Source organism: Mammaliicoccus sp. B-M6 (assembly GCF_022386965.1).
Classification (GTDB): Bacteria; Bacillota; Bacilli; order Staphylococcales; family Staphylococcaceae; genus Mammaliicoccus; species Mammaliicoccus sciuri_A.
The window spans coordinates 1-115,343 of record NZ_JAJNHJ010000003.1; the positions used below are offsets into that span (position 1 = coordinate 1).

Annotated in this window: 114 protein-coding genes and 1 pseudogene (1 of these 115 running past the window's edge); 28 read left to right on the forward strand and 87 right to left on the reverse strand. The window is 32.5% G+C overall.

The window, feature by feature from the left end; translation table 11 throughout:
- Nucleotides 1–469: 469 nt before the first annotated feature.
- From eno to LQ693_RS01520, 7 genes are all read right to left on the reverse strand, one after another.
- Nucleotides 470–1,774, reverse strand: coding sequence for a surface-displayed alpha-enolase (gene eno / locus LQ693_RS01490; protein WP_025904549.1), 1,305 nt, complete (start codon nucleotides 1,772–1,774; stop codon nucleotides 470–472).
- A 31-nt stretch (nucleotides 1,775–1,805) separates the two neighbouring features.
- Nucleotides 1,806–3,338: a 2,3-bisphosphoglycerate-independent phosphoglycerate mutase gene (gene gpmI / locus LQ693_RS01495; protein WP_107591064.1), complete on the reverse strand. Its 1,533-nt coding sequence runs from the start codon at nucleotides 3,336–3,338 to the stop codon at nucleotides 1,806–1,808.
- Nucleotides 3,338–4,099: a triose-phosphate isomerase gene (gene tpiA, locus LQ693_RS01500; RefSeq protein ID WP_107591065.1), complete on the reverse strand. Its 762-nt coding sequence runs from the start codon at nucleotides 4,097–4,099 to the stop codon at nucleotides 3,338–3,340. The genes gpmI and tpiA overlap by 1 nt, the downstream gene beginning before the upstream one ends.
- 22 nt (nucleotides 4,100–4,121) lie before the next feature.
- Nucleotides 4,122–5,312 carry a phosphoglycerate kinase gene (locus tag LQ693_RS01505; protein ID WP_107591066.1) on the reverse strand — a complete coding sequence of 397 codons (1,191 nt, stop codon included), beginning with the start codon at nucleotides 5,310–5,312 and terminating at the stop codon, nucleotides 4,122–4,124.
- A 114-nt stretch (nucleotides 5,313–5,426) separates the two neighbouring features.
- Nucleotides 5,427–6,437, reverse strand: a complete 1,011-nt coding sequence (gene gap / locus LQ693_RS01510; RefSeq protein WP_025904545.1) for a type I glyceraldehyde-3-phosphate dehydrogenase — start codon at nucleotides 6,435–6,437, stop codon at nucleotides 5,427–5,429.
- Between the two features lie 49 nt (nucleotides 6,438–6,486).
- Nucleotides 6,487–7,503: a sugar-binding transcriptional regulator gene (locus LQ693_RS01515; protein WP_025904544.1), complete on the reverse strand. Its 1,017-nt coding sequence runs from the start codon at nucleotides 7,501–7,503 to the stop codon at nucleotides 6,487–6,489.
- Nucleotides 7,504–7,653: 150 nt separating this feature from the next.
- Nucleotides 7,654–7,899, reverse strand: a complete 246-nt coding sequence (locus tag LQ693_RS01520; protein WP_078355524.1) for a glutaredoxin family protein — start codon at nucleotides 7,897–7,899, stop codon at nucleotides 7,654–7,656.
- Between the two features lie 442 nt (nucleotides 7,900–8,341).
- Here LQ693_RS01520 and clpP point away from each other — a divergent pair, with 442 nt between their 5' ends.
- Nucleotides 8,342–8,932, forward strand: coding sequence for an ATP-dependent Clp endopeptidase proteolytic subunit ClpP (gene clpP, locus LQ693_RS01525; RefSeq protein ID WP_025904542.1), 591 nt, complete (start codon nucleotides 8,342–8,344; stop codon nucleotides 8,930–8,932).
- A 49-nt stretch (nucleotides 8,933–8,981) separates the two neighbouring features.
- Here clpP and whiA read toward each other — a convergent pair whose 3' ends face one another.
- From whiA to LQ693_RS01645, 24 genes are all read right to left on the reverse strand, one after another.
- Nucleotides 8,982–9,926, reverse strand: coding sequence for a DNA-binding protein WhiA (gene whiA / locus LQ693_RS01530; protein ID WP_239703050.1), 945 nt, complete (start codon nucleotides 9,924–9,926; stop codon nucleotides 8,982–8,984).
- A gap of 130 nt (nucleotides 9,927–10,056) precedes the next feature.
- On the reverse strand, nucleotides 10,057–10,209 hold the full coding sequence (locus tag LQ693_RS01535) for a hypothetical protein (RefSeq protein ID WP_182476221.1): 153 nt from the start codon (nucleotides 10,207–10,209) through the stop codon (nucleotides 10,057–10,059).
- Nucleotides 10,210–10,352: 143 nt separating this feature from the next.
- A complete protein-coding gene (locus tag LQ693_RS01540) occupies nucleotides 10,353–11,339 on the reverse strand; it encodes a gluconeogenesis factor YvcK family protein (RefSeq protein WP_103361507.1) in 987 nt (328 codons plus the stop codon).
- Entirely contained in the window at nucleotides 11,336–12,241 is a 906-nt protein-coding gene (gene rapZ / locus LQ693_RS01545) for an RNase adapter RapZ (protein WP_107591067.1), read from the reverse strand. The genes LQ693_RS01540 and rapZ overlap by 4 nt, the downstream gene beginning before the upstream one ends.
- A gap of 403 nt (nucleotides 12,242–12,644) precedes the next feature.
- The gene (gene trxB / locus LQ693_RS01550; RefSeq protein WP_025904538.1) at nucleotides 12,645–13,592 is read right to left on the reverse strand and encodes a thioredoxin-disulfide reductase; all 948 of its coding nucleotides are present in this window, start codon (nucleotides 13,590–13,592) and stop codon (nucleotides 12,645–12,647) included.
- Between the two features lie 63 nt (nucleotides 13,593–13,655).
- A complete protein-coding gene (locus tag LQ693_RS01555) occupies nucleotides 13,656–15,092 on the reverse strand; it encodes a tetratricopeptide repeat protein (protein ID WP_119475325.1) in 1,437 nt (478 codons plus the stop codon).
- A gap of 8 nt (nucleotides 15,093–15,100) precedes the next feature.
- On the reverse strand, nucleotides 15,101–15,583 hold the full coding sequence (locus tag LQ693_RS01560; RefSeq protein ID WP_107596537.1) for an acyltransferase: 483 nt from the start codon (nucleotides 15,581–15,583) through the stop codon (nucleotides 15,101–15,103).
- A gap of 18 nt (nucleotides 15,584–15,601) precedes the next feature.
- Nucleotides 15,602–16,420: a prolipoprotein diacylglyceryl transferase gene (lgt, locus tag LQ693_RS01565; protein ID WP_107596538.1), complete on the reverse strand. Its 819-nt coding sequence runs from the start codon at nucleotides 16,418–16,420 to the stop codon at nucleotides 15,602–15,604.
- Complete coding sequence (gene hprK, locus LQ693_RS01570) at nucleotides 16,420–17,352, reverse strand: HPr(Ser) kinase/phosphatase (RefSeq protein ID WP_025904534.1); 933 nt, start codon at nucleotides 17,350–17,352, stop codon at nucleotides 16,420–16,422. The genes lgt and hprK overlap by 1 nt, the downstream gene beginning before the upstream one ends.
- A gap of 132 nt (nucleotides 17,353–17,484) precedes the next feature.
- Entirely contained in the window at nucleotides 17,485–17,811 is a 327-nt protein-coding gene (locus LQ693_RS01575) for an SHOCT-like domain-containing protein (protein WP_025904533.1), read from the reverse strand.
- Between the two features lie 17 nt (nucleotides 17,812–17,828).
- A complete protein-coding gene (uvrA, locus tag LQ693_RS01580; RefSeq protein ID WP_239703049.1) occupies nucleotides 17,829–20,663 on the reverse strand; it encodes an excinuclease ABC subunit UvrA in 2,835 nt (944 codons plus the stop codon).
- Nucleotides 20,664–20,668: 5 nt separating this feature from the next.
- On the reverse strand, nucleotides 20,669–22,651 hold the full coding sequence (uvrB, locus tag LQ693_RS01585; RefSeq protein ID WP_107565257.1) for an excinuclease ABC subunit UvrB: 1,983 nt from the start codon (nucleotides 22,649–22,651) through the stop codon (nucleotides 20,669–20,671).
- Between the two features lie 132 nt (nucleotides 22,652–22,783).
- On the reverse strand, nucleotides 22,784–23,014 hold the full coding sequence (locus LQ693_RS01590; protein ID WP_025904530.1) for a DUF2198 family protein: 231 nt from the start codon (nucleotides 23,012–23,014) through the stop codon (nucleotides 22,784–22,786).
- Nucleotides 23,015–23,022: 8 nt separating this feature from the next.
- Nucleotides 23,023–23,673, reverse strand: a complete 651-nt coding sequence (locus LQ693_RS01595; RefSeq protein WP_025904529.1) for an HD domain-containing protein — start codon at nucleotides 23,671–23,673, stop codon at nucleotides 23,023–23,025.
- On the reverse strand, nucleotides 23,673–24,248 hold the full coding sequence (locus tag LQ693_RS01600; RefSeq protein WP_037588750.1) for a TlpA family protein disulfide reductase: 576 nt from the start codon (nucleotides 24,246–24,248) through the stop codon (nucleotides 23,673–23,675). Before LQ693_RS01600 ends, LQ693_RS01595 begins: the two co-directional genes overlap by 1 nt.
- 123 nt (nucleotides 24,249–24,371) lie before the next feature.
- Nucleotides 24,372–25,256 carry a LysM peptidoglycan-binding domain-containing protein gene (locus LQ693_RS01605; RefSeq protein WP_025904527.1) on the reverse strand — a complete coding sequence of 295 codons (885 nt, stop codon included), beginning with the start codon at nucleotides 25,254–25,256 and terminating at the stop codon, nucleotides 24,372–24,374.
- Between the two features lie 319 nt (nucleotides 25,257–25,575).
- On the reverse strand, nucleotides 25,576–25,896 hold the full coding sequence (gene cccB / locus LQ693_RS01610) for a cytochrome c551 (RefSeq protein WP_107596541.1): 321 nt from the start codon (nucleotides 25,894–25,896) through the stop codon (nucleotides 25,576–25,578).
- Nucleotides 25,897–26,039: 143 nt separating this feature from the next.
- Nucleotides 26,040–27,150 (reverse strand): peptide chain release factor 2 gene (prfB, locus tag LQ693_RS01615; RefSeq protein ID WP_107565259.1). Its coding sequence is split into 2 segments (ribosomal slippage): nucleotides 26,040–27,077 and nucleotides 27,079–27,150, totalling 1,110 coding nucleotides; the frame shifts between segments, so codons are not numbered across the junction.
- A 12-nt stretch (nucleotides 27,151–27,162) separates the two neighbouring features.
- The gene (gene secA / locus LQ693_RS01620; protein WP_107565260.1) at nucleotides 27,163–29,694 is read right to left on the reverse strand and encodes a preprotein translocase subunit SecA; all 2,532 of its coding nucleotides are present in this window, start codon (nucleotides 29,692–29,694) and stop codon (nucleotides 27,163–27,165) included.
- Between the two features lie 166 nt (nucleotides 29,695–29,860).
- A complete protein-coding gene (gene hpf / locus LQ693_RS01625) occupies nucleotides 29,861–30,433 on the reverse strand; it encodes a ribosome hibernation-promoting factor, HPF/YfiA family (RefSeq protein WP_037588746.1) in 573 nt (190 codons plus the stop codon).
- 48 nt (nucleotides 30,434–30,481) lie between these two features.
- Nucleotides 30,482–31,165, reverse strand: a complete 684-nt coding sequence (locus tag LQ693_RS01630; RefSeq protein ID WP_107565261.1) for a ComF family protein — start codon at nucleotides 31,163–31,165, stop codon at nucleotides 30,482–30,484.
- Complete coding sequence (locus LQ693_RS01635) at nucleotides 31,162–32,448, reverse strand: DEAD/DEAH box helicase family protein (protein WP_239703048.1); 1,287 nt, start codon at nucleotides 32,446–32,448, stop codon at nucleotides 31,162–31,164. The genes LQ693_RS01630 and LQ693_RS01635 overlap by 4 nt, the downstream gene beginning before the upstream one ends.
- A 55-nt stretch (nucleotides 32,449–32,503) precedes the next feature.
- Entirely contained in the window at nucleotides 32,504–33,370 is an 867-nt protein-coding gene (gene fakB1 / locus LQ693_RS01640) for a fatty acid kinase binding subunit FakB1 (protein ID WP_107565262.1), read from the reverse strand.
- Between the two features lie 73 nt (nucleotides 33,371–33,443).
- Complete coding sequence (locus LQ693_RS01645) at nucleotides 33,444–33,959, reverse strand: hypothetical protein (protein ID WP_107565263.1); 516 nt, start codon at nucleotides 33,957–33,959, stop codon at nucleotides 33,444–33,446.
- Nucleotides 33,960–34,039: 80 nt separating this feature from the next.
- Here LQ693_RS01645 and LQ693_RS01650 point away from each other — a divergent pair, with 80 nt between their 5' ends.
- Nucleotides 34,040–34,690, forward strand: coding sequence for a YigZ family protein (locus LQ693_RS01650; protein ID WP_025904518.1), 651 nt, complete (start codon nucleotides 34,040–34,042; stop codon nucleotides 34,688–34,690).
- Between the two features lie 6 nt (nucleotides 34,691–34,696).
- Here the strand turns inward: LQ693_RS01650 and LQ693_RS01655 are convergent, their stop codons facing one another.
- On the reverse strand, nucleotides 34,697–35,752 hold the full coding sequence (locus LQ693_RS01655) for a glycosyltransferase family 4 protein (protein WP_025905431.1): 1,056 nt from the start codon (nucleotides 35,750–35,752) through the stop codon (nucleotides 34,697–34,699).
- Nucleotides 35,753–36,008: 256 nt separating this feature from the next.
- On the opposite strand from LQ693_RS01655, the gene gdpS reads away from it, so the two are divergent.
- The 4 genes from gdpS to pepT all read left to right on the forward strand — a co-directional run bounded on the left by gdpS (nucleotide 36,009) and on the right by pepT (nucleotide 39,686).
- Entirely contained in the window at nucleotides 36,009–37,079 is a 1,071-nt protein-coding gene (gene gdpS / locus LQ693_RS01660; protein WP_037588737.1) for a GGDEF domain-containing protein GdpS, read from the forward strand.
- A 98-nt stretch (nucleotides 37,080–37,177) separates the two neighbouring features.
- The gene (locus LQ693_RS01665; RefSeq protein ID WP_107565265.1) at nucleotides 37,178–37,945 is read left to right on the forward strand and encodes a threonine/serine exporter family protein; all 768 of its coding nucleotides are present in this window, start codon (nucleotides 37,178–37,180) and stop codon (nucleotides 37,943–37,945) included.
- A 13-nt stretch (nucleotides 37,946–37,958) separates the two neighbouring features.
- A complete protein-coding gene (locus tag LQ693_RS01670; protein WP_025905428.1) occupies nucleotides 37,959–38,423 on the forward strand; it encodes a threonine/serine exporter family protein in 465 nt (154 codons plus the stop codon).
- 36 nt (nucleotides 38,424–38,459) lie between these two features.
- Entirely contained in the window at nucleotides 38,460–39,686 is a 1,227-nt protein-coding gene (gene pepT / locus LQ693_RS01675) for a peptidase T (RefSeq protein ID WP_025905427.1), read from the forward strand.
- 49 nt (nucleotides 39,687–39,735) lie between these two features.
- Here pepT and LQ693_RS01680 read toward each other — a convergent pair whose 3' ends face one another.
- Nucleotides 39,736–40,857 (reverse strand): glycerate kinase, encoded by a 1,122-nt coding sequence (locus tag LQ693_RS01680; protein ID WP_239703047.1) that lies wholly within the window; start codon nucleotides 40,855–40,857, stop codon nucleotides 39,736–39,738.
- A gap of 101 nt (nucleotides 40,858–40,958) precedes the next feature.
- A complete protein-coding gene (ytxJ, locus tag LQ693_RS01685; RefSeq protein ID WP_025905425.1) occupies nucleotides 40,959–41,279 on the reverse strand; it encodes a bacillithiol system redox-active protein YtxJ in 321 nt (106 codons plus the stop codon).
- A gap of 176 nt (nucleotides 41,280–41,455) precedes the next feature.
- On the opposite strand from ytxJ, the gene LQ693_RS01690 reads away from it, so the two are divergent.
- Entirely contained in the window at nucleotides 41,456–41,689 is a 234-nt protein-coding gene (locus LQ693_RS01690; protein ID WP_025905424.1) for a hypothetical protein, read from the forward strand.
- Nucleotides 41,690–41,732: 43 nt separating this feature from the next.
- Here LQ693_RS01690 and LQ693_RS01695 read toward each other — a convergent pair whose 3' ends face one another.
- A complete protein-coding gene (locus tag LQ693_RS01695) occupies nucleotides 41,733–42,620 on the reverse strand; it encodes an EMYY motif lipoprotein (protein ID WP_103361492.1) in 888 nt (295 codons plus the stop codon).
- Between the two features lie 96 nt (nucleotides 42,621–42,716).
- Between LQ693_RS01695 and LQ693_RS01700 the strand changes: the two genes are divergently transcribed.
- Together LQ693_RS01700 and murB are read left to right on the forward strand one after the other, a co-directional pair.
- Nucleotides 42,717–43,238, forward strand: coding sequence for a GrpB family protein (locus tag LQ693_RS01700; protein WP_107596544.1), 522 nt, complete (start codon nucleotides 42,717–42,719; stop codon nucleotides 43,236–43,238).
- Between the two features lie 69 nt (nucleotides 43,239–43,307).
- Entirely contained in the window at nucleotides 43,308–44,225 is a 918-nt protein-coding gene (gene murB, locus LQ693_RS01705) for a UDP-N-acetylmuramate dehydrogenase (RefSeq protein WP_025905421.1), read from the forward strand.
- Between the two features lie 44 nt (nucleotides 44,226–44,269).
- Here murB and LQ693_RS01710 read toward each other — a convergent pair whose 3' ends face one another.
- From LQ693_RS01710 to nrdI, 8 genes are all read right to left on the reverse strand, one after another.
- Complete coding sequence (locus tag LQ693_RS01710; RefSeq protein WP_025905420.1) at nucleotides 44,270–45,307, reverse strand: ferrated catecholamine ABC transporter substrate-binding lipoprotein SstD; 1,038 nt, start codon at nucleotides 45,305–45,307, stop codon at nucleotides 44,270–44,272.
- Between the two features lie 102 nt (nucleotides 45,308–45,409).
- Entirely contained in the window at nucleotides 45,410–46,210 is an 801-nt protein-coding gene (locus tag LQ693_RS01715; protein ID WP_119493800.1) for an iron ABC transporter ATP-binding protein, read from the reverse strand.
- Entirely contained in the window at nucleotides 46,207–47,172 is a 966-nt protein-coding gene (locus LQ693_RS01720) for an iron chelate uptake ABC transporter family permease subunit (protein WP_103362205.1), read from the reverse strand. Before LQ693_RS01720 ends, LQ693_RS01715 begins: the two co-directional genes overlap by 4 nt.
- On the reverse strand, nucleotides 47,162–48,133 hold the full coding sequence (locus LQ693_RS01725) for an ABC transporter permease (protein ID WP_025905417.1): 972 nt from the start codon (nucleotides 48,131–48,133) through the stop codon (nucleotides 47,162–47,164). The genes LQ693_RS01720 and LQ693_RS01725 overlap by 11 nt, the downstream gene beginning before the upstream one ends.
- Before the next feature lie 126 nt (nucleotides 48,134–48,259).
- Nucleotides 48,260–48,676, reverse strand: coding sequence for a FixH family protein (locus tag LQ693_RS01730; RefSeq protein WP_103362203.1), 417 nt, complete (start codon nucleotides 48,674–48,676; stop codon nucleotides 48,260–48,262).
- Between the two features lie 149 nt (nucleotides 48,677–48,825).
- Nucleotides 48,826–49,797 carry a class 1b ribonucleoside-diphosphate reductase subunit beta gene (nrdF, locus tag LQ693_RS01735; RefSeq protein ID WP_025905415.1) on the reverse strand — a complete coding sequence of 324 codons (972 nt, stop codon included), beginning with the start codon at nucleotides 49,795–49,797 and terminating at the stop codon, nucleotides 48,826–48,828.
- A 28-nt stretch (nucleotides 49,798–49,825) separates the two neighbouring features.
- Nucleotides 49,826–51,931, reverse strand: coding sequence for a class 1b ribonucleoside-diphosphate reductase subunit alpha (gene nrdE / locus LQ693_RS01740; RefSeq protein ID WP_025905414.1), 2,106 nt, complete (start codon nucleotides 51,929–51,931; stop codon nucleotides 49,826–49,828).
- Nucleotides 51,894–52,292 carry a class Ib ribonucleoside-diphosphate reductase assembly flavoprotein NrdI gene (gene nrdI / locus LQ693_RS01745; RefSeq protein WP_119493798.1) on the reverse strand — a complete coding sequence of 133 codons (399 nt, stop codon included), beginning with the start codon at nucleotides 52,290–52,292 and terminating at the stop codon, nucleotides 51,894–51,896. The genes nrdE and nrdI overlap by 38 nt, the downstream gene beginning before the upstream one ends.
- Nucleotides 52,293–52,667: 375 nt before the next feature.
- Here nrdI and LQ693_RS01750 point away from each other — a divergent pair, with 375 nt between their 5' ends.
- The 4 genes from LQ693_RS01750 to LQ693_RS01765 all read left to right on the forward strand — a co-directional run bounded on the left by LQ693_RS01750 (nucleotide 52,668) and on the right by LQ693_RS01765 (nucleotide 57,919).
- The gene (locus LQ693_RS01750; protein ID WP_025905412.1) at nucleotides 52,668–53,552 is read left to right on the forward strand and encodes a DMT family transporter; all 885 of its coding nucleotides are present in this window, start codon (nucleotides 52,668–52,670) and stop codon (nucleotides 53,550–53,552) included.
- Nucleotides 53,552–54,052: a preQ(1) synthase gene (queF, locus tag LQ693_RS01755; RefSeq protein WP_025905411.1), complete on the forward strand. Its 501-nt coding sequence runs from the start codon at nucleotides 53,552–53,554 to the stop codon at nucleotides 54,050–54,052. Before LQ693_RS01750 ends, queF begins: the two co-directional genes overlap by 1 nt.
- 294 nt (nucleotides 54,053–54,346) lie before the next feature.
- On the forward strand, nucleotides 54,347–55,861 hold the full coding sequence (locus tag LQ693_RS01760; RefSeq protein WP_239703046.1) for a peptide MFS transporter: 1,515 nt from the start codon (nucleotides 54,347–54,349) through the stop codon (nucleotides 55,859–55,861).
- Between the two features lie 555 nt (nucleotides 55,862–56,416).
- Nucleotides 56,417–57,919, forward strand: coding sequence for a peptide MFS transporter (locus tag LQ693_RS01765; protein WP_025905409.1), 1,503 nt, complete (start codon nucleotides 56,417–56,419; stop codon nucleotides 57,917–57,919).
- Nucleotides 57,920–58,087: 168 nt separating this feature from the next.
- Here LQ693_RS01765 and LQ693_RS01770 read toward each other — a convergent pair whose 3' ends face one another.
- From LQ693_RS01770 to LQ693_RS01795, 6 genes are all read right to left on the reverse strand, one after another.
- The gene (locus tag LQ693_RS01770; RefSeq protein ID WP_025905408.1) at nucleotides 58,088–58,669 is read right to left on the reverse strand and encodes a 5' nucleotidase, NT5C type; all 582 of its coding nucleotides are present in this window, start codon (nucleotides 58,667–58,669) and stop codon (nucleotides 58,088–58,090) included.
- 64 nt (nucleotides 58,670–58,733) lie between these two features.
- Nucleotides 58,734–59,801, reverse strand: a complete 1,068-nt coding sequence (gene hisC / locus LQ693_RS01775) for a histidinol-phosphate transaminase (protein WP_103362200.1) — start codon at nucleotides 59,799–59,801, stop codon at nucleotides 58,734–58,736.
- 102 nt (nucleotides 59,802–59,903) lie between these two features.
- Nucleotides 59,904–61,418, reverse strand: coding sequence for an ABC transporter permease/substrate-binding protein (locus LQ693_RS01780; protein ID WP_025905406.1), 1,515 nt, complete (start codon nucleotides 61,416–61,418; stop codon nucleotides 59,904–59,906).
- On the reverse strand, nucleotides 61,415–62,377 hold the full coding sequence (locus LQ693_RS01785; RefSeq protein WP_025905405.1) for an ABC transporter ATP-binding protein: 963 nt from the start codon (nucleotides 62,375–62,377) through the stop codon (nucleotides 61,415–61,417). The genes LQ693_RS01780 and LQ693_RS01785 overlap by 4 nt, the downstream gene beginning before the upstream one ends.
- A gap of 88 nt (nucleotides 62,378–62,465) precedes the next feature.
- Nucleotides 62,466–64,244, reverse strand: coding sequence for a DNA helicase RecQ (recQ, locus tag LQ693_RS01790; RefSeq protein ID WP_025905404.1), 1,779 nt, complete (start codon nucleotides 64,242–64,244; stop codon nucleotides 62,466–62,468).
- Nucleotides 64,245–64,266: 22 nt separating this feature from the next.
- Nucleotides 64,267–66,138 carry an ABC-F family ATP-binding cassette domain-containing protein gene (locus LQ693_RS01795; protein ID WP_239703045.1) on the reverse strand — a complete coding sequence of 624 codons (1,872 nt, stop codon included), beginning with the start codon at nucleotides 66,136–66,138 and terminating at the stop codon, nucleotides 64,267–64,269.
- A gap of 85 nt (nucleotides 66,139–66,223) precedes the next feature.
- On the opposite strand from LQ693_RS01795, the gene LQ693_RS01800 reads away from it, so the two are divergent.
- Nucleotides 66,224–67,039, forward strand: a complete 816-nt coding sequence (locus LQ693_RS01800; protein ID WP_103362198.1) for a ZIP family metal transporter — start codon at nucleotides 66,224–66,226, stop codon at nucleotides 67,037–67,039.
- Nucleotides 67,040–67,789: 750 nt separating this feature from the next.
- Here the strand turns inward: LQ693_RS01800 and ltaS are convergent.
- From ltaS to LQ693_RS01830, 6 genes are all read right to left on the reverse strand, one after another.
- Nucleotides 67,790–69,730, reverse strand: a complete 1,941-nt coding sequence (gene ltaS / locus LQ693_RS01805) for a polyglycerol-phosphate lipoteichoic acid synthase LtaS (RefSeq protein WP_103362197.1) — start codon at nucleotides 69,728–69,730, stop codon at nucleotides 67,790–67,792.
- A 200-nt stretch (nucleotides 69,731–69,930) separates the two neighbouring features.
- A complete protein-coding gene (locus tag LQ693_RS01810; RefSeq protein WP_204178184.1) occupies nucleotides 69,931–70,935 on the reverse strand; it encodes a 5-oxoprolinase subunit C family protein in 1,005 nt (334 codons plus the stop codon).
- Nucleotides 70,926–71,627, reverse strand: a complete 702-nt coding sequence (locus tag LQ693_RS01815; protein WP_119493794.1) for a carboxyltransferase domain-containing protein — start codon at nucleotides 71,625–71,627, stop codon at nucleotides 70,926–70,928. The genes LQ693_RS01810 and LQ693_RS01815 overlap by 10 nt, the downstream gene beginning before the upstream one ends.
- A 40-nt stretch (nucleotides 71,628–71,667) precedes the next feature.
- Nucleotides 71,668–71,880 (reverse strand): hypothetical protein, encoded by a 213-nt coding sequence (locus LQ693_RS01820; protein ID WP_025904760.1) that lies wholly within the window; start codon nucleotides 71,878–71,880, stop codon nucleotides 71,668–71,670.
- Nucleotides 71,881–71,941: 61 nt separating this feature from the next.
- On the reverse strand, nucleotides 71,942–73,690 hold the full coding sequence (locus LQ693_RS01825) for a chorismate-binding protein (RefSeq protein WP_239703044.1): 1,749 nt from the start codon (nucleotides 73,688–73,690) through the stop codon (nucleotides 71,942–71,944).
- A complete protein-coding gene (locus tag LQ693_RS01830) occupies nucleotides 73,668–74,270 on the reverse strand; it encodes an anthranilate synthase component II (protein ID WP_119493792.1) in 603 nt (200 codons plus the stop codon). The genes LQ693_RS01825 and LQ693_RS01830 overlap by 23 nt, the downstream gene beginning before the upstream one ends.
- Before the next feature lie 203 nt (nucleotides 74,271–74,473).
- On the opposite strand from LQ693_RS01830, the gene queC reads away from it, so the two are divergent.
- From queC to queE, 3 genes are read left to right on the forward strand one after another with little or no spacing between them, the layout of a single operon-like run.
- A complete protein-coding gene (gene queC, locus LQ693_RS01835) occupies nucleotides 74,474–75,142 on the forward strand; it encodes a 7-cyano-7-deazaguanine synthase QueC (protein ID WP_119493791.1) in 669 nt (222 codons plus the stop codon).
- Complete coding sequence (gene queD / locus LQ693_RS01840) at nucleotides 75,142–75,573, forward strand: 6-carboxytetrahydropterin synthase QueD (protein ID WP_119493790.1); 432 nt, start codon at nucleotides 75,142–75,144, stop codon at nucleotides 75,571–75,573. Before queC ends, queD begins: the two co-directional genes overlap by 1 nt.
- Nucleotides 75,566–76,276: a 7-carboxy-7-deazaguanine synthase QueE gene (queE, locus tag LQ693_RS01845; RefSeq protein ID WP_119493789.1), complete on the forward strand. Its 711-nt coding sequence runs from the start codon at nucleotides 75,566–75,568 to the stop codon at nucleotides 76,274–76,276. Before queD ends, queE begins: the two co-directional genes overlap by 8 nt.
- 96 nt (nucleotides 76,277–76,372) lie before the next feature.
- On the opposite strand, the gene LQ693_RS01850 is transcribed toward queE, so the two are convergent.
- On the reverse strand, nucleotides 76,373–77,041 hold the full coding sequence (locus LQ693_RS01850) for a DUF1129 family protein (protein ID WP_158011186.1): 669 nt from the start codon (nucleotides 77,039–77,041) through the stop codon (nucleotides 76,373–76,375).
- On the reverse strand, nucleotides 77,034–77,372 hold the full coding sequence (locus tag LQ693_RS01855; RefSeq protein ID WP_119493788.1) for a PadR family transcriptional regulator: 339 nt from the start codon (nucleotides 77,370–77,372) through the stop codon (nucleotides 77,034–77,036). The genes LQ693_RS01850 and LQ693_RS01855 overlap by 8 nt, the downstream gene beginning before the upstream one ends.
- 185 nt (nucleotides 77,373–77,557) lie before the next feature.
- Between LQ693_RS01855 and LQ693_RS01860 the strand changes: the two genes are divergently transcribed.
- Both LQ693_RS01860 and LQ693_RS01865 read left to right on the forward strand, forming a co-directional pair.
- Nucleotides 77,558–78,199, forward strand: coding sequence for a hypothetical protein (locus LQ693_RS01860; RefSeq protein ID WP_037589261.1), 642 nt, complete (start codon nucleotides 77,558–77,560; stop codon nucleotides 78,197–78,199).
- Between the two features lie 51 nt (nucleotides 78,200–78,250).
- Nucleotides 78,251–78,499, forward strand: a complete 249-nt coding sequence (locus tag LQ693_RS01865) for a GlsB/YeaQ/YmgE family stress response membrane protein (protein ID WP_025904751.1) — start codon at nucleotides 78,251–78,253, stop codon at nucleotides 78,497–78,499.
- Between the two features lie 55 nt (nucleotides 78,500–78,554).
- Here the strand turns inward: LQ693_RS01865 and LQ693_RS01870 are convergent, their stop codons facing one another.
- The 9 genes from LQ693_RS01870 to LQ693_RS01910 form a co-directional block, all read right to left on the reverse strand.
- Nucleotides 78,555–79,277 carry a YwiC-like family protein gene (locus LQ693_RS01870; RefSeq protein WP_198051907.1) on the reverse strand — a complete coding sequence of 241 codons (723 nt, stop codon included), beginning with the start codon at nucleotides 79,275–79,277 and terminating at the stop codon, nucleotides 78,555–78,557.
- An 85-nt stretch (nucleotides 79,278–79,362) separates the two neighbouring features.
- Nucleotides 79,363–80,190: an aldo/keto reductase gene (locus LQ693_RS01875; RefSeq protein ID WP_103362189.1), complete on the reverse strand. Its 828-nt coding sequence runs from the start codon at nucleotides 80,188–80,190 to the stop codon at nucleotides 79,363–79,365.
- A 13-nt stretch (nucleotides 80,191–80,203) separates the two neighbouring features.
- The gene (locus LQ693_RS01880) at nucleotides 80,204–80,926 is read right to left on the reverse strand and encodes a pseudouridine synthase (RefSeq protein WP_107572598.1); all 723 of its coding nucleotides are present in this window, start codon (nucleotides 80,924–80,926) and stop codon (nucleotides 80,204–80,206) included.
- A 285-nt stretch (nucleotides 80,927–81,211) separates the two neighbouring features.
- Nucleotides 81,212–81,529, reverse strand: coding sequence for a DUF3817 domain-containing protein (locus tag LQ693_RS01885; protein ID WP_025904747.1), 318 nt, complete (start codon nucleotides 81,527–81,529; stop codon nucleotides 81,212–81,214).
- Between the two features lie 3 nt (nucleotides 81,530–81,532).
- Nucleotides 81,533–82,879, reverse strand: a complete 1,347-nt coding sequence (locus tag LQ693_RS01890) for a hemolysin family protein (RefSeq protein WP_198051905.1) — start codon at nucleotides 82,877–82,879, stop codon at nucleotides 81,533–81,535.
- A 234-nt stretch (nucleotides 82,880–83,113) separates the two neighbouring features.
- On the reverse strand, nucleotides 83,114–83,902 hold the full coding sequence (locus tag LQ693_RS01895; protein WP_107565351.1) for an alpha/beta fold hydrolase: 789 nt from the start codon (nucleotides 83,900–83,902) through the stop codon (nucleotides 83,114–83,116).
- Nucleotides 83,903–84,106: 204 nt separating this feature from the next.
- Nucleotides 84,107–86,038, reverse strand: coding sequence for a PTS fructose transporter subunit IIABC (locus LQ693_RS01900; RefSeq protein ID WP_107565350.1), 1,932 nt, complete (start codon nucleotides 86,036–86,038; stop codon nucleotides 84,107–84,109).
- An 18-nt stretch (nucleotides 86,039–86,056) separates the two neighbouring features.
- Nucleotides 86,057–86,974 carry a 1-phosphofructokinase gene (pfkB, locus tag LQ693_RS01905; protein WP_198051903.1) on the reverse strand — a complete coding sequence of 306 codons (918 nt, stop codon included), beginning with the start codon at nucleotides 86,972–86,974 and terminating at the stop codon, nucleotides 86,057–86,059.
- A complete protein-coding gene (locus tag LQ693_RS01910; protein WP_107565349.1) occupies nucleotides 86,971–87,732 on the reverse strand; it encodes a DeoR/GlpR family DNA-binding transcription regulator in 762 nt (253 codons plus the stop codon). The genes pfkB and LQ693_RS01910 overlap by 4 nt, the downstream gene beginning before the upstream one ends.
- Nucleotides 87,733–87,905: 173 nt before the next feature.
- Between LQ693_RS01910 and LQ693_RS01915 the strand changes: the two genes are divergently transcribed.
- Nucleotides 87,906–89,099, forward strand: a complete 1,194-nt coding sequence (locus LQ693_RS01915; RefSeq protein ID WP_107565348.1) for a M20 metallopeptidase family protein — start codon at nucleotides 87,906–87,908, stop codon at nucleotides 89,097–89,099.
- 69 nt (nucleotides 89,100–89,168) lie between these two features.
- Here the strand turns inward: LQ693_RS01915 and LQ693_RS01920 are convergent, their stop codons facing one another.
- Both LQ693_RS01920 and LQ693_RS01925 read right to left on the reverse strand, forming a co-directional pair.
- Entirely contained in the window at nucleotides 89,169–90,077 is a 909-nt protein-coding gene (locus LQ693_RS01920; RefSeq protein WP_129407171.1) for an aldo/keto reductase, read from the reverse strand.
- Nucleotides 90,078–90,088: 11 nt separating this feature from the next.
- Nucleotides 90,089–91,018, reverse strand: coding sequence for a CobW family GTP-binding protein (locus LQ693_RS01925; RefSeq protein ID WP_051539241.1), 930 nt, complete (start codon nucleotides 91,016–91,018; stop codon nucleotides 90,089–90,091).
- Between the two features lie 200 nt (nucleotides 91,019–91,218).
- Between LQ693_RS01925 and LQ693_RS01930 the strand changes: the two genes are divergently transcribed.
- On the forward strand, nucleotides 91,219–91,665 hold the full coding sequence (locus LQ693_RS01930; protein WP_025904738.1) for a MarR family winged helix-turn-helix transcriptional regulator: 447 nt from the start codon (nucleotides 91,219–91,221) through the stop codon (nucleotides 91,663–91,665).
- Between the two features lie 95 nt (nucleotides 91,666–91,760).
- On the opposite strand, the gene cydC is transcribed toward LQ693_RS01930, so the two are convergent.
- On the reverse strand, nucleotides 91,761–93,428 hold the full coding sequence (gene cydC / locus LQ693_RS01935; RefSeq protein WP_025904737.1) for a thiol reductant ABC exporter subunit CydC: 1,668 nt from the start codon (nucleotides 93,426–93,428) through the stop codon (nucleotides 91,761–91,763).
- The gene (locus LQ693_RS01940; protein ID WP_107590441.1) at nucleotides 93,425–95,059 is read right to left on the reverse strand and encodes an ABC transporter ATP-binding protein/permease; all 1,635 of its coding nucleotides are present in this window, start codon (nucleotides 95,057–95,059) and stop codon (nucleotides 93,425–93,427) included. Before LQ693_RS01940 ends, cydC begins: the two co-directional genes overlap by 4 nt.
- A gap of 139 nt (nucleotides 95,060–95,198) precedes the next feature.
- Here LQ693_RS01940 and LQ693_RS01945 point away from each other — a divergent pair, with 139 nt between their 5' ends.
- The 3 genes and pseudogenes from LQ693_RS01945 to LQ693_RS01955 all read left to right on the forward strand — a co-directional run bounded on the left by LQ693_RS01945 (nucleotide 95,199) and on the right by LQ693_RS01955 (nucleotide 97,420).
- Nucleotides 95,199–96,044 carry an undecaprenyl-diphosphate phosphatase gene (locus tag LQ693_RS01945; RefSeq protein WP_025904735.1) on the forward strand — a complete coding sequence of 282 codons (846 nt, stop codon included), beginning with the start codon at nucleotides 95,199–95,201 and terminating at the stop codon, nucleotides 96,042–96,044.
- Nucleotides 96,045–96,128: 84 nt separating this feature from the next.
- Nucleotides 96,129–96,716: pseudogene (locus tag LQ693_RS01950) on the forward strand (hypothetical protein); the annotation flags it as partial.
- 248 nt (nucleotides 96,717–96,964) lie between these two features.
- On the forward strand, nucleotides 96,965–97,420 hold the full coding sequence (locus LQ693_RS01955) for a YaiI/YqxD family protein (protein WP_025904733.1): 456 nt from the start codon (nucleotides 96,965–96,967) through the stop codon (nucleotides 97,418–97,420).
- A gap of 18 nt (nucleotides 97,421–97,438) precedes the next feature.
- On the opposite strand, the gene LQ693_RS01960 is transcribed toward LQ693_RS01955, so the two are convergent.
- Entirely contained in the window at nucleotides 97,439–97,690 is a 252-nt protein-coding gene (locus LQ693_RS01960) for a hypothetical protein (protein WP_204178189.1), read from the reverse strand.
- A gap of 74 nt (nucleotides 97,691–97,764) precedes the next feature.
- Here LQ693_RS01960 and LQ693_RS01965 point away from each other — a divergent pair, with 74 nt between their 5' ends.
- Complete coding sequence (locus LQ693_RS01965) at nucleotides 97,765–98,334, forward strand: LOG family protein (RefSeq protein ID WP_025904731.1); 570 nt, start codon at nucleotides 97,765–97,767, stop codon at nucleotides 98,332–98,334.
- Here LQ693_RS01965 and LQ693_RS01970 read toward each other — a convergent pair.
- From LQ693_RS01970 to LQ693_RS02015, 10 genes are all read right to left on the reverse strand, one after another.
- Nucleotides 98,309–98,779 carry a 2-thiouracil desulfurase family protein gene (locus LQ693_RS01970; RefSeq protein ID WP_025904730.1) on the reverse strand — a complete coding sequence of 157 codons (471 nt, stop codon included), beginning with the start codon at nucleotides 98,777–98,779 and terminating at the stop codon, nucleotides 98,309–98,311. The two genes, LQ693_RS01965 and LQ693_RS01970, sit on opposite strands and share 26 nt — an antisense overlap.
- 12 nt (nucleotides 98,780–98,791) lie before the next feature.
- Entirely contained in the window at nucleotides 98,792–99,331 is a 540-nt protein-coding gene (locus LQ693_RS01975) for a GNAT family N-acetyltransferase (protein WP_107596452.1), read from the reverse strand.
- A 68-nt stretch (nucleotides 99,332–99,399) separates the two neighbouring features.
- Entirely contained in the window at nucleotides 99,400–99,732 is a 333-nt protein-coding gene (locus LQ693_RS01980) for a DUF779 domain-containing protein (RefSeq protein ID WP_025904728.1), read from the reverse strand.
- On the reverse strand, nucleotides 99,733–101,253 hold the full coding sequence (exaC, locus tag LQ693_RS01985) for an acetaldehyde dehydrogenase ExaC (RefSeq protein ID WP_103362177.1): 1,521 nt from the start codon (nucleotides 101,251–101,253) through the stop codon (nucleotides 99,733–99,735). It lies immediately after the preceding gene.
- A 360-nt stretch (nucleotides 101,254–101,613) separates the two neighbouring features.
- Nucleotides 101,614–103,185 carry a DNA-binding protein gene (locus LQ693_RS01990; RefSeq protein WP_129407536.1) on the reverse strand — a complete coding sequence of 524 codons (1,572 nt, stop codon included), beginning with the start codon at nucleotides 103,183–103,185 and terminating at the stop codon, nucleotides 101,614–101,616.
- A gap of 86 nt (nucleotides 103,186–103,271) precedes the next feature.
- The gene (locus LQ693_RS01995; protein ID WP_025904725.1) at nucleotides 103,272–103,565 is read right to left on the reverse strand and encodes a hypothetical protein; all 294 of its coding nucleotides are present in this window, start codon (nucleotides 103,563–103,565) and stop codon (nucleotides 103,272–103,274) included.
- 68 nt (nucleotides 103,566–103,633) lie between these two features.
- Nucleotides 103,634–104,485: an SA0632 family lipoprotein gene (locus tag LQ693_RS02000; protein WP_119494623.1), complete on the reverse strand. Its 852-nt coding sequence runs from the start codon at nucleotides 104,483–104,485 to the stop codon at nucleotides 103,634–103,636.
- 70 nt (nucleotides 104,486–104,555) lie between these two features.
- Nucleotides 104,556–106,598: a cation:proton antiporter gene (locus LQ693_RS02005; protein WP_025904723.1), complete on the reverse strand. Its 2,043-nt coding sequence runs from the start codon at nucleotides 106,596–106,598 to the stop codon at nucleotides 104,556–104,558.
- Between the two features lie 18 nt (nucleotides 106,599–106,616).
- Entirely contained in the window at nucleotides 106,617–107,054 is a 438-nt protein-coding gene (locus tag LQ693_RS02010; protein ID WP_107565342.1) for a GNAT family N-acetyltransferase, read from the reverse strand.
- 11 nt (nucleotides 107,055–107,065) lie between these two features.
- Entirely contained in the window at nucleotides 107,066–107,818 is a 753-nt protein-coding gene (locus LQ693_RS02015; RefSeq protein ID WP_158258797.1) for a sulfite exporter TauE/SafE family protein, read from the reverse strand.
- 143 nt (nucleotides 107,819–107,961) lie between these two features.
- Here LQ693_RS02015 and LQ693_RS02020 point away from each other — a divergent pair, with 143 nt between their 5' ends.
- Nucleotides 107,962–108,645, forward strand: a complete 684-nt coding sequence (locus LQ693_RS02020; RefSeq protein WP_037589281.1) for a DUF1129 family protein — start codon at nucleotides 107,962–107,964, stop codon at nucleotides 108,643–108,645.
- Between the two features lie 215 nt (nucleotides 108,646–108,860).
- On the opposite strand, the gene LQ693_RS02025 is transcribed toward LQ693_RS02020, so the two are convergent.
- The 6 genes from LQ693_RS02025 to LQ693_RS02050 all read right to left on the reverse strand — a co-directional run bounded on the left by LQ693_RS02025 (nucleotide 108,861) and on the right by LQ693_RS02050 (nucleotide 113,076).
- Nucleotides 108,861–109,403: a hypothetical protein gene (locus tag LQ693_RS02025; protein ID WP_142922362.1), complete on the reverse strand. Its 543-nt coding sequence runs from the start codon at nucleotides 109,401–109,403 to the stop codon at nucleotides 108,861–108,863.
- Between the two features lie 30 nt (nucleotides 109,404–109,433).
- On the reverse strand, nucleotides 109,434–109,961 hold the full coding sequence (locus tag LQ693_RS02030) for a GNAT family N-acetyltransferase (RefSeq protein ID WP_107565339.1): 528 nt from the start codon (nucleotides 109,959–109,961) through the stop codon (nucleotides 109,434–109,436).
- A 116-nt stretch (nucleotides 109,962–110,077) separates the two neighbouring features.
- Entirely contained in the window at nucleotides 110,078–110,782 is a 705-nt protein-coding gene (locus tag LQ693_RS02035; RefSeq protein WP_232339573.1) for an amino acid ABC transporter permease, read from the reverse strand.
- A gap of 5 nt (nucleotides 110,783–110,787) precedes the next feature.
- Entirely contained in the window at nucleotides 110,788–111,483 is a 696-nt protein-coding gene (locus tag LQ693_RS02040; RefSeq protein ID WP_107565338.1) for an amino acid ABC transporter permease, read from the reverse strand.
- An 11-nt stretch (nucleotides 111,484–111,494) separates the two neighbouring features.
- Entirely contained in the window at nucleotides 111,495–112,322 is an 828-nt protein-coding gene (locus LQ693_RS02045; RefSeq protein WP_204259287.1) for a transporter substrate-binding domain-containing protein, read from the reverse strand.
- A 10-nt stretch (nucleotides 112,323–112,332) separates the two neighbouring features.
- Entirely contained in the window at nucleotides 112,333–113,076 is a 744-nt protein-coding gene (locus LQ693_RS02050) for an amino acid ABC transporter ATP-binding protein (RefSeq protein ID WP_103362168.1), read from the reverse strand.
- A gap of 192 nt (nucleotides 113,077–113,268) precedes the next feature.
- Between LQ693_RS02050 and LQ693_RS02055 the strand changes: the two genes are divergently transcribed.
- Nucleotides 113,269–114,552, forward strand: coding sequence for a homocysteine synthase (locus tag LQ693_RS02055; protein ID WP_107565336.1), 1,284 nt, complete (start codon nucleotides 113,269–113,271; stop codon nucleotides 114,550–114,552).
- Nucleotides 114,553–114,690: 138 nt separating this feature from the next.
- Nucleotides 114,691–115,343, forward strand: partial view of an oxygen-insensitive NADPH nitroreductase gene (gene nfsA, locus LQ693_RS02060; RefSeq protein WP_239703041.1) — the 5' portion only. The gene runs 103 nt beyond the window's last position; the window shows 653 of its 756 coding nt (coding positions 1–653); the start codon lies at nucleotides 114,691–114,693; its stop codon lies off the right edge, out of view.

Consider the following 115,343-nt stretch of genomic DNA (forward strand, 5'->3'; position numbering starts at 1 on the left):
GCCACGAAATTAGCATCATGCTAGCAAGTTAAGCGAACACTGACATGATAAATTAGTGGTTAGCTATATTTTTTTACTTTGCAACAGAACCAAAAATAAACTGTGAAGTAGAGTCGTACGTTCTCTACTTACACAGTTTATTTTACACTCCCAAACAATCAATTATGTACATTTTTACATTGACATTTACATTTAACTCACATCTTTTCTAATCTTGTGAGTTTATTACCTCTTTAACTCACATCTTCTTCAATCTTGTGAGTTTATTGCCTCTTTAACTCACATCTCCCAATACTCCACTCCGATACTCCCCCAACCGCTCCGACCAATCCAGCCTTAACAAGCCATTTTCTCCACCAAACACCTCCCTACTTCACCTACCAAAATTTCTATAACAACTATAAAAAGCCCAAAAGATGTGACGACATCTTTTGGGCTTTATGTGAACCATTTTTATTTATATGCTCAATTATTTTGATAAGTTATAGAAAGCTTTGATTCCTTCGAATTTACCTGTTTCGAATAATTCATCTTCGATACGTAATAATTGGTTGTATTTAGCAATACGGTCAGTTCTTGATAATGAACCTGTTTTGATTTGGCCAGCATTAGTTGCTACTGCGATATCAGAGATTGTAGTATCTTCTGTTTCACCTGAACGGTGTGATACAACTGCAGTGTAACCAGCTTTTTGAGCCATTTCGATTGCTTCGAATGTTTCTGTTAATGTACCGATTTGGTTAACTTTGATTAAGATTGAGTTACCGATACCTTTTTCGATACCTTCAGATAATTTTTCAGTGTTTGTTACGAATAAATCGTCACCTACTAATTGTACGCGGTCGCCGATACGGTCAGTAAGAAGTTTCCAGCCGTCCCAGTCGTTTTCATCCATACCATCTTCGATAGTGATGATTGGGTATTTGTTTACTAATTCTTCAAGGAAGTCTACTTGTTCTTCAGAAGAACGTTTAGCACCATTTTCACCTTCGAATTTAGCATAATCATATACGCCGTTTTCGTAGAATTCGGATGCAGCACAGTCGAATCCTAAGAATACATCTTTACCTGGTTCTAAACCAACTGCTTTGATTGCTTCTAAAATTGTTTCAACACCGTCTTCAGTACCTTCAAATTTAGGAGCGAAACCACCTTCGTCACCTACTGCAGTAACTAAACCACGAGATTTTAAGATTTTAGCTAAGTTATGGAAGATTTCTGCTCCCCAACGTAAAGCTTCTTTGAATGATTCAGCACCTACTGGTAAGATCATGAACTCTTGGAATGCGATTGGTGCATCTGAGTGAGAACCACCGTTAACAATGTTCATCATTGGTACTGGTAATTGAACACCGTTGAATCCACCAAGATATTTGTATAATGGTTGACCTAAGAAGTCAGCTGCAGCACGAGCTACTGCGATAGAAACACCTAAGATAGCATTAGCACCTAATTTAGCTTTGTTTGGTGTACCGTCTAAAGCGATCATTAATTTGTCGATAGAAACTTGTTCTAATACTGAGAATTCACCTTCAATGATTTCAGGTGCAATGATTTCGTTAACGTTTTCTACAGCTTTAAGAACACCTTTACCTAAGTAACGGTCTTTGTCTCCGTCACGTAATTCTACTGCTTCATATTCACCTGTTGAAGCACCTGATGGTACTAAAGCTCTACCAAAAGCACCGCTTTCAGTTAATACTTCTACTTCTACTGTTGGATTACCACGAGAGTCTAATACTTCGCGTGCATAAATATCTGTAATAATTGGCATAATTAAAACTCCTTTATAAATTTATAATTTATTATTTAATTAATGATTCACCAGTCATATCTTCTGGTTTTTCTACTCCAAGTAAGTCTATAAGTGTAGGTGCTAAGTCTGCTAAGCGACCTCCACTTCTTACTTCTACCCCTTCTTTTGTCACAATAACAGGAACTGGGTTTGTTGTATGAGTTGTCATAGGTGATTCGTTATCTGTTAACACTTCATCAGAGTTACCATGGTCTGCTGTAATGATAGCTGTACCATTCATTGATAAAATTTTATCAACAACTTCACCTAAACATTCATCTACTGCTTCAATTGCTTTAATTGTTGGTTCAAGCATACCACTATGACCAACCATATCAGGGTTCGCAAAGTTTAAGATAATTAAATCTAAATCACCTTTATCTAACTCACTGATTAAAGCATCTTTTACTTCATATGCACTCATTTCAGGTTTCAAGTCGTATGTTGCAACTTTTGGTGAATCGATTAATACTCTTCTTTCACCTTTAAACTCTGCATGATTACCACCACTCATGAAATAAGTAACATGAGGGAATTTTTCTGTTTCAGCAATTCTTAATTGATTTAAATTATTTTTCTCAGCTACTTCACCGATTGTATTTTTGATATCAACTGGTTTGAAAGCAACTTCGGCAATAACATCATCACTATAGTTTGTAAAAGTAACAAAGAATAAATCTTCTAGTTTACGTTTAATTTCAAAACCTTCAAATTTTTCATTTGTATATACTTGGCTAAGTTGTGCCGCTCTATCTGGACGGAAGTTAAAGAATATCATAGCGTCATGGCTATTTACGCCAGTATTTTCTACACCTTTTTCTTCGTCTTTAACGATAAATGGAACAACAAACTCATCTGTTAGACCTTCTTGATAATTAGCTTCTACACCTTCAACTGCAGTTGCATATACAGGTCCAACGCCATTAGACATTGCATCATAAGCTTTTTCTTCACGATCCCAACGTTTATCTCTATCCATAGCGTAATAACGACCAGAAATAGAAGCGAATTGACCAATACCTAGCTCTTTAAATTTATTTTCAGTTTCTTCAATATATTTAAGTGCTGATTTTTGATCAACGTCACGTCCGTCTAAGAATCCGTGAACATAAACTTTTTTAACACCTTGTTTTTTGGCTAATTCTAATAGTGCAAATAGATGTTTGTAGTGACTGTGAACACCACCATCTGATAAAAGTCCCATTAAATGTAGCGTTGAATCATTTTTTACAACGTGATCCATTGCTTGTTTAAGTGCGTCAATTTTAAAGAAATCGCCATCTTCAATTGATTTATTGATTCTAGTTAAACTTTGATAAACAATTCTTCCTGCACCAATGTTTAAGTGACCTACTTCAGAGTTACCCATTTGACCTTCTGGTAGACCTACATCTAACCCACATGCTGATAATTCGTTATGTGGATATTTGTTGTAATATCTATCAAAATTTGGTTTGTTGGCTTGTTTTACCGCATTACCATGCTCTTCTTCACGATTAGCAAAACCATCAAGAATGATAAGTGCTGTTGGTTGTTTAGCCATTATTTAGCACCTTCTAATAATGCTACGAATGAATCAACTTTTAATGAAGCGCCGCCAACTAATGCGCCGTCGATATCTGATTGAGCCATATATTCTTTAATGTTTTCTGGTTTAACACTACCACCGTATTGTACACGTAAAGCATCAGCAGCTTCTTGAGAGAAAGCACCTGCAACAACGTTACGTACGTGTGCACACATTTGGTTAGCATCTTCAGAAGTTGAAGATTTACCAGTACCAATTGCCCAGATAGGTTCATAAGCGATTACTGTCGCTTTAACTTGATCTTCTGTGAAATCTTTAAGTGCTGCTTCAACTTGACCACCAACTACTGATTCAGCTTTACCTGCTTCTCTTTCTTCTAATGTTTCACCAACACAAATAATTGGTGTCATATTATGAGAAAATACAGCTAATGCTTTTTTATTAACATCTTCGTCAGTTTCGTGGAAGTATTCACGACGTTCAGAATGTCCTAAAACGACATACTTAACACCTAAATCTTCAAGTGCTGCTGGAGATGTTTCACCAGTGAAAGCACCATTATCTTCAAAGTATGCATTTTGCGCACCAATTTGTAAGCCTTGTGCCACGCCTTCTTTAGTTAAGTTAACAAGTGCATCTAATTGTAAAGTTGGTGCACAAATTACTGAATCTACCTCATTAGTATCTGGTAATGCTGGAAGTTCATTAACAAAGTCTTTTGCTTCTTGAACTGTTTTATTCATTTTCCAGTTACCTGCGATAATTGGTTTTCTCATGATATATAAACTCCTTTTATGATTATTTTTCAGAAATTGCTTCGATACCTGGTAATGCTTTACCTTCTAGATATTCTAGAGAAGCTCCGCCACCTGTAGAAATGTGTGTGAAATCATCAGCAAATCCTAAGTCCATCGCTGCTGCAGCTGAATCTCCACCACCGATAATTGTTGTAGCATCTTTTAAATTAGCGATTGCTTTACATACGCCAATTGTACCTTGTGCAAAGTTACTAAATTCGAATACGCCCATTGGACCATTCCAAACAACTGTATTTGAACCTTGTAGAGCTTCACTAAATACTTCAACTGATTTAGGACCGATATCCATTGATTCTTGATCAGTAGGAATTTCATCAGCAGAAACAACTGTAATTTCAGCGTCATTTGAAAATTCTTTAGCTACTTTACAATCAACCGGTAAAATAATTTTATCGCCAGCACGTTCAAGTAAATCTTTAGCAAAATCTACTTTGTCTTCTTCAAGAAGTGATAAGCCGATTTCTTTACCTTGTGCTTTGAAGAATGTATATGCCATTCCTCCACCGATGATAACTTTATCAGCAATTGTTAATAAGTTTTCGATAACACCAATTTTATCAGACACTTTCGCGCCACCTAAAATTGCTACTAAAGGACGTTCTGGTTCACTTACAACGCCACCGATAAATTTAATTTCTTTATCCATTAAGAAACCTGATGCTGTTTCAATACTAGATGCAATACCTACGTTAGACGCATGTTCACGGTGAGCTGTACCGAATGCATCATTGATAAATACATCACCTAATGAAGCCCAGTATTCACCTAATTCAGGATCATTTTTAGATTCTTTTTTACCATCAACATCTTCAAAACGTGTATTTTCAAATACTAATACATCGCCTTCAGATAATCCGTCGATTGCGCTTTCTAACGCTTCACCACGAGTTTCTGGTACGAATGTTACTTCTTTATTTAATAATTCACTTAAGCGTTCTGCTACTGGTTTAAGTGACAATCCTTGTTTATCTTCTTCAGTTTTCACTTTACCTAAATGTGAGAATAAAATAACTTTACCGCCTTGTTCGATAATGTAATTTATTGTAGGAAGCGCTTGAACGATTCTGTTATCGTTTGTAATTGCACCATCTTTCATTGGTACATTAAAATCTGCTCTTACAAGTACTTTTTTACCTTTTAATTCTACGTCTTTAACATTCTTCTTTGCCATGACTTGTCTTCCTCCTCTAGATAATAGAAAATACTTTACGATTAAAAATAAGCGGAGAAGCGTTGTGCTCCCCGCTTACTCATAAGCATAACCTATTTAGTTCAATTATTTAAATTATTTGTTAGCTTGAGCTGCTAAATATTCTAAAGTACGAACTAATTGTGAAGTGTAAGACATTTCATTGTCATACCAAGATACAGTTTTAACTAATTGACGATCTCCAACTGTCATAACACGAGTTTGAGTTGCATCGAATAATGAACCGTAAGTGATACCAATGATATCAGAAGATACGATTTCGTCTTCAGTGTAACCGAATGAATCATTTGTAGCATTTTTCATTGCTGCATTGATTTCTTCAACTGAAACTTCTTTGTCTAATACAGCTGTTAATTCTGTTACTGAACCAGTTGCTACTGGAACACGTTGAGCTGATCCATCTAATTTACCTTTTAATTCTGGGATTACTAAACCGATTGCTTTAGCAGCACCAGTTGAGTTAGGTACGATGTTTTGAGCAGCTGCACGAGCACGACGGAAGTCACCTTTAGCATGTGGAGCATCTAAAGTATTTTGGTCACCAGTGTAAGCGTGAATTGTCATCATTAAACCTTCAACGATACCGAATTCATCATTTAATACTTTAGCCATTGGAGCTAAACAGTTAGTTGTACAAGATGCACCTGAAACGATTTCTTCAGATCCGTCTAATTCGTCATGGTTAACGTTATAAACGATAGTTTTTAAGTCACCTGATGCTGGAGCTGAAATTAATACTTTTTTAGCACCTGCTTCGATGTGAGCTGAAGCTTTGTCTTTGTCAGCGAAGAAACCAGTACATTCTAATACTACATCGATATCTAAATCGCCCCATGGTAATTCTTTAGGGTTAGGATTTTCGAAAGTTTTGATTTCTCTACCGTTTACGCGGAATCCGCCTTCGATAACTTCTACTTCGTCTTTGAAACGACCTTGTGTTGAATCATATTTTAATAAATGAGCTAACATTGCGTCATCTGTTAAATCGTTGATTGCTACTACTTCGATATTTTCAACTTCTTGTAATCTTCTAAATGCTAAACGACCTATTCTACCAAAACCATTAATTGCTACTTTAGTTGCCATTATGATGGCCTCCTTTTTATTTTTTATTTCAAAAAGGTTAAATAACCTTTTATTCCAAATTGATTATTGCTTTTGCAGCACCTTCATCAGTGATAAGAATTGTATTCTTTGGCGCAATCTCAAGATAAGCTTTTATCGCTTCTGCTTTAGATGTCCCACCTGCTACTGCAAAAATGTTTGTCTTTGTTGTTAAGTCTTCTAGTTGCAAACCGATTGTCTTAACACGATGCACGACCTCACCTTTGTCATTGAAATAATAACCAAAAGCTTCTCCGACAGCATGATGATGTTTCAATTGGCTTAAAACTTCTTCAGAAGTCTTCCTTCTTTCCGCCATCTTCAGCGCATCACCAATACCGTGAATAATAAAATCTGAACGACGTATTGCATCTAGCACCTCAATAACTGCAGGTTCTTTCAGCAAAGTTTCGTATGAACTTTCACTCACTTGGTCTGGAACATACAAGACTTTATATGACCCACCTGTACGATTTGCCATACTTGCGCAAATTGTATTCGCCTGAAACACAACGTTTTCACCCAAACCACCACGCGCTGGCGTGAACAAAATGTCTTTATCTAATGGATGTAATGATTCACTTACTCTTGCCATTGTTGAACCACCAGTTACTGATACTGAAGCATGATCGTATAATGACTGTTCTAGTAATTCAGCAGTAACATTACCCATTTCTGCTTTAACCATCTCATCTAAATCCGAATTACCTCTCACTATATGAGCTTTCACACCATATCGATTAAAAATTTCTTCTTCAATATGATTAAAACTAGAATAAAGTGTTAAATAATGTGATAAAGAATCAAGCGTTTGCTCGCCTGTTTCAGTCAATTTCATACCAGTTGACCGAACGCTGATTAAATCTTGTTGTTTTAAAATTTCTATCTCAGTTCTCAATACCCGTTCAGTGACATTCATAACATCACTCAACGTTCTTCGACCTATAGGCTGCTTCTTCTCGATTGTCGATAAAATATTAAAGCGTCGATACATCTTGTCAATCAAATCAGGAACTAGTCTATGTTGTACTTTTAGTAAATCTTCCATAAACAAGTCGCCTCCTCAAAGATTAACAGATGGGCAATATCTAACCTGGGTTAGACGTTTTTCGTCCCATGCGGGTCAAAAAAATAATATCTGTTTACAGTTTTATAATACACCCCTTATATAGAGAATGCAAGTTAAAAGCGTTTCCTATTATTTCATTTGATTATATGCCTCTGTCAATGTGATGAAATCAATATTCCCTTCTTGTAGAACTTGTCCATCATATTCAACAACAGGAATTCTTAACATATATTTTTCAAGTAATGTATCATCTTCTTCAATATTAATAGTATCTATTTTTATTTCATGATCGTACGATTCTTTAAAAAATTCAATTTGAATCTTAGCATCTTCACATAAACCACAATTTGTTCCAACATAAAATTTAATTGCCATCCAAATCATCCTTTACAAAATAAGCCTCCCCGAGACGAATCGAACGCCCATTTCAAGAACCGGAATCTTGCGTGTTATCCGTTACACTACGGAGAGATAAGTCTTAATAAATACTTTATATCTACTTAATATATTGTCGATATAATAGAATTATCAACTATTAAGGAGTGAAGCAAAATGAATACAACTCAAAGGGAGTATTTCATCAGAAAAAGATGTGACTATTTTAATATAGAAGTCACACAAATTCACTGCACACAGCTCGTTGATTACGGAAACTATTATATCATTTATGCTAACATTGACAACTCATATCACAAATTCCCAGTGTATAAATCAGCTATTTAAGTTATAATATTCATCAGTAGGTCATATTTTTTGACCATGTTTGACTTTGTAGTGTATGATATGGTCATTAAGATATTCAAAGGAGGATTAACTGATGAATTTAATACCAACAGTTATTGAAACAACAAATCGCGGAGAACGCGCTTATGATATTTATTCACGTTTATTGAAAGACCGCATTATTATGTTAGGGTCAGCTATCGATGACAATGTAGCTAACTCAATCGTTTCACAATTACTATTCTTACAAGCTCAAGATTCTGAGAAAGATATTTACTTATATATCAACTCTCCAGGCGGTAGTGTAACAGCAGGATTTGCTATTTACGATACAATCCAACACATCAAACCTGATGTTCAAACTATTTGTATTGGTATGGCAGCATCTATGGGTTCATTCCTACTAGCAGCTGGTGCTAAAGGTAAACGTTATGCATTACCAAATAGTGAAGTTATGATTCACCAACCACTTGGCGGTGCACAAGGACAAGCTACTGAAATTGAAATTGCAGCTCGTCATATTTTACGTACACGTGAGAAATTAAATAAAATTTTATCTGAAAGAACTGGACAACCAATTGAAAAAATTGAAAAAGACACTGATCGTGATAACTTCTTAACAGCTGAAGAAGCTAAAGAATATGGTTTAATCGATGACGTTATGCATCCAGAAGATATTAAATAATTCATAAATATAGAAGCACCTGAGACAATAATTGTCCCAGGTGCTTTTTTTATTGTTGAATTGTCTCGCCGTTTCTAATTTTTTCTGCCATTTCATTTAATTTACGCAATCTATGATTAATACCTGATTTAGAAATTTTACCTGTGCTTACCATTTCGCCTAATTCTTTAATTGAAACATCTTGATTATCTATTCTAAGTCTTGCAACTTCTCTTAAACGATCGGGTAAGTTATCAATACCAATTTCTTTATCGATAAGCTGAATGCTCTCAACTTGTTTCATGGCGGCACTCACTGTTTTGTTCAAGTTAGCCGTCTCACAATTGACTAATCGATTTACTGAGTTTCTCATATCTCGAATAATTCTTACATCTTCAAACTTAAGTAATGCTTGATAGCCACCAATCAAACTTAGGAAATCAGAAATCTTTTCAGCTTCTTTCAAATAACTGATAAACCCTTTTTTGCGCTCTAATAATTTAGCATTTAATTCATATTGATTCATGAGTGCGGTTAAATCTGCTGAATGTTCTTCATATAATGAAAAGATTTCAAGATGATATGAAGAAGTTTCTGGGTTATTAACAGAACCCCCTGCTAGAAATGCTCCTCTTAAATAACTTCTTTTACAACAATCTTTTTGTAAAATATCTTTATCTATTTCATGTTTAAACATGCCATCTTGTAAAATACCAAGCTCATCTAATATTTCTTTAGCTTTTACTTTAATTCGACTAATATATATATTATTTTTCTTAAGTTTCATTTTCTTTCTCACTAATAATTCAACTTCAACACCGAAGCATTTTTTTATTAATGAAAATATTCGACGTGCTATCGCTGCATTTTCAGTTTGTACATTTATAACAAATTGCTGATTAGATATGCTTAAATTACCGTTCATTCTAATCAAAGCTGAAAGTTCTGCCTTGGCGCAACAATCATCTACTTCAATTCTAGTTAATTCATTTTTCATTTCTGAAGCAAAGCTCACAGCAGATCATCCTTTCTTAGTTTATACGCACATAAAAATAATGATATGCCAAAAGACATATCATACGTTTTGTATCTATTTCATATTACATGGAATAGCCGGGCGTATCAAGTTTTTAAACTTGAACTTTTTATGTTTTACTTGAAGGTTCTTTAATAACGCCAAATAAAATCATCGCCAAACCAATGATTAAAAATGTAATACCTATCTGCTGATTTGCTATTAAACCTATGAGTAAAAATATACAACCTATTATCACCATTACTATTTGAACACTTTTCATGACCCATCACCCCAAATTGAAAACCCTTACATTTATATTACTTGATTTCCATAAAAAAATGAAGCAAATTGGACATGAATAAGTGTCTCATTTGCTTCATTAAATATCTATTATCGTTTATCTGTTTTCTCTAGACGAAACGATTACTTATCTTTCTTATATTGAATTGTACTGATTTCTCTCAAGGCGATTTCATAAATGAGTTGTGCCAATACTTTATTATTATGTCTAATGTATTGATGAGGTGTAATACTTACTAATTCATTATCATGAATACATTGTACACCCATATCTTTCAATTTCTCACCATCAAATTCAACTTGTTTAGCTTCTTCTTGTTCATATCTTAATAAGATATCTTTGTTGAAACGCTCATTTTGACATATAACAAAATCAATGAATGATGCACCTACATGGTCATGAATTGCTTTAACATGATCACTTACTGAATAACCTGTTGTTTCACCTTTTTGAGTCATGAGGTTACATACATATAATCTTTCCGCTTCAGTATTAACAATTGCATCTTTAACTTTATTCAAAATTAAATTCGGCATAATACTTGTATATAAAGAACCTGGTCCCATAACGATTAAATCTGCTTCTTCAATCGCATCTATTGCTTCTTTCATCGGTTCAATATCTTGAGGCGTCAAAAATACTTTTTCAATTTTCTTATCTGTCTTAGGAATCTTAGATTCTCCGACAATAATTTCACCATCTGACATAACTGCATTCAGTACAACACTTCTCGTTGTTGATGGAATGACTTGCCCTTTAATATTCAACAACTTACTTAATTCTTTTACAGCATGTCCAAAATCATCCGTAATATTTGTCATGGCTGCTAACAATAAATTTCCGATTGAATGACTGCCAAGTTCTTCTTCTTCAAAACGATATTGGAATAACTTTTCAAGCATTGGTTCTGTGTCACTAAGTGCTGCTAATACGTTTCTGATATCGCCAGGAGCAGGTATATCCATCACATCACGAATTTTACCAGTACTACCACCATCATCTGCTACAGTTACGATGGCTGTAATATCTATTGGATATTCCTTTAACCCTCTTGCTAATACAGAAAGGCCGGTTCCTCCGCCAATTAAGACGACTTTTAATCTTTTCATGATTTTGGCTTACTTTCAATATGTGCATCGCGATGTGATGTATACACAACATAGTCAAAGTTCTCTTTAATATCTTCACCTAAACGTTTTGCAAGTGCAACAGATCTATGTTGACCACCTGTACAACCGATTGCAATCGTCAATTGGGATTTCCCTTCTTTCTTATAACCTGGCAACATAAACATCAACAGATCACTAAACTTTTTATAAAATGTATTCGTCTCTTTCCATTTCATAACATATTGATAAACTTCATCGTCGAGACCAGTCATAGGTCTTAACTCTTCAACATAATATGGATTTGGCAAAAATCGTACATCAAAGACTATATCTGCATCAATGGGCATACCATGTTTGAATCCAAAGCTCATCACTCTTACTTGAAATGTTGTAGATGGATCTTCTTCAAATGCTTCTACAAGTTCTTGTTTCAATTCTTTAGGTTTCTTTTCAGTCGTATCAATCACAAAGTTACTGATACCTTTAATATCACTTAATAAAGATCTTTCTCTTTCAATTGCAGATAATAAACTACCTTCTTCACTTAAAGGGTGCGTTCTTCTTGTTTCTTTATATCTAGAAATTAATTTTTTATCGCTCGCTTCTAAAAATAAAATATCTACTAATACTTTTTTCTCACTTTGTATATAATCTAATTCATCTCTTAAATTACCAAAGAAATCCTTACCTCTTAAATCGATACCAATTGCAACTTTTGATAAAGAAGGATTCCCCTGATCCATTAAATCAACAAATTTTTGCAATAATATAGGCGGTAAATTATCAACACAAAAGTATCCTAAATCTTCTAGAGCTTGTAGCGCGACTGATTTACCCGCACCGGACATTCCTGTAACTACAAGAAGTTCATTTTTTACATTAGTTTTGTCGATAGGTTGCATAACAGTTCTCCTTTAACGATCATATATACTTTTATCTTACATGATTACACCACAAAAAACATTAAATAAATGGCTTATACAAGTGTATCTTTCCCGTAATATTAAGGTAGTAATCACTTATGAAATAGCATAGATTATAATGATGTTTCGTTTTCAGGTCGGTAATTTTATTTATCGGACTGAAAATCCTGTTTTCGGGTCGATATTTTATTTATCGGACTGGAAATCTCGTTTTCGGGTCTATAATTTTATTTATCGGTCCGTATTTCTCACTTCTGGACCTATAATTTTCCGTATCGGTCCATATTTCCTACATCCGGCCCTAGCGATAATCTCAATCCGCACCCTACATCTACATAAAAAAAGAGGCGGGACATGTGTCCTCGCCTCTTCACTACTCAAATTATATTAATTGTTCTTCGTCTTCTAATGATTCGATATATGCTTGTGCATTTTGTGCTGCGATACTGCCGTCACCTGTTGCTGTAACAATTTGACGTAATGTTTTTTCACGAACATCGCCTGCTGCATATACACCTGGTACTTTAGTTTCCATTTCATCATTTGTTTCGATATAGCCATTTTCATTTAAAATGCCTAATGATTCAAATGGTTTAGTTAATGGTTTCATACCGATATAGATGAATACACCATCAGCTTGGTGTTCTGACTCTGATCCGTCTTCAGTTGAAACTAATGTTACTGAGCCTACTTTACCATCTTTTTCATTAATTGTTTTTAATGTTGTGTTCCAAATGAAATCAATTTTTTCATTTTTAAATGCACGGTCTTGAATGATTTTTTGAGCTCTTAATTCGTCTCTTCTGTGAACAATTGTAACTTTGTCTGCAAATTTAGTTAAGAAAATACCTTCTTCGACAGCTGAATCTCCGCCGCCGATTACGTATAAGTTTTTCCCTTTAAAGAATGCACCGTCACATACTGCACAGTAACTTACACCGCGTCCACCTAATTCTTGTTCACCTGGTACACCTATTTTTTTGTATTCTGCACCAGTTGCAATGATAATTGCACGAGCTGTTAATGTTTTGTCACCCATATTTACAACTTTATAAGAACCTTTATCTTCTATTTCTTTAATGTCACCATATTCATATTTAGCACCAAATTTTTGTGCATGTGTAAACATTTTAGTTGATAAGTCTGGACCTGTTATTAAATCAAAACCAGGGAAGTTCTCTACATCTTCAGTGTTTGCCATTTGTCCACCTGGCATACCTCGTTCTATCATTACAGTTGATAAATTTGCTCTTGAAGCATACACTGCAGCAGTCATTCCTGCTGGTCCTGCCCCAACTATAATTACATCATAATCTACTTGTGTAGTCATTTATAAACTGCCTCCTCTTATTAATTCAGTAGAATTGTACATTATAATCATTACTATTCATAACTATATGCTCAAAATAGCATTGATCGCTTTATTCAAGCGATACGTCGTAATATGAAATGTATCTTTAATCTCTTTTTTAGTTATTTTTTTATTTAACATCTTTAAATAAATATAAATTGATGCTGCAACATAATGTTCAACTTGTTCAATCGATTCATTATCTGCAATGAGCATTTCTGCATGTTCAATCCATGATACAAAAATCTCTTTTCCATATTTTTGATATATAGATTGTTCGATAAGCTTCATACCTTTATCAATAAAGCCTAACTTGTTTAAATGTAAATCTTGAAAAGTATACGTTATATATAACCTTTCATAGTCTGGTAAACTTTCTAAAACTTCCCATATTTCATGAGACATAACGAGTTCTCTATGTTTCATATGCCCTAATAAAAAGATGCCATATAATCTATATCGATAGTCTTCGTCTTTTAATAAAGGTAAAACATGACGGTCTAACATATCTTTGAGTTCATCAATTTTCCAAGGTGGCAATTGACTATGATATTGTACACTATCTTCAAATCTTTGCCAATGTCTTTTCGCTTCATCTAAATATCCTAAATGATAGAAGTTGTAACTTAAGGCGTGGTGTAATTGTGGCGTAGCAGCTTGTGCTTTTTTTAGAAGAGGCACTAATAATTGATTAGAAGGTTTATGCTTTCCTAAATAGCTTAGAACAACACCCAATTTAAAAGATTCTTCATTGTTAATAGGATGTAATTTACTTAATTGATTCAGATATTGCTCATAACGTTCCACCTGTTGTGTGTTGTAAAGCAACAATGTCATATGACATAAAGCGTAAATATCAGAAGGATTATCTTCCAATATCGTTTGTAATAATATCTCCGCTTCGTCATATTGACTATTGTATAACATAGACATCGCTTTTAAATTCATAATATGCTTATCTTCTTGTAATTTAGCACGTTGTCTATCAATATATTCATTCGCTTCTTGTAACCTACCATTTGAAAATAAGTATTGAAAAATATGTTGAATCACAAATCTTTCCGCTTCTTCTTCCACAATTGTTTGATCATCATACTTCACTTCAAACATTTGAATCATTTCTTCAAAATAATCTTGGTCGTCCTCTTCTGTTACATATCTTAACCCAAATAAAAATGCTTTATTAGGTTCATTCGTCTTTATATACATTTGACTTAAATAAAAATAATAATCTGTCACAAAATTTTCTTTCACAATTTGATCGAACATCATTTCTTCAGCTTGAGTATTTTTATTTAGCTCTACAAGACATTCAGCATAAGGCGGTATAATCACAAAATCATTAGGTGATAGTTCAAGCGCTTTTTTAAATAAAGACTCGGCATATCCGAAATCTTGTTCTCTCATTTTTTCCATTGCTTTATGATAATAGAAGTCTTTATCAAACTTTACGTGTATGACATTTGAATTTTCTCCCAACGACTGACTCACCGCCTTTTTTTAAGTTCCATAGGATTGCCATATGCCATCATATCATTAGGTACATCTTTCGTCACGATTGTACCACTTGCTATAACAGCATTATCACCAATACTCACGCCTGCAAGTATAGTGGCATTTGCACCAACTAAGACATTATCTCCAATGTTTACACGGCCAATTCTATATTCTTCGACTAAATATTCATGACATAGAATGGTTGCATTATATCCTATTACACAGTTTTTACCGATAGTGATAAGTTCAGGATACATAATATCAGGCGTTGCTTTAAATGCGAAAGCTGTCTTTTGACCAACTTTCATCTTGAGCCCTTTTCTGTATAGAAAATGTTTCCATTTAACACTCGGTAAATATCTACTAATTTCAATGATAATAACATTTTTAAATACTTTTATAAAACGTACTGTTTCATACATTTTCCATAATGGATTCGCACCATCTACTCTTTTAGTCTTTAATGCTCTCACGTAAACACTTCTTTCACATTAGTTATGATAATAACCTTTAACATCTCCGAATTTTTTCGGATTATAACGTACTCTTCTATAAATAATACAAATAATAGAAACAACAATTATCACAATAGAAATAACTTGAGCAATTCTTAAATGTTCAGTAAGCATCAAGCTATCCGTTCTTAAACCTTCTATATAGAATCTACCAATTGAATAATAAATTAAATAAGCAAAGAATGTCTCACCAATTTTCAATTGAGGTCTAATGAGTAATAAAATGATAAACCCAATTATATTCCAAATTGATTCATATAAAAATGTTGGTTGATAATAAATACCGTCTATTTGCATATGGTTAATAATAAATTCAGGTATATGTAAATTCTCAAGAAAACTACGTGAAACAGGTCCACCGTGCGCTTCTTGATTCATAAAGTTACCCCATCTACCAATCGCTTGTGCCAAAATGATACTTGGCGCAACAATATCAACCATTTGGAAGAATGATAAATTCTTTTTACGACAAATGATGAACCCTGTTAAAAAGGCACCAATCAATCCACCATGAATAGCTATACCACCATTCATAATAAGTGGTATTTCTGCTAAATGTTGACTGTAATAATCCCATTCAAACGCTACGTAATAAATACGTGCACAGATAATTGCCATTACGACACACCATATAATCAAATCTATAAGTGATTCTTCTTTTATTCCAACTTTTTTAGCAGTTCTTTGTGCGATAAGATATCCAATTAATATACCGGAAGCAATGATAATACCATACCATCGTATTGCTAACGGACCTAATTGTATCGCTACGGGATCAATGCCTAACACTTCCATTATTCATTCTCCTTACGTGCATTTTTCAAAATTTCTGCATTAAGACGATTATTAAACTCTTCAGCAGTATTAATTCCCATGTTGTTTAATCGATAGTTCATCGCAGCAACTTCAATAATAACTGCTAAGTTTCTACCCGGTCTAACAGGAATCGTCTTTTTAGTTATTTTTGAGTCTAAGATTTTTAAAGTTTCTTCATTCAATCCGACTCTGTCATATATTTTTTCTTTGTTCCATGTTTCTAAGTTGATGTTTAACTTGATTCTTTTCTCCATCAAGATAGATCCCGCTCCAAATAAAGTCATAACGTTGATAATACCAAGGCCTCGTATTTCAAGTAAATGTTCAATAATCTTCGGTGCTTTACCGATTAATTCGTTTTTATTAATTTCTTTAATTTCAACATTATCATCGGCAACAAGTCTGTGACCGCGTTTAACAAGCTCTAATGCCGTTTCACTTTTACCGACACCACTATCACCCGTAATTAATACACCTACGCCATATACATCCACGAGAACGCCATGCAATGATGTTTCAGGTGCTAGTTCACGTTCTAAATATCCTGTTACTTGCCCCATCAATTTAGTCGTTGAAGACTCACTTTTTAAAAGTGGTGTATTATTTTCATTACAACTTTGAACGAGTTCTTCTGGTGCATCTAGACCTCGTGTGATAATAATAGCTGGTGTTTCAGGTCTACATAATTTAGCCATTCTACCTTTTTTCTCTTCATCAGGCAACAAATTATAAAATGACAACTCAGTTGTGCCTAATACTTGAATTCTATCTGATGAATAATGTGAAAAATATCCAGCCATTTCTAGACCAGGACGTGATATATCCGTTTCTGTTATTTTACGATGTAAGCCATTTTTCCCGGCAATAACTTCCAAATTAAATTGCTCTATTAATTTACTACTTGATATCATAGGGTTCACCTCTAGGTTAATATATGTTAATTCTAATGAACTTTAACCTTAACTGCAATCATTATCAATATTACAACAGTTTCTGCAAATATAAAAACCCTAGAAACGTTTTATCGTTTCTAGGGAATAAAATTAAATATCTTTGTTTTGGTCGTTATTTTTGTTGAAATTTCTAATGATATTTCTTAAAGATTCATCTAATTGTTGAATAGGATCTTGACCTGTTCCTTCATTATCTTTAAACTGCTTTTCAAATTCAGTTTTACCTGATTTGGCAGTTGTCTTAAATTTATCTAATAAGTCTTCAAATAAATTTTCAACATTTTCTTTAGATTTCTTATCAAATGGTGATGATGATTTTTGATTATGAGATGTTGCATCAAGTAATTTCACCGCTTCATCAACAGTGATTTTCCCACCTTCAATAAGGTCTAATATTTTTAATTGTACTTCGTTCATAAATAACCCCTCCTGGTTTATGATCGATCTCGTTCTAAAATTGGTTTTAAATATTTACCAGTGTAAGATGCTTCAACTTCTACAATGTCTTCTGGTGTTCCAGTAGCAATAATTTCACCGCCACCATCTCCACCTTCTGGACCTAAATCTATAATATAGTCTGCTGTTTTAATGACATCTAAATTATGTTCAATAATGATGACAGAGTCGCCATTTTCAACGAGTCTATTTAACACACTTAATAAACGTTTAATATCATCTACGTGTAAACCTGTTGTTGGTTCATCAAGTATATATAATGACTTACCATTAGATCGTCTATGAAGTTCAGAAGCAAGTTTCACACGTTGTGCTTCACCGCCTGATAAAGTTGTTGCGGGTTGACCTAGTTTAACATATCCTAAACCAACATCTACTATTGTTTTTAATTTTCTATTTATCTTAGGTAAACTTTCGAAAAAGTGATAAGCATCTTCTACTGTCATTTCTAATACATCAGAAATACTTTTTCCTTTATAAGTTACTTCTAATGTTTCTCTATTATAACGTTTTCCATCACAAACTTCACATGGTACGTATACATCTGGTAAGAAATGCATTTCAATTTTAATGATGCCGTCACCTTTACAAGCTTCACAACGGCCACCTTTAACATTAAAACTAAATCTTCCTTTTTGATAACCTCTCACTTTTGCCTCATTCGTTTGGCTAAATACATCTCTAATATCATCAAATACACCTGTATAAGTTGCAGGATTTGAACGTGGTGTTCTACCAATTGGTGATTGGTCAATATCTATAATTTTTTCAATTTCATTTACACCTTTTATAGATTTATGTTCACCTGGTTTTGTTTTCGTATTATACAATTGTTTTTGCAAACCTTTGTACAATACTTCATTTACTAATGAACTTTTACCAGAACCTGAAACACCTGTTACACATGTCATAACTGATAATGGGAAGTCTACATCGACATTTTTCAAGTTATTACTTGTCGCACCTTTAACAGATATTTTACGTTTCGTGATTTTTCTTCGTTTAGCTGGTACAAAGATTTTCTCTTTACCGCTTAAGTATTTACCTGTTAAAGATTGTTCATTTGCCATAACTTCTTCAGGTGTTCCACTCGCAACTACTTCACCACCATGAACGCCTGCTTTTGGACCTATATCAATTAAATAATCCGCAGCTTTCATCGTATCTTCATCATGTTCAACGACAATTAATGTATTACCCATATCTCTCATAGATTTCAATGTATCAATTAAGCGATCATTGTCTCTTTGATGTAAACCGATAGAAGGCTCATCAAGCACATATAGCACACCAGATAATCTAGATCCAATTTGAGTTGCCAGTCTAATACGTTGTGCTTCCCCACCTGATAAAGTACCTGATGCTCGATTAAGTGTTAAATATTCTAATCCTACATTATTTAAGAAAGATAATCTTTCATGTATTTCTTTTAAAATGAGTTTCGCAATTTTACGTTCTGTTTCATCTAAATCTAGATTATCAAAATGTTTAATTGCATTATAAATTGAATATCTAACTACTTCACCGATATGTTGGCCATCAATTTTGACAGAAAGTACTTTTTCATTTAAACGATAACCATCACATGTTTCACATGTTTTTTCGACCATGTATTTTTGCATCACTTCTCTAACGTATTCAGATGGTGAATCATGGTAACGACGTTCAATATTATTTAGCACACCTTCAAAAGCCATCGTTCTTTTTCTTTCTGTTTTAACGCCATAATCTTGATTAAATTTAAATTCTATTTCATCATCATGACCTCTTAAGACGATGTTCTTTTCTTTTTTCGTTAATTTGTTAAATGGTTTATCCATATCGATTTTAAAATGTTCACAAGCTTGTTTTAATAAAGTTGGATAATAATTAGAACTGATTGGTTGCCATGGCAAAATTGCGCCTTCATTTAAACTTAATGTCTTATCTGGCACGACTAAATCAACATCTACAGTTAATTTACTTCCTAAGCCATCACAAGATGGACAAGCACCAAAAGGATTGTTAAATGAGAACATTCTAGGTTCTAATTGATCTACTGAAAAACCACAAATAGGACAAGCATGATGTTCAGAAAATTTAATTTCATCACCATCAATAATATCAGCAACTGCATTACCGTCAGCTAATTCTAGCGCTGTTTGTAATGAATCAGCTAATCTTGCTTCAATACCTGGTTTAATGACAAGTCTATCAATCACGACATCAATAGAATGATTTTGATTTTTGTTTAAATCTGGCACATCATCTACATCTAAAATATCGCCATCTACTTTTAACCTTGCATAGCCTTTTTTAGCAATGTCTTCGATTAATTTCTTATGTGTACCTTTACGCCCTGAAACGATTGGTGAAAGAATTTGTATTTTTGTTCTTTCTTCTAATTCCATAACTTGATCAACCATTTGTTGAACCGTTTGTGATTTAATTTCAATACCATGGTTTGGACATATTGGTCTTCCAACTCTTGCATATAATAGTCTTAAATAATCATATATTTCAGTTACGGTAGCAACGGTTGATCTTGGGTTTTTACTTGTTGTCTTTTGATCGATTGATATCGCTGGAGAAAGACCATCAATTAAATCTACATCTGGTTTGTCCATCTGCCCTAAAAATTGTCTCGCATAGGCACTTAATGATTCTACATATCTTCTTTGACCTTCTGCATAAATCGTATCAAATGCTAAAGACGACTTTCCTGAACCAGATAATCCAGTCATAACTACAAGTTGGTCTTTAGGTATTTCTATATCTATATCTTTTAAATTATGTGCTCTTGCACCTTTTACGATGATGGATTTGTTTTTCATCTCAGTCACCTTTCTGCTTTTAGTTCAAATAATATATCTCTTAGTTCAGATGCACGCTCGAAGTCTAAATCTTTCGCAGCATCTTTCATTTCTTTTTCTATGCGCTCGATTGTCTTTTCTCTTTCTTTTTTCGTAAGTTTCTTAGGCGCTTTTTTAGTATCTTTTTCGGTTACTTCATCCGTTTCTACAGTTGCTGATATTACATCACGTATTTTCTTGTTAATTGTTTGCGGTGTTATATTGTGTTCTTCGTTGTACGCTTCTTGAGTAGCACGTCTTCTACTTGTTTCATCTAATGCTGTTCTCATAGAATCTGTAATTTTATCAGCATACATAATAACTTTACCTTTATCATTACGTGCAGCTCGACCAATCGTTTGAATCAACGAACGCTCTGATCTCAAGAAACCTTCTTTATCTGCATCTAAAATCGTCACAAGTGAAACTTCTGGGATATCTAAACCTTCTCTTAGTAAGTTAATCCCAACTAATACATCATAAACACCCATTCTTAAGTCTCGAATGATTTCTATTCTTTCTAATGTCTTTATTTCTGAGTGTAAATAATTCACTTTAATGCCGGCTTCTTTTAAATAAGTCGTTAAATCTTCACTCATTTTTTTAGTTAATGTTGTAATTAATACACGTTCATTTCTTTCTATTCTCTCATTAATTTCAGCCATTAAATCATCTATTTGATTTTCACTTGGTCTGACTTCGACAATTGGATCTAATAAACCTGTAGGACGAATAATTTGTTCGACCATTTCATCAGTATGTTCAATTTCATATGGTCCCGGTGTTGCTGAAACATAAACCAATTGTTTCGTTTTTTCTTCAAACTCTTCAAATCTAAGTGGTCTATTGTCTAAAGCACTTGGTAATCTAAAGCCGTGTTCTACTAAGACATTTTTTCTCGCTTGGTCACCATTATACATACCTCTAATTTGAGGAAGCGTTACGTGAGATTCATCAATCATCACTAACCAATCATCACCAAAGTAATCTAATAATGTATATGGTGTAGATCCTTTTGGTCGTAACGTTAAATGTACAGAGTAGTTCTCAATGCCTGAACAAAAGCCCATTTCTCTCATCATTTCTAAATCATAATTCGTTCTTTGTTCAAGTCGTTGAGCTTCTAAAAGTTTATTTTCTTTTCGAAGTTCAGCCAATCGTTCTTCAAGTTCTTTCTCAATACGCTCAATCGCAACTTTCATTTTTTCTTCACGTGTTACGAAGTGAGATGCGGGATAAAATAGAAAATGTTCTCTTTCAGCAATAACTTCACCTGTTAAGTAATTCACTTCTCTAATTCTATCGATTTCATCTCCAAAGAACTCTACTCTGACACATAATTCATCTCGTGATGCTGGAAATATTTCAACAACATCTCCTCTAACTCTAAATGTACCACGTCTAAAATCTATATCATTTCGTGAATATTGGTTATCGACAAGCTTTCTTAACAATTCATTACGTTCCATTTCCATACCGACACGCGTACTTACAACTAAGTCTTTATATTCTTCTGGATTACCTAAACCATAAATACAGCTGACACTCGCAATAACGATAACATCATCTCGTTCAAACAATGCGCTAGTAGCTGAATGTCGAAGTTTATCAATTTCATCATTTATAGAGGCATCTTTTTCAATAAAAGTATCCGTTTGAGGTACATATGCTTCAGGTTGATAATAATCGTAATAACTAACGAAGTATTCTACTCTATTCTCAGGAAAGAATTCTTTAAACTCACTATATAGCTGTCCAGCCAACGTTTTATTATGTGCAATAATCAATGTAGGTTTACCGACTTCTTTGATGACATTACTCATCGTAAATGTCTTACCTGTACCTGTTGCACCTAGTAAAGTTTGATGTCTCTTGCCTTCATTTATACCATTTACAAGAGATTTAATAGCTTCTGGCTGATCCCCTTGAGGTGAATAGTCAGAATGTATTTTAAAAGGAAAATGTTGCATAGGAACCTCCTCATTTTCTGTAATATATATATTTATTTTATCAAAAATTTGTAAAAATGACCAAACATTTGTTCGTTAATTTTAAATTTACATACAAATAAGAGGAAAAATCTAAATGATTATTCCTCTTATCTATCTTGATTCAATTTTATCTATTTTAAGTGTATCAACTATATAAAAGCCTGCCACTAAACTCAGTACATCTAACAACATGATAAGCTCATTGTTAAAAAAGCCTTTATAAACCGAAACACCAATTATAATGCTGGATACAAGTAATCCAATCCATTTATTTTGAGCAATTTGCGTGAAAATAATAACCATTAAACAAGGAAGAAACAAAGCTAGAATCGGCCAAATCATTCAATTCACTAACTCCTTTTTGTTTCACGTTTCTCAAGTATCGTCATTGTTATCTCTCTTAACTCTGAACGTGGTATAAATTTTTCTTGTAACATATCAGGTATAATATGTTGAATAAAATCTTGTACAGAAGCTAAATGATCAAATTGCATGATCGTTTCCAATGAACTTTCATAAATTTCGAAGAATAAAGGTTCTGGATTTCTCTTTTGAATTTCACCAAAAGATTCATACAATAAATCAATTTTGTCAGCAACACTTAATATTTGCCCTTCTATACTATCATCTTTACCCTCTTGTAGTCTATGTCTATATATATCTTGATATTGCTCAGGGAATTCTTCTGTTATAAATTTATCGATCATCTCTTCTTCAACTTGAGAGAATAATTTTTTAATTTCATAAGACGCATATTTCACGGGTGTCTTAATGTCACCTGTAAATATTTCAGGATAATCATGGTTCAAAGCTTTTTCATATACAAGTTTCCAGTCTATTTCTTGACCATTTTGTTCTTCTACTGTTGCTAAATATTGCGCTATTTTCGTTACTTTAAAGGAATGTGCTGCGACATTATGGTCTTGATACTTAAATTTACCTGGACATCTTACTAATTTCTCTAAATCAGACAAACTTTTAAAATATTGATGTACCCCCATTAAATTTCCTCCTTAACTTGTGTAACTAAGTTGTTTAGTGTCTTTTCAGATAATTCACCTAAATACACTTTTTTGATTTCGCCATTTTTATCTACAAACAAAGTTGTAGGTATATTATACGATTTATATTTTTCTAGAAAATCATCTTGCGCAACGTAAACATCGTAATTCACATTTACATCGTCCATTAATTGTTTAGCTGGCTTTCGTTTATCTTTAACATTTAAACCAACTAATTCGACACCTTTATCTTCGTGCTTTGCATATTTTACAAGTTCAGGCATTTCTCGTTTACAAGGGTCACACCAAGAGGCAAATAAATTAATAACTGTAATATCATTTTTAGATGTTACCTCTTTTAATTGTTTTGATTTTTCAGTTGAAAAAACATTTACAGTTTCATTATTTACATTCATGCCTGTAGCTGGATGACTGTTTTGAAACGATTGCTTCCCTTGTTGCTCTTTAAACTGTTCGTTCGTTTGAAACTTATTGATATCTAATACTTTATAAACACTGATACTAATAATCAATAACAAAAGTATAACTAATATGATTTTTAACCTTTTTTTCATGTTTTCAAACCTCTACACTAACATTTACGTTTATTATATCAACTATAATGATAAAAAAAAGCAAATAGTTAAAATTCTTAAACTGAATTAACTACTTGCTTATTTATTAAATTACTATAAAAACTAATGAATATAATTATATGAACCAGCTGCTGATGCTGAAATTGTACGTGAAGATACAACGCCAACACCTTGATAGTTCATTTCAGAAACTTGAATTGAACCATCAGCATTCACTTTATCTACATAAGCTACATGTCCATATCCACCAGCAGTTGATTGTAAAATTGAACCAGCTGATGGGCTGTTGTTTACTGTGTAACCAGCTTGAGCTGCTGCATTAGCCCAGTTGTTAGCATTACCCCAAGTATTACCTAGATCTGGACGTTTACTAAATGCATAGTAAGTACATTGTCCAGAAGTGTATAAGTTACTTCCACCACCAGAATTTGGTCGGCTGTATGAAACTGGTTCTGTATATTGTGTTGATTGGCTGTAGTTAAATGTCGGTGCAACATAAGCTACTGAATCTTCACTATTGTATACATTACCATATGATGTTTGTTCAAATACGTATCTTAATAATGAATCTTCTTGAGCAGGAGATTCAGGTGCACTAACTGTCAAACTAGTAGGTTCAGCAGTTGGTTCTGAAGTTTCTGCTGCAACTTTTAATTCATCACCTACTAAAATTAAATCTGAAGATAAATTGTTCCATTCTTTTAAGTCTGATACATTAACATCAAATTTTTCAGCTATTTTGTTAAGTGTATCTCCCTCTTGAATTGTATAGATGTTATCTTCTAATACTTTTAATGTTTGTCCTTCTTTAACGTCTACGTCGATATTATTTAATGATTTAATTTCAGATACTGATGTGCCATATTCTTCTGCAATATTCTCTAATGATTGTCCTTCTTTAACTTTAATATCAGCTGCATAAGCAGATGAACTTGCTAAACTTGTTAAAGCTGTAACAGATGCTAATGTAATGAAAGTCTTCTTCATGATGAAATATCCTCCCGAAGTGTATGTATTTACGTTTATATTTTAAATTTATATGATGTTTCTCAATTAATACTGGAAATAATATAGCACAATTTCTATCGCAATATTGTATTGTTACAAATCTGTAATATAAACGTTAACATTCTATAATTTTATAGATAAAAATGTTACTAAAGACTGTCATGTAGACATTTTAAAAGAGATGTTAATTATTTACACACAATTAACATCGTCTTTTTTATTTATCAATATTCAATTAAATTACATATGTTTTCCAACGTTAAAATTTCCAATTTATATACAAATTGAATATAAATGATTATTTTTGTTTAGCTAGCCATTTAGCAACTTCTTTTGCTTCTTTCTCATCTACAACTTGACTCGGCATATTCCCCTTACCTTCGTTGATAATTTTTTCAATATCTGACTCAGACATTTTGGCACCGACTTTTTTAAGTGATGGTCCAGATGCACCTTCTAAATCTTTACCATGACATCCTACGCAAGAATTGTTTTTAAAGATTTTTTCCCCTTGTGAACTGTATTCTTCTTTGCTGCTATCATCGCTTGATTGTCCACATCCTGCAAATACTAACGCTGATAATGCTATTACAGAAATCATGCCCATTTTGATTTTCATGTATAACACTCCATTCATTTTATTATCAACTATATTTTACCATGTAAACCAGCGTCTGACATCATTTTGTTCAATAATTCACAATTTTAATTATCATAAAAGAAGCTAGGATATTTAAAATCATCCTAGCTTCTTGCTTTAAATTATTTTTCATTAATTTGACTTCTTAAATATGCATCGATAAATGGATCTAAGTCCCCATCCATAACTGCGTTTGTATTACCTGTTTCTTCATTAGTTCTATGATCTTTAACCATAGCATATGGATGAAATACGTATGAACGTATTTGACTACCCCATCCAATTTCTTTTTGTTCGCCTCTAATTTCATCTAGAGCTGCTGCTTGTTCTTCAAGTTCTTTTTGGTAGAGTTTCGCTTTTAACATTTTCATAGCTTGTTCTCTGTTTTTAATTTGTGATCTTTCATTTTGACATGTTACGACGATACCAGTTGGTTGGTGTGTAATACGAACAGCTGAATCAGTCGTGTTGACGTGCTGTCCACCTGCACCAGATGCTCTATAAGTATCGACTGTAATGTCTTCAGAATTAACTTCTATTTCTATTTTTTCATTATTAAATTCAGGTGTTACATCACAAGATACAAATGATGTATGACGTCTTCCTGATGAATCGAATGGAGAAATACGCACTAATCTGTGGACACCTTTTTCAGCTTTTAAATATCCATATGCATTATGACCTTTGATAAGAATTGTGACACTTTTAATGCCCGCTTCATCTCCAGCTTGATAATCTAACGTTTCCACTTTGAATCCTTTTTGTTCTGCAAAACGTTGATACATTCTAAGTAGCATTGAACCCCAATCTTGAGATTCTGTACCACCTGCACCTGGATGCAATTCTAATATTGCGTTATTTTCATCATGTTCACCATTAAGTAGAAGTTTCAATTCAAATTGATCGATGTCTGTTTGTAACGCTTTTAAATCTTGCTCAAGCATTTCATGCATATCTTCATCATATTCTTCTTGTAAAAGTTCAACAGTTGTAAGTAAATCTTCAATCTGTTGATTTAATGTATGAAAATCACCGACTACAGACTTTAATACATTGTTTTTGTTAATGATGTCTTGTGCTTTATTCTGATCGTCCCAGAATGATGGATCAACCATCATTTCTTCGTATTCTTGAATGTTCGTCTCTTTATTTTCTAAGTCAAAGAGACCCCCTGATATTCATTAATTTTTCATTATTTTTATTTAATGTTTGTCTAATTTCCGTTAATTCCATAAAATTACTCCTTTATGCTTGACCATGACAGTTTTTATATTTCTTACCACTACCACATGGACATGGATCGTTTCGGCCAACTTGTTCATCTTTGACGATAGGTTTTGGTTTAACTTTTTCTTTACCATCGTTCGCACTCACATGTTTAGCTTCACCTATTTCAACTTGTTCACGTTCAACTTGTTCACCACGGTCAATTGTTGATTTAAGAATGTATTTACTTACTTCATCTTCTATTTCATTCAACATTGTTTCAAATAAATCCAAACCTTCATTTTGGTACTCTCTTAGTGGATTGATTTGACCATAAGATCTTAAGTGGATACCTGTACGTAATTGATCCATTGTATCAATGTGATCAGTCCATTTACGGTCTATTGTTCTTAACACAATCATACGTTCAAATTCAGACATTTGATCACCAAAGTCTTCTTGTTGAGCTTTGTATTGTGTTTTAATTTTTTCTAATACAATTTCTACGATATCTTCATAATCTCTACCGCGAATATCGTCAACTTTAATTGCACCTTGTGGTACATATGAGTCTTCAATATATTGAACGAGTGCTTCAAAATCAATTTCTTCTTCATTTGTTGCGAAGTGATAGTTCACGCCACGCTCTAATGATGATTTAATCATATCTTTAACAATGTCTTGTACATCGTCTTTTTCAATAATATCATTACGCTCACCGTAAATGATTTCACGTTGTTTTCTTAGTACATCATCGTATTCTAATAAACGTTTACGTGCATCGAAGTTATTACCTTCAACTCGTTTTTGAGCAGATTCTACTGCTCTAGAAACCATTTTAGACTCAATTGGCGTATCATCATTCATACCTAATTTACCCATTAAAGATTGCATACGTTCTGATCCGAAACGAACCATCAATTCATCTTGTAATGATAAGTAGAATCTACTTCGACCAACGTCACCTTGACGACCTGAACGTCCTCTTAATTGGTCATCGATACGTCTTGATTCATGACGTTCTGTACCAATTACAGCTAAACCTCCAAGTTCAACAACGCCTTCTCCAAGTTTAATATCCGTACCACGACCTGCCATGTTAGTTGCAATGGTTACTGCACCTTTTTGACCTGCATTTAAAATAATTTCCGCTTCACGTTCGTGGTTTTTCGCGTTTAATACGTTATGTCTAACGCCTTTTTTCTTTAATAGTTGTGAAATATATTCACTTGTTTCAACCGCAACTGTACCTAATAAAACTGGTTGACCTTTCTTATGAAGCTCGATTACATCTTTAACAACTGCATCAAACTTACCTTTTTGAGATGCAAAAATTAAATCCGCTTCGTCTATACGTTGTATCGGTCTATTTGTTGGAATTTGCGTAACAGTCATATTATAAATATTTCTGAACTCTTCTTCTTCCGTCTTAGCTGTACCTGTCATACCTGATAATTTGTTGTACATTCTAAAGAAGTTTTGGAACGTAATAGATGCCATTGTTTTAGATTCATTTTGAATCTCTAGACCTTCTTTTGCTTCAATTGCTTGATGCAATCCGTCAGAGAATCTTCGACCTGGCATTGTACGACCTGTAAATTGGTCGACAATCATAATTTCGCCATCTTCAACAACATAATCTTTATCTTTAAACATTGTTCTATTTGCTTTTAATGCAATATTAATATGATGCATTAAGTTAACATGTTTCACGTCAAACAAGTTATCAATTTTGAACATGCGTTCAGCTTTATCAATACCTTGTTCTGTTAATGTGATGGCTTTAGTTTTTTCATCATAACTAAAATCATCTTCACCTTTAAGCATTTTTACAAATACGTTAGCTTGTGTATATAACGTTGTTGATTTTTCTGCTTCACCTGAAATGATTAGTGGTGTTCTCGCTTCATCAATTAAAATTGAGTCAACCTCATCAATGATGGCAAAGTTAAGAGGTCTCATAACACGGTCTTTTTTATACGTAACCATGTTGTCTCTTAAATAATCGAATCCAAGTTCATTATTTGTACTATACGTGATATCTGCTGCATATGCTTCACGCTTTTGATCCGTATCCATTGAATTCAAATTAAGTCCAACTGATAAACCTAAGAAATTATATAATTGCGCCATTTCTTCACTTTGTGAACTTGATAAATATTCATTGACTGTAACAACATGAACGCCTCTACCTGTTAGCGCATTTAAATAAACTGGCATTGTTGCTGTTAATGTTTTACCTTCACCAGTTTTCATTTCTGAAATATCACCACGATGAATGGCAATACCACCCATTATTTGTACTTTAAATGGTGTCATATTAAATACCCTAGTAGATGCTTCTCTTACGATTGCATATGCTTCAGGTAGTATTTTATCTAAATATTTTTCTTGCTTTTTATAATCTTCTATTTCTGACAATTCTTTTTTGAATTGTTCTGTCTTCTCTCTTAATTGATCGTCTGTTAATTTAGCAATTTCATCTTCTAAATTGATGACTTGATCTGCTAATTTTCCGAGTGATTTAACAACTCGTTTGTTACCATCAGCTATTTTTGATAAAAAACCCATTTTGTTCTCTCCTTCAACTAGAAAACTAGTAATCTTACAACAATATATCATATCACGTTTATATCTCTTTTTACACTATTTAAGATTACCACCTCTGTAGATTAAAAGCTATCAATAGCCAAAGAAACTGGTGCAGAAATTCTGCACCAGTTCGTGTGAATGATTTTTATTGTATTGAAGTTTCAATTAATCCATATTTACCATCTTTACGTTTATAAACGATGCTTGTTTCATCTGTTTCTGCATCAGTAAAGATGTAAAAATCATGTCCTAGTAAGTTCATTTGTAATACTGCTTCTTCAGAATCCATTGGTTTCAAAGCAAATTGCTTAGAACGAATGATTTCAATTTCATTATCGCTATCATTCTCTTCAACTTCTTCAGGTGCAGCTGAATCTGGACTTACTGCAAAGACATCTTTATCTCGCCCTTTATCGCGATACTTTCTATTAACCTTAGTTTTGTACTTACGTACTTGTCTTTCGAGTTTGTTAGTTATTAAGTCGATTCCAGCATATAAATCTTCATGTCTTTCTTCAGCTCTTAAAGTAACATCTTTCAACGGAATAGTTACTTCAATTTTACTTCTAGAATCCTGATAAGTTTTGATTTTAACGTGGGCTATCGCCTCTGGGACATTAGTAAAATATCTTTCTAGTTTACTTACTTTGTCCTCAATATAATTTCTTATCGGATCAGTCACTGTGATGTTTTCACCATGAATTTCAAATCTGATCATAAAACACCGACTCCTTTAACGCTCAATTTCTCTTGTGTTTCTTCCTACCTATATTTTATCATTATTTACCGCTCTTGCAAATGTTAAGGCATCTATTTTTCTGATTTTTCTAATAAATAAAAGTTCCGCTAAGCGATGCATGGTTAACCCTGTTGTATAAATATCATCTACGAGTAATATTCTCTTATTTTCAAAGTCTATGTCCTTATTTATTTTAAATGGATTATGTTGAGATGACCTTTCTAATTTAGTTAATTCTGATTGCTTTTGCCTTTCTTCAGTTTCATAAATCTGTATATATTTAATTTTTTGATTATCCAATACCGTTGTTACATGATCGAATGTTCGCTGCTCTAACTTATTAGGATGAATAGGTGCCGGAATAACATAATCATAATGTTTAAATAATTTCGGTGGTAATTGAAATACTTGATTGAGTGCAACATCCCCATTTAACTTATATTGTTGTATGAGCGCTTTGACAAGACCATCATAGTCATACAAGGTATATAGTTGATTAATTAATGGATATTTATTTGAAAGCCACTGACAATCTAAGCAATCCTCCTCTTCTTCAGACATTATTTTTAAGCATTTTTCGCATCGTCTTGCTTCATGATTAAATGTTAATTGATTGGCACATTGCTCACATGTTGTAGATTGCCTTGAAAAAAGATTTAACAAATCGATCACTTCATTGATATGATTTTGACAAATTATGCACTTATTCAAATTAACCATCCTTTCTCTCGTGCTAAATCATTCATTTCAATAATTTCACGCTTCGCCTGTATCATATTTCGTGTGATACCTTCGTGATAACACAACACCTTGCCACTCGGACAAGATAATTTTCGACCAACACGACCTGCAATTTGAATGATGGCACTACTTGTAAACTTTTCTGTGTGCACGATGACGACATCTAGTTTTTCTAACGTAACGCCTCTTTCTAATATTGTCGTCGTAAACATAATGTCTATTTCATCATTTCTTAAACGTGTCACCTTTTTATGCCTCATCTCATCATGACTGGATACATATTCAATTTTTGAAAAGTAACATTGAAACACTTTAAATATTTGTTCCATATAATCAATATTATGAAAAAAGACAAATGTCTTTCTATTTTGTTCTATTTGGGATTTAAGAAACGCAAGTAACTTCTGATTGAGTTTATTTTCTTTAATGTTATTAAATTGAAATTCTGGAACTGGTAATGGATGTTTGTGATATCTTGCGGGGAGTTTAATTATTTGATTGTGATTAAATTTAGAAAGGAGTTGCTTGTTAGGTGTAGCAGTTAAATAAATATGACTAGATTTTTCTGAAGAAGCTTTTCGAATAGTATGCATCAGTTGATTATCCATTTCTAACGGAAATGCATCTACCTCATCAACGATGACCACATTAAAATGTCCGTCATAGCGTATAAGTTGATGAACGGTCGATACGACAAACGAACTGTTAAACTGAGCGAATTGTCCTTCATACATTAAATCAATGTGCTCATCTTTAAATGCGTTTATCAACCTTAAATAAACTTCTTTCACGACATCTACTCTTGGTGATACAACTGCAACATTCATACCATTTTTTCGGGCTTGCGATATACCTTCAAAGATCATTTCTGTCTTACCTGCACCTGTCACAGCATGCAATAATAAATGATCTTGCTTTAAAATAGCGTCTTTAATTTTAGAGGATGCGAGTTGTTGCTGTTCACTTAATTCAAAATCCAATTGATAACGACATTCTGATTTTTCTTGCAAACTCTCAATGAAATAAATGTCTTTACAACTTTGAACTTTACCAAGTGCAATACAATATCTGCAATAGGTTGTAATTTGCTTGCAATGGTGGCAAAAATATTGATAAAACAATGTTTGATCTTTGTTTCCACACTGATTACAAATATATTTACCTTGAACTAAAGACACGCCAGGTTTAGTATATTTAACTTTTTCAGTCGTTATATCATTTAAATCTCGGCATATACGTCCGTATAATTTCATACTAACCTCCATAAAAAAAGCACAAAAAGCCTGGGCTTTTTGTGATGTAGTTATATTATATACTTAAATCTAATTCGGTCGTTGTGAATCCTAAACCTAATGAACCTTCTCCTAAATGCGTCCCAATTACTGGTCCAAAATAACTCATTATAATTTGTGCATCAGGGAATTGTTCTTCAACTTGCGCTTTCCAAGAAAGTGCTGTCTCTTTATCATTTCCTTCAATAATAACAATAGATAAGTTTTTATAACCTTCAACTTCTTTAGCTAATTGTTCTTCAATACGTTTCATTGCTCTTTTCTTTGTTCTCACTCTATCGTAAGGGACAATTTTTGTATCAACGAAGTGTAACAATGGTTTCACTTGTAACATCGTGCCAACTAATGCTTGTGCACTATTTAAGCGGCCACCTTTTTTCAAGTTATTTAAATCATCTACTATAAAATATGCATTAGTTGTTTGTTTCATAGTCTCTAATTGTTCTAGAATATTATCAATAACTGTCATACCTTGTTCGATAAGTTGAGCTGCTTTTAAAGCATAGAAACCTTGTACTGAACAAGAGATTTCAGAATCAAATGCATGTACGTTTATACCTTCTACCATATCGTTTAACGTCACAGCTGTTTGATATGTACCACTTATGCCACTTGATAAGTGAACTGCAATCACATCTGTATATCCTTCGTCTCTCAAACTCTCAAGTAATTCCACATATTGACCCATAGCTGGTTGAGATGTTGTCGGTAATTGTTTTTCATTTCTCATTCTTTTATAGAAATCTTCTGTACTTATCTCTGACAATTCTTTATAAACTTCATCATTAAATATAACATTAAGCGCCATTGTTCTAATATTATATTTATCTATATATGCTTGATCTAAATATGCTGTTGAATCTGTTATAACAGCAATCTTCATAAAATTATCCTCCTTGATTCTCTTCCATACTCATCATATCTAATTCTTGGTTATTTGAAAAGAAGTTTATGAACTAAATTGCTGCCTGTGCCATTTTAGAAAATTTATATGTGCCGTCCTTTTTAACAAGCGTCACAACTTCGTTAAATGTTTTTTTCTCATCTTTACTTCCATTCTTAGGATGAGCTGTTGTTTCCACATTATAGAATACAACCACTTGATCTTTTTTCTGTTCTAAAAACTTAATATTGGATATTTTTTTATCGAATTTATAACTTTTAAGTGTATCTTTCAACACTTTTTCTTCCTCTTTAACGTCTAGTTGTTTTGAATCTGTGTCGATTGTTTTAATGTAAGCTTCTACATCACCATCATTTAAAGATTTTCTATTTTTTTCAATAGCTTCTTTGACTGCTTTTTCAGTATCTTTATTTACTTGAATCGCATCTTTCGGATTTCCTTTGTCATCTAATAGGACACCTTGACTATCATCCGCTTCGTCAGTCGTTTGTTTCTCCTCTTCTTTGGATCCACAAGCTGCTAACACGATAGACAACACTAAGCACAACATCAATAATTTATTCTTCAATTCATACAATCCTTTCCCGACTAATTTCAATAGTATATAATAATCGTAACAGATTACGATGTAAAGGGAGAAGTATTAACATGGCAGAAGGACTAATTACAATCAAATCAGCACATGAAACTGAAATTGTCATTAATAAATCGAGATTTATCGCGAGCATTCATCCTGCAGAAACTGAAGAAGAAGCGAAAGCATTCATACAACAAAAGAAAAAAGAACATCATGATGCAACACATAATTGTTCTAGCTATGTTATCGGTCCTACAATGCTTATCCAAAAAGCAAATGATGATGGTGAACCATCAGGAACAGCAGGCGTGCCTATGTTAGAAGTATTAAAAAAACAACAACTCCATAATGTTGTTGTTGTCGTTACAAGATATTTTGGTGGTATTAAATTAGGCGCAGGTGGATTAATACGTGCATATGGAAGTGCAGTCAGCCAAGTTATTAAAGAAGTCGGCAGAATTATTTTATTAGATGCAATACCATTCGAAGTAACATTAGACTATGATCAAACAGGACGCTTCGAGCATGAGTTACAACAAACTGATTATCAACTTGTAGATACTGCATATACAGACAAAGTAACATACACCATACATGTAATAGCATCAGAAGAAGAACCATTTATTGATTTCCTAAACGAAGTCAACCAAGGTAAGTACGAATTAAACAGACAAGATATCATCGCACTACCATTTCCATATAATAAAGAAGAAGAACGCTAATCGACATTAGCGTTCTTTTTTATACTTTGTTCTTGTTAATAAGTTTAATATTGGTCTGTAATTTGCATTTACGAGTCCTGTAAATTCTACTATTAATTCTATTGTTATTAATATCATTATAAACATCATTAATACGCCGTATGGTGGTGATAAATAAAGGATGACACTTGATATGCTGAATAAGATGGCAATCATATAAATTAATATGACGGTTTGCCTATGTGTATAGCCTAAATCTAATAATCTATGGTGTAAATGCGATTTATCTGCCTGAACGATAGATTGACGATTATGTAGTCTACGTATTACTGCAAATAACATATCGATAAATGGTACTGCTAGTATAACCATTGGGAAGAATAGCGATATTAATGTAATGTTCTTAAAACCTAATAGTGATAACACACCGATTATATAACCTAATAGTAATGCCCCACTGTCACCTAAGAAAATTTTAGCAGGATGTGAGTTAAATACTAAGAATCCTAATAATGATCCTATTAACACACTACATATCATCATAATAAAGATGTTCTGCTGTAATATTGCGATAAATCCTATTGTTACTAAAGCGATACATGATATGCCTGAAGCTAAGCCATCTAAACCGTCTATTAAGTTGATTGCATTCATTACTGCAACAACCCAGAAGATTGTCATTGGAATACTAAAGATTCCAAATTCAATTACTACACCAAATGGTAATGTAATAAAATCTAATGTGACGTGGTTAAAAACGACGATTAAAGATACAGCAATTTGACCTGCTAATTTAACAAGTGGTTTCATATCATACAAATCATCTACTAATCCTATAATATAGATAACAATCGCACCTAATATAATAGGAATTGTTTCATGTTCTACTGGTTTCCCCCACCATAAACCGATGAGAAAAGATATTAAAATGACTGAGCCACCTAATACTGATACGGGTTTAGTATGAACTTTTCTAACATTTGGCATATCAACAGCACCAATTTTAATAGAAAGAACGATAACTAAAGGTGTTAGTATTAAACTTACAATCATAGTTAGTAATATTAGTTGTAAAGTAAACATTGAGTCACCTTCATTTTGTAGTTGCACCGAATTTGATTAAAACATTACTTCTAGAATATCAAAATTTCATTCTACATGCTATAAAAACAATAGTATACCACATTTTTGAAATCAAATATTTTTACGTATAAACTAACTTTATAAGCAAACATGTGAAAAAAGAAACTTTTTTAACAAAATAACCTGTTATATCGTGACAAAAGCAATCTAATAGATTACAATATCATATGGCTTACTAAATGAAGGATGGTGTTAAATGATACAAGCAATTATATTCAATATATCTGTAACTATTGCAGCATTTTATCTATACCATCGAATACAATATAGCGAAACGAGAACTGTGACTTTTTCACAAAATTATATCACCATCTTAATGACTGGTGTTTCAATATTATTAATATCTAATCCTATACAGTATCATGACTATGCATTCTCTTTAAGTTTTATACCTATTCTCTTCTTAGGAAGATTTACTAATTTATTTTATTCTGTTTTAAGTGCCGTAGTTATTGTACTATTTGACATATTTGTAATGGGTACACCTTTTTTAGAAGATATCCATTTACTGATTATTGCAATTGTTGTTGGGATGATAGGTCCTTTTCTTAAACAAAGTGATTTCGTGAGTATTCAATTATTGTATTTAATCAGCATTATGATTATTGCGATAACACTTATCTTTTTAAATCCTGATGCATGGCTCAATGAATGGTTGTTTCTTGTGCCAGTTTCCTTTATCCTAAGTATTATTAGTGCAAGTGTTTATAGAGACATTTGGATCTTGAAAAATTTAATTTCAAGATATGAAAATGAAGAATCCGTTGATTACTTAACAGGTTTAGGAAATGTTAAAGAGTTCGATCGCTATTTAAATAAGACGACTGAACAAATAACTGAACAAGACCAATCTATGGCATTATTATTGATTGATATTGATGGATTTAAAGACGTGAACGATGCATATTCTCATAAGGCTGGAGACGCGGTCTTAAAACAAATGTCGCAATTGTTAATCAACTATTTACCTAAAGATGTTAAAGCTTTTCGTAACGGCGGAGAAGAATTTTCAATTATTCTTGTTGGCGAAACATTAGATAGTGCTATTAAATTAGCGGAAAGCATTAGAGATAGCGTTCAACAATCTACTTTCCACTTACCTAACAAAGAAACAATTAAACTATCTGTTTCAATTGGTGTAGGCTATTTAAGTGAGCAAGATAACAAATCGAAACGTCGCGTATTTAAAGATGCGGATGATATGTTACATGAAGCCAAATTACAAGGTCAAAACAAAGTAATGTTCAATCCAATTATTAAGTTATAAACTGAACATAGAATTGCCTCTAGCAATTCTATGTTTTTTGTTGAATTGTTTTTAATTTGATTATTTACATAAAATTCAATACGAAACTGGAGGTTACTATGGAAGAGATACAAGACTTCACGATTATAGATGAAAATAAAATCATTGATGTTGTCATGACTGCCGGTCGCATACTTTTAGAAAGTGGCGCAGAAACATATCGAGTTGAAGATACAATGGCAAGAATCGCTACAAGTTATGGTTTAGAAAATACACATAGCTTTGTAACATCTACCGCGATTATATTCTCGCTTAATGACAGAACAAACACACGTCTGATTAGAATAGATGAACGTACGACCGATTTAGAGAAAATTTCTTTAACGAATCAAATATCACGTAAGATAGCTAACAATGAACTCACGATTGATGAAGCTAAATCAGAGCTGATCCATTTACATCATGCTTCATTACAATTTCCATTTTGGTTAAAAGTATTAGCTGCAGCGATAGCATCAGCCTGTTTCTTACCTATGTTTGGTGGTAAACAAGCTGAAGTCATCCCTTCATTGATTGCAGGTGGTGTTGGATATTTAACGATGTCCCTCGTCCATAATACGATTAGAATTAAATTCTTCACAGAATTTATTAGTTCATTAATTATTGCTACAATCGCAACCATTAGTGTGAATTTCTTTATTGGCGTGAATTTAAGCTTAATTACAATCGCGTCTGTTATGCCACTTGTACCAGGTGTCTTGATTACAAATGCAATCAGAGACTTAATGGCAGGACAGTTGCTTGCAGGTATATCTAAAGGTGTAGAAGCGGCACTTACGGCATTTGCTATTGGTGCTGGTGTTGCAATCGTATTACTACTTAGTTAAGGAGGTGCTTTAAATGCTAGATTATATATATCAAATTTTGTTAAGTTTTACCGCAACGTTATTTTTCTCTGTCATTTTTAATGCACCTAAGAGACTATTAATAGCATGTGGTATTGTTGGTGCGATGGGCTGGATGATTTATACCATTTCGTTAGACTTTGGCATCGATAAAGTACAAGCATCATTCTATGGTAGCTTTGCCTTAGCGTTAATGAGTCATATTATGAGTCGCTATTACAAGCGTCCAATGATTATCTTTATAGTTGCCGGTATTATCCCTCTCGTTCCAGGAGGCTTAGCGTATGATGCAACTAAAAACTTAGTAATCAACAATTATGATGTTGCCATTAATACAACACTACAAGCGACGCTTATTTCTGGTGCGATCGCGTTTGGTATTTTATGCTCTGAAATCATTTTTCAAATCTATGTCAGAGCAAAACATTCTTTTGCTTCTAAGAAACAAAAAAGCGTATAATAAATAACGTAAATAGATGTAAAGGGAGCGAGCAATTTGAAACAACGTCTAATTGATCGATTAACAAGATATGTAAAAGTAGATACACAAGCTGATGCAGCAAGTGAAAGTACACCATCTACTGAAAAGCAATGGGATTTAATCCGTATGCTCGAAGAAGAAATTAAAGCATTAAATCTTGAAGTTGACGTAGACGATAAAGGGTATTTAATGGCCACTTTACCGTCAAATACAGAAAAGGATGTACCTACTATAGGGTTATTGGCACATATTGATACGTCTCCAGATTACCATGCATCAAATGTTAATCCTGTTATTGTAGAGCAATATAACGGAGAAGATATTACACTCGGTAATACTGATAAAGTATTAAGCGCGAAGACTTTCCCACAACTTGAAAAAGTGATTGGTCATACATTAATGACAACAGACGGTACAACTTTACTAGGCGCTGATGATAAAGCTGGTGTCGTTGAGATTATGGAAGCGATCATTTACTTATTAGAACATCCTGAAATCAAACACGGCAAGATTAGATTCAGCTTTACACCAGATGAAGAAATTGGTAGAGGTCCACATCATTTTGATGTTGAACGATTTAACGCTGATTTTGCTTATACTTTAGATGGTAGTTTAGAAGGCGAATTACAATACGAAAGCTTTAATGCCGCTTCTGCAGTCGTTGAAGTTAACGGTGTAAACGTACATCCAGGTTCTGCTAAAGATGTAATGGTTAATGCTAATACTTTAGCAATGGCATTTAATGACCAATTGCCTAGTGATGAAGTACCTGAACATACTGAAGGCTATGAGGGCTTCTATCACTTATCTGACATGTCAGGTACTGTTGAGAAAGCAACGCTACAATATATTATTCGCGATCATGATAAAGCACAGTTCGAACGTAGAAAAAATCATTTATTAGATATCGCAAAAGTATTAAATCATAAATATGATCAAGAATTGATTACTGTAACAATCAAAGATCAGTATTACAATATGGGTGAAAAAATCAAACCACAACCTGAACTTGTAAACATACCTGAGAAAGTTATTAAATCATTAGGTATGACACCTATTATTGAACCTATTAGAGGTGGTACAGACGGTTCACAACTCTCATTCATGGGATTACCAACACCTAATTTATTTACAGGTGGCGCAAACTTCCACGGACCATTTGAGTATGCTTCTATTGATGTTATGGAAAAAGCAGTCCATACGATAGTCGGTATCGTATCAGAATTTGAACAACAGTCTTAAAACAATATATAAGAGCCTGAGACAATTACAGTGTCTCAGGCTCTTATTTTTATATATTAGCTTTTAATAATCTTAGCGATTGTGTTGTTAAATGTCTTAAAGCTATACCTAATTCTAAATCACTCATTGAATATTGATCTTTATTAAATACTTTATACATTGCTGTTACATCTTGTTCTAAGTATTGATCAAACTTTTCATCTGTTGCGCATATCGCAATATTGACTTTTTGATATTTGTTACAAAGTTCAGCAATTCTAACAGATGTCGTTTCTAACAATTGTTGATTAGGTTTCAATCCTTCACCGAATACGATTAAGTCAGCTTGTTCAATCAACTTATCTAAATAAGTAAGCTCATTTACGACATCTCCACCTGTAACAAGTTGCGCGTCCCATAGACTATTAAACAAGGCAGCTAAGCCACTTCCTGCACCACCGCGTTCTTCTTTACCTAATAAGATTTTATGTTGGTTCTTAAATAATTCACTTATATACCATAAAGCATTATCAATTGAGACAGCATCTTCAATAGCAATTTGATTGATTGCTTGCTCTTTCATGATGCGACTATTCTTACCATAATACTTCGATTCAAAGTCTGTTATGACTTTGATATTTTTATCTTTTAACCTTTTATCTAAATCATATAAATCAATTGTTCTTATATATTTAATCCATTTAGCACCTTTGCTAACATCTATAAAACTACCTTCAGCATCAAAGAATTTAGCACCTAATGCTTGTAACATACCAAGTCCACCATCGTAACTTGCGACATCACCGACTGAAATTAGCATCTCTTTGCTGTCTTCATTCAGCGCTTCTAAAATCACTTCTCCTAGTCCAAATGATGAAGTTTCAAGTGGTTTAATAATATCCTCACTTGAAGTTAAGACTTTACCCACTTCTATAACGATAATATCTTTCTCTGTTACAACATATGAAGACGACTTTGGTCTCATATAAGCGTCATGATGATCCACTGAATATTTAGTGCCAGATTGCCATAATAATACTGAATCTATAACTTCTCTTTGACCATTAAATAATGGGACTTGTACTATATCTGCTTCATTAAATTGAGACTTTATTGCTTCTTCGACAAATCGATTTGCATGGTAACTAGATAAAATACTATCAAACTCATCCATCGCAACTAATACTCTCATAATTTTCACCTCATGCTTTTTATCTTAATTCATTATACTGTTTTTTACTTCAATTAACAAAAAAACAAACAGTCCAATCAGACTGTTTGCATATGTTTCACTTACTCTTCTGCTTTCGATAAACTTGCGACTGTGATATTTTCATGATCTGCATCCCATTCAGCATTACCATTAACAAAGTAAAATGCTTGTGGGGATTCATGTTTGATTCCAGTTTTATCAGCTATATAATCAGACAATTCTCTTTCTTCTTGAACAATTAAGTAATAACCATCCATATCTCTTTCATATAAGAATTTGTTAAATTGATCATATGCACTTGCTGAAATAGGACAAGTACTGCTATGTTTCATAACAAATACGTTTGGATTATCATTGAGTACTTTTTCAAATTGATCGATGGAAGTTAATTTCACGACCATTTTAATTCACCTCTATCATAATTTAACCAATACAATTGAACACTATATCATTTATCCATTTATATGGCAAATTCTATTTTTAATAATTATCTTTATTATCTTTACCCGTAATCTATAATATTAACCACAAGACAATTTTGGTATACTTGTTAATATATATTAAGGAGGTGCGAAATTTGTCCAAAAATACTTCACCCGTACTTATTAAAAGATGGGGTATGATTGATACGATCAATGCATGTTTACTTATTATTTCTGTCTTATTTTTATTTGATTTTAAAAACCAACCTGCATTATCGTATATTCTTGTAATAGCATTTTCTATATGGTTCATTTCACTTATAGGTAAAAATATATATTTATCAAAGCGCAACAAAGACAAACCTAAAGATCCAATTGATAAGCAATAAAATAAAACACACCGATTACATAAAACAATGTTTTTGGTGTGTTTTACTTATCTAATCTTTCTATCGCTTTGTTGTACTTTTCATCTTTACCTAAGTAACTAAATTGAGAACTTACGCCATTTTGTACTTGAACTTTTTGAAGTTTATCTTCAATAAGAATGCCTTTTTTACGTTCTTTATAGTAATTAATTAAAGTATAGTACACTTCAATTTGAGCTTGTCTCATTTGATTAACACGTTTAGATGAAATATTCGTTTGATTTAGCGATTTAATGTTTTTAGAAAATAGCGGGATAATATCTTTCTCAATATAGTCCGCTCTATCTTGCACATTTTGAGTATCATTTAAATATTTAGCTTTCGTACTTAATTCTTCACTATTCTTATCAATAACAGAAACAAGTGCATCATAATCTTCTTTATCTTCAGGATTATTTTTAGCTAATTTAGCATTTTTCTCTGCATCTGATTTATTCTGTTCAAATACATCTGTATAATCTAATATTTTCTCATTAGATTGGATGGATTGTTTAAATAATGAAATATACTCATTTAATTCTTCTAACGTTTTTTCTTTCTTTGCTATATTACTCATGTAAATATTATGAGCATCTTGAACCTCATTTGTGCTTACATTTATATTATGAGCTTGTTTACTAAGATCTTTAACTTCAGGTATAATTTGCTTTTCGAGTTTATCTTGAAGTTCATTCAATTCTTTACGTTTTTCAACTGTTACTTCCGTACCAATAAGTTGATCTAACTGATTTAATCTTAATTTATCTATATCTTTCAGAATTGAATTCTCTTTTTTATAAATAGGTTTCATTTCCCTTTTATACTTTTGAAGATCTGAATGTAATTCGTTACCACAAGCTGCAATAATTAAAACAAGAACAAATATCATTAAATAAAATAATTTAATTTTCATCATTGCACCCCTGTTTCACTTGTATTATACATAATTTCATGGATAATGAAAATGTTATATAGTATATTCATGCATGGATTTTAGAAAGGAGCTATTATGCTTAAACTTCCACAACCCTTTATTCAACTACAATCATCAGATGATTTTAAACTAAATTTTGAAAGTATTCAACAATTATTAATACATTTACTTGATACGCCAGTGATAGATGTATTCCATATCGGTGGTACGAAACAAACACAATATGTTACAGAACCTATCGTAGATGTACTTGTTACAGTTAAGTCTCTTCACGATATTACAAGCCTTGACGAAAAAAGACTCAATTATCACCGCATATATCGATTACATAATGGTTACAATAAAAAAGTCATGATGGCTCAATTCCAAGACATGATAAGCTTGAAGCAAACAGCACGTTTACATATTGTTGAACAAAACAATCAAATGTTATATGATTATTTAACTGTAGAGTCACTTTTAACAAATAATACAGATGTCATACAAACATTTGAATCATTTAAGAAAGCTGCTTTACTTGAAGCAAATAGTATAAAAGATTACGAAGCTCAAAAACAAAAATGGTTTCAACAACTTGTTCAAAAACATAAAAAATAACCCATTCGCTTAAGATGATAAATCTTGATATAATAGTGTGAGAGCATAATACAGAAAGGACGTCGTGCGTTGGAGAATCATACAATTTTGGAGGAGCTTTCTAAATTTCTCCCAAAATCCCTTATAAAAGTAAATGAGCCACTTAAAAAATATACTTTCACAAAAACTGGTGGCAATGCAGATTTCTACTTATCACCTACTTCTTATACAGAAGTACAAAAGATAATAGAATTTGCTTATAACAATCAAATTCCACTTACATTTTTGGGGAATGGTTCTAATATTATCATCCGTGATGGTGGTATAAGAGGAATTGTTATAAGCTTATTACAATTCGATCAAATAACGGTGAAAAATCAATCTATTACATGTGGAAGCGGTGCAGCAATTATTGATGTTTCAAGACGTGCTAGAGATCACCATTTAACTGGTTTAGAATTTGCCTGTGGTATACCTGGATCTGTCGGTGGCGCAGTATATATGAACGCTGGTGCATATGGCGGTGAAGTCAAAGATTGTATCGACCATATTAAAGCAGTCGATGATACTGGTCAGTTGCATATCATTAAAGGTGAAGACTTAGAATTGGACTATCGTACAAGTATTGTTCAACGTAAACACCTAGTCGTACTAGAAGCAACTTTTAAATTGCAAGATGGTGACATTCATTCCATTCAAGCGACTATGGATGATCTAACACAACGTCGTGAAGATAAACAGCCTTTAGAATACCCTTCATGCGGAAGCGTGTTCCAAAGACCACCAAACCACTTTGCTGGTAAACTTATTCAAGACGCTGAATTACAAGGCCATAGAATAGGTGGTGTAGAAGTTTCTACCAAACATGCTGGATTTATCGTTAATGTTGATAACGGAACTGCTACAGACTATGAGAACATCATTAAACACGTTCAAAAAGTCGTTAAAGAAAAATTTGGTGTAGAACTTAAAAGAGAAGTTCGAATCATCGGAGAACCTTTAGAATAAATAAAAAAGCATGGGACATCGCGTCCCATGCTTTTCTTATGTTATTATTCTAAACCTTTAATAACTTCGTCTACTTGTTTTTCAGTTGTTCTTACGCCACCTGAAGCTAAGTACCATAATTGTGCATCTACGTTAACAACTTTATTGTTCTTAACTGCATCTACATCTTTAATTACGTCGTTTGATAATGCTTTCTTAGCAGTTGATTTACCACCGATTGCTTGACCTCTGTCCATAGCATAGATGATTCCAGGGTTTTTCTCAGTGATATATTCATAACTTACTGGTTGTCCGTGACCGCTTGCTTTAATATCTTTATCTACTGGTGTAACACCTAATACATCAAAGATTAAGCTACCAAATCTAGCTCCTGGACCGTATGTAGATAATTCACCTTCGTTAACTAATAAGTACATTGCTTTGTCGTCTGATTTTTTAGCTTTATCTTTAGCAGATTTTACTTTTTTATCTAAATCAGCATTTAATTCTTTTGCTTTGCTTTCTTTGTCGAAGATTTTACCTAAGTTAGTTGTGTTTTCTTCTACTGATTCTAAGTAATTGCTATCATCTGCACCAACATATAAACGTGCTGCATCTGGTGCTGCTTTTTTCAATTCATCTTGTACTTCAGTTCCAGCTGTACGACCAGAGAATAAGATTAAGTCTGGTTGAATTTCTGCAACTTTATCGTAGTTTACTTCTTTAACTGAACCTGTGTTTACAATGTCGTCACCTTTGAATGCATCTAAGAATTTTGGTAATGATGCGCCACCTTCACCTTTAGGTACACCTTTAACTGCATCTTTAGCACCTAAAGCTTCAACTGTATCTAAAGCACCGTAGTCTAATACTACAACTTTTTTAGGATTAACAGGTACTTTAACTTTGTCTTCTATAGTTTTTGAATCACTGCCATCTTTCTTTTCACCACGAATTTGATATTTCGATTGGATTTCTACTGTTTTAGACTCACTCTTCGTATCACCTTTTGATGATTTTTCTTTACTACTTGAATTACTTCCACATGCTACAAGTACAACTGATAATACTGCAATTAAAATAAAACTGAAAACTTTTTTCATTATCAATGTCTCTCCTTCAAATATTATGATAAATTATGTGTCCAAAACCCTATTGCCCAACAAACTACGAACATCACTCCTTTCAATGTTGTATCAATTTTGCTACATAGCTAATGTTTTAATTTCTTCTTCTTCGATGTATTCATCATCAAAATAGACACAAATACGTTGACCATTAATTTCTTGAATTTTAATTTCTAAGTCATAAATGTCACGTAATACATCTTCACAAATAACATCGTTTTTAATACCAGCGATTTCAACTTTACCTTCTTTGATCGCGATAATTCTATCTGAATAGCATGAAGCAAAATTAATATCATGTATAACAATTACGATTGTCTTGTTCATTTCTTTCACAAGTCTTCTTAAGATTTTCATAATCTGTACAGAATGTTTCATATCTAGATTGTTTAATGGTTCATCTAATAGAATGTATTCTGTATCTTGAGCTATCGTCATCGCGATATAAGCTCTTTGTCTTTGACCGCCTGATAGTTCACTTAAGTATTTATCTTGAATTTCAGTGAGTCCTAAATAATCTAGCGCTTTATCAATCATAGCTTGATCTTCTTTTTTTAATTTACCTTTTGAATATGGAAATCTTCCGAAACTCACAAGTTGTCTTACTGAAATCTTAAGTTCTGTATGATTAGCTTGTTTTAAAATTGCTAGTTTCTTAGCAAGTTCATTACTTTTCATTGAAGCGATATCTTGATCGTCTATCGTAATTTTACCGTTATCTTTATCAATTAAGCGGCTGACCATAGCCAAGACCGTACTTTTACCTGCACCGTTTGGACCTATGAATGATGTGATTTTCCCTTTTTCAATTTCTATATCTACTTCATCAACAACTTTATGCTGATGATAAGCTTTTGTTAATCTTTCGACTTTAATCATGCTACATTACGCTCCTTTAAAATTAAGAATATAAAGTAAATGCCACCTATAAAGTTAATCATGATGCTAATTTCTGTATTACCTTCAAACACGTGCTCCACGACCCATTGACCTAAAAATAAGCTTATCCAACTGATGAGTATTGAAGCCGGTAATATGTATTTATGATCGAATTCTTTGATGAATTCATGTGCTAAATTCACGACTAGTAGACCTAAAAATGTAATGGGTCCAACAAGGGCTGTTGAAATTGTAACAAGTAGTGCAACCATAACCATCAACCATCTCGTCACATTTGTATAATTAACACCAAGGTTAATGGCTTGATCTCTTCCTAATGACAATACATCTAAGTAGTTCTTTATCTTAAAAGCAATGAATATCATAATTAATAAAACAATGCCTGATATCGTAAGTAAACCTTCATTTATTGCACTAAAGCTCGCGAACATTGCACTTTGTATTGATAAGAATTCTTCAGGATCTATCATCATTTCAATAAAACTAGAGAAACTAGAGAAGAATGTTCCAAAAACAATACCTAATAGTAATATGAAGAATACATTTTGATCTTTAGACCTAAACAATATTTGGAATAAGAATAAACTAAATAGAATCATACCTACCAATGTAATTAAAAAGTTAAGATGATTATTCAGTACGACTGTCGATGTGGAACCAAATAAAAATATTAAAGACGTTTTAATAAACATATAGACTGCATCTAAACCAATAATGGAAGGTGTTAAAATTCTATTATTCGTGATTGTTTGGAAAATAACCGTCGAAACTGCAATACTGCCACCTACTAATAACATTGCGATAACTTTTCTAACTCGTCCGGTTAATTGATACTCCAATATATTAGGATTAATGTTATAAAGTAAATAAAGTGCTGCAATTAATAGCGTTAACACAGATAAAAGGATTAATTTATGTATGGGGGTTAATTTATTGAGCATTTCTTGAACGTCCTTTCATCAGCAATACTATAAATATGAAACTACCAATCACACCTATTGTTAAACCAATTGTAATTTCATAAGGGAATATAATTAATCTTCCTATGACATCACAAATCATCACAAACAATGCACCAAATACTGCTGTATGTGGCAATGCATTTTTCAAATGATCTCCTCTGAATATTGAAACTAAGTTAGGAATAATTAATCCTAAGAATGGCATCATACCAACTGTTACAACAACAAGTGCTGTAATAATTGATGCAATGATAAGTCCAATATTGACAACTTTTTGATAATTAAGTCCTAAATTCACACTGAAATCTTTACCCATACCAGCAATCGTAAATTGATTCGCAAATATAAACGCTAAAATCAATAACGGAATACTAATATAGAGAATTTCATATCTACCGCTTGTAATAATTGAGAAATTACCTTGCATAAAATTACCAATACTTTGTACAGCATTTGTACGTAATGCAACAAAAGAAGAAAAACTCGACACAATGTTTCCGAGCATGATACCAACTAAAGGTATAAAAATAACATCTTTAAATTGAATTCTACGGAGAATTTGCATAAATAGCATTGTTCCAAATAAGCTTAATAATGTAGCAAATAATAATTTAAGTAGTATATTGGCTTCTGGAAACGCGATAAGAGAAATTAATATACCTAATCTCGCCCAATCCATTGTCCCTGCAGTTGTTGGAGAAACGAATTTATTTCTTGTTAACTGTTGCATAATCAGTCCACAAATAGCTAATGAACTCCCTGAAATAATAATACTGACTGTTCTCGGAATTCTACTCGACACTAAAATGTTCTTCTGTTCGTCAGTTAAATTTAATATATGTAAAGGTTTTACTTCTGAAACACCTATAAAAATAGAGAAGAACGTTGCAATTACTAATAATATGATTAAAACATCTAAACGCATTAAAAACTTTCCCATGTCACACCCTACTTCTCTTTAGTTGATAACGATTATCATTATCTCTATTGTAATGAAGAATATGACTAAATGCAATGCCATTTATAAAAAAGAGTGATGGAATTAAATTCCACCACTCTTTTATAATTATTTTATATTAATATCTTTGTTTGGCATTGTGTGTTGATCTCTAGCAGTAACATGACTTGTTACATTGTATTGACCCGCTTCTTTAAATTTATATTTTAAAGTGTATACACCATCTTTATTTTCTTTAACTTTCTTCATTTCTGAAGATTTTTTGTCCCCATCTTTAACGATTTCAAACATCACTTCATCTGCATCTTTTACTTTTTCATCACCAAGTGTCACTTTTGCTGAAACCTCTACTTCTTCACCACTTTTAGCTTCTTTAGGCACATCTAAAGCAACTTCCAAAGCTTGAGGTTTATCAGAAGACTTATGTTCTGAATGATGATGCTCATCCTCTTTCTTGTCATTTCCACATGCTGCTAGCACAGAAATGACCAATACAGTTAATACCCCTAGTAATATTCTTTTCATGAATATAACCCACCTTTCAATATATTATCTTCATTATAAACAATAAATATCACATAAATTCCAATAAATATTGAAAAATATGTTAACTTTTTATCCTCATAAAAAATAGCCTAGGACAAGGTACATGTCCTAGACTACTACTTAATTTTTTACTTTTCATCAAAGATGAAGTCTTCATCTTTAAGTGCTTCTACATTTAATGCTAGTACATAACCGTCACCTTTAACACTAAAGAAGTCATGGTTTTTAGTACTTGTATTTAATGCATTCTCAATAATTGGGTTGAACGCTTTTTCTTCATAATATGGTTCAAATCCTAAATTAGCTAATGCTTTATTCGCATTATATGTTACGTAGTTCATAACATCATTTGTTAATCCTATTTCATCATATAATGTTTTTGTATATTCGTATTCATTCTTATAAAGTAAATCAAGCATACGATACATTTCTCTATCTGCTTTAATTTGTTCGTCTTGTGACAATTCATTTTTTAAACTTTGTGCATCTAGACCAGTAAATACACCGTGAATAGATTCATCTAGTAAAATTTTACGGATGATTTCTCCTGAAGTTGTCATACGGCCTTGTCCTGCTAAATATAATGGATAGTAGAAACCTGAGTAGAATAAGAATGTTTCTAAGAACACACTTGATACTCTAGCCATGTATTGATCATAAATTGAAGCTTCTTTACCCCATAATTTATGATAATTACCTACGATCATTTCTGATTTATATTTCAAGTGTGGTTCTTCAACAACCCACTTATCTAATAATTCATTTGTTTCACTAGATGGTAATAATGTCGTGAATATATGTGAATAACTTTTCGCATGTATTTGTTCCATCATACCCATAAATGAATACACTGCTTTTTTACGTAAGTCTTTCGTATGCATCATGATTAGAGGCATGCCATCATCAGCTTGATGTGTATCTAATCCAGTAAGACCAGCTAATGCCTTTTTAAAAGCATTTTTTTCAGGTTCTGTTAATGTTTCCCAACTTGCTATATCTTTAGATACTTTAAATTCTGACTCAACCCACATTTGTGAGATGTTTTGACGCCAAAACATATTCGTCATATCTTCTTGTGTATTCCAGTTTACTGCCTTCATGTTAGATCTCCTATCTTAATTAAATTGATTAGATTGCGCAACTTGTACATTCTTCAACGCTTAATAATTTATTTCGTGTATAGTAAAGTGATTTTAAGCCTTTATGGTGAGCATATACGTATAATCTTGAAAGTTCACGTGTTGAAATCTCAGAATTTACATATAAAATTGTAGAAATACCTTGGTCTACATGCTCTTGAATCGTTGCAATTAAATCAATTAATTTCATTTGATCTGTATTAAATGCTGATTTGTAATACCACATTGTTTCAGGTGATAAGAATGGCATTGGGTAAAATGTTTCTGCATTACCATATGTTCTTCTTTCAATTTGGTCGACAATTGGCATAACAGAACTTGTCGCATTTTGTACATATGAAATACTTTGAGTTGGTGCAATAGCAAGTCTATATGCATGGTATAAACCATGTTCTTTAACAGCTTCTGCTAATGCTTTCCAATCTTCTGCAGTTGGAATATCGAAACCTTCAAATAATGCCGCAACATTATCGTATTCAGGTTTAATATCTTGTTGGATATATTTTTCAAAGTATTTACCTGAAGCGTAATCAGATTTGTCGAAATCTACATATGTTTCTTGTCTTTCTTTCGCAATTTCCATTGAACGTTCGATAGAATAGTAGTTCATCATCATGAAGAATACATTTGCGAAGTCTTTAGCTTGCTCTGATTCATAACCAATTTTGTTTTTAGCTAAGAAACCGTGTAAGTTCATAACACCTAAACCTACAGAATGTAGCTCATTGTTTGCTTTTCTTACACCTGGTGCATTTTTAATATCTGTATCATCAGATACAACTGTTAAAGCATCCATACCAATATGTACAGAATCACGGAATTTCTTTGATTCCATCACGTTTACAATATTTAATGAACCTAAGTTACAAGAAATATCACGTTTGATTTCATCTTCAGTTCCATAATCGTTAATAATTGACGTTTCTTGTAATTGGAATATTTCTGTACATAAGTTACTCATTTTGATTTGTCCGATATTAGAGTTAGGATGTACTTTATTCGCATTATCTTTAAACATCAAATAAGGATAACCTGATTGTAATTGCGTTTGAGCAATTGTATTTAACATATCACGTGCATCTTTAGCTTTTTTAATGATATTAGGATTTGCTACAAGTTCATCATAGTATTCATCTAGATTGATATCATCAAGTGTCACACCATATTCACGTTCAACAGTATGTGGTGCGAACATATAGAAATCTTTACCTTCTTTAGCTAAATCAAAGAATTTAGATGGAACGATTAAACCAGTAGAAATAGTAGATAATCTAATATCTTCATCTGCGTTCACTTTTTTAGTATCTAAGAATTCTAATACATCATAATGGAAGATGTTTAAGTATACTGCACCCGCACCAGGTCTTTGACCAAGTTGATCAGCATAACTAAAGCCACCTTCAAGTGATTTAGCAACTGGTAATACTCCTTTAGCGACACCTTTAATACCTTTAATAGCTTCACCACGTGCACGCAATTTAGATAAGTTGATTGCTACACCGCCACCAATTTTACTTAATTGTTTAGCTGTTGAATCAATAAAGTTAATTGAATTTAAGCTATCATCTACTTCTAATAGGAAACAACTTACTAACTCACCACGTCTAGCTCTACCAGCATTTAAGAATGTTGGTGTTGCAGGTTGAATACGTTGTTCAATCATACCTTCAACAAATTGTTTAGCTTGTTCAACATTACCTTTAGCTAAATATAGAGAAACAATAATAACGTGTTCTTTATATGTTTCAAGGTATTCTGATTTATCATTAGTCTTCAAAGCGTAATCTTTGAAGAACTTACTAGCTGACATGTAACTTGCAAATTGAAAAGGAATTGAATCTGCAAACTGGTTAATCTCTTTTAATGATGTCTCACTATATTCTTTAAATAAGTCATAATAAAAGTCTTGTTCAACTAAAAAGTGTAAACGTTCAATAGGATCATTGAATTGAATTGTTTTTTCTGCAATTTCTTCTAAATATACTTCTAATGCTTCTTGATCTTTTTCAATATCGAAAAAGCCGTCTTCTCTTCTCTTTGTTACCTTATTGTTTAATTCAATATGATTTTTCTTTTGTTTGTTTATCATTTTCATTGAGATTAACCACCTTTTCCTTAAATTCATCTGCTATAGCTTGGTTACCGTGTAACTCAAATTTCATCAATAAAGGGACATGATATTGATTCGCGATCTCTTCACTAGCTTTCGCGAAATTCTGTCCCCAATTTCTATTTCCACTACCTGCTACTGCTTTAAGATTATGATGATTCACTTTCAAAAAATCTTGTACAGTATCAGGTACTTGGCCAAATCCAATTGTACCTGTAACCATTATAAATGGTTCATTTATTTCATTTGTCTTGTTTGCCTCAGTGAGAGCCATTGTGTCAGACAATCCTGCTCTCTGTATGAACCGTCGTACATTACCAGTTAAAGAGTAATAAATTATCTTCATAAACTTTCACCTACCACATGTAAATGCTTATACAACTGTATAAATGAAATAAAAAATACAAAAAAATGAACACTTTATTCATTTTTATTTCAAATGCACAAAACACAAGATATAGTGTTACGTTTTATAAGCACATACTATATTATGTGATTCATTATAGCACTTTAAATGATTCATAACACTTATAATACCTTATATTTTTTAAAAAAATAGGGTTGACTTTCTTCTTGTTTCGACTAAGCGTTGCTATATCAACATTTGAAAATTGCTTTCATAAAAATTTATTTGTCGAAAACAATCAACGAACAAGTCATATACTTTTTAAAGTGAATTATGATAATATATGTTCATTGATAAAAAATAGAAGGTGTTTACATGAATTCCACAGTAAAAGGAATAATTGCAATACTCATTTCTTCGATTGGTTTTAGTTTAATGGCAGTATTCTTCAGATTATCTGGTGACTTACCAGTTTTTCAAAAATCACTTTTTAGAAACCTCATCGCAATGATTGTACCGATTTACTTTGTCATGAAGTATAGAGCACCATTTTTCGGTAAATTAGAAAATCAACCGTTACTCATTTTGCGCTCTACACTTGGACTTATTGGTGTATTACTCAATATTTATGCGATTGATCACATGGTTTTAAGTGATGCGGATATGTTAATGAAATTAAACCCATTCTGGACTATACTACTTTGCGCGATATTTTTAAATGAAAAAGCACGCAAATACCAAGTAATTGCAATGATTGTAGCGATTCTTGGTGCATTGTTTATAATTAAGCCTACATTTGATTCAGATATGATGCCAGCAGTTATCGGTTTATTATCTGGAATTTTTGCTGCAGGTGCTTATACTGCCCTACGACCTTTAGGACAACGTGAAAAATCATATACAACAGTATTTTACTTTTCATTCTTTTCTACGGTCGCATTAATTCCATTTGTCATCTTTACATTTGAACCTATGACACTTTCACAAGTCATCATATTATTGTTATCAGGTGTCTTTGCAACAGTTGGTCAATTCGGTATAACAATTGCCTATAGTTTCGCAGCAGCAAAAGATATTTCAATATTTGTATACGCATCTGTCATATTCAGTGCCATACTCGGTTTCATCTTATTTAAAGAAGTACCAGATTTACTCAGTTATTTAGGATACATTATTATATTCTTAGCAGGCTATTATATGTTCAAGAAAGCCCAAAGAAATCCTAAACCTAAAGAAGCAATTAATAAAGGAGAATCATAATGTCAGAGGGAAGAAACAAAGACGAATTAAAAGATATTACGTTATTAGGGAATCAAAACAATCAATATCATGATCAATACAAACCTGAAGTATTAGAAGTGTTCGACAATAAACATCAAGGTAGAGATTACTTTGTAAAATTCAATTGTCCAGAATTTACTTCTTTATGTCCTATCACAGGACAACCTGATTTTGCGACAATTTATATTTCTTATATACCAAACATTAAAATGGTAGAATCTAAATCATTAAAATTATACTTATTCAGCTTTAGAAACCATGGTGATTTTCACGAAGATTGTATGAACGTTATCATGAATGATTTAATAGAATTAATGGATCCCCATTATATAGAAGTTTTAGGTAAATTCACGCCACGTGGTGGTATTTCTATCGATCCTTATACAAACTATGGAAGACCAGATTCTAAATACGAAAAAATGGCAGAGTACCGTATGATGAACCACGATTTATATCCTGAAAATATCGACAACAGATAATAATTCAATATATAGCCGAGTCATATTCAACATGACTCGGTTTTTTATATGTATAAATTTCACATTTCAAAACATATTACTCACCAATTAAGAAAACGCTTACAATTTTAAAAATTTGTTCACATTTATCTTAAGCCTTGCCACTATTGACGCTATTATTTTTAATAGTCATTATTGTATGAATATTGTTAATCTTTACCTTGTGTTTATTTTGCGAAAGCATTACAATTTAACATGTGCTAATTTTAAGTACATCTAAAAATGAATACAGTTTATTATGAGGGGAAGTAAAAAATGGGTAACAAACATTATACTAAAGAGGAAATTATCCAAAGTACACCACGTACAGGTTTCTTTGGTCATCCTAAAGGCTTGGCTACATTATTCCTTACCGAATTCTGGGAAAGATTTAGTTATTATGGAATGAAGGCTATTCTTGCCTACTACATTTACTATTCAGTAGCAAAAGGCGGCTTTGGTATTGATCAAGGTTTAGCACTTCAAATCGTTTCTATCTACGGTGCACTTGTTTATATGAGTGGTGTTATTGGTGGATGGATTGCTGATAGAATTACTGGTACACGTCATGCATTATTCTACGGTGGAATACTCATCATGATTGGTCACATCTTATTATCACTACCAAATAATTTTACATTGCTATTATTCGCGCTATTGTTCTTAATTATTGGTACAGGATTATTGAAACCAAACATTTCTTCTACAGTAGGTTTATTATATGAAAAGAATGACCCAAGAATGGATTCAGCATTTACTATTTTCTACATGTCAATCAACTTAGGTGCTTTAATTTCACCATTATTAATCGGTTGGTTACAAGTAAACGTAGGCTTCCATGCTGGTTTTGCAGTAGCAGCAGTTGGTATGTTCATCGGTTTAATCATTTATTTCATCACAAACAAGAAATATTTAGGTTTAGCAGGTATCGAAGTACCCGATCCATTATCATCTTCTGAAAAGAAAAAAATGGTCAAAATTGTTGGTATCACTGTCGTAATTATCGCAATTATTTGTTTCATCCTAAGTCTATTCGGACAATTAACATTGCCTAATTTCGCAAACTTTATTTCAATACTTGGTGTTGCTCTACCAATTTACTATTTCGTAAAAATTTCATTAAGTAAAAAGACTGAAGATTATGAACGTACACGTGTATATGCATATATACCATTATTCATTGCAGCAGTAGCATTCTGGATGATTCAAGAGCAAGGTTCTACAGTATTAGCACAATTCGCAGATACTAAGACACAATTAAGCATGGCTAAATTAACAGGTGGCGCAATTGATTTTAATATACCAGCAGCTTGGTTCCAATCACTTAACCCATTCTTCATTATTATTTTAGCACCAGTGTTCTCAGTATTATGGGTTAAATTAGGTAAATTCAACCCACCTACTGTTTATAAATTTGCTATAGGTGTATTCTTAGCAGGACTTTCATATATTATTATGGTCGTTCCATTATCAGACACATCAACATTAATTAACCCAGTTTGGTTATTTGCAAGTTTCTTATTAGTAACATTAGGTGAACTTTGTATATCACCAATCGCATTATCAACAACGACTAAATTAGCACCAAAAGCATTCACAGCTCAAATGATGAGTGTTTGGTTCTTATCAAACGCTATGGCTCAAGGTTTGAATGCTCAAATGGTAAAAATTTATACAAGTATTAGTTCAAATGATTATTTCTTATACTCAGGTATATTCGCAATCATCATTTCAATCATCTTACTTGTAGCAAGTCCAAAAATTAAAACATTAATGGCAGGCGTAAAATAAGATCTAGCCATTTACGAGGTAAGGACAACAAAAGTTGTCCTTGCCTTTTTTAGTATTAAGAAAGTTTTGATTAGTGGGAGTTAGGTGGGAATTAGAACGCTCTAACTTCCATTATTTCGAATTCTGGTAGTTAGAATGCTCTAACTTCCATTATTCTGAATTCTGGTAATTAGAACGCTCTAACTTCCATTATTTCGAGTTCTGGTAATTAGAATGCTCTAACTTCCATTATTTCAAATTCTGGTAATTAGAATTCTCTGACTTCCATTTTTCTGAATTGTGGTAGTTAGAACGCTATCTCTTACGGACATTTCTCGGAATTCTGTCCCTAACGATACCACCAAGATCCCACACATAAATCCTCCCCCTCCCTAAACCTATTAAACAATTAACTAATATGTGTAAAAATACTTATTATTGATATATTAATTATTTTAGAATATTCACAATATTAGAACTCATTAAAATTTTATTGAATTTACTAACATATAGGGTTAAAATGTTCTTTAAACTTACCCGACAATCAGGGGAAGTTTAGAAAGGAAGCGATTTTTTATGGGCAAAATGACGCGAGAGGAAATGGTTGAAACTGTCCCTCAACATGGATTTTTTGGACATCCTCGCGGCTTAGGTATATTGTTCTTTGTAGAATTCTGGGAACGTTTTAGTTATTATGGAATGCGTGCAATTTTACTGTATTATTTATACTTTACTGTCAGCCAAGGCGGACTAGGTTTAGATAAAATTACAGCTCAACAAATTATGGCCATGTATGGTTCATTAATATTTATGACAGGTATATTAGGTGGTTGGGTAGCTGATAGATTACTCGGCTCTCGTAGATCATTAATGTACGGTGCAGTACTTATTATGCTAGGTCACTTAGTGTTATCTTTACCATTTGGTTTAGGTGCATTTCTTATTTCTATGATATTAATCATTGTAGGTTCGGGACTTATGAAACCTAACATTTCAAATGTTGTGGGTGGTTTATATCATAAGAATGATAATAGATTAGATGCAGGTTTTGTTATCTTTTATATGTCAGTTAATATGGGTGCTTTATTATCACCACTTATTATCGACAAAGTACGTGTAAGCGTTGGTTTCCACCAAGGATTCTCAATCGCAGCTTTCGGTATGCTTTTAGCTTTAGTAGCATACATTCTATTCCAAAAAAGAAGTCTTGGGGAAGTTGAAAATCATCCTTCTAACCCACTCAATCATAAAGAAAAAGTTAAATACGCTAAAATGTTTACATATAGTGCAATCGGTATTGTTATTCTTTTAGCTATTTTATATTTAACAGGTCATCTTACATTTAATTCAATCAGTTTAATTGTTTTAATTATCGGTATCGTTATACCATTTGTTTACTGGACAATTATGTATAGAAGCCCTGATATAGATCAAACAGAAAAATCAAGATTACTTGCGTATGTACCATTGTTCTTAGCTTCTGTTTTATTCTGGAGCATTCAAGAACAAGGATCAAACGTACTTGGTGTATTCGCGCAAGAACATACACAATTAGATTTAAATGCATATGGCATTAATTTCGTGATACCAGCAGGTTGGTTCCAATCTATTAACCCAATCTTCATCGTTCTATTTGCACCAGTTATTTCATTCTTGTGGCAAAAATTAGGTAAATACAATCCTTCTACTCCACTTAAATTTGTAATTGGTTTAGCATTCGCTGGTATTTCATTTATTGCTATGATGATTGCAATGATGATGCAACAAGCAGAACTGATGAATCCAATTTGGTTAGTACTCAGCTTCTTCCTTTGTGTTATAGGTGAATTATGTTTATCACCTACTGGATCAAGTGTTTCAGTTAAACTTGCACCAAAAGCCTTTTCAGCACAAATGCTTAGTCTTTGGTTCTTAACGAACGCAACAGCACAAGGTATTAACGGACAATTAGTTAAATTGATTGAGCCATTAGGTCAACAGAACTACTTTGGTTTAATCGGCGCAATCGCTATTGTCGTTTCGCTTATTGTATTATCAATGACACCAAAAATTAAAAAACTTATGCAAGGCATACATTAAAAAGGGAGCAGGACAGAAATCTAATTTGTAAAAAAAGATTTCGTAGTCCCGCCCCGGCAAGGATGACTAGAGTTGGAAAACCTTGGTACAAGCGCATTTCAATTCAGTCATCTACTGCCAAGATACTAAAAAAGACTGAGACATTACATTATGTCCCAGTCTTTTACTTTATTTATATGATTCTGATAAAGATTCTTGTTGTTTATTATATTCCCCGTTTTCACCTAAGAAATATGCTTCTACTTCTTTCCAGTTTTGAACTTTTGGCCATTTATCAATATCAATATTATGATCTGCTGCATACATAATTGAATGATTATTGAAGCTTTCAAGTTGTTTAGGATTATCATCAATTAAATAATCTGTGTTGACGATACCTTTATCTCCACAAAATACAAAGTGTTGAGGGTCTAAGAATGGCATATGTTCTCTTAGCCAAGCATATTTATCAGCAAATGATGTTGGTACGTCCATTGCTGCTGTAACAATATAAACGTCATAGTATTCATTTAACTTCTGTACAACTTCTACAGCGTCTGGAAATACTTCTAAGTCTCTAAAAAATCCATCTTCTCTTAAAATACTTGTCAAAATACCTTGATGTTCAGGCATCATATTACGGATTTTTGTACCTTTAAGTTCTTCCATAGTAACATTAGAAGAAGTTTCTTCATTGTAACGTCTTAAAAGTTTTTTTATTGTGTCAGCTAGCACTTCATCCATATCGATACCAATTGTTTGCTTCGTCATTATACCTTCTCCTTTATATATCAATGTCTACTAGTATACCAAAGAACGTATTGCCTTTCCTTTATTACGAACTGTGTGTTTTAAAGAATTCTTCTAATACTTGTATCATCTTATCGTTATGTTCACTAAAGCCCATCGTAATACGCACACCATTTGGGAATGGTCTTGTAATAAAGCCTTCTTTTATTAAATAATCATATAATACTTGAGGTTCGTCTGTATTAACGTATATAAAGTTCGTTTGGCTATCGTAAATATGTTCTTTAAAAGGTGCATTTAAGAATTTTTCAATTTCATGACGATTCTTTGTTGTAATGTCTTTTAAGTAAGCTTGATCTTTAATCGCGGCATCTGCTGCAACAGCTGAAAGTGACGTTACATTGAATGGTAATCTGACAATATCTAATTGGTCTAATAATGATTCATTCGCGATTGCATAACCAATACGTTGTGCTGCTAATCCATACGCTTTAGAAAGTGTACGTAAGACAACGACTTGATTATATTTTGAAAGCAATTCTAAGCTATTTGGCATGTCTTCAGCAACAGCAAATTCAATATATGCTTCATCGATTAAAACGATAATATCATCTGGTACTTTTTGAATAAATGCTTCTATAGCATCATGAGGTAAATATGTGCCTGTTGGGTTATTCGGATTACAAATCCAAATCAGTTTCGTTTTATCTGTAATTTGTTCATACATTGCATCTAAATCAAAATATCCATCTTTAATCGGTGTTGTTTTAACTTGGGCACTTTCAATAATAGCATGATGTCTATACTGTCCAAATGTCATGTCACTCGTTAAAATTTCATCATCTTTTTCAAGAACTGCTCTTGAAATAATCATAATCACTTCATCTAAACCTGAACCAAAGAATATTTGTTCTTTCTTCACATTGAGAAATGTACTTAATGTTTCTTTCACTTCAAATTGTTTTACTTCTGGATAGTAAAATAATTCATCTAAATTAGCTTTGATTGCTTCTTTAACATTTGGTGAAGGACCATATAAATTCTCATTTGAAGCAAGTTTGACCATGTCTCCATCTATGCCGTACTTTTCTTTTAATTGTCTCGGAGATAACCCCGGTTGGTATGCTTGTAATTCACTTAATTGTTGCTTCATTTTTAGACCTCCAAGTTGAAATATAAAAACGGTAAACCGAAATTTACCGTTTGTTAATTTATTAGTATTATAGACCTAATCATTTTCATAAATCAATGGTATTTAATCAATCAAGTCATTCTTCTGTAAATATTCTTTCGCGACTTGATAAGCATCTTCATCCTTGATCGTAACTCTATAATTCATTTCTTGCATTTCTTCATCAGATATTTTGCCTTTTAATTTATTCATAGCTTTCACCACATCTGGATGCTCTTTAATTGTTTCTTTTTTCATAAGTGGTGCACCTTGGTATGGTGGGAATAATTTTTTGTCGTCTTCTAAGACAACCATGCCATATTCTTTAAGCTCAGCATCTGTTGAATATGCATCAATTAAATCAATATCATTACTTTCAAGCGCTTGATATCTTAATTTAGGTTCCATTGTTTTAACATCTTTAAAGTTTAAATCATATTTCTTTTGAATACCTTTGTAACCATCTTCGCGGTCATTAAACTCTAAAGTGAAACCAGGTCGAATTTCATCTTCAACCTTACTTAAATCTGAAATAGTTTTAATATTATGTTTTTCAGCATATTCTTTTTTAACTGCTAAAGCATACGTATTATTATATTTCATCGGTTCAAGCAATTGCATATCAAACTTTTTATCAAGACTATTATTAGCTTGATTATATACTTCTTGCTCTGTTGTTGATTTCGGTGTTTCTTTTGTTAATTCACCAAGAACTGTACCTGTAAACTCTAAATATCCATCTATTTCGTCAGACTTTAATGCATTAAATAGGAAAGAAGTCTTACCCATACCTGCTTTAACTTCAACAGTGTTGTCAGTTTCTTCTTCAATTAAAATCTTATACATATTTGTGATAACTTCTGGTTCAGATCCTAGTTTACCTGCTAAAGTAATTTTATCACCTTTTTGAGCAAATAAAGGTATCGTCACAGATAATAAGAATATAACTAATATTGTTCCAAGAATAATTAAAGATTTTTTGTATGAAATTCTTTCTAAAATTCTTAAAAATACATCAAAGAAAATCGCTAAAATAGCTGCAGGAATCGCACCTAGTAATATAAGAGATGTATTATTTCGATCAATACCTAATAATATTAAATCCCCTAGACCACCAGCACCAATTAAAGCTGCTAATGTTGCTGTACCAATAATTAATACCATAGCTGTTCGAATACCAGCCATCATAACTGGCATTGCAAGTGGTAACTCAACTTTAGACAATCTTCTACCAGTCTTCATACCTATACCACGTGCCGCTTCAATTAACGAAGGGTCTACTTCTTTAATACCGGTATATGTATTCCTTAATATCGGTAATAACGCGTATATAACAAGTGCAATAATTGCCGGTATACGTCCTATACCAAATAGCGGAATCATTAAACCTAGTAAAGCAAGAGATGGTATTGTTTGTAAAACAGCTGCGATGTTAATAATAACTTCGGCTAGCTTTTTAGTCTTTGTCAGTAATATACCTAACGGAACTGCGATGACGACTGCGATTAAAAGTGCAATAAATGATAATTGAATATGTTCAATTAACGTTTCTAAAAGTTGCCCTTTACGGCTTGAAAGTGTTTCGATTAATGCATTCATGAAGAAACACCTCTATTCTTTTCAGCTAAATAACTAAACACATATTGTCTTGTCACAATATGGCTAGGTGCTGTATTTTCTGAATCCATCACAATCGCTTCGTGTTCTGCCAATAATCCATATATGTCATCAATTGTTTGATCTGGTGACACTTTAGGATATTGATCAATAGATTGTGTATTTACGTCTGAAATTGGTTGCGCAATATCACCGAGCTTCACTTGCTTCAATACATGCGCATCCACATTACCAATAAATGATTTTACGAAATCATTTTTAGGGCGATGAATAAAGTCTTCTGTCGTTCCAATTTGCTCCACATGTCCTTGATTCAATAAACAAATACGGTCTCCCATTTTCATCGCTTCTTCAATATCATGCGTTACAAAGACGATTGTTTTTTTAATTTGCGATTGAAGTTCAAGTAAATCATCTTGTAGATTCTTTCTACTAATTGGATCTAGTGCACTAAATGGTTCATCCATTAAGACAACTGGCGGATCGGAAGCAAGTGCTCGAATAACGCCAATACGTTGTTGTTGTCCACCAGATAACTCACTTGGATATCTATCTCGATATGTTTCAGGATCTAAACCAACCATAGTGAGCAATTCATCGACTCTATTAGCAATATCTTTCTTTTTCCATTTCTTCATTTCTGGTACTTGCGCGATATTTTCTTTAATCGTCATATGCGGGAATAGTGCAATTTGTTGGAGTACATATCCAATATCCCATCGCATCTCCGCAACATCATAATCACTTATTGGTTTATCGTTAAAATATATAAACCCTTCTGATAAAGGTATTAGCCTGTTAATCATTTTAAGTGTTGTAGTCTTTCCACACCCAGAAGGTCCTATAAGTACAAAGAATTCACCTTCATTAATATTAAAACTTACATTGTCTACTGCTTTCTTATCCCCGTATATCTTTGAAACAGCTTCAAACTTAATCATTAATAGACACCACATTCCTCTTTTTTATCAGTGCTAGAATTTCTTCTATATTATTTACCCTAATTTCACAATAAAATGCCTATTCTTCTTAAATGGGTTGTTTATAATTTTTAATGGTTTCAATAAATATCGGACAATAGTGTTTCAATTTATAACTACCAATACCGTCTATTAAAATCATTTCTTTTTTAGATTCAGGTAATCGTTTAGCAAATTGCTCTAAAATTTGGTCAGAGAATATAGAAAGTGGTGAAACTTCTAATTCTTTACTTAAATCTTTTCTAACTTCTATTAATCGATCAAATAAAGATCTATCAACATCTGTAATTGTTTGGATATCAACGATTTCTTTCGGCTTAGATTTAAATGGTGTAGTCATAATTTCAACTTTTCCACGCAATACATCCATTGCATCTTGGTCAACACTTAATATTTCTTTATGTTCATTTAAATAGCCTTTATAACGCAATTCATCTAGTAAATGATGACATTCATTCGTCGTATAATCTTTTAAAATGCCATAAGTACTGAGTTCATCATATCCTAAAGATGTTATTTGAGGTGTTTGTTCACCTCTTAATACTTGAATAATCATATTACGTTTTTCTTTTTGTTTTAACCTTGCGATACAACTTAATATTTTTTGTGCTTCAGTTGTCATGTTATAGGATTTTTCTGATTGTAAACAACTAGAGCATCTGCCACACTCTTCTAATTTTTCATCAGGATTAAAGTAATGAATCATCATCGCTTCTAAACATTTAGTCGTCTTCGTATATTGAATCATTTGTCGAAGCTTTTCGCCTTGCTTTTCTTTGTATTCATCATCTGCAGAACTTGAAGAAATGAAGAATTTTTGAAGGTCTATATCACGGTCTGAGAATAATAAGATACATTCACTGTCTAACTGATCACGACCAGCACGACCAGCCTCTTGATAATATGATTCGATATCTTGAGGCATATTATAATGAATCACGAATCTAACATTTGATTTATCAATCCCCATACCAAAAGCATTTGTTGCGATTGCTAATTTGATATCATCTTCAATAAATTTACGTTGTGCACGTTCTCTTTCATCTTTTGGTAAGCCAGCATGATACATCACATTCTTAATTTCTAAATCATCAAATGTTTCACTTAATTGTTCAACTTGTTTTCTAGTAGAACAATAAATAATACCTGATTGATGAATATTTTTCTTCACATAATCTTTAACAAAATTAAGTCTCTGATATGTATTGTTCACTTTAAACGTTAAATTCTCACGTTTAATAGACGTTTCAACAATATCACTTTCAGCAATACCTAATTTTTGAGAAATATCTTCTTGTACTTCTTTAGTAGCTGTTGCTGTTAATGCCACCAATCTAAAATGATGAGGCAAGCTCATAACATGTGTAATCACTTCTTGATAACTTGGTCTAAAATCATGTCCCCACTTCGAAATACAATGTGCTTCATCAAATGCGATAAGCTGTACATTACATTTGTTCAACATTTGTATAAACTGTGGTTGATTAAATCTTTCAGGTGCAATATATAGAAATTTCAACTGTCCTGAGACAAGTTCATTCTCTACTCTTTTTTTCTCTTTAGCTGTTAAAGTACTGTTTAAAAATTCAGCTTTGATACCCATCGATCTCAAGCTATCAACTTGGTCTTTCATTAATGAAATCAATGGACTAATTACAATCGTTAATCCATCTAAATATAGACCTGGTACTTGATAACAAATCGATTTACCGCCACCTGTTGGCATAACACCTAAAGTGGGACGATGATCAATAACTTTATCAATAATTTCTTTCTGTCCATCTCTAAATTGTTGATATCCGAAATACTCTTTTAAAATATTTTGCATCTATATATACACCTCTATACGCTTATAATCTGTCTGATAAGGATGACCAACGCATATAATCTTCTTCATATTGCGTTTCAATTGATGTCTTTTCATTTGCGAGTTCATTTAATTTTTCATAATTTGTAGCATGTTCAACCATTTCTTGGTCAATTTCTTCTAATCTTGTTTCTATATATTCGATATTTTTCTCGAGTTGTTCTAGTTCACGCTTTTCTTTGAACGATAATCTTGCTGAAGTCTTAGGTTTCGTTTCTGTTTTTTGAACTTCTTTATGCTGCTGTGTTGCTTTTTTCTCAAGCTCTCTTTTATATTCTAAATAGTCTTCAAATGTACCTAGCATAGGTTCGATTTGTTGATCATGTATATACCAATATTTATTGGCCACTTTATTTAAGAAATATCTATCATGACTTACCGTTATAACCGTTCCACCAAACTCATTAATATAAGCTTCTAATATTGTTAAAGTTTCAGTGTCTAAATCATTTGTAGGCTCATCAAGAATTAATACATTCGGTTCGTGAACTAATAATTTTAATAAATATAAACGTTTTTGTTCTCCACCTGATAATTTATTAATTTGCGTGCCATGCGTTTGACTTGGGAAAAGAAATCTTTCTAACAGCTGCGTAACAGATACAACTGTGCCATCTTTTTCTTTAGCAACTTCACTTTCTTCTCTTAAATAATCAATCATTCTCTTATCTGAAGTTAAACTTTCATCTTGCTGTTTAAAATAAGCAATTTTTACAGTTTGACCAGTAATGAGATTACCTTCAAAAGTTTGATCTAACCCACTAATAATATTGAGTAATGTTGTTTTACCTGCACCGTTTTCTCCAACAATACCAATTCTATCGCCTTTTTGAATAATCGTTGTAAAGTGTTCAAATAACTTTCTATCTCCAACAGATTTAGAAATATCGTCTAACTCAAATACTTGTTTACCAAGGCGAGAATGCGCTAAATTCAAACTTGCTTCACCTTGTGTTTTTCTATTTGATAAATCTTCTTCTAACGTATTAAACCTTTGGATTCTTGCTTGTTGTTTCGTTGATCTAGCTTTAGCACCTTGTCTCATCCAATTCAATTCTTGTTTATACAGCGCTTTCTTTTTAACATGTTGTTGTGCTTCAATTTCTTCTTTTTCAGCTCTTGCTTCAATATACGCTTCATAATTACCTGGATAACTTGTGAGTTTACCATTTGAAAGTTCAACAATTCTTGTAGAAACTTGATTTAAGAAATGACGATCATGTGTAACAAACATGATTGTGTGGGGGTATTGTTTAATATAGTTAACGAGCCATTCAATTCCTTCAATGTCCAAATGGTTTGTCGGTTCATCTAATAATAATAAATCTGGTTTACGTATTAATTCTTTTGCTAATGCAACTCTTTTTTTCTGACCACCACTTAATGTAGATATTTTTTTAAGATAGTCATTTATACCTAGTTTTGATAGAATAGTTTTAACGTCTGCACTGTAATCCCATGCATTTAATCGATCCATATCAGATTGATATTTCATCATAAGATCTAAATCCTTAGATTCACCCGTCTGTTGATATTGATTTAAAGCATTTTCATATTTAGAAATCACTTTCGTCATTTCAGTTTCGTTATTTAATACTTCATCGATTACAGTTAAAGATTCATCAAGTTCAGGCTTTTGGCTTGCATATGCAATTTGGTATTGGTTAGGATAAGATGTCTTCGCATCATAATCATCATCAATATTTGCAATAACTTTAAGCAAAGTACTTTTCCCTGTTCCATTGATTCCAACTAAACCAATGCGTTCTTTGTAAGAAATGGATAAATCTAAATCATCAAAAATAATTTTGTCACCATATTGCTTATTAAGTTTTTCAATTTTATATGCTTCCATGAATTAACATCCTTTAGTATTCTCAGTTTTCAATTAATATATTATACACTTTTTTTCACACAAAAGATATGAAGGAGCAAAAACTATGCAACAGATTTTTACAGAACTACCACCATACTTGCAAGCATTATTCGCAGGTATCATCACATGGTTGCTAACAGCATTCGGTGCATCGTTCGTTTACTTGTTCAAAAATATAGACACAAAAGTTATCAATACAATGCAAGGATTCGCTGCAGGCGTCATGATTGCAGCTAGTTTTTGGTCTTTATTACAACCTTCTATAGAACAAAGTTCACATTTAGCAATGCCTTGGTTACCAGCAGCAATCGGCTTTCTTTTAGGCGGATTGTTTATTAGACTATTAGACTTTGTCATACCACACGCACACCAAAACGCAGTTGATAAAAGTCAGCGAGTAGAAGGACCAGATACTAAATTAGGCAAAAACACTTTGCTATTTTTAGCAATCACATTGCATAACATTCCTGAAGGTATGGCTATCGGTGTTGCTTTCGGTGGTGTAGCAACTGGAAATGAAGGCGCAACATTATTAGGCGCACTCGGCTTAGCAATCGGTATCGGTATACAAAACATTCCTGAAGGCGCAGCACTCTCGATGCCAATCCGTGCATCAGGTTTATCAAGATGGAAGTCATTTAACTATGGTCAAGCTTCAGCTTTAGTTGAACCTGTATTCGCAATGTTAGGCGCATTACTAGTTGTCATCGCGACACCAGTTTTACCATATGCATTAGCATTCGCAGCCGGCGCAATGATATTTGTCGTTGTAGAAGAACTCATCCCCGAATCACAGTCAGGTAACAACACTGACTTAGCAACATTAGGATTAATGGGTGGCTTCACAATAATGATGATACTAGACGTTGCTTTAGGTTAGATAGAATAGAAATCCCAATCGTGAGGACGATTGGGATTTTTTCATTGTTTAATGTGTTGGTGAGTGGGGGTTGAGGGAGATGTGGGAGATGTGGGGGTTGGGGATGGTAATGATATTGGGGATTTTGGGGATGTCGATGTTTTTGGGAATGTCGTGGCTTAAGTTGGAGTTAAGCTATGACTTGGACGTTCTCTTGGCTTTATTAGGAAGTTAAGCTACGACTTGCGCTATCTCTTGGCTTTATGCAGGACTTAAGCTATGACTTGGACCATCTCTTGGCTTTATTAGAAAGTTAAGCTATGACTTGAGCGATTTCTTGGCTTTATTTAGAAGTTAAGCTACGACTTGCGCTATCTCTTGGCTTAAGTTAGGAGTTAAGCTACGACTTGCGCTACCTCTTGGCTTAAGTTGGAGTTAAGCCATGACTTGGATATTTTTTAATTAATCAAAAGTGTTCATTCTTAAATAATTATATAATTTTTGAAAAGATGTGAGTTTACTACAACTTTAACTCACATCTTTTACAATCTCGTGAGTTTACTGCATCTTTTACTCACATCTTTCCCAATCTTGTGAGTTTATTCCAACTTTAACTCACATCTTTACCCTATATCTTGCATCATCCACATCATCTTCTATCTCATAATCCATATTAAAAAGTACTTTTCCTAGTCACACCCCACAACCCCCATTCCCAACAAAAAAAGTACCACAAAATCTCATGATTTTGTGGTACTCATCGACTCATAATTATTTTTCTTGATAGCCGTTACCGGATTTGTATTCATAGTTTGATGGCTTAACTTTCTTGAAGTCAGGGTTATCATAGAATCTGAATAAGTCTCCGTGTAATAACTGGTCTGATAATTCGAGTTCTTTTTCGACGTTATTTTTATTTTCTTCTAAATCTTTAGGTTTCGTCTTCATAGGTTTATTAGTCTTATTGTCGTACACAGTGCTACCGATTGATTTATATTCTGGCGTTATAAAGTCACCATTTCTAAATGCAACTGTTTGATCGTGTCCTTTAGCTAATAAGTCTGTACCAAACATAATGTAGTTGTTTGATTTAATACCTAATACGTCTAATAATGTAGGCATTACATCAGTTTGGCCACCGTATGTTTCATCGACACCACCTTTAAGACCTGGTACTTTCATAAAGAATGGTGTTCTGTTTAAGTCCATGAATTTAGCTGGTGTGATTTCATCTTCACCAAGTAAATTAGCCATTGCTTTATTATGGTTTTCAGAAATACCATAGTGGTCTCCGTAAATGATGATTACTGAATCATCATATAAACCTTCTTTTTTAAGTTCTGTCATGAATTTTTCTAATGATTCATCTAGATAACGAGCTGTTTGAATGTATCCATCTAGTGTTGCACTACCTGTATCTGGTTTCTCTATCGTTGCGTCTTCTTTACTCAATGTGAATGGGTAATGGTTAGTCAACGTAATTAAATGAGAATAGAATGGTTCTTTTTGTTCTTTTAGATGTGCAATGGATTCATCAAAGAATACTTCATCTTTTAAGCCTAAGTTCTCAAGATTTTTTTGTTGCATATCATAATAAGTTGCATCATAGAACTTATCTACACCAAAATGTTTGTACACTTGATCTCTGTTCCAGAATGTTTTGTAATCACCATGCATAACCGATGTTTCATAGCCGCCTTGTTGATTTAAAATTGCTGGTAGTGATTGATAAGTGTTGTCACCTTTTAATGAGAATGCTGAACCTTGTGGTAAACCGAAAATACTATTATCCATCGTTAATTCTGAATCGGCTGTTTTACCTTGCCCCGTTTGATGGAAGAAGTTTGGATAGTATTTGTAACCTTTATCACCTTTTGCTAAAGAGTTTAAATAAGGTGTTACTTCTTCACCATTAACTTTGAAGTTAATTAAGAAAGATTGGAAACTTTCTAAGTGAATTTTAATAACGTTCTTGTCTTTAGCGATACCGAATGTTTCTTTGTTAGGTTCTTGATACTTCTGTTTTGTATAATTTTTAACTTGTGTTAAATCATCTTCACTTGCTAATGCTTTTTGTGAATTATTTTGAATCGTTTTAACCCCGTCATAAACTGTAAAGTTATAAGGTCCTAAATATTTAACTAAATATTTATGGTCAAATGTACGTGTTAATAATTCTGGTCTGTCTGACTCAGCAAATGCTAAGTTTAAGAAAAATAGTGCTACAGCTACACCCATAACAACTGGGACAAATTTCTTAGGAAATGCTTTAACTGATAAATTATTTCTCTTAAAGATCAACACAAATAAGAAAATAATCGTATCTGTGAAATATATAAAATCGTACCAAGAGAATGAACTATATACTGCACCAGACATTGATTCTACGTTACTTACTTGATTCAAAGTACTAAATGTTAAGAAATCTGAAAAGAATCTAAAGTACACGACGTTCGCATATAGTAAGAACGATAATACAAATCCAGCGATAAAAATAAACCAGAACGACTTTCTTCCCTTAAAGAATAAGAATACGCTCAATATTAGCGCAATCAAGCTGTATGGGTTCATTAATAAAATTAAATTCTGTACGAGTCCCTTAACCCCGAGTGACAAATCTACATAATAGGCAAAATAAGTCTTTAGTGAAATTGCTAAAATCGTTAGCAAGAAGAAAGTAAAGACGCCTATCTTCCTATTTTTAGTTTTCATACCGTTCCTCCGTATCTCAACTCATATCAATTTTCATTATTATTTCATTACATATTATTGAAGGTTGTAATATTCTTGTAATATTTAATGTACAGTATTATAATTTATACTATTTTACAATAAATTTCAACTAAAAACCTAAAATACAAATAAGAAATGTGTAAAAAGTGCACACAATAGACACAATTCACACATGGAAATTACTTGTTTAATTCTTCATTTAATTTATATCTGATGCCGTTTTTTATTTGCTTAACGAATTGAGCATGCTTTCTCATATTGCGTTCCGCTTCTTGTATTGTTAATTTCTTAAAGATGAGTTTTGAACCTTGCTTTTTTTGTGCTAATTTATCGATATGATAAGAAGCAATTGTTCCAATTTGAGGATAGCTCGATAATGATTGATGATCATTCAACATTACGACCGGTTGGTTCCCTTCATTTAATAGAACTGTTCCTTTTTTAACACTTAAAAATGACTGATCGACAATTCTACGATTAATAACGGAGTTCCCTTCTAATGTTAATCCTGTTCGATTAAAGCGATTAGATACTTTATAAACTTGACTCTCTAGATGCTTGATTTCCGCTTCATTAAAGTGCGTCATACCTTCTCCCGATATAACATGGAATATATCTGTTAAATAATTTAACGATAATGTATATTGATCAACACCCCATGAAGCTGTTTTGCTATCTTCTAGGTTTTCAAATAGCTTTTTTTGTAATGGTGTGTAGTTACGGCAAATTTCAATTTCATCGCCTGCTTGTAAAGTACGACCGTGGCAGCCACCCATTTCTAAACGGATACTTGTAGATTTTGAACCTAACCATTCTTCAGCAACAATACCACCTGCAATTGCTAAATAACCTCTCGTACCTTTAGATGCTTCACCAAACTTTAATACTTCACCTTTGTCCATTAAATGAATTTTATATGGAGCTATTTTCTTACCATCTACAAATGCTGGGAAGTTAGCTCCCGTAAATGCGATTAAAGTTGGTTCTGTAAATTGGATAGACGGCAACTTAATCGTCATTTCAATTAAAGCTTCGCCTTCTTCATTACCTACAAGCATATTAGCGAGTCTATGGTTTAATTGATCGATTGAGCCATTTTTAACAATGCCAATATGTTGTTGTTTTTGCCTTCCTAAATCTTGAATCGAAGAGTATAGTCCAGCTTCTCGAATAATTAATGACATGGCTTATACCCTCCATCCTTGCTTTGTAGTTGATCTACAATATTTAAGATGACATCATCACCAAAATTAAGCTTACAAATATTATTTTGTCTATCGTATATTTCAACATTCGTCCAACCAATGACTGGCCATTCACCACTTGTATCAGTTGTCGTAATAAATAATTTATCTCTTTCGATACACAATGATCCTTTAGGGATAAATTGTTTGAACTGTGCATTACCTGAATGCAATCGATGACTTAAACCAGATAAATAAGGACATCCTGGAGTATGACCAATCATTGAAACAAAATACGTACTAGATTCTAACACTTGTCTTTGTTCTTCTTCAGACAAGTCCGTTAACGTATCGAAATCTGGACCATATTCGCCACCTACAACGACATCTATCATAATCGATTCCTTTGTAACTTCTCTATCATTAATGTCTTGCTTTTTCTGATAAATAATGCGTTCTACAAATTCAGTCATATATTTAAATGGCTCATTAATATTATGATTCATCATCATGCTATAAGGATGATACACAACCATTAAACTATTTTCACTAGGTATAACCTCATCTATAAAAGGCATATCTTGACTTAATATTTCTAATCTAAATTCATTAATTTCATGCGTTAGCTGTCTCGAAGGTTCACGATCGCTCATTACAGTTAATGCAGAATCGCCCTTAGGATATATGCGCATTTAAGACACCTCATTCTATTCTGCTATATATAAAGCATCATTATTTACGATAAAATACATCTGTTAAATCAATAAATACATGTGTTAATTGATTTACAAATAAGCCTACAAAAACAATTGCAACGGCAAATCCAATATATAAATACGCAAAACTTTGCTTATTTTTTTCTTTTCTCAATTCACTTAAAACGATGCGCTTTAAGTAAAATGCTATAACAATCACTATTACTAAATATAATAATGTTAAGAACATCTATTTTCACCCGTCCTTATATGATGTTTACTATTTTACTATTTGTATCTATATATTACCATCATAATTTTAAATCTATTTTTGTCCATTCTCGCAAACTGTTAATCATGTAAATTTCACAATTTGAACTTTCGATATCTTTGATTAACTTTTCCACAGTAATATTTTTTTCTTCGATAAGGTTATCTTTTAATAACGCTTGCCTCATACAACCATTTAAAAATTGCCCATGATATGGAGGTGTGATATATGCATCACCTATTTTAATAACGACATTACCAATATCAAATTCTGTTATTTCATTTTCTTCATTATAATACAATATGACATCTGTATCATGATTATGTTGAAAATGCTGGCGTTCAGTTGTTTTGTGTATCGTATATATAGAAGAAACTGGTGTACTCGGTAACAACTGAGCGGTTAAAGGTTGAGTTGAATCAACTATTGGTGAAGTTTCAGCATTAAATGTACCATCCGAATTTAATTCAACTCTTATTTTATATGTGCCATCTACATAAGTATTAACCATGTCATTAAGCATAGTATCCCATTCATCTTTATTAAATCGAATATTTAACGCTTTAGCACTTGTAGAAATTCTATGCGTATGTTCGTGACGTCTTTGGACTATTCCATTTTCTAATCTCATCGTTTCAATAAGATTTACATGTCTACTTTCTAGTATTTTAGATTTCATTTTGAATTCCTCAATTTCAGCTTTAGCATTTGAATCTATTGTGATACCAGCTCCAACGCCATAAACTGCTCTTTCTGAATTTGAATGTATCGTTCTAATTGGAACATTAAAAATCATTCTGTTATCTGGTAACAACAAACCTATCGTTCCACAATAAATACCTCTTGATCTATTCTCTAATCGTTTGATAATGGTCATCGTTGATTCTTTTGGTGCACCCGTTATCGAGCCACATGGGAACAGCGCTTGAAGTAGTTTAAATAATGAATATTGTGCTTTCAATTGACTTCGAATCGTACTGGTCATTTGATATACCGTTTGATAAGGTTCGATTTTAAATAAATCAATTGCATTAACCGTACCAACTTCAGAAATTTTACTTAAATCATTTCTAAGCAAATCTACAATCATAACATTTTCTGCTCTATCTTTTTGAGAATGCTTCAGTCGTTCATAATTTGCTTGATCTTCTGCTTTATGATTCCCTCTCGAAATTGTACCTTTCATAGGTTTCGTTAATACTGTATTTGGCATTTGTTGATAAGGACCATATTGAAAGAAAAGTTCTGGAGAAATCGATATAATCGTTTCATCTTCAAGCTCAATATATGCTTGATAATCTCCATTAGCATCCTCTGTGAGTGATTGATAATAGTCATAACCATGACGAATCGGTTCTGATTCAAGTTGTGTCGTATAATTAACTTGATACGTATTTCCAAGTCTGATTTCATCTTGAATAGCATGTATATTGTTTGCTAAACGTTCATCTGAATCTGTTCTTCGCCATTCAATATGTTCATTAATATATGTATGATGCGTTTTATCATTAAAGTGTGAGACGGGTTGTTCGAATACTTGAATACTCCCATAATGCTGAGACGCTTTATAAACATTTAACGCTGTATCAAAAGCTCCTGCACTTTCATATGGTAAAGTCATGACAACATAGTATCCTTCTTTTTGATAGCGCTCCGCTTCATGCACAAGCTCTGATACTTCTTCAATCGTTCTTGCATATTTAATGACAATTGGATTCTCAAATTTATAATCTAATTTCTCTTCTATTTGACTGTCTGAAATATACTTAAATTGTATATGCGTCTTCAATCTCTACACCTGCCTTTACTAAGAAATTCGCAATTTGTTCTAATCCATATTCACTTAATATTGCTTCCGGATGATACTGAACCGCTTCAATAGGTAAATGTTGATGTCGTATAGCCATCGGAATACCTTCTTCTAACCATGCTGAAACCTTAAATCCTTCAGGTATATAGTGTTTGTCAGCAATTAAAGAATGATATCTCGCGACTTCAAATGATTCAGGCAATCCTTCATAAATACCTTCCCCATCATGTTTAATCGTTGCTGTATGCCCATGAACCGGACGTGGACCTTTCACGACTTTACCACCAAAAGTAGATATCAATAATTGGAAACCAAGACATACACCTAATATGGGTATATCTGTATAAATAGATTGAAGAAACTCCTTTAACTGTACATAATCATCTGGATGACCAGGGCCAGGTGAAATGATCATAGCATCTGGATTGATTGCACGTACAACATCACAAGTTGCCTCTTCAGATTTCAATATTTTTATTTGTTCATTTTTCGTCAGTATATTAATATACTCGATAATGTTATATGTAAAAGAATCGTGGTTATCTATCATTATAATCATATGTTTATTCGCTCTTCTTTCGTTAATTTCATGTCAATCATACCATATACTAAACTTGCTTTTACAATTTGATTATATTATCATTTGTATATTCAATAAACTAAGAGGTTACTAGCTTACACCCTCTATAAAAAACTAGACACCTACGTCTACCTTTTTATAGAAGGCAGGCTTTTTTTATGCCTTTATAAAGGAGAAACACTATGTCAGAAACATTAAAAAATGAAAAAGCAGTTGTTGTGTTCAGTGGCGGACAAGATAGTACAACATGCTTATTCTATGCGAAAGAACATTTTAAAGAAGTAGAATTAGTGACGTTTCAATATGGCCAACGCCATGATTTAGAAATTAAAATTGCTGAAGATATCGCTAAAGAACAAGGATTAAAGCATCATATTCTAGATATGTCATTACTTTCACAACTATCCCCTAACGCACTAACAGACCATTCAATGCAAATAGAAAATGATGAAAACGGCATACCTAATACATTTGTTCCAGCACGTAATTTACTATTCTTATCATTTGCCGGTGCATTAGCATACCAAATTGGTGCTAAACATATTATTACAGGTGTTTGCGAAACAGACTTTAGCGGGTATCCAGATTGTAGAGATAGCTTTATTAAATCTATGAACTTGTCACTTAACTTATCAATGGATAAAGATTTCGTCATTCATACACCGCTCATGTGGTTGAATAAAAAAGAAACTTGGGCACTAAGTGATCAATTAGGTGCATTAGACTATGTTAGAGAAAAAACATTAACATGTTATAACGGTGTGATGAGTGATGGTTGCGGTGAATGTCCTGCTTGTAAATTAAGAAAACAAGGATTAGACCAATACCTAGAAACGAAAGGAAGTTTATAATGTTACAACAAATCTATCCGAGCGTTCAACACCCTTATGCTTTCGAACTAAATAAAGACTTTAATTTTTCAAGTGCACATTATATTCCACATGAAGAAGCTGGTAAATGTTTGAACGTACATGGACACACATATTTTGTAAATTTAACAATTGCTGGCGACGAATTAGATAAAATGGGATTTTTAGTGAACTTTAGCGAATTAAAATCATTAATTCATAAACGTTATGACCATCAACTTTTAAATGACTTTGAAGAATTTAAAAATTATAGTCCTTCAACTGAACAAGTTGCTCAAACTATTTATAATATCGTTCAAGCATCTCTAGATAAACGCGATAATCAACCTAAGTGTGTACAAGTATTTGTGAGAGAAACACCTACAAGTTACGTCGTTTATCGTCCAACTAAGAAAGGTGACAACAATGCCTAAAATACCAGTGTTAGAAATCTTCGGTCCAACGATTCAAGGTGAAGGTGCAGTCATTGGTCAAAAAACGATGTTTGTTAGAACAAGTGGTTGTGATTATAGATGTAGTTGGTGCGATTCAAGTTTTACATGGGATGGCTCTGCTAAAGATGATATCCGATTACTTGAACCAGAAGATATTATTTCAGAATTAGATCAACTCGCTCCAAATAAATATCAACACGTTACGATATCAGGTGGTAACCCTGCTCTGATTAAAAATATAGGACCTTTCGTAGAAGCACTTAAAGCAAGAAATATAAAGACCGCACTTGAAACTCAAGGCTCTAAATTCCAAGAATGGATGACACTAATCGATGACTTAACGATTAGTCCTAAGCCACCAAGTTCAGGTATGAAACCTAATTTAACAATACTAGATGAAGTTATCGCACAATGTGTGGAGGAAAGTCTTTCTCTTAAAGTTGTTATTTTTGACGAAGCAGACTATCAATTTGCTAAAGATATACACAAACGATATCCTTCTATCCCGTTCTATTTACAAGTAGGTAATCCATATCTAGACGATAGCGTTTCAAACCATACTGAAAAATTACTCGAAAAATATGAACAACTGATCGATAAAGTAATGAATGATACTTTAAATGATATTTTTGTTCTACCACAGCTACATACACTGTTATGGAGCAATAAAAAAGGTGTTTAATATTTCCTAGGAAATAGCATACACAGTATAAAACAAGCACATCACTAACTTGAAAATGCTCATTAAGTGATGTGCTTATTTATTTTGGTCTATTATTTATACAGCTTTTGGCTGTCTTTTCATAACTTTATATATAACATAAATCGCAATCCCTAATATTAGGAATATCCACCAAGGAATATAAACTTTCATCATATCTTTAAATACAAGATTAGGTACTAATATTAGAATTGCTGGAATAACACCAACTAATAGTCCAGCATATGCTGATTCTTTTATTTTCTTATATTTAGATTTATCAAAGATATATCTTTGGATAATATTGAATAATGCTTTAACAATAAAGAATCCACCTATTGGTACAATAAGTAATAGGAAAAGTGTAGATATAAGTGGTGTCTTATAATCAACAAATATACCTACTATACCTGTAATAACAAAATACACACTATAGAAGTACGCTACACCCATTCCTACCATTTTTAAAATTGCTTTATTGGATTCATTCGGTAATTCATTTAATATATCATCGGCATGACCTTTAACATCATGACCGAAAAATTCAATTGCAGTAGTACCATTCGAAACAGCTTCTAATAAATGATCAAGAACATCCATTAATATGACTTCTGATTCATGTTCATTTACGCGCAAGTCTGTTCTAACATATAACAAGAAATCTTCATAAACTTCTAAATCCGTTTCATTTAGCTGCTTTCTCTTCTCGTTGTTTTCTTTGATGAGTTGTTTAGTAGTTCTAGACATCTTCATTGCTCCCTTTTAACAATTTAGTAATAGGATCTTTAATTTCAAGCCATTCTTTTCGTACGATTTCTAATTCTTCGCGACCTTTATCTGTAATATAATAATATTTTCTTTTAGGTCCTTGTTCACTATGCTTAAACTCATTATAAATAAAATCCTTCTTTAATAATCTAAGTAAAATAGGATATATCGTTCCTTCACTTACATCGGTAAATTGATGTTCATTTAATTTGCGAGATAATTCATAACCGTATACTGGTTGAGATTGTATTATAGATAAAATACAAGCATCTAATAACCCTTTTCTCATCTGTGTCTTAATTGTCGACATCTTAATAACCTCTTCCAATTTTTACAGCTATTGTGTATTACAAGATAGCTTACTTTTATACTATTAAAGTTTCATTCTTTTGTCAAAGGGTCTTTAAATTTTTTTACAAAACATATATTTAGTGATTATATGTTTAGAAATTGTTATAATTCTTAGATGAGACTATTTTAAGGTAGGAGACAGATATGGCATTCCTCGTTTCAATTAATATCATTCTGTGTATCGTCTTGATGTCATATAACTTTGTAGTAATGAATAAGAAATCGCGTATCAATCATTACGCTATTTCAATCACAATTGCTTTGAATGGTTTAATATCCTTTATAATCATCAAAGAAATCAACTTCATCACGATTGCAGTAACAACTATGTTACTTATATGGGCATTTTTACATACATGGATTCAAATTAAATACGTTCCAAACTACATTGAAAATCAATATTTCGTACTTTATATCATTACGATTGTATTTAGTATGTCTTTAAACATTGTTTACTTAGATAGTACACTTTCAATTTATCAATCTGTACCTTATTTAGGTGTCAGTTTATTTATATTTGGACAAATCATTGCTTATTTATCGTTATTCACAGAACCTATTGAATCAGACGGTAAAAGGCTCGCAAAAATTTACCAAAATGGTATATATCGATACTTTATTCATCCACGTTTAGTTGGTGAGATATTATCGATTGTGGCGTTAATATGTATGATTGTCCTTACGCCCCATTGGTTTCTATTAATACCAGTGTTCCTTTTTTATATTATGTTTATTTTATGGCAAAAGTTATTCAAAACTTCTTATTATGTTTCACATAGTGAATAACAGGGTACTTAAATATAGAAATAAGAAATATAAATAAGGAGGTACACTCAAATGGGCTTTATATTAATGTTAATCGTAGGTGGCCTAATAGGTTGGCTAGCAGGTGTTATATTAGGTAAAGATATACCTGGCGGCATAGTCGGTAATATTATTGCCGGTTTAATTGGTTCAGCGATTGGTGGTTCTTTACTTGGAGACTTAGGTCCAGTATGGGGTGGCGTCGCAATCATACCAGCACTAATCGGTTCAATTATTTTAATTCTTGTATTATCATTTATTTTGAAATTAATCAAAAAATAATTAATCTTCAATTAATAGGTAAAGTTAAAGCAACCATCTGCGGATGGTTGCTTTTTTAATGTAAAAATATCGATCCAACTACTAATACAAATACTGAATTAGCTATTTCAATTAAGCCTACATGCATAATTTTTATTTTCTTACCATATAAAACGATTGATCGAATTAAACTCGGTATATACATCAACATAACTAATGGATGTATAAAGAAACCTACAACAACTAAACATAAATGATAAATCCAAGATGACCATTTATATTTTACAGATTTTTTCTCTCTAATCATCGTCTTAACGTATAAAATTGTACCAAAGAAATATAAGAAACTTAAAATAAAGACTGGTAACCAAGATTCCACATCTGTTATAGATACATTTAATAACGCGCTGATCACACCAAATAAACAGAATATCAAGACAGCTATTAAATCATTAGTAAATGCTCTTTCATTTTTCTTTTTAGCAAAATAGGCATTTAATAGTGATAAAGGTACCATCAGTAGAAAAATCCATATCGTAACGGGTTTATGTAATACGATTGGTACAAAAGATATGACGACAATCAAAGCAAATATGCCTGCCGTATAAATATAACCTATTATTTTCTTCCTTTTCTTTAAGTAGAAGAAAATTTGGTCACTCATGAAATAAGATGCCAGTACACCTAAATACAATAATAAATGAAAGTATGTAAAACCAGTTGCTGCAATTCCGAATGCGATTGGTAGTACAATCATTGACCATACACCATGTTGATTTGGTTTTTTAAATTTAAACAAATAAAACACCTCCACAGTTTTATTTTACTAAAAGATGCATATGAAATACATCTTAATTCAAACAAATCTGTGAAGGTTCTATATTTTACTTCATATCTCCAATTTTAACTTCATCTGGATCTCTAAATTGTCGTTCATCTGTATTTAATTGGTCGATTTTGGCTAAATCTTCATCACTCAATTCAAAATCAAATACATCAAAATTCTCTCTGATTCTATTATCATTTTGAGATTTTGGAATAACGAGTCTACCTTGTTGTAAATGCCATTTAATAATAACTTGGGCAACAGTCTTATTATACTGATCTGCTATACTTTGTAAATCTGCGTTATTTAACCATTCGCCACCTCTCATTAGTGGACTCCACGCCATTAATTTAATACCTTTACTTTCGCAATATGCTTGTAATGCTTTTTGATTAAATAACGGATGAAACTCAACTTGGTTAACTGCAGGGACAACTTCAGTTTCAGCTAATAATTGATCTAAATGATGTTCTTTAAAATTACATACACCAATTGCTTTAATTTTTCCTTCTTTATATAACGTTTCTAATGCTTTATACGTCTCAATAAACAATCCATCTTCAGGACATGGCCAATGAATTAAATACATATCGATATACGTAAGTTGCAATGATTCTAATGAGTCATTAAACGCTTTAATAGTTGCATCATACCCTTGGAAGTCATTCCATAATTTAGTTGTAATAAATAAATCTTCTCGCTTAATATTGACTGTTTTTAAAGCTTCGCCTAATGCTTTTTCATTTTTATAAAACCAAGCTGTATCTATCGCACGATATCCTGCATCAATTGCAGTGTGGATTACTCTCTCAACATCAGCATCTTCAATTTTGTATACGCCTAAACCTAATTCTGGTATCTCTACATTATTATTTAATTTAACCATTTTATTATCCCCTTTATTTAGATGTCATACGGTCTCTTTTAGGTGTATAAGCGAGCGAACGTGTCAGTTCTTCAAATTCTTCTTTCGTTAAATCACGCCATTCACCATATTTAATACCATCAAGCTTAATGTTCATAATGCGAATTCTTTTTAATTTTTTTACATTATATCCTAACGTTTCACACATACGTCTAATTTGACGATTCAAACCTTGTGTTAAAACAATCTTAAATGTTCTATCATTAATTTGCGATACTTTCGCTGGAAGTGTCTTTTGATTTAAAATTTCAACACCTTCAGACATTTGCTTTAAGAAGTCTTTCGTTAAAGGTTTATCTACTGAAACGACATATTCTTTTTCATGATGATTTTCAGCACGCAAGATTTCATTAACGATATCCCCATCACTAGTAAGGAGTAATAATCCTTCTGAATCTTTATCTAATCTACCAATATGAAAAATTCTTTCATGGTGATTGACGTAGTCTACAACATTACCTTTAACATGTCTCTCAGTAGTAGATGTAATACCACGCGGTTTATTAAGTGCTATATAAACATAACCTTTATCAATTGTAATGACTTCACCATCAACTTTCACAACATCCGTACTTTCAACTTGAGACCCTAGTGTCGCATATTCGTCATTAATTTGAACGCGATTAGCACTTATCCATTTATCAGCACCTCTCCTCGAACATACACCAGCTTCACTTAGAAATTTATTAATTCTCATAAAAATGGTTCCTCTCTCAATCTATCTACTATATTCCCTATTTTACATGATGATCTTCATTAAAACAAAACAGTATGTGTCTATTTTGGACTTCTGACGACATTTGTATGGGCTGCCTTAGTTACACTTCTCCAGACTTTTGTTACTAACGGCCGCCTTAGTTACACTTCGACCTACTTTTGTTACTATGGGTGCTCTTAGTTACACTTCTCCAGACTTTTGTAATTAATACAATAAAAAAAGAGCACAGGATCCAAATATTTGTCCCATGCTCTTCGTATCAATTTATGATTGTGTTATCTTTTCATAAGATTTGCCATTTATAAAGAAATGATCAAATATAAATGTTCCAAAAGGAATAAAAGCTGTTATAAAAGCAATGACTGGCCACTTTATATGAATTCTAACAATCAGTGCCATTACTAATATCATAATGACATACATTGAAAATAATCCACCATGTATCATGCCCAATACTGAAACTACATTTGGATTACTCAACATATACTTGATAGGCATTGCTATAAATACTAATAACAGTAATGATCCACCTTCTAAATATCCTGTAAACCTAAATAATGATGTTAATGTAGTTTTGCTCACGTTTTAATCCTCGTCTTCTTCGTCTTCGTCAAATATACTTTTTCTTTCTTTTATAAAATCTTTGTGTAAAGCAACTGTCTTAATTTGATGGTTTTCAACATCAATAACAACCCATTTATCATATTCTGTATCGACATAGTCGTCTTTTTCAATTTCTGGGTTATGTGCTTGTAACCAACCACCGATTGTATCAATATCGTCTGAATCCACAAATTCAATTCCGAATTTTCCTTCTAGTTCTGATAAAGTTACACGTCCATTAATTTGGTAAGTATCTTCACCAGTTTGAATGATATCATTTACTTCATCATCATCAAATTCATCACGAATTTCACCAACGATTTCTTCTAATATATCTTCCATCGTGATGACACCAGCTGTACCACCATATTCATCAATAACTAACGCCATATGCACATGATCTTTTTGCATTTTCACTAATGCATCACTAATTCTTGTAACTTCGTGAATAAGTGGTAAGTCATGTACGTAGTTATTAATTTTTATTTGTTCACCTGAAGCGTATTCTGTTAAAAATTCTTTAACATTGATAAAGCCTTTAATATGGTCTTTATCGCCATCTTCAGTAATTGGGTAACGTGTATAATGATGTTCATTTATAATTTCTAATAATTCTTCAATATTAAATGGTTCTGTTAATGTAACCATTTGTGTTCTAGGTACCATGATATCTTTTGCTAATCTTTCATCGAATGAGAAAATATTTTGCATATAAGCTAATTCAGTGTGATTGATTTCGCCACTTTGATAGCTTTGAGTCATGATAAGCTTTAATTCTTCTTCTGACATTGCTTGTTCTTCGTTAGTAGGTTGAATACCTATTGCTCTAACTAGAATACGTGCTGCGCCATTCATTGACCAAATTAACGGTTTCATAACGATACCGAAATAATATAATGGTCGGCCGAAGACAAGTGTAAGTCTTTCTGCCTGTTGAATTGCTACCGTTTTTGGTGCTAATTCACCAACTACTACATGGATAAACGTTACAATTAAGAAACTGATCGCTATGGAGAAAGTTGTTGTTAATGCGTCTGGTAAGTTAAAGAAGTCTAATACAGGATGTATTAAAACTTCAAATGTTGGTTCACCAATCCAACCTAATCCAAGTGATGTTACAGTAATACCAAGCTGACATGCAGATAAATAATAATCTAGTTCTTTGATCATTTTATGTACAATTTTAGCTGATTTACTTCCTTCAGAAATTAATTGTTCAATTCTAGTTATACGCACCTTTACAAGCGCGAATTCAGATCCTACAAATACCATTGTAAATGCAATTAATATAAAGAATACAATAAAGTTTATTATGGTCGAAATTTCCAATTAGTTCCCTATTTCTAGGGATTCACCTCCAAATATTTTGCGGTGACGCCATGGCCACCTTTGTATGATTTTGTTCTATAAGTTTATTTATGATATACGTTTTCAAAACTAAATCCTTCCCATTTAGCGTCACCTCCCCCGATATTAGCATATTATTTTTAGTTTACCATATTTTTATCTCAATTTAAATGATATAAGAAAGAATGTAAATGTAGAAGTCTACACATACATTCTTTATATAGCCGTCGTTCCAACATGCTGCATGATAAATTGAGAACTAATTTTATTAAAATCTTCTGGTTGATCAATATTACATACGTGACCAGCTTGCTCTATTATTTCTATTGAAAAGTTTTCATTTTCTTTAACGAGTCTTTCTACTGGTGGCATAAATAAATAGTCTTCTTCCCCCATAATAAAGAGTGTCGGAATATCTCTTGTCGCAACTTGTAAATGTGCTAAATAAGGATTCACAAGCTTCGTTAATTTAACCCATTTAATAAATTGCTTTTGAGACACTTTCTTAGCTTCATTCACAAATCTTAATCTTGATTCTTCATGAGCTTTCCTAGGCATAATAATGTATGCAAATAATTTATAAAGCAACATATACGGTACAAAGTTCATAATCGTACGGCCGATTGCTAACAAGAATTTAGTCCTTAAATTCACATTAATGATGGCGCCACCTAACACCAATGTCGTAATTCTCTCTGGATATGATTGCGCCATTGTTTGACCAACAATTGTGCCAAGGCTCATGCCAATAATATGTGTCTTATCTATTTTTAAATGATCCAATACATCTACAACTTCTTTTGCTAAATGTTCAAAGGAATCATTTTTCTTCCATTCTTTGTTCGCAGACTTCCCATGCCCTCTTAAATCTACGAGTAATATATTAAAATGTTTCCTATAATATCTCATTTGTTTAAACCAAATCGAAGAACTACCACCAGCTCCGTGTATCAACGTAACCCATTCTGCGTCATTTGATTTGATAATTGTCTTGTAATATAACATTGTTCACATCTTTCCCTATGTTTACCATTTTCTACATATTATAATAATTTAATTTAATCATATAAAAATTTCCCCAACTTTTCAATTTTAAACATGTTAAATCAGTGTCATACTTTTGGCCGAGAATTTAAGGTAATGATTAAAAAAAGCTGTCTACAAAGTCACAACTCTGTAGACAGCTTTTAATTTAATACGATATATTGATTATTCTACTTCTTCTGCGATTTCAAGTTGCTCTTTTGTTAATTTAGGTTTAATTACACCATAAATAATTGCTGCAACTAATGCACCGATAATTACTGCTAGTAATGTTTGTAATACATGACCGAAGTCAGTTGCGAATATAACAAAGATACCGCCATGTGGTGCTTGAATTCTTGAACCTAATCCTAAAGCTAACGCTCCACCAATACCTGAACCAACCATCATTGATGGAATGACACGTAATGGATCTGCTGCTGCAAATGGAATAGCACCTTCTGTAATGAATGATAATCCCATCACATAGTTTGGAATAATAGAACCTTTTTGTGCTTTAGTAAATTTCTTTCTAAAGATTAACATCGCTGTTGCAATTGCTATTGGTGGAATCATACCACCAACCATAGCTGCTGTAATTGCTGCTGCATTTCCTTCTGTTAACGCTGCTGTCGCAAATACATATGCCGCTTTATTAAATGGACCACCCATATCGATTGCCATCATTGCACCAATTACTAAACCTAATAACATAATATTAGAACCGGATAAGTTATTTAATCCATCTAATAATAAATTGTTTAACCATGCTGTTGGTGGATTCACCACGTACACCATAAGTAATCCAGTAAGTGATACTGATAAAATTGGATAAATTAATGTAGGTTTTAAACCTTCAAACATTTGAGGTAAGTTCTTAAATACATATTTGATACCTTCTGTTAAATAACCTGCAAGGAAACCAGCGATAATACCACCTAAGAATCCTGAACCACCTGCTACTGCTAACATACCGCCGACTAAACCAGATGCGAAACCAGGTTTATCTGCAATACTTCTAGCTATGAAACCTGCTAAAATAGGCACGATTAATTTAAATGCACTTTCACTACCGATCGACCATAAATTAGCTGCAAATTCGTTATATTGGCCACTCTTTGGATCGAATGAGTTTTCACCAAATAAGAATACGATTGCCATCAAGATACCACCAGATATAACAAGTGGTAACATATTAGAAACACCATTCATTAAGTGTTTATATATCGTCTTAGATACACTTTGTTTTTCGTTGCTAGCAGCACTACTTTGTTTCGCACCTTTAGCTACGAATGGTTTACGAGATGTGTCTTGCGCCATATTGATTAATTCTTCTGGACGTTTAATACCATCAGCAACCGGAACTTGAATTACATTTTTACCATCGAAACGATCTGTTTCAACATGCACATCCGCAGCTACAATGATACCTGATGCTTTTTCAATTTCTTCATCTGTTAAGTGATTTTTAATACCACCTGAACCATTTGTTTCAACTTTAATAGGTACACCCATTTTTTTAGCTTGATTTTTCAATGCATCCGCAGCCATATAAGTATGTGCAATACCTGTAGGACATGCTGTTACAGCTAATACAAGTCCTTTTTCTGAATCCGCTTCTGCATTCGTTACAGCTGCTGCTTCTGAAGTTTCATCTGAAGCTTCATCATCATGCTTATTAATGATATTTAATACTTCTTCTTTACTTTTCGCTTGTAATAACTCTGCTCTTACATCTTCATCCATCAAAATGCCTGAAAGTTTAGCAAGGGCATCTAAATGTGTTTGTGCACCACCAGCTGGCGCTGCAATCATAAAGAATAAATGAGCTGGTTGCATATCTAATGATTGATAATCTACACCTTCAACAGATTTACCAAAAGCAATCGCAGCAGATTGTACAGCATCTGTTTTAGCATGCGGAATCGCAATCCCTTCACCAATTCCTGTTGTACTTTGTGACTCTCTTGCATGAATCGCTTCTTTAAAAGTTGCCTCATCACTTAATTTCCCAGCACTGTTTAATTGCGCAACTAACTCGTCAATGACTTGATCTTTACTTGTTGCAGAAAGATCCATTGCAATGGTTTCCTTCGTTAATAGTTCTGTAATTCTCATTTTAATAACCTCCCTATTTTAAACATGTTTAATGATTACTTTAGAAATTATTTTTTCTATGTCTTCTTTATTAGCTAAATCCGCATTAAATGCTGTTGCTGTACCACAACTTACTGCCAATTTAAATGCTGATTCTATGTCTTTGCCAGCTTCTAATCCTGCTACCATACCAGCAACAGTACTGTCACCTGAACCAACTGTATTCACAACTTGACCACTTGGGACGATGGCTTTTAATCGTGTTTGTTGATCCACATAAATGGCACCTTCTCCACCGAGTGAAACGATGACTGCTTGAGCACCTTCATTCAATAATTGCTCAGCACATTCAATAACTTCTTGATCCGTTTCAATTTGTTTATCAAATATCTCTTCTAATTCATGTTTATTTGGTTTAACAAATTTCGGATTATACGCTAGTACTGATTTCATCAAATCTTTCTCAGCATCCACGATTAAATTCGCACCAGTCTGTTTAAGTATTTCCGCTACTTCTTGATAGACTGGATTTTGTAATGAACTTGGCACACTGCCCGCAATTATAACCGTATCTTCTGATTGCGTATTTTTCATTTTCGTTAAAAATTCTTCATAGTTATGTGGTTCAATATTTGGTCCTGGACCATTGATTTCAGTTTCTAAATCTAAACCAGATTTTAATTTCACATTGATTCTTGTATCATCTTTAACCTCTACAAAGTCAGTTAAGATGTTTGCTTGATTAAGTGCATCTTTAATAAAATCTCCAGGAAATCCACCTATAAAACCTGTTGCTGTACTTTTGATATCTAATGTTTGAAGTACTCGAGAAACATTGATCCCTTTTCCACCAGCAAACTTGTTTGTTTCATGTGCTCTGTTTAATTCACCTACTTCAAATTGATTGGTAAACATTACATAATCAATTGATGGATTAAACGTAACTGTATATATCATTTTAGTCCTCCGTTAATGTTATATTTTTCTTTAAATTGATTTAAATTATTTAATGTTTCAATCGCTTTTTGAGAAGTTAATATCTCTATTGATTTATCATATGTAACTTCCGCAAACGATACTTCATTAAATTTAGAATGATCTAACAAGACATATACTTGAGATGCTAAATGAATGGCCTTTTCTTTCATTTCTGATTCGTAAGGGTCTGGTGTCGTTAACCCATAATTCAAATCAATGCCATTCATACCAATAAAAGCTTTGTCAAAACGATATCTTTCAAGGGATTTAACTGCATTTACGCCTATATTCGCAAATGTTGTTGCCTTTACTTCTCCACCTGTCATATAAACCGAAATGCCTTTTTCTAATAACGGTCTTACATGTGTTAAACCATTTGTCACAACGATAATATCTTGTTGTGTAATGAACGGAATCATTTCTAAAGTAGTTGTCCCAGCATCTAAATATATCGTATCCCCATCTGAAATTTGACTGACAGCTAATCGTGCAATCTCTCGTTTTTCATCTTGATGTCGCGATTCTTTATCTGTCATATTACGCTCTTCATGGCGCTTTGTTATTTGAGTTGCACCACCATGAACTCTTTTGAGCATACCTCTTTCTTCAAGTTGAGATAAATCTCTCCTAATTGTTGATGTACTTGAATTCGTCAAATTAATAAGTTCTTGTAGAGATACTGTTTCCCGTAGATTAATCTCTTCTAATATTAATTGATGTCTTTCAGTCGTTAACATACAATCTCCCCTATTCCTCTACATAATAAAACGTTTTCATTTCATTGTCAATCACTTTCATTCACAATCAACCAAAATCAACCAAAATTTTTTAGTTGTTTTATAAGTTCAATCACTTTATACAGTAAAAGACTACTGTTATACTTTTCTAGTATAATTTTAGGAGGTAAATCATGAATAATTTAAAAGAAAAGCTTTTTAACCTAATTGAAAAGAAAGAAAGTGACATGATTGATATTAGAAGGCATTTGCATCAACACCCAGAACTATCATTTGAAGAAGCGCAAACTGCTGAATATATTAAATCATTTTACGAAGGCAAAGATGTTAAAGTAACACAACCTTTAGAAAAAGAACATGCTATTATTGTAGAAATTAAAGGTGGTCAAGAAGGTAGAACGATTGGTTTAAGAGCTGACTTTGATGCTTTACCTATAACTGAAGAAACAGATGTTCCTTTCAAATCACAAAATGAAGGTGTTATGCATGCTTGTGGCCATGATGCTCATACTGCTTATTTAATGGGGCTTGCAGATGCACTTATTGAAATTAAAGAAGAATTACCTGGCACAGTTAAAATCATTCATCAACATGCTGAGGAAAAACCTCCTGGTGGTGCTAAAGCACTTGTAGAATCTGGTGCACTTGACGATTTAGATGAAGTTTATGGTATCCATATCGTTCCAGTAGCTGGACCTGAATTTATTGGTTACAATAAAGGACCTTCATTCTCAGGAAGTTCAACATTCAAGTTGACGATTAATGGTTTAGGCGGACATGCAGCAAGTCCACACAAAACACATGATGCATTAGTTGCTGGGACAAACTTTGTAAATACTATTCAAACGATTGTATCAAGACGTATCGATCCATTAGATATGGGTGTCGTTACGATTGGTGCATTCGAAGCACCAGGTGGATACAACGTAATTCAAGATAGTGTCACGATTAAAGGGACTGCTAGATATTTAAATCCCGAATTAGAAGAAAAAATGTATCAAGAAATCAAAAAAATTGCAGATAGTGTTGCAGTGGGCTTTGATATTGAATATGACTTAGATTATCAATTTGGTTATCCTGTACTTTACAATCACCCGGAACAAACTGATAAAGTAGCAGAAATATTATCAAATAGTAAAGGCGACTATTTCCAACAATTAGTTGAAATACCTCAAGTTACAGGTTCAGAAGACTTTGCATACTATCTACAAAAAATTCCTGGTTCATTCTACATTGTAGGCAGTAAACCAGAAGGCGTAACAGAACCATATATGAATCATCACCCTAAATTTGATGTGAATGAAGATTGCTTGCAAGTTGCAGCAAAATCTTTAGGAGAAATTACATTAAATAGATTAGAAAAATAAATATTATTATAAAAAATGAGGCTGGAACCTGTATATTGGTTCTAGCCTCATTTTTATATCATTATCATACTATAATATATCTTCACCACGTGATGCGACATAAATATCGAACCACTCTTGATCTGTTAATTGTAATTTCGTAGCATTTACAGCTTCGTCAACTCTTTCTATCTTACTTGAACCTACAATTGGCATTACTTTTGATGGCAATCTGAGTAACCAACTGTAAATGACTGTGCTCACTGATACGTTATATTTTTCTGCTAATGGTTGTATAACTGACATAATGCGTCTTGCTTTTTCATCAGTTTGATCAAATAATTTACCACCAGCTAATGGACTCCATGCCATTACTTTAACATCATGTTGCAACATTCTATTTAATGTACAATCTTCAATATTTTCAAGTTGATATGGTGATACTTCAACTTGATTGACTGAGATATGCGACATTTCTTTCTTCAAACTCTCATTTAACAATTCATATTGATTACATTTAAAGTTTGAAACACCGAATGCTTTTATTTTTCCTTGCTCAACTAAATGCATCACTGCACGCGTCACTTCATCTGGATCCATTAATGGAGATGGACGATGAATCAGTAGCGTATCGATGTAATCCGTCTTAAGATTTAATAGCGATTTATCAACTGATTCAATAATATGATCATAACTTTGATCGTATCGATGACCAGTATTTTTAGCAATTTGATCATTCGGTAAAATAATACCGCATTTTGTGATGATTTCAATTTTTTCTCTTAAATTAGGTGTTAATGCTAATGCATCACCAAATAATGATTCACATGTATAATTACCATAAATATCCGCATGATCCATTGTTGTAATGCCTCTATCAACTATTTCATGTATGAAATCATTTAATTGTTGATTGTTATAACCCCATTCATTCAATCTCCAAAAACCATGTACAATTCTAGAATAACTAACATGTTTATTTATACGAATTCTTTCCATCCCATCATCTCCTAAGAAAAGTTCAACATATCTAACTTGTTACGAATATTTGCTTTATCTAAAGATTCACCTATTATGACAATTGTTAAAGGCATATTCATTATTTCTGGTTCATATTGAGGTACCCCAAATGCATATTGAAATAAATAAGTTTGTTCTGGTTCTTCTCTAAATTTGAGAAATCCTTTAATTCTAAGAATCGAATCAGGTAATTGTCTTAAGAAATTCATTAATAATTCCATTTCTATCGGACCACTAAATGTATAATTTATGGATTGAATACCGTGATGATGACTATGTTTAGTTTGAAGTGACAAAGCCTCATTTACAGGTATTTCAACACCATCAATATTTGAAAACTGCGTAAAGTGTAGCACTGGTTGATGCTTGATCGTTTGTAATGATGTTTCTAATGATGCTTTTTCTTCATCAGATAATTCATCAGACTTATTAATAATAATCAAATGAGAATATAACATTTGTTCTTCCATTAATTGTTTCGTCTGAACGGTATATCTCGATCTTTCTAAATATCTTTTCCCGTCCATTACACCAATAATTGTTGGCATTTCAACTTTATCTATTAATGTAGGGTTTTGACATGCATCCACAACTTCTACAGGATGCGCAATACCAGTAGCTTCAATTAATACAAGATCAGGCTGGTCTTTATGATATAAATTATGTAATACAACTTCAATATCATCTTTCAATGAGCAGCATATACAACCATTTAATAAACTTTGAGTAGAGACATCATCACCTAACAAATTGCTATCAACATCAAAAGAACCAAATTCATTCATAATGATTGCGACCTTTTGACCAGATTCCTTTGCTTTCATGATGAGTCTTTGAAGTAATGTTGTTTTACCACTACCTAAAAAACCTGTCAAAATTGTTACTGCCATTTTATTTTTATTCTTCATACTTTGACTCATATTCAAACCACCTTTCTGTAATTATATGATATAAGCTCAGAAACTACAAAGACTTAAAGTTCATTCTATAACTTATACATTAAATATTATAAATTACACATCACTAAAATATTTACAAAATAAAAATATTCATTATATAATGAATTAGGAAAATTCAAAAAAATAATGAACCATTGCATTTGTAGTTTGGGGGAAAGATTATGCCGGATAAATTAGATATCCAAAACCAATTGTGTTTTAATTTGTATAATGCGCAACGACAAGTTAACCGCTATTATTCAAACAAAATTTTCAAGACGTACAATATTACATATCCACAATATTTAGTATTAACGATTTTATGGGAAACCGCACCGGTCAATGTCAAAAAGCTTGTAACAGACTTAGCCCTAGATACAGGTACTGTATCCCCTTTATTAAAAAGAATGGAAAATTTAGATTTAATTAAACGTGTACGTTCTGAATTAGATCAAAGAGAAGTGTTTGTTCATCTAACAGAAAAAAGTGAACAAATGAAACCACATTTACACCAAGCTTCACATTTAATTCAAGATGTATCAGAGTTAAATGATGAAGAAACTAATCAATTAAACAATTTATTACAAAAATTGATCAATAATGTAGATAAAATCAATCAAGAAAAATAATACAGCAAGCATCTATCATCTTGCTCAAAATAAATAAGCATATCACGCAACTGAATGCTCAGTTTAAAGTGATATGCTTATTTTTTGCTTGTTATTTATTCTAATTGTTCATTATATTGAATGACTTTATATAAATAACCTTGTTCTTTAATGAGTTGTGAATAACTACCTTGTTCTATGATATGTCCTTCATTCATGACGATTATATGATCGAAGTTTTGTAAATATTTCAAGTTATGCGTCACAATCACAATTGTATCGTCTTTATTTAATAAAAGATTCATAACATTTTCTTCATTTTCTTCATCTAATGAAGCTGTTGGTTCATCAAGCAACCATATTTGTGCTTTTCTTAACAATAATCTTGCTAATGATAAACGTTGACGTTCCCCACCTGAAATGTTCTCAGCATTTTTAGTTAGCTGCTGATCTAAGTTTAAATGATTTAAATTTACGGCGGCAAGAACGTTTATCATAAGCTCATCTTCTGCTTCAATTAATAAGTTCTCTCTTACTGTGCCTTCAAAATAATGATTATGTTGCAACATTGTATTGATATCATTCACATAATCTTCTTGAATCACATGAGACAACTGTTCATTTTTATAGGATAAAGTACCATCGTTCACACTATATAATCCCATTAATATATTAAGCATCGTTGTCTTACCTGAACCTGAAGGACCTATAATAGCTATATGATCTCCTTCATTTATTTCAAAGTTAATTTGAGATAACGTTTCTCTTTCTTGAAAATCATATTTAAACATTACATTCTCTGCTTTATACAATGCATGATTTTGAACTGAACGTTCTTGAGGCACATCAAATGATTGATTGATGACTTCTTCAATATTTTTAAGACTTCGCTCTGTATCCGCTTTGTAAAAAGCAACATTAGTCATCGGGATAGCTTGTTCAAATAACGTAATTGTTATCATTAATATACTCGCAAAGAATACAGCGTTTAATACACCATCTTGTATTTGCCAAATACATAAGATCGTCATACACCAAATACTCACCATCGATGATAAATTCAGCATAAAGTCATAAGAACTTAAAAATTTCTGTTCTTTATATTTTTTATCTTCATATTGATATTGTTTATTTAACACTTTCTCTTTAAATGCACGATATTGTTGGAATCTTTTTAATTCTGAACGTCCTTTTTCAAAATCAAAGTATTCAGCAACATATGCTTCTTCACTTTGTTGAACATCTTCAGCCAAACTTTCAGCTCTTTTAGCTGATAAATAAGGGATGATGATGACTGACATCAACATTGAAAGTCCTATAATCACACCTGCATATATATTAAAATTAATCATCACGAGTATTGTTATAAATGTCGTTATGATAATAACAATTGGTGGATAATATACTCTGAGTAAAATATTTTGTAATCGTTCAACGTGGTTTACCATTTGCGTTAATAAATCACTCGAACGGTATCTTCTAAATACGTTTGGAACGATTGGAATGAGTTGATTAAACAAGTTAACACGTATATCCCTCAACATTGTAAATGTTGAACGATGTGAATATAATCTTTCGAAATATCTAGTAATTGCACGAACAAAACCGAATAATTTAATAGATACAATTAAAATCATTAATGCATATAAAGGTGTTCCAAGCGCACTTTTAGATATCATATATCCACTTAAAGCAAACATTCCAAGTGCAGTTAACATGCCAAATACGCCTATTACAATAGAAAGATAGAAGTCTTTATCAAATTTAATTTTTAATTTTTTCATGACATCCCACCACCTTTTTGAGATGCGTCATATGATTGAACGGTTCCATTATGAATTTCTATATAATCAGTGGCATATCTCAATACTTCTTTTCGATGTGCGATTGTGAGAATAGTCTTTTGATGCGCAAATTGGTTAACAGTTTGTACGATAAGTTGTTCGGTTTCAATATCTAATCCAGTTGTTGGTTCATCAAAAATAACCACATCTGGATCAAGTAATAGTAATCTGGCTAGTTCTATTCTTCTCATTTCTCCACCAGACAGCATTTCATAACCATCACCTATCATCGTATGCATACCTTTAGATAATTGTTTTACTTTTTCAAATAAGCCCACTTCAGTTAACACTTCGTCAACACGATTTTCATCATAATTTTGGAACATCGTGACATTTTCATACAAAGATGCGCTGAAAATATAAGGTCTTTGGGATAAATACCCCATTTTGAGTGGTTTTTTATAAATAATCTTACCTTCATTGGGATTCAATTCATTTAACATAAGTTTAATTAATGTCGATTTACCTGCACCACTCGGTCCAATAATTGCTGTATGATGATTTTCTTTTATACTTAAATTGATTTGATCAAATGCAAAATCTTTACGTTCTGGGTAAGTGAATGACACATGATCAAATTGAATGATATCTTCATCTTTAATATTTGAATCAATATGAATATTTGAAGCTTGTATAGATTCTTCATTATTCATTTCTTCAATCAATTCAATATAACCTTCACTTTGTTTACCCGTATGGAAAGCTTGTCCTAAATCTTTAATCGCATTATAGAATTCTGGTGCCAATAATAAAGTAATGATGGCAACTACAAAAGATACATCATGAAATACGATTAATCTTAAGCCTACTTCTAGTGCAACAATACCTATTCCAAGCATCGAGATAAATTCCAACATTAAGCCTGATAAGAAGGCACTTTTCAAAATTTCCATTGTTAAATCTCTAAATGACGTACTTGATTTATAAATTTTTTCAGTCGTTTCATGTGTTCGATTGAAAAGTTTTAACGATACGAGACCTTTTGTTAAATCTATAAATTCTGCCGCAAATTGATCTAACGATTGCATTTGGTCTTTCGCTTTATCACGAGTTCTCAGTCCAAATACAATATAGAACAGTGGAATAAACGGCGCTGTAATCATCATAATTAACGCAGCTGGCCAATGAATAAAGAGTAATGTAACGATAATCGATACTGGGATAATGGTTGATTTGAAGACTTGAGGCAAATAAGATTCGTAAAAAGGATGTATACCCTCAACCACTTCAGTAATCATTGTTATTTTAGTTCTATCTGTTTCATTATTTATCAATTGATGTCTAACATCTTTTTTAACTTTATATGAAAGTTTTTGTCCTGATAATTGATTAAGGTAGTTAAAGCATGCTCTTAAAAGCAATACAATGAGCAAGATTGCTAGCCATAAATAAAGTTGCTGACCATTTGATTTTACGACGAGCATTTGGTTAATAATTTTCCCTAAATATATATTTTGAAATACGACTGTTAAACTTAATAAAAACGAAGCTAGAAACATAAATATTTGCAACGTTTTATAATGCATACTATACTTTGTTAAATCTTTCACAATCTCACCACCTTGTTCCATTATAACGCCTTTACGAAAAAAATAAACTAAAATGTATTATTAAATATTAGCATATTACAATGTAATATTTGGTACAATGATGATACGGTGATTGTCTCTAGATAACCACAGACTTTCATAAAAACAGAGGAGCAAAGCTATGTTTATATTAGAATTAATAAAAGCCATTATATTAGGTATTGTTGAAGGTTTAACAGAATTCGCACCTGTTTCATCTACAGGTCATCAAATTTTAGTAGATGATATGTGGTTAAAATCCAAAGCCTTTCTTGGAAGCGAATCAGCATTCACATTTAAAGTTGTGATCCAATTAGGTTCAATCCTTGCAGCCGCATGGATATTTAGAAATCGATATTTTGAAATGTTACATATTAAACAAAATGAACAGCAAAAAAGAAAATTAAAATTGTCACATATTATTGTCGGGCTTGTACCAGCTGGTATTCTCGGACTATTATTTGATGATTTCATTGAAGAACATTTATTTAGTGTCCCAACTGTATTAATCGGTTTATTACTTGGAGCTATATATATGATTGGTGCGGATATGTATTCTAAACGCGTCACAAATCCACACAAAGTAGATGATATGAACTATCCAAAAGCATTTGTAATTGGTCTATCTCAAGCAATTGCATTATGGCCAGGATTTAGTCGTTCAGGTTCAACCATTTCGACAGGTGTCTTCTTAAAGTTAGATCATAAAGCTGCTTCTGACTTTACATTTATTATGGCCGTACCTATTATGTTTGCAGCAAGTGCAAAAGCATTACTTGGAAATCTACAATTTATAACGCTAGATCAAATACCTTTCTATATTGTAGGGTTTATCGCATCATTTATATTTGGACTGATTTCAATCAAATTATTCTTAAAACTGATTAATAGAGTAAAATTAATACCTTTTGCGATTTATCGTATTATTTTAGTTATTATTATTGCTATTGCATATTTCGGTTTTGGAATTGGTCAGAATATCGGCTAACGTATCGTATCAATCGTTTGAAGATTATTATATAGGGTATTGGAGTAAGATATATTATAAGAAATAACTACGGAGGAATGACTCATGAATGATAAAGTTAAATTAATTGTTAACACATTACCACTTGTATTAGTACCATTAATTAGAGAACGCAAAAAAATAAAAGAACATCCAGATGTTAAACATGTAACTGAAACGACTGTTGATTTTTCACATAAAGTAAAAGATAAAACAATCGAAACGAAAGATAAAGTTGCAGAAAAAACACAACCTGTAAAATCATATGTCGTTCAAAAGAAACGCTTATATGAGTACAACAAACAAATGAAACAACCTTTTAAAGAAGAACAAAAAGAAGCAAAACAACAACAAAAAGAAATTGATCATTTAGATAAAAAACTTCAAAAAAATATCGATGCGCGTAATAAAGAAGAAGAAAAAGCACAAAAAGAAAATAAAAAAGCGCGTATTAAAGAACTAACACACTACCAAAAGCTTGAAGAACAACAAGCTAAAAAAGGTGAAAAACTTCAAAAAGAAAACGAAAAAGATGTATCTAAGTTAGATAAAAAGTTACAAAGTAATATCGAAGCGCGTGAACAAGAAGAACAAAAATTAGAGCAACAAAATAAAGAAGAACGCATTAAAGAAATAAAGAAATATGAGGGACATCAAATGAACACAGCAACTACACAAAGCAGTAATGCAAAATCAATCAACGACGTAAGCTCTAAACAAGCAAAACCAAACATTCAAGAATTAGTCAATGAAAGAGTTAGAAATGAGAAAGAAGAAAAATCTAGTCATCTTCTATTTAATCAACATAAATCGTCTATGTCTCAACATATCAGTCAATTTCCATATGATGAACATACATCTGAACATAAAAAATCTAAAAAAAGATTTCGCCGCAATAAATGATTAACAGAATTATTATAGATGGAGATGCTTGTCCAGTTACGGATGATATCATTCGCTTAACTCAACATACAGGCATCTCTGTTCTTATTATTAGAAGTGTTAACCATTTCTCATTAACGGAATATCCTGATTATGTTTCAACAATTTATGTTGATCATGGTGCTGATAGTGCAGACTTTAGAATTGTCAAATTGACGCAACCAGATGATATCGTTGTGACGCAAGATTATGGACTAGCGAGTCTTTTATTAAATAAAGCCCTTCACGTTATCCACCATAAAGGTTACGAGTATACATCTCAAAATATTGAACAACTGTTAACGCAAAGACACATTTCTGCTCAAGTACGTCAACAAGGTGGTAGAACGAAAGGTCCTAAAAAACTCACACAAGAAGACCATAAAGTTTTTTCAGAATTTCTATCAAAATTAATAAAAAAACATTCTGGACAATGATAATCGTCCAGAATGTTATTATTCTATCATTTGTTTTTTAGCTTTTTCTAAATTAACTTTATCTATTTCTTTCATTTGTTCTAATTCTAAACGCATCTTATCTGTTTCTAATAAGTAGTTCTCATGCTTTATTTTTTCAAGCTCTAATTCATCTTTAACTCGTTGGGATTTAATTTTTTCTATTCTAACCGTTTTACTTTGATGGTTTTTTATAAGACCCGCTACTGATGAAATAAGCACAATAAACACGACCATTAAAAATATATTCACAGTTATACCCCCTTCTTAAATAATAGAAGTATCTTTTAAGTTATTATACTACATATGTGAGAGGAGTAATATATATGAAGAAAATTGCTGTTTTCTGTGGTGCAAGTAAGGGAAATGACCCAATTTATACAGAACAAGCTTATGCGTTAGGTAAATATTTAGCCGAAAATAAATATGAATTAGTATATGGTGCCGGATCAACTGGCATGATGGGAGCAGTAGCCAATGGTGTCATTGACCATGATGGTATTGCTATTGGCGTAATGCCAAGATTTTTAGGAGAACGTGAAATCGCTCATGAAAATTTATCAGAATATCATGTTGTCGAAACAATGCATGAAAGAAAACAAATGATGTCTGATATGGCTGATGCATTCATTATGTTACCTGGTGGTGCTGGTTCTTTAGAGGAATTCTTTGAAATTTATACATGGTCTCAAATAGGACTACATCACAAACCAATTGGTGCATTAAATACTAAACAGTTTTTCAATCCATTAAGTTTAATGATTGATCATTTAATATCGACTGAATTTATCAGTTCAGATTATAAAAATTTAGCGATTATTAAAGAAAGTATCAATGATTTATTTAGTGCTATGAAAATGGCACAACCTGTTAAACTTCGTGATTATCAAAAATAGTTAAAAATGTTTTTTCATCATAGACGTTAATATCATTTAATGTAAAGAGGGCTGTCGTGACACCGACACCTTCTTTTTTATTTCCCGTAAATGTACCATCGTATATAACTGTACTACCACATGAAGGACTGTCACTTTTCAGAATAACTGTCTTGGCATTTAAATCTTTAATAATAGAGAGTGCACGCTTAGCGCCTTCTTTAAATTGTATTGTGACATCACGACCTGTAACAGTCATGACCTTTGCTTGATCATTCCACACATCATAACCATCTCCTCCGATGATTTCTGCTGGTTCTCTTGGAACTTGTAAGCCACCTAATATTTCAGGACAAATACTAATCGCTTTCTTCTCATCTATTAAATTCTTATAGAATAAATCCAACTTATGGTTGCCATCATACCTTACTTTTTCTCCAACTAAACATGCACTAATAACGATCATATCATCTACTCCTTACAATACTTTATGATATAAAACATGTGCTGCTAAATCATCATCATGTATGACTTTTGGATGCAAGAAATTCCTAATATGTTTCATTTCTAATTTTTCCATAACTCTTCTGGAAGGTTTATTAATTTCTGACGTAAAACTATACACTTCATCAATACCTTTTGATTTAGCATATGTTAATACCGCTTCCGCCGCTTCTGTCGCTAACCCATTACCCCATACATCCTTATCCATTCGCCAACCTATTTCATAAAAAGGTAATTCTGGGAAACTTAATTCGCTACCTTCTGGAATATAATTCAAACCTACCATACCGATAAAGCTTTTAGTTTCTTTTAATTCCACAGCAAATAAACCAATTTCATGTTGATCGATGACTGATTTCATTTGTTCAATCATATTTTCAGTCGCACGATAGCTCAATATATCTGGAAAGTATCTTCTTACTTCAGGACTTGCATTCATACTTTGAAATAATGCAACATCCTCGTCTTTCCAATTTCTAAGTATTAAACGTTTTGTTTCAATGTAATGTTTCATTTCATTCACCCAACCTTTATCATATTCAAAAAAGGATGTACTAATATTTTAGCACATCCTTCAAAAAATTATGATCTTACTGAACTTCTAATGTGAAATCTCTTCCCAGTTGGGCCTTCTATACTAAACATACCGCCTCTTCCATCGACAACATCGACTTCTAAATTCGTATGTTTCCAATATTCATATTGCTTATTATTCATATAGAATGGGACACCTTCAATTTCACCTAATTTCACATCTACATCTCCAATAATTAATGTTCCTTCAACAAATAACATTGGAGAGCTACCATCACAACATCCACCTGATTGATGAAATATAAGGTTTTCACCATGTGTTTTCTTTAATTCTCTAATGAGTGATTTGGCTTTTTCAGTAGCAGTGACTTGTTCAGTCATTTAGAACAGTCCTGCAGGCTTCTCGTCGTAACTCACGAGTAAGTTTTTAGTTTGTTGATAATGTTCTAACATCATCTTATGGTTCTCACGGCCAATACCACTCATTTTGTATCCACCGAAAGCAGCGTGAGCTGGATAAGTATGGTAGTTATTCACCCATACACGACCTGCTTGGATACCTCTACCAAAGCGATAAGCTTTATTTTGGTTTCTAGTCCAAATACCTGCACCTAAACCATATAAAGTATCATTCGCCATTTCTAATGCTTCTTCATCATCTTTAAATGTTGCTAATGATAATACTGGTCCAAAGATTTCTTCTTGGAATATTCTCATATTTTGTGTGCCTTTAAATATCGTTGGTTCAATATAGAAACCATTTTCTAATTCTCCAGCTTCTTCTCTTACATTACCACCAACTAATACTTCTGCACCTTCTTGTTTACCAATGTCTAAATAGCTCTTAATTTTTTCAGCTTGTTCTTGTGAAGTTTGTGCACCAAGCATTGTTTCTGGATCTAGAGGATTACCTGTCTTAATTTGTTTTACACGTTCAATACATTTTTCGATGAATTTATCATAAATATCTTCATGTACCAATGCTCTTGATGGACATGTACATACTTCACCTTGGTTAAGTGCAAACATTACCAACCCTTCAACAGCTTTATCTAAGAAATCATCATCTTCATCCATAATATCTTTGAAGAATATATTTGGTGATTTACCACCTAATTCAAGTGTTACTGGAATTAAGTTTTGACTCGCATTTTGCATGATGATACGACCAGTAGTTGTTTCACCTGTAAATGCAACTTTATTAATATTTTCATGTGTTGCTAAAGCTTGTCCTGCTTCTGCACCAAAACCATTTACAACATTAATCAAGCCTTCTGGTAATAAGTCTTGAATTAGTTCAATAAGATGTAATATAGATACAGGCGTTTGTTCTGCTGGTTTAAGTACAACAGCGTTACCTGTAACGATTGCTGGCGCTAACTTCCAAGTAGCCATTAATAATGGGAAGTTCCATGGAATAATTTGACCTACAACCCCAATAGGTTCCTTAAAGTGATACGCAACTGTATTGTCGTCAATTTGAGAGATTGCCCCTTCTTCTGCTCTGACCACACCAGCAAAGTATCTAAAATGATCCACAACTAATGGTAAATCAGCTGCTAAACATTCTCTAATAGGTTTACCATTATCAAATGTTTCAATAACTGCTAATTCTTCTAAATTTTCTTCAATACGATCTGCTATATCTAAGAGTAATTGCGAATGTTCAGCTGGCGATTTTTTCGCCCACTCAACTTGTGCTTTATGCGCTGCTTTAACTGCTTCATCTATGTCTTCTTTTGTAGAACGAGGAATTTTTGCATATACTTCACCAGTTACTGGTGATCCATTATCAAAGAATTCACCATTTTTAGGATCCACCCATTTACCACCGATAAAGTTCTGATACTTGTCTTTAACTTTGTATTTTGCATTTGCTGCAGTTGGATATTCAAAAGCCATATTAAAACGCCTCCCTTAAATTAATTACACTTTAATTCTAATCTACGAAAACGCTTACATCAAATAAAATGCATTTTACATTATTAATAAAAATTTAAATAAAAAGTTACAAATATCTATATGCAAAAAGCGTCTGGAGCATAATCTTATGCTCAGACGCTTCATTATCGTTATATGAAATTTATTGGGAGAGTGTGCTAACTGTCAGAATTCCGAATTCTGGTAGTTAAAATGCTGTAACTTCCATTATTCCGAATTGTGGTAATTAGAGGGCCTCCCTTTACGGACATTTCTTAGAATTATGTCTCTAACAGCACCTCTTACGGACATTTCTCAGAATTCTGTCCCTAACAGCAAACGTTATTGTACATTCAATGTCGTTTTGGCTATCACGTTGCCGCCTGATAAGACTTCAACTTCTACTTCGTTATCTGCTTCGTTTGCTATTTTGGATTTAAAATACCAATCGGTTACACCGTTTTTAATTTTGGGTGATACTGAACTTGAAACACCTGGTGCTTGTCCGTCGAACATACCTACTTCTTGTCCGTCTTTATTTTTAATAGACAACTGGAATTTATGATTTACTAATTTCGATTCATCGACATGGACTGTTATTTGAAATTTCTCTTGTTTCTGAACGGATGATGGCATTTCAAATGCACCTTGGTCACTGTTGGATGATTGATTATTATTTTGTTCTTTTGAACTAGATGTTGTTGATTGATCAGCTTTATTATTTTTACTGTCTGAGTTTGCACCATAACTTCCAGATGCATAAGTTGAGGAATCATACCATTTATATCCTTGTTTAGGTGTTCCCCAAGGTTCTTTTTCATTTTCTCTACTGTTCTCTGGTTGTTCAAAATTTAACAACTGCGTTTTTTCATCAAGTTGAACATTCATAGATGATAAATCTTGTTGGTCATCTTTTTTATTTAACCATTCTACAATTTGCATAATCATTTTTTGGTTATCTTCTTCTTTAAATCCATCATAAGTCTTTTTAGTTTCTCCGTTGTCTTCACGTTTATACTTTGGCGACTTATCTTCTACCATTGAAGAATCGCCTATAAATGCGCCTTTACCTTTAGATACTTTGCTCACAGCAATATATGGACCTTCATTGCGGCCACCACCATTGTATATACCTTGGTCTACAGCATGATTCCATGCATCATCTTTTGATAATTTAGGAACAAAAGCGACACCTTTTGCTTTATTAGGATCTGTAATGGCGATTGTTGAACCGGCATGCATCGATACTGCTTTAACACCTTTAGTAATTCCAAAGCTATCTTTTTCATCCGCTAAATCATCTACTTTAATGTTACCTAATGCATTGTATCTAAATCTTAAACCAAACACTTCGTTTAAGAAATCTCTACTTTGAACATCTTTCATCTTATCTGACGAGCTTTCTTCAGCGTTCATGCCTTTTGTAGGATTATCAAAAGCACCTCTTCTATAACCGTTCATCACTTCTGAAGAATCATATCGATTAAAGTTTCTATCGGCATTATAATGATCACTAATCATTAATATACTTCCACCAGACTTCACATATTGCTCTATAGCATCTTGTTCACTCGCTTTAAGTGGATTATTAGCCTCTGGAATAACAACGACTTCATATTTTTTCATCTTGTCATAATCTAATAATTGGTTATACCCTAAATCTGTTACTTCATAGTTTTCTTTAGTTAATGCATCAGCAAAATCAGAAAAGCCACCATTGATGACCCAATCTGCACTTCCCGCTGTTTGACCATGCGCACTATCAAACAAGACTTTCCCTTTTATGTCATCACTTTTAGGTGATAATACAATTTTTCCATCTTTGCCTTCTTTCTCAGTTGCGTCATTTGAACAACCCGCAATAACAAAGACAATCAGTGTTATTAAACTCAATATCGACAGTTTAGACTTCATTATATTTCTCCTTATGTATAAAATATGGAGCGAGTGAGAAATCTTTTAAACTTAAAAGATTTCATCATCCCGCTCCGTTATGTGTTCTATGCTTTTCTAATATATGTTAGCAGTTTAATTGTTACAGGATCAGTATCATAATTTTTAAAGCCTCTAGGAACTTCAATCGTTGCATCAATCAAATCGTTAACATCATTAAAACGATATGTGACTTGATTAATATTAGATTTGCGATTAAAAATTACTGCTTCTGATGGCCAACTTCTAACCTCACCTGTTGTTGATTGTAATGTTCGACCTGTGATTGTTTCGATTTCATGACCTAATTCTAATAATGTCATTTTTCCGCCTTCAATCAGAACAAATTCTTTTTCATGCACGATGACATCCCTCTTTTCAAATAATCCTTTGTTGTTTATTCCCTAATACAATTCAATCTAAACGCGACCTATAAATCTAATTTAAATGATTTTACTTTATCAGTTGCATCATCAAATGTAGCTGTTTTACTTACGCCACCTTTTATATTGAAAGTAGCACGGTTATTTTTAAGCGCTTCATAGGCTTTTTGAGAAATTGGAATAGATTTTAAACTTTTTGTCTTTTCACCAGGCTGATATTCATCTGTATTTTCTTTAGACTTTTTCATGTACTTTTCATTATGAGAATCTGGTATAAATGATGCATAATCAGATCGTTGTTTATGACTGCCATCTTGAATAGATGCCGTATTATCATAGTATAACTTATGATTTGAAGTATTTTCAGTTAATACTTCATACATCACGACATAACCATTTTTTGCACCGTTAAAAAGTAAGACCTGTCCTTCAGGCATGTTATGCACTTGGAAAATTTGCAAATGATCAATATTGACTTTCATGCCACTGTCTTCAAATTGAAAATGTTTATCTTTAAGATCATGAATGAGTTCAACATCTCCATTTGTTGACGTTCGAATTGTATTAGGAAATGGCTTTTTTGCTGAGTCCTCTTTACTTTCAGCACTTGAAGTTTCTTTTTTGTCTGTTGAATCTTCTTTGCTATCTTTAGATTCTTCTGTATCTGATTGATTACTTTTCACTTCATCTTCAAGTTTTTTTAATTGCTCTTCTTTATCTTTAATACTTTCTTTTAACTTTTCATTTTCTTTTTCTAAAGACTTTTTATCTTTTTGATAATCTTTAGTCGATTTCTCTAAAGATTTAATTTCTTGTTCTAGATTTTTCTGTTCATCATCATTGCCACACGCTGCTAGAATAATTGATGAGCTCACCATAAGTAAAAGTGCCTTCTTCATAGGTGTCGCCTCCTATATATAGTCTTAAACATTTTACCACACAACATGTAAGCTATCTATTGAAAACAAACTATATGCTGTTACCGAGAACAATCATTTCATCATAATTAACAGATTCTCTTAGTTTGATTGCCATTGAACGACTGACTTTACCTTCTTCTGTTAACTGATTAATCATTTCTCTTTGAATTCTTAATGCGTAAATTTCCATTTCTGTATATACAGCAGTGTGATTACCTTTAAAGTAATCAGGCGTTAATCTTTCAACTTTGTTTAAGTAAGAATCACATACAATACTAATTTCAAATTCATTGTTGTCATTCATTTCTTCAGTTAATCTTTTAACAACATTGTAATGCACTTCTTTACTGATAAATCTCATCTCTTTAATATTACTTTCAATTGAAAGTGAACTTGTAGCATTAATGAATGTTTTAATTTTTCTACGTCTAATAAATAATTTCAACATTAATTTCACTTTTGTATATAATGAAGCATTTTTAAATGTTGATGAACGTTCAGTAATTTGTCTGTAGTTATCAAATGTACTTTGAGATATTTTATTTTCTTTAATGAGTTTGTCCAAAGTGTTGAATTCTGTATCAATCGCAATGCGTTGCATACGTTCTAGCTCTTTTATATCTTCGTCTTTTTCTTCATTTTCTCTTAAGAACGATAATTGCATATGATAACTACGTGTGATTTTACCGTAAATATAGCTTGTTTCTTTACTGTAAAATTCTTGTAGATTTTCTAATGCACTTTCAATTAATAAAATTTTCGCTTCGTTAAATGTTAATAAACTTTGATCTTTCGGTTTAGCTTTTGGTGTAACGAGTGGCAATATTAATTGCGCGAGTACAAGACTGATTAAAATAACACCAGTTGCGATAAACAATAGATGATCGCGATAAATAAAATCAGTGTGTTCTGACAATTTAAATGGCAACATCAATGCGATTGCTAATGAAATGGTACCGTGAACACCACAAACCGTCATAATAAACGCATATTTAAAGCGATTTGGTTTATCTATTTCTGATTCTGGCGCAATATCTTTACCCGTATTTAACATTTTAGAAAATCGACTTTCTGGTAAATAGAAATATGGATATGAAATAAGCACCCAAATATATCTAAATAGATACACTAATGCAGCTACAAATAGTGTAATTCCAATAACATGCATAATTTCATGTTGTGGTTCTTCTAATATATTAATCATGACTTCAGGTATTAAGAAACCTAATAAAATAAATACAAAACCGTTTAATAAATAGCTCAGTAAATCCCATGTATGATTATATGTTACTTGCTCTTTCGTCGTTGCTTGAGCAATTCTGTCTTTTTCAACACCGTGAATTAAACCTGCAACAACTGCAGCAATAATACCTGATGAATGGAATGTTTCAGCAATAATATAAACTAGAAACGGCGTAATAACCTGGATGAACGTCAACATATTACCGTTATTAATCCCATTACGTGTTAAATAAACACGTAATTGTACAACACCATAACCAATAATAAGACCAACAATTGCGCCACCGATTGCAGTTATAAAGAACTGTCCAACTGCACCAGTTAATGAGAATGACCCACCTACTAATGCGGCTAATGCAATCTTAAATGACAAGATACCTGCAGCATCATTCAGTAAAGATTCACCTTCTAATATAGTCATAGAACCTTTAGGCAATAATTTGCCTTTCGCAATAGCTTGAACGGCTACCGCATCTGTAGGTGACACGATTGCACCAATTGCAAAACATGCAGCTAATGGTAATTCTGGCCAGATAATATGTAATAAGAAGCCTAGACCAATAACTGTTGAGAATACAAGCACTAATGCCATAGACATAACGGGTTTCAAATATCTCGCTAAATGGAAACGTGATACCGAAATACCTTCTAAAAATAGCAATGGTGCGATAATCCCTACCATAAATACTTCTGACTCAAAGTTTAATTCAACTGGAATTGGAGATAAGAATATAACAAAACCAATTATAATTTGAACAAAACTTAAAGGTATCTTAGAAATATAATGATGTATGATTGAACTTAGGATGATACCCATGATGAACCATAAGAAACCTTCAAATATGGCCATAAAATTCCTCTCTTCTGTTTAAAATAACTTTTTACGCATAATAACTTTTTCAACTTCGTAGTCCATTGATTCATTTATTTGAATCATTGTTTTATTGTGAGCATGTACTGTTGAAACGATGGTATACGCACCCATTTCTTTCGCCCACTTTTCTATTTCTCGTTTCAAAGCGGTTGCTATGCCTTTATTTCTTTGACTTTTATCAACGAGAAGGTTGTATATCTTAACTTCTCGATCATGAACATTATATTTCGCCCATATAAAACCGATGCATTTATCTTGAATTAAAGCACCTTTCAAAACACTCTTCTCATATTCAAGAGATCGCTTTATTGCTTCATATTCCAATGATGTAGCAAGCCTCAAGCTTTGATTTTCATCTTTAAATGAAGAAGCAGCCATTTCACTAATGCTATATATCGTTACGTCTTCTTCTATATTTTTTATGACAAACATTTTTACCCTACCTAATTATTTTCGATTAATAATTTAATTGCTAAAATAAATATAATAATAAACATTATGATTTTTAGTTTCTTTTCAGGTAAAGAAACTGTTAAACGACCACCTATAAAGCCACCTAGACCTGAACCAAGTGCTAAGCTTATGGCAAATGGCCAATTAACATAACCTTGAAAAATAAAAACAAAAGTAGATAATGATAAGTAAATCGTTATAACTAACGTCTTCATACACTGAACTTCCGCATAAGTCAGTCTTGGCATAATTAAATTTAAAGCTATAATAAATAAAAATCCTACAGCGGCTTGAACAATGCCACCATAAATACCAAGTGCTAGAAAAACAATAATGAGAAGTACAATTCTAAAGACAGATAATTTTTCAGATTGATTTTGCGTATCTTTCCATCTGGTAGGAATAATCATAACGATTAAAACGAGAAGCATAATAATACCTAACATGCGGTTAAAGACAGCATCCGGGAGATTTATAGCGAAATGAACGCCAATAAAAGAGCCAATAATAGCAGGCACACTTAACATCAAGCTCAACTTAACATTTCTCATGCCTTTTATATAAAACACATATAACGCTAATAAATTTTGAACTAAAATCGCAACCCTGTTCGATGCGTTCGCAACAGTTGTTGGTAGTCCAAAAAATATAAGTAATGGCAAAACAATTAATGAGCCACCAGCAGATACGATATTAATCGTTCCTGCAAAAACCCCTACTAAAAAGATAATAAATAATGTCATGATCTCCAAGACTACACCACCTGTTACATTTAATAATATCGAAAAATGAATCATCTGTAAAAAGTATAAACCTCAAATTTGTAATGTTTTATTAGAAAATACTTGTTAGAATAAAATTATTGATAACAGAAAGGAAAACGCTGATGAAAAAATCAACACGCGACCTTATAATAGAAAACAACGTAAAACGATTAAGACTCAATAGTCACGATAGAGAAGTTTACGAAAATTATATAACATACGTACGTGCAAATTTGAGCATTAATGAATATGACTCAGAGAAAATGTTGCTCAACATACTTAATCATTTATTAAGCGCCGAAAAAGACGGCATGCATGCCATGGAATTTTTTGATCACGATCCAAAAAAACATGCCGACACGATGATTAGAAATATGCCAAATAGAACATTCCAGAATATATTTAAATTTATCGGCTTACATATCCTTATTTTGTTAGGTGTATTTTCATTCATAAGAGGATTCACAGGATTCTTCACACAAGTTGAATTCACATATCTATACACATTCCTCATCACCTTTGTAACAGGATTTACGATGATTTTCATATTTATATGGATGATATTTAAAGTCGTTCAAATACGAATATATAGCGAATCCAATTGGACAACCATGATTACTAATATATTGATATTCGGGACATTAGTAGTGACGATACTAGCCTTTTATTTACCAGGCGTCTATTTACAATTAGGACCTAAAATATATACATCGAATTGGGCATATATCATACTTTCATTCATACTAACACCACTTGGTTTATATATAGATCACCACAGAAAAATAGACCAACCCGATTCAAGGTAAAAGGACAAGCGGAACAGGACAATGGAGCAGAACAAGCGGAACCATCGTTGATTATGGTTCCGCTTGTTTCATTTTATGTGGTATAAGGAAATTACTAGGCCGATAATTTATTTTATCGGCCTGGTAATCTCATTTTCGGGTCGATAATTTTATTTATCGGTCCACATATCCTACTTCTGGACCGGTATTTATTTTTATCGGTCCAGAAAGTCACCTCATATAACAAAAGTTCCTATATATAAAATTAAAAATATCAATAGTGTTTCAATATTTATAAAAATCACATTAGGTCTAATACCTTTCTTGTGACTTGTTACATAATTTATAAGGATGCCAATATAATAGACAATCGTTATGCCCCATATTAGAACAAATAATCCTATCCCATAGTCATTATTTTGAATTAAATGTATGCCTAATAGTAATAACCAAACTGATTTGATTACATTACCAGCTACCTCTAATGGATCAGATACAATTTTGAACATTTTATCTATGGTTTTTGTTTTAAACAAATTCGTATAAGCTAATAAATCACAAATCACTTGAAGGAACATCGATACACTCATCAGTATTGTAAATATCAATCCAAATACCAATACAATGCCATTTAAGTCCCCATCAAGTTTTGCATAATAAATTAAAGGAATTTGGCTAAAACAGATAAAGATTATTGTAAACATCGTATGAATAATATAGAATTTTTCATTTTTAATTAAGTAATTAGCCAATAATAACAAACATATATAAACACCCAACCCTACTACCACCATGCTACTCACCTGTCTTTAATAGTTTTCATTTACGATGGCATATAGGTAATGGTCTTTCCATTCGCCATTGATTCTTACGTTAGATCTGTTTAGTCCTTCGCGTATCATGCCTGCTTTTTCTAATACTCTAACTGAACCTATATTTGTTGGTTGTACGCCTGCTTCAACTCTATGGAATCCTAATTCATTAAATGCGATACGAATGACTTCTTTTGCTGCCAATGTTGTAATACCTTTTCCGTTATATTCTGCGTCTAATGCATAACCCATCATACAGCTCTGAATATTGTGTCTGACGACTGCAAATAAATCTATCGTTCCGATTACTTTATTATCTTCTTTATGTACAATGACATAGTGATAGCCTTTATCTTCTGTCATCTCTTGTAAATGTTTGTCTATAATTTTTCTGTAATTATAGAGTTGGTAGTCTGAATCTTTTCTGTCTGCTGCTGAATATGATTCAAATAGTGCTCTATTTCTTACATCTATATCTAATAATTCACTTGCGTCTTTCATTTCTACTGGTCGGATTTCAATCATGGTGCACCCCCGATATTTATTTATCTATTAGTATACACTTATACGCTGTAAAGTTATAAAAAAAACAAGGTCATAGTTAAAATTTCCTAGGAAATGATAATCTATGACCTTGCGCTTTAAGTTTGATATAAATACTTTCCAACTCTGTTTTCCATCTTGCCAAAAATCCATTCGAAAAAGATAGCCAAAATCCAATATATTGCACTAGCTATAATATATACTTCAACAAAACGATAACCATCGTTAGCAATAATTTGGCTGATTGCAAGTATTTCTGTTACTTGTACGACAAACGCGATTGCTGTCCCTTTAATTAAAGCAATAAATTGATTACCTAAGTTCGGAATTGCATAACCTAAAGCTTGAGGTATCACAATTCTCATAAGTATATGTCGCTTTCTAAGTCCAACTGTGAGTGCCGCTTCTATTTGTTTATCATCAACACTTCGTAAACCACCACGCATCACTTCTGTTAAATACGCAGCTGAATGTAATGTAAATACAAATAATACGATTGCTATAGGATTTATACCATCAGGATTAATGTTCAAATGCCACATTTTGTTTAACCACTCTATGACTACAGGCGTCCCATAATAAAAAGCAAACAACTGAACGATGAGTGGTGTCGATCTGAAGAACGAAACAAATATGACAATAAGTTGGTTAATAACTGGATACTTAGCTTGTCTTATTAATGCAAAAGCAGTACCAATCACTAAACCAATTACCATACTGACAACTGCTATTAATAACGTTGTTGGTACACCTTTTAAAATATCTCCAACATGTTCGTACATAAAAGGAAAATCTATCGTCAAATTGCTCACCTCATTTGTTCAGTTTGATATGGAATATTGTATTTCTTTTCTAAAAGCATCACGATAAATTCGACTATGATACAGATAACCCAGTAAATGATACAAATCGCGAAATATACTGGAAACATGCCTAGTCCGTAGTTATTACCGATAATTAAATTTACTTGTCCCATCATATCGATTAAACCGATTGTAAACGCTAATGATGTGTCTTTAATCAGTTCTATAACTTGATTACCGGTGTTTGGTAAACTATTTCTAAAACCTTGTGGAATAATAATTCTTAATAAAATTGTACGATCATTAAGACCGACTGTTTTCCCTGCTTCAATTTGTCCTTTATCAACTGAGTTATATCCAGCTCTCATCACTTCTGATAAATATGAACCAGTATGCAGCGTGAATGTCAAAATAACAAAGAAAAGTCTACTAAAATGATTAATATCAATGTACACCCACTGCAATATGATCGGTAACGCAAAATATACTAAAAATAGTTGTAATATAAGTGGCGTACTTCTAACAAAGGATACATATAATTTTACGATTTGGGATAGTGCAGGTACTTTTTTGATTCTAATAACTGCTAATACTAGCCCCAATATCATCGCAAATAAAAGAGAAAGAACGGTTATTAACAATGTAATTGGTAGTTTATCCAGTATTTGCACAAACAAATCTGGCCAAGTAGTTGTTCCCATATGTCTCCTCCTTATAAGCGGTCTTTAATATCATTTAATGACTCTTTATCATCAAATATATTAAATCCAAACCATTTTTTAGATAATTCCTCTAGCGTACCGCCTTCTTTTAACTCTTTAGTAGCTTTGTCTATATCTTTTTGTAATTGCGTATTTTTCTTATTATATAAAATATGAACAGATTCTTTTGAAACAACGCCACCAACTTTTACATCAGCATTGAGTTCTTTTTGAATTGCTTGGTAAGTTGTTAAGTTTAAGAACATGGCATCTCTTCTTTTAGATTCAATCATTTTGAAATTCTCACCATTTGAAACTTTATGAATTTCATCAATGTCGATTTGATTATTATGTGTCTTGTTGTAACCTGTTAAGATTGAATATAATCCGCCACTTGGTGACATAGGCGTCAGTCTTTTATGTTGTAAGTCATCTAAAGTTTCAATATCATTTGTATCGTTATGTACAATAAGCGTTGTTAAAGAATAAACATAGGGTTCTTTTTGATATAAGAATTTCTGCTCTCTTTCAGGCGTTTTGAAGAACCAATTAATACCCATATCAAATTTACCAACACCAATACCAACAACGTTAGATTCTTCTTCTCCAAATTCATATTGGAAATCATACTGTGGTAGTTTCTTTTCAAGTTCTTTCATATAATCCATATCGTATCCGACTGGTTTATTATCACTATCTGTATATAAATAAGGCGGATTAACTTCTGCAGATAAAGCTACTTTAACTACTTTTTTACCGTTATTTTCTTTCGTGATTGTGCCGCAACCAGATAAAGAAATGATGAGCATCATCAAAATCAATAATTTAATATACTTCATTCTTTACCTCCTACAATCCGACTGGTGTTAAACGACTTAAGAATCTTCTCGTACGTTCAGACGCTGGATTATCTATAACGGCTTCTGGTGTTCCGCTTTCAATAATTTCACCTTTATCCATAAACACAACTTGATCAGATACTTCTTTCGCAAATTGAATTTCATGCGTTACAATAACCATCGTTCTACCTTCGCTTGCGATTTCTTGAATAATATTTAACACACCTTGTACAGATTCCGGATCAAGTGCTGAAGTTGGTTCATCTAATAACAATACTTCAGGTTCGATACTGAGTGCTCTCACGATACCAACTCGTTGCTGTTGTCCACCTGATAATTGAACAGGATAAACATCTGCTTTATCATCTAAAGATACTTTCTTAAGATATTTCATAGCTTTCTCTTTAGCATCTTTCTTCTTCATTCCTTGTCCGTATATCAAACCTTCTGTAATGTTTTCTAAAATTGTACGGTTTTTAAACAAATTATAGTGTTGAAAGACCATTGCAGATTGACTTCTTAAGCGCGTAACATCCTGCTTTTGATAATTTTCTACATCGAACTTACAATTCCCGAGTTCGATTAATCCTTTATATGGTGTTTCAAGCATATTTAAACTTCTTAGTAGCGTCGTCTTCCCCGATCCACTTGGTCCAATAATTGTTGTGACGGTTCCTTTTTCTTGTTCAAAATTTATATTTTTCAAAATTTCTTGTGTACCAAATTTATGATACAATCCTTCAACTTTAAGCAAGTCATCCACTCCCGAGCGTAATAATATTTTGAATTTATCATAACTATTCTTATAAGTAAAGTCGGCTTTAAATAAAAAAATGCTTTTTTAAAGGCTTTATGAAATTTTCTTATCTTTTAACTCGGATTTAATTGAATTTTTAAAATTGTCTGACTATAATGACATATATATAACTTAAGGAGGTATTTATTAATGACACAAGAAAATTGGAATAAAGAGACATTAGCAATTCACGGTGGTCAAGTACCTGATCCTGTAACAGGTTCTACAGCTGTACCTATTCATCAAACAACTTCATATACGTTTAAATCTACTGAACATGCGAAGAACTTATTCGCTTTAGCTGAAGAAGGTAACATATATTCTCGAATCATGAACCCAACAAATGATGTATTCGAGAAACGTATCGCTTTATTAGAAGGCGGAATAGCAGCATTAAGTGTTGGTAGCGGTCAAGCAGCCATTACATTGAGTATATTAAATATTGCAGAAAGTGGCTCTGAAGTAGTCGCATCTACTAACCTATATGGTGGTACATATAATTTATTTGCTGTAACTTTAAAGAAATTCGGCATTAAAGTGCACTTTGTAGACCCAGATGATCCAGCAAATTTTGAAGCAGCAATCAATGAAAATACGAAACTTATTTTCGCTGAAACAATTGGTAACCCACGTATCGATGTATTAGATATTGAAGCTGTTGCTAAAGTTGCACACGATAATGGTATTCCATTAATCGTCGATAATACATTTGCTACACCTCACCTACTACAACCAATTAAATTTGGTGCTGACATCGTTGTCCATTCTGCGACTAAATTTATTGGTGGTCATGGTACATCAATTGGTGGTGTGATTGTAGATAGTGGTAAATTCAACTGGGATAATGGCAAATTCCCTGGATTAGTTGAACCTGATCCAAGTTATCATGGTGTATCTTATGTCAATGATGTTGGTGCAGCTGCATACATTACGAAAGCACGTGTACAATTATTGCGAGACATTGGACCAGCACTTTCTCCATTTAATGCACAACAATTCCTAATCGGACTTGAAACTTTACATTTAAGAACAGAACGTCATTCTGAAAATGCTCAAAAAGTTGCAGAGTTTCTAGAAAATCATGAAAAAGTAAGCTGGGTTAATTATCCTGGTCTTAAATCTAATCAATATCACGAACTCGCAACTAAATATTTACCTAATGGCCAAGGTGCTATCTTAACATTTGGTGTTAAAGGTAATTCAGAAGCTATTCCCGAATTTGTTGAAGCACTGAATTTATTTTCATTATTAGCAAACGTTGGTGACTCTAAATCACTTATCATACATCCAGCAAGTACAACACACCAACAATTAACATACGAAGAACAACTAGCATCAGGTGTTACAAAAGACTTAGTACGCTTATCAGTTGGTACAGAATCTAGTGAAGACATTATTAAGGATTTAGAACAAGCGTTAAATAAAATCAAATAAGTTTCACTTAATAAGCGTTTAGGATATCATATAACATCCTAAATGCTTATTTTTTATTTAAAGCACCTTATATGAATATTTTTAATATTTTTGATAACATTTATATATCATAAGTATTATAAAGGAGCACTGAACACAATGAATCAAAGTGTATTTGACTTAACTCAACAGCACCGATCTGTTAGACAGTTTAAAGATGAACCTCTTTCTAAAGAAACTGTAGAAAAATTAGTAAAAGTAGGACAAATGGCTTCAACTTCAAGTTACGTTCAAGCTTATTCTATTATTGGTATTACAGACCCAGAAATTAAACAAGCATTAAAAGAAGTATCAGGGCAACAACATGTTGTCGATAACGGTTATTTATTTGTGTATGTGATAGATTATTACCGTCATAGTTTAATTAACCAAGAAACACAAGGTAATATGCAACCTAGTTTTGAGTCAGCTGAAGGCTTGCTAGTTGGTACGATAGATGTTGCACTTGCTGCACAGAATGTAGCTTTAACTGCTGAAGATATGGGGCTAGGCATTGTTTATTTAGGATCATTACGTAACGATGTTGGTCGAGTAAGTGAGATATTAAACTTACCTGAGCATGTCTTCCCACTATTCGGTATGGCTGTCGGTGTACCAAGTGATGACGATCAAGGTTCACCTAAGCAACGTTTACCATTTGAACATGTCTTCCATGAAAATCAATATAATGCCGACAAAGAACAACAACTCAATCAAATTAAACAATATGACAAAGACATACAAGAATATTATGAAAAACGTACCCAAGGCAA

Coding starts and splice junctions, on each gene's coding strand:
- LQ693_RS01710 (WP_025905420.1), bottom strand. CDS start 45,307: ATGAAAAAAGTTTTCAGTTTTATTTTAATTGCAGTATTATCAGTTGTA.
- tpiA (WP_107591065.1), bottom strand. CDS start 4,099: ATGAGAAAACCAATTATCGCAGGTAACTGGAAAATGAATAAAACAGTT.
- LQ693_RS02055 (WP_107565336.1), top strand. CDS start 113,269: ATGACACAAGAAAATTGGAATAAAGAGACATTAGCAATTCACGGTGGT.
- LQ693_RS01715 (WP_119493800.1), bottom strand. CDS start 46,210: ATGATTAAAGTCGAAAGATTAACAAAAGCTTATCATCAGCATAAAGTT.
- LQ693_RS01900 (WP_107565350.1), bottom strand. CDS start 86,038: ATGAGAATTACAGAACTATTAACGAAGGAAACCATTGCAATGGATCTT.
- LQ693_RS01680 (WP_239703047.1), bottom strand. CDS start 40,857: ATGAGAGTATTAGTTGCGATGGATGAGTTTGATAGTATTTTATCTAGT.
- LQ693_RS01535 (WP_182476221.1), bottom strand. CDS start 10,209: ATGAAAAGTGTTCAAATAGTAATGGTGATAATAGGTTGTATATTTTTA.
- LQ693_RS01810 (WP_204178184.1), bottom strand. CDS start 70,935: ATGTCATTAATTATTCGAGAAGCTGGACTATACTCTTCGATTCAAGAT.
- nrdE (WP_025905414.1), bottom strand. CDS start 51,931: ATGAAAATGATAAACAAACAAAAGAAAAATCATATTGAATTAAACAAT.
- LQ693_RS01770 (WP_025905408.1), bottom strand. CDS start 58,669: ATGACGAAGCAAACAATTGGTATCGATATGGATGAAGTGCTAGCTGAC.
- ytxJ (WP_025905425.1), bottom strand. CDS start 41,279: ATGGTCGTGAAATTAACTTCCATCGATCAATTTGAAAAAGTACTCAAT.
- LQ693_RS01895 (WP_107565351.1), bottom strand. CDS start 83,902: ATGTTATATTACAAGACAATTATCAAATCAAATGACGCAGAATGGGTT.
- LQ693_RS01655 (WP_025905431.1), bottom strand. CDS start 35,752: ATGTTTACTTTACAACTAATATTACTAACTATGATTGTAAGTTTAATA.
- LQ693_RS02045 (WP_204259287.1), bottom strand. CDS start 112,322: ATGAAGTATATTAAATTATTGATTTTGATGATGCTCATCATTTCTTTA.
- eno (WP_025904549.1), bottom strand. CDS start 1,774: ATGCCAATTATTACAGATATTTATGCACGCGAAGTATTAGACTCTCGT.
- LQ693_RS01795 (WP_239703045.1), bottom strand. CDS start 66,138: ATGGAAGCATATAAAATTGAAAAACTTAATAAGCAATATGGTGACAAA.
- LQ693_RS01815 (WP_119493794.1), bottom strand. CDS start 71,627: ATGCGCATATATCCTAAGGGCGATTCTGCATTAACTGTAATGAGCGAT.
- LQ693_RS01595 (WP_025904529.1), bottom strand. CDS start 23,673: ATGGGGGTACATCAATATTTTAAAAGTTTGTCTGATTTAGAGAAATTA.
- trxB (WP_025904538.1), bottom strand. CDS start 13,592: ATGACTACACAAGTAGATTATGATGTAATTATAGTTGGGGCAGGACCA.
- LQ693_RS01760 (WP_239703046.1), top strand. CDS start 54,347: ATGGGTAACAAACATTATACTAAAGAGGAAATTATCCAAAGTACACCA.
- LQ693_RS01665 (WP_107565265.1), top strand. CDS start 37,178: ATGGAAGAGATACAAGACTTCACGATTATAGATGAAAATAAAATCATT.
- LQ693_RS01920 (WP_129407171.1), bottom strand. CDS start 90,077: ATGGAAAGAATTCGTATAAATAAACATGTTAGTTATTCTAGAATTGTA.
- LQ693_RS01855 (WP_119493788.1), bottom strand. CDS start 77,372: ATGTCGACAATTAAGACACAGATGAGAAAAGGGTTATTAGATGCTTGT.
- LQ693_RS01880 (WP_107572598.1), bottom strand. CDS start 80,926: ATGAGAATTAATAAATTTCTAAGTGAAGCTGGTGTATGTTCGAGGAGA.
- LQ693_RS01865 (WP_025904751.1), top strand. CDS start 78,251: ATGGGCTTTATATTAATGTTAATCGTAGGTGGCCTAATAGGTTGGCTA.
- queD (WP_119493790.1), top strand. CDS start 75,142: ATGTTACAACAAATCTATCCGAGCGTTCAACACCCTTATGCTTTCGAA.
- queF (WP_025905411.1), top strand. CDS start 53,552: ATGTCAGAGGGAAGAAACAAAGACGAATTAAAAGATATTACGTTATTA.
- queC (WP_119493791.1), top strand. CDS start 74,474: ATGTCAGAAACATTAAAAAATGAAAAAGCAGTTGTTGTGTTCAGTGGC.
- LQ693_RS01730 (WP_103362203.1), bottom strand. CDS start 48,676: ATGAAAAGAATATTACTAGGGGTATTAACTGTATTGGTCATTTCTGTG.
- LQ693_RS01800 (WP_103362198.1), top strand. CDS start 66,224: ATGCAACAGATTTTTACAGAACTACCACCATACTTGCAAGCATTATTC.
- clpP (WP_025904542.1), top strand. CDS start 8,342: ATGAATTTAATACCAACAGTTATTGAAACAACAAATCGCGGAGAACGC.
- LQ693_RS02015 (WP_158258797.1), bottom strand. CDS start 107,818: ATGACATTATTTATTATCTTTTTAGTAGGGGTTTTTGCAGGAACGATT.
- LQ693_RS01505 (WP_107591066.1), bottom strand. CDS start 5,312: ATGGCAAAGAAGAATGTTAAAGACGTAGAATTAAAAGGTAAAAAAGTA.
- hisC (WP_103362200.1), bottom strand. CDS start 59,801: ATGAAGCAACAATTAAGTGAATTACAAGCATACCAACCGGGGTTATCT.
- pfkB (WP_198051903.1), bottom strand. CDS start 86,974: ATGATATATACAGTTACGTTTAATCCATCAATTGATTATGTAATGTTT.
- hprK (WP_025904534.1), bottom strand. CDS start 17,352: ATGATATCAAGTAGTAAATTAATAGAGCAATTTAATTTGGAAGTTATT.
- LQ693_RS01940 (WP_107590441.1), bottom strand. CDS start 95,059: ATGGAACAAGGTGGTGAGATTGTGAAAGATTTAACAAAGTATAGTATG.
- LQ693_RS01540 (WP_103361507.1), bottom strand. CDS start 11,339: ATGAAAAGATTAAAAGTCGTCTTAATTGGCGGAGGAACCGGCCTTTCT.
- LQ693_RS01750 (WP_025905412.1), top strand. CDS start 52,668: ATGAATTCCACAGTAAAAGGAATAATTGCAATACTCATTTCTTCGATT.
- LQ693_RS01830 (WP_119493792.1), bottom strand. CDS start 74,270: ATGATTATAATGATAGATAACCACGATTCTTTTACATATAACATTATC.
- nrdI (WP_119493798.1), bottom strand. CDS start 52,292: ATGAAGATAATTTATTACTCTTTAACTGGTAATGTACGACGGTTCATA.
- LQ693_RS01910 (WP_107565349.1), bottom strand. CDS start 87,732: ATGTTAACGACTGAAAGACATCAATTAATATTAGAAGAGATTAATCTA.
- LQ693_RS01850 (WP_158011186.1), bottom strand. CDS start 77,041: ATGTCTAGAACTACTAAACAACTCATCAAAGAAAACAACGAGAAGAGA.
- LQ693_RS02010 (WP_107565342.1), bottom strand. CDS start 107,054: ATGTTTGTCATAAAAAATATAGAAGAAGACGTAACGATATATAGCATT.
- queE (WP_119493789.1), top strand. CDS start 75,566: ATGCCTAAAATACCAGTGTTAGAAATCTTCGGTCCAACGATTCAAGGT.
- LQ693_RS01670 (WP_025905428.1), top strand. CDS start 37,959: ATGCTAGATTATATATATCAAATTTTGTTAAGTTTTACCGCAACGTTA.
- lgt (WP_107596538.1), bottom strand. CDS start 16,420: ATGGAAGTGTTAGGCATTGATCCCGTAGCGATACAATTAGGTCCGTTA.
- LQ693_RS01650 (WP_025904518.1), top strand. CDS start 34,040: ATGGCAGAAGGACTAATTACAATCAAATCAGCACATGAAACTGAAATT.
- fakB1 (WP_107565262.1), bottom strand. CDS start 33,370: ATGAAGATTGCTGTTATAACAGATTCAACAGCATATTTAGATCAAGCA.
- cydC (WP_025904737.1), bottom strand. CDS start 93,428: ATGAAAAAATTAAAAATTAAATTTGATAAAGACTTCTATCTTTCTATT.
- LQ693_RS01520 (WP_078355524.1), bottom strand. CDS start 7,899: ATGGCAATTAAATTTTATGTTGGAACAAATTGTGGTTTATGTGAAGAT.
- LQ693_RS01575 (WP_025904533.1), bottom strand. CDS start 17,811: ATGAACGAAGTACAATTAAAAATATTAGACCTTATTGAAGGTGGGAAA.
- recQ (WP_025905404.1), bottom strand. CDS start 64,244: ATGCAAAATATTTTAAAAGAGTATTTCGGATATCAACAATTTAGAGAT.
- LQ693_RS01945 (WP_025904735.1), top strand. CDS start 95,199: ATGTTTATATTAGAATTAATAAAAGCCATTATATTAGGTATTGTTGAA.
- gap (WP_025904545.1), bottom strand. CDS start 6,437: ATGGCAACTAAAGTAGCAATTAATGGTTTTGGTAGAATAGGTCGTTTA.
- LQ693_RS02030 (WP_107565339.1), bottom strand. CDS start 109,961: ATGATTGAAATCCGACCAGTAGAAATGAAAGACGCAAGTGAATTATTA.
- LQ693_RS01590 (WP_025904530.1), bottom strand. CDS start 23,014: ATGATTTGGCCGATTCTAGCTTTGTTTCTTCCTTGTTTAATGGTTATT.
- exaC (WP_103362177.1), bottom strand. CDS start 101,253: ATGGCTTTTGAATATCCAACTGCAGCAAATGCAAAATACAAAGTTAAA.
- gpmI (WP_107591064.1), bottom strand. CDS start 3,338: ATGGCTAAACAACCAACAGCACTTATCATTCTTGATGGTTTTGCTAAT.
- LQ693_RS01915 (WP_107565348.1), top strand. CDS start 87,906: ATGAATAATTTAAAAGAAAAGCTTTTTAACCTAATTGAAAAGAAAGAA.
- LQ693_RS01990 (WP_129407536.1), bottom strand. CDS start 103,185: ATGAAGTCTAAACTGTCGATATTGAGTTTAATAACACTGATTGTCTTT.
- LQ693_RS01600 (WP_037588750.1), bottom strand. CDS start 24,248: ATGAAAAAAAGGTTAAAAATCATATTAGTTATACTTTTGTTATTGATT.
- LQ693_RS01780 (WP_025905406.1), bottom strand. CDS start 61,418: ATGAATGCATTAATCGAAACACTTTCAAGCCGTAAAGGGCAACTTTTA.
- LQ693_RS01700 (WP_107596544.1), top strand. CDS start 42,717: ATGCTTAAACTTCCACAACCCTTTATTCAACTACAATCATCAGATGAT.
- cccB (WP_107596541.1), bottom strand. CDS start 25,896: ATGAAAATCAAAATGGGCATGATTTCTGTAATAGCATTATCAGCGTTA.
- LQ693_RS01720 (WP_103362205.1), bottom strand. CDS start 47,172: ATGCTCAATAAATTAACCCCCATACATAAATTAATCCTTTTATCTGTG.
- LQ693_RS01695 (WP_103361492.1), bottom strand. CDS start 42,620: ATGAAAATTAAATTATTTTATTTAATGATATTTGTTCTTGTTTTAATT.
- LQ693_RS02000 (WP_119494623.1), bottom strand. CDS start 104,485: ATGAAGAAGGCACTTTTACTTATGGTGAGCTCATCAATTATTCTAGCA.
- gdpS (WP_037588737.1), top strand. CDS start 36,009: ATGATACAAGCAATTATATTCAATATATCTGTAACTATTGCAGCATTT.
- LQ693_RS01785 (WP_025905405.1), bottom strand. CDS start 62,377: ATGATTAAGTTTGAAGCTGTTTCAAAGATATACGGGGATAAGAAAGCA.
- LQ693_RS01515 (WP_025904544.1), bottom strand. CDS start 7,503: ATGGAAGATTTACTAAAAGTACAACATAGACTAGTTCCTGATTTGATT.
- LQ693_RS01635 (WP_239703048.1), bottom strand. CDS start 32,448: ATGAAATTATACGGACGTATATGCCGAGATTTAAATGATATAACGACT.
- nrdF (WP_025905415.1), bottom strand. CDS start 49,797: ATGAAGGCAGTAAACTGGAATACACAAGAAGATATGACGAATATGTTT.
- secA (WP_107565260.1), bottom strand. CDS start 29,694: ATGGGTTTTTTATCAAAAATAGCTGATGGTAACAAACGAGTTGTTAAA.
- LQ693_RS01965 (WP_025904731.1), top strand. CDS start 97,765: ATGAAGAAAATTGCTGTTTTCTGTGGTGCAAGTAAGGGAAATGACCCA.
- hpf (WP_037588746.1), bottom strand. CDS start 30,433: ATGATCAGATTTGAAATTCATGGTGAAAACATCACAGTGACTGATCCG.
- LQ693_RS01725 (WP_025905417.1), bottom strand. CDS start 48,133: ATGGGAAAGTTTTTAATGCGTTTAGATGTTTTAATCATATTATTAGTA.
- rapZ (WP_107591067.1), bottom strand. CDS start 12,241: ATGCAACCTATCGACAAAACTAATGTAAAAAATGAACTTCTTGTAGTT.
- LQ693_RS01875 (WP_103362189.1), bottom strand. CDS start 80,190: ATGGTTAAATTAAATAATAATGTAGAGATACCAGAATTAGGTTTAGGC.
- LQ693_RS01765 (WP_025905409.1), top strand. CDS start 56,417: ATGGGCAAAATGACGCGAGAGGAAATGGTTGAAACTGTCCCTCAACAT.
- LQ693_RS01975 (WP_107596452.1), bottom strand. CDS start 99,331: ATGAAACATTACATTGAAACAAAACGTTTAATACTTAGAAATTGGAAA.
- uvrB (WP_107565257.1), bottom strand. CDS start 22,651: ATGCAACATTTTCCTTTTAAAATACATTCTGACTATTCACCTCAAGGG.
- LQ693_RS02005 (WP_025904723.1), bottom strand. CDS start 106,598: ATGGCCATATTTGAAGGTTTCTTATGGTTCATCATGGGTATCATCCTA.
- LQ693_RS01970 (WP_025904730.1), bottom strand. CDS start 98,779: ATGATCGTTATTAGTGCATGTTTAGTTGGAGAAAAAGTAAGGTATGAT.
- LQ693_RS01980 (WP_025904728.1), bottom strand. CDS start 99,732: ATGACTGAACAAGTCACTGCTACTGAAAAAGCCAAATCACTCATTAGA.
- LQ693_RS01605 (WP_025904527.1), bottom strand. CDS start 25,256: ATGAAGAAGACTTTCATTACATTAGCATCTGTTACAGCTTTAACAAGT.
- uvrA (WP_239703049.1), bottom strand. CDS start 20,663: ATGAAAAACAAATCCATCATCGTAAAAGGTGCAAGAGCACATAATTTA.
- ltaS (WP_103362197.1), bottom strand. CDS start 69,730: ATGAAAACTAAAAATAGGAAGATAGGCGTCTTTACTTTCTTCTTGCTA.
- LQ693_RS01820 (WP_025904760.1), bottom strand. CDS start 71,880: ATGTTCTTAACATTATTATATTTAGTAATAGTGATTGTTATAGCATTT.
- LQ693_RS01925 (WP_051539241.1), bottom strand. CDS start 91,018: ATGAGTCAAAGTATGAAGAATAAAAATAAAATGGCAGTAACAATTTTG.
- LQ693_RS02020 (WP_037589281.1), top strand. CDS start 107,962: ATGAAAAAATCAACACGCGACCTTATAATAGAAAACAACGTAAAACGA.
- LQ693_RS02040 (WP_107565338.1), bottom strand. CDS start 111,483: ATGGGAACAACTACTTGGCCAGATTTGTTTGTGCAAATACTGGATAAA.
- LQ693_RS01860 (WP_037589261.1), top strand. CDS start 77,558: ATGGCATTCCTCGTTTCAATTAATATCATTCTGTGTATCGTCTTGATG.
- LQ693_RS01930 (WP_025904738.1), top strand. CDS start 91,219: ATGCCGGATAAATTAGATATCCAAAACCAATTGTGTTTTAATTTGTAT.